This window comes from Paenibacillus sp. GCM10023250 (assembly GCF_042653205.1).
Lineage (GTDB): Bacteria > Bacillota > Bacilli > Paenibacillales > Paenibacillaceae > Paenibacillus_Z.
In genome coordinates, this window is sequence record NZ_JBHSHY010000001.1 from 402,949 (window position 1) to 518,291 (window position 115,343).

Annotated in this window: 105 protein-coding genes (2 of these 105 only partly in view); 15 read left to right on the forward strand and 90 right to left on the reverse strand. The window is 57.3% G+C overall.

The window, feature by feature from the left end:
• The 6 genes from melA to ACFPB1_RS01875 all read right to left on the reverse strand — a co-directional run.
• On the reverse strand, nt 1-458 hold the 5' portion of the coding sequence (melA, locus tag ACFPB1_RS01850) for an alpha-galactosidase (protein ID WP_379221257.1). The gene continues 862 nt to the left of window position 1, outside the view; the window shows 458 of its 1,320 coding nt (coding positions 1-458); its start codon is at nt 456-458; its stop codon lies beyond the left edge, outside the window.
• A 49-nt stretch (nt 459-507) separates the two neighbouring features.
• On the reverse strand, nt 508-1,377 hold the full coding sequence (locus tag ACFPB1_RS01855; protein ID WP_379221259.1) for a carbohydrate ABC transporter permease: 870 nt from the start codon (nt 1,375-1,377) through the stop codon (nt 508-510).
• Nucleotides 1,378-1,449: 72 nt separating this feature from the next.
• Entirely contained in the window at nt 1,450-2,826 is a 1,377-nt protein-coding gene (locus ACFPB1_RS01860; RefSeq protein ID WP_379221261.1) for an ABC transporter substrate-binding protein, read from the reverse strand.
• Between the two features lie 22 nt (nt 2,827-2,848).
• Nucleotides 2,849-3,724, reverse strand: coding sequence for a carbohydrate ABC transporter permease (locus ACFPB1_RS01865; protein ID WP_379221263.1), 876 nt, complete (start codon nt 3,722-3,724; stop codon nt 2,849-2,851).
• Between the two features lie 243 nt (nt 3,725-3,967).
• Complete coding sequence (locus ACFPB1_RS01870) at nt 3,968-4,762, reverse strand: helix-turn-helix domain-containing protein (RefSeq protein WP_379221265.1); 795 nt, start codon at nt 4,760-4,762, stop codon at nt 3,968-3,970.
• 293 nt (nt 4,763-5,055) lie between these two features.
• Entirely contained in the window at nt 5,056-5,640 is a 585-nt protein-coding gene (locus ACFPB1_RS01875; protein WP_379221267.1) for a hypothetical protein, read from the reverse strand.
• Nucleotides 5,641-6,125: 485 nt separating this feature from the next.
• Here ACFPB1_RS01875 and ACFPB1_RS01880 point away from each other — a divergent pair, with 485 nt between their 5' ends.
• Nucleotides 6,126-6,608 carry a helix-turn-helix domain-containing protein gene (locus ACFPB1_RS01880; protein ID WP_379221269.1) on the forward strand — a complete coding sequence of 161 codons (483 nt, stop codon included), beginning with the start codon at nt 6,126-6,128 and terminating at the stop codon, nt 6,606-6,608.
• Between the two features lie 238 nt (nt 6,609-6,846).
• Complete coding sequence (locus tag ACFPB1_RS01885; protein ID WP_379221681.1) at nt 6,847-7,746, forward strand: SDR family oxidoreductase; 900 nt, start codon at nt 6,847-6,849, stop codon at nt 7,744-7,746.
• Nucleotides 7,747-7,944: 198 nt separating this feature from the next.
• Here the strand turns inward: ACFPB1_RS01885 and ACFPB1_RS01890 are convergent, their stop codons facing one another.
• The 8 genes from ACFPB1_RS01890 to ACFPB1_RS01925 form a co-directional block, all read right to left on the reverse strand.
• Nucleotides 7,945-8,793: a MurR/RpiR family transcriptional regulator gene (locus ACFPB1_RS01890; RefSeq protein ID WP_379221271.1), complete on the reverse strand. Its 849-nt coding sequence runs from the start codon at nt 8,791-8,793 to the stop codon at nt 7,945-7,947.
• 79 nt (nt 8,794-8,872) lie between these two features.
• Nucleotides 8,873-9,997, reverse strand: coding sequence for a serine hydrolase domain-containing protein (locus ACFPB1_RS01895; protein ID WP_379221273.1), 1,125 nt, complete (start codon nt 9,995-9,997; stop codon nt 8,873-8,875).
• A 168-nt stretch (nt 9,998-10,165) separates the two neighbouring features.
• Entirely contained in the window at nt 10,166-10,876 is a 711-nt protein-coding gene (locus ACFPB1_RS01900; protein ID WP_379221275.1) for a PIG-L deacetylase family protein, read from the reverse strand.
• A gap of 46 nt (nt 10,877-10,922) precedes the next feature.
• A complete protein-coding gene (locus tag ACFPB1_RS01905) occupies nt 10,923-11,795 on the reverse strand; it encodes a carbohydrate ABC transporter permease (protein ID WP_379221277.1) in 873 nt (290 codons plus the stop codon).
• Nucleotides 11,795-12,691 (reverse strand): carbohydrate ABC transporter permease, encoded by an 897-nt coding sequence (locus ACFPB1_RS01910; RefSeq protein WP_379221279.1) that lies wholly within the window; start codon nt 12,689-12,691, stop codon nt 11,795-11,797. The genes ACFPB1_RS01905 and ACFPB1_RS01910 overlap by 1 nt, the downstream gene beginning before the upstream one ends.
• 78 nt (nt 12,692-12,769) lie before the next feature.
• Complete coding sequence (locus ACFPB1_RS01915) at nt 12,770-14,104, reverse strand: ABC transporter substrate-binding protein (protein WP_379221281.1); 1,335 nt, start codon at nt 14,102-14,104, stop codon at nt 12,770-12,772.
• 27 nt (nt 14,105-14,131) lie between these two features.
• Entirely contained in the window at nt 14,132-15,085 is a 954-nt protein-coding gene (locus ACFPB1_RS01920; protein ID WP_379221284.1) for a GNAT family N-acetyltransferase, read from the reverse strand.
• 26 nt (nt 15,086-15,111) lie between these two features.
• Nucleotides 15,112-16,200 (reverse strand): DUF1343 domain-containing protein, encoded by a 1,089-nt coding sequence (locus ACFPB1_RS01925; protein ID WP_379221286.1) that lies wholly within the window; start codon nt 16,198-16,200, stop codon nt 15,112-15,114.
• Between the two features lie 456 nt (nt 16,201-16,656).
• Here ACFPB1_RS01925 and murQ point away from each other — a divergent pair, with 456 nt between their 5' ends.
• A complete protein-coding gene (murQ, locus tag ACFPB1_RS01930) occupies nt 16,657-17,592 on the forward strand; it encodes an N-acetylmuramic acid 6-phosphate etherase (RefSeq protein ID WP_379221288.1) in 936 nt (311 codons plus the stop codon).
• A gap of 462 nt (nt 17,593-18,054) precedes the next feature.
• On the opposite strand, the gene ACFPB1_RS01935 is transcribed toward murQ, so the two are convergent.
• The 9 genes from ACFPB1_RS01935 to ACFPB1_RS01975 all read right to left on the reverse strand — a co-directional run bounded on the left by ACFPB1_RS01935 (nt 18,055) and on the right by ACFPB1_RS01975 (nt 26,651).
• On the reverse strand, nt 18,055-18,798 hold the full coding sequence (locus ACFPB1_RS01935; protein WP_379221290.1) for a sulfite exporter TauE/SafE family protein: 744 nt from the start codon (nt 18,796-18,798) through the stop codon (nt 18,055-18,057).
• A 5-nt stretch (nt 18,799-18,803) separates the two neighbouring features.
• Nucleotides 18,804-19,631 (reverse strand): phosphoenolpyruvate hydrolase family protein, encoded by an 828-nt coding sequence (locus ACFPB1_RS01940; protein ID WP_379221292.1) that lies wholly within the window; start codon nt 19,629-19,631, stop codon nt 18,804-18,806.
• A gap of 16 nt (nt 19,632-19,647) precedes the next feature.
• Nucleotides 19,648-20,010, reverse strand: a complete 363-nt coding sequence (locus tag ACFPB1_RS01945) for a cupin domain-containing protein (protein WP_379221294.1) — start codon at nt 20,008-20,010, stop codon at nt 19,648-19,650.
• A 50-nt stretch (nt 20,011-20,060) separates the two neighbouring features.
• Nucleotides 20,061-21,605: an extracellular solute-binding protein gene (locus ACFPB1_RS01950; RefSeq protein ID WP_379221296.1), complete on the reverse strand. Its 1,545-nt coding sequence runs from the start codon at nt 21,603-21,605 to the stop codon at nt 20,061-20,063.
• A gap of 70 nt (nt 21,606-21,675) precedes the next feature.
• Complete coding sequence (locus ACFPB1_RS01955) at nt 21,676-22,557, reverse strand: carbohydrate ABC transporter permease (protein WP_379221298.1); 882 nt, start codon at nt 22,555-22,557, stop codon at nt 21,676-21,678.
• A gap of 27 nt (nt 22,558-22,584) precedes the next feature.
• Nucleotides 22,585-23,547 (reverse strand): ABC transporter permease, encoded by a 963-nt coding sequence (locus ACFPB1_RS01960; protein ID WP_379221300.1) that lies wholly within the window; start codon nt 23,545-23,547, stop codon nt 22,585-22,587.
• A 5-nt stretch (nt 23,548-23,552) separates the two neighbouring features.
• Nucleotides 23,553-24,332 carry a sugar phosphate isomerase/epimerase family protein gene (locus ACFPB1_RS01965; RefSeq protein ID WP_379221302.1) on the reverse strand — a complete coding sequence of 260 codons (780 nt, stop codon included), beginning with the start codon at nt 24,330-24,332 and terminating at the stop codon, nt 23,553-23,555.
• On the reverse strand, nt 24,329-25,324 hold the full coding sequence (locus ACFPB1_RS01970) for a Gfo/Idh/MocA family protein (RefSeq protein WP_379221304.1): 996 nt from the start codon (nt 25,322-25,324) through the stop codon (nt 24,329-24,331). The genes ACFPB1_RS01965 and ACFPB1_RS01970 overlap by 4 nt, the downstream gene beginning before the upstream one ends.
• Nucleotides 25,325-25,433: 109 nt before the next feature.
• Nucleotides 25,434-26,651: a Tm-1-like ATP-binding domain-containing protein gene (locus ACFPB1_RS01975; protein ID WP_379221306.1), complete on the reverse strand. Its 1,218-nt coding sequence runs from the start codon at nt 26,649-26,651 to the stop codon at nt 25,434-25,436.
• A gap of 295 nt (nt 26,652-26,946) precedes the next feature.
• Here ACFPB1_RS01975 and ACFPB1_RS01980 point away from each other — a divergent pair, with 295 nt between their 5' ends.
• Nucleotides 26,947-27,522 carry a helix-turn-helix domain-containing protein gene (locus ACFPB1_RS01980; RefSeq protein ID WP_379221308.1) on the forward strand — a complete coding sequence of 192 codons (576 nt, stop codon included), beginning with the start codon at nt 26,947-26,949 and terminating at the stop codon, nt 27,520-27,522.
• 90 nt (nt 27,523-27,612) lie between these two features.
• On the opposite strand, the gene ACFPB1_RS01985 is transcribed toward ACFPB1_RS01980, so the two are convergent.
• From ACFPB1_RS01985 to ACFPB1_RS02010, 6 genes are all read right to left on the reverse strand, one after another.
• Nucleotides 27,613-27,906 carry a helix-turn-helix transcriptional regulator gene (locus tag ACFPB1_RS01985; RefSeq protein ID WP_379221310.1) on the reverse strand — a complete coding sequence of 98 codons (294 nt, stop codon included), beginning with the start codon at nt 27,904-27,906 and terminating at the stop codon, nt 27,613-27,615.
• Nucleotides 27,907-28,037: 131 nt separating this feature from the next.
• Nucleotides 28,038-28,598 carry a TetR/AcrR family transcriptional regulator gene (locus ACFPB1_RS01990; protein WP_379221313.1) on the reverse strand — a complete coding sequence of 187 codons (561 nt, stop codon included), beginning with the start codon at nt 28,596-28,598 and terminating at the stop codon, nt 28,038-28,040.
• 70 nt (nt 28,599-28,668) lie between these two features.
• Nucleotides 28,669-29,577: an SDR family NAD(P)-dependent oxidoreductase gene (locus ACFPB1_RS01995; RefSeq protein WP_379221315.1), complete on the reverse strand. Its 909-nt coding sequence runs from the start codon at nt 29,575-29,577 to the stop codon at nt 28,669-28,671.
• 194 nt (nt 29,578-29,771) lie between these two features.
• Entirely contained in the window at nt 29,772-30,239 is a 468-nt protein-coding gene (locus ACFPB1_RS02000; protein WP_379221317.1) for a phage tail protein, read from the reverse strand.
• A 25-nt stretch (nt 30,240-30,264) separates the two neighbouring features.
• Entirely contained in the window at nt 30,265-30,744 is a 480-nt protein-coding gene (locus ACFPB1_RS02005; protein WP_379221685.1) for a GyrI-like domain-containing protein, read from the reverse strand.
• Between the two features lie 196 nt (nt 30,745-30,940).
• Nucleotides 30,941-31,336 carry a DoxX family protein gene (locus ACFPB1_RS02010; RefSeq protein ID WP_379221687.1) on the reverse strand — a complete coding sequence of 132 codons (396 nt, stop codon included), beginning with the start codon at nt 31,334-31,336 and terminating at the stop codon, nt 30,941-30,943.
• Between the two features lie 113 nt (nt 31,337-31,449).
• On the opposite strand from ACFPB1_RS02010, the gene ACFPB1_RS02015 reads away from it, so the two are divergent.
• Nucleotides 31,450-32,415, forward strand: coding sequence for a helix-turn-helix transcriptional regulator (locus tag ACFPB1_RS02015; protein ID WP_379221319.1), 966 nt, complete (start codon nt 31,450-31,452; stop codon nt 32,413-32,415).
• A 166-nt stretch (nt 32,416-32,581) separates the two neighbouring features.
• Here ACFPB1_RS02015 and ACFPB1_RS02020 read toward each other — a convergent pair whose 3' ends face one another.
• The 15 genes from ACFPB1_RS02020 to ACFPB1_RS02090 form a co-directional block, all read right to left on the reverse strand.
• A complete protein-coding gene (locus ACFPB1_RS02020) occupies nt 32,582-33,541 on the reverse strand; it encodes a hypothetical protein (protein ID WP_379221321.1) in 960 nt (319 codons plus the stop codon).
• Nucleotides 33,542-33,598: 57 nt separating this feature from the next.
• Nucleotides 33,599-34,579: an Ldh family oxidoreductase gene (locus ACFPB1_RS02025; RefSeq protein ID WP_379221323.1), complete on the reverse strand. Its 981-nt coding sequence runs from the start codon at nt 34,577-34,579 to the stop codon at nt 33,599-33,601.
• A 159-nt stretch (nt 34,580-34,738) separates the two neighbouring features.
• Nucleotides 34,739-35,605, reverse strand: a complete 867-nt coding sequence (locus ACFPB1_RS02030; protein ID WP_379221326.1) for an aldo/keto reductase — start codon at nt 35,603-35,605, stop codon at nt 34,739-34,741.
• Between the two features lie 198 nt (nt 35,606-35,803).
• Complete coding sequence (locus tag ACFPB1_RS02035) at nt 35,804-36,889, reverse strand: Gfo/Idh/MocA family protein (protein ID WP_379221328.1); 1,086 nt, start codon at nt 36,887-36,889, stop codon at nt 35,804-35,806.
• 44 nt (nt 36,890-36,933) lie between these two features.
• Entirely contained in the window at nt 36,934-38,400 is a 1,467-nt protein-coding gene (gene gucD, locus ACFPB1_RS02040; protein WP_379221331.1) for an alpha-ketoglutaric semialdehyde dehydrogenase GucD, read from the reverse strand.
• Between the two features lie 71 nt (nt 38,401-38,471).
• Nucleotides 38,472-39,347, reverse strand: coding sequence for a fumarylacetoacetate hydrolase family protein (locus tag ACFPB1_RS02045; RefSeq protein WP_379221333.1), 876 nt, complete (start codon nt 39,345-39,347; stop codon nt 38,472-38,474).
• Nucleotides 39,348-39,443: 96 nt separating this feature from the next.
• A complete protein-coding gene (locus tag ACFPB1_RS02050; protein ID WP_379221335.1) occupies nt 39,444-40,202 on the reverse strand; it encodes an IclR family transcriptional regulator in 759 nt (252 codons plus the stop codon).
• A gap of 229 nt (nt 40,203-40,431) precedes the next feature.
• Nucleotides 40,432-42,072 (reverse strand): extracellular solute-binding protein, encoded by a 1,641-nt coding sequence (locus ACFPB1_RS02055; protein ID WP_379221338.1) that lies wholly within the window; start codon nt 42,070-42,072, stop codon nt 40,432-40,434.
• A gap of 55 nt (nt 42,073-42,127) precedes the next feature.
• Nucleotides 42,128-42,988 carry a carbohydrate ABC transporter permease gene (locus ACFPB1_RS02060; RefSeq protein ID WP_379221340.1) on the reverse strand — a complete coding sequence of 287 codons (861 nt, stop codon included), beginning with the start codon at nt 42,986-42,988 and terminating at the stop codon, nt 42,128-42,130.
• 13 nt (nt 42,989-43,001) lie between these two features.
• Nucleotides 43,002-43,958, reverse strand: a complete 957-nt coding sequence (locus tag ACFPB1_RS02065) for an ABC transporter permease (RefSeq protein ID WP_379221342.1) — start codon at nt 43,956-43,958, stop codon at nt 43,002-43,004.
• Between the two features lie 100 nt (nt 43,959-44,058).
• A complete protein-coding gene (locus ACFPB1_RS02070; protein ID WP_379221344.1) occupies nt 44,059-44,907 on the reverse strand; it encodes an SDR family oxidoreductase in 849 nt (282 codons plus the stop codon).
• Nucleotides 44,883-45,983, reverse strand: a complete 1,101-nt coding sequence (gene uxuA, locus ACFPB1_RS02075) for a mannonate dehydratase (protein ID WP_379221346.1) — start codon at nt 45,981-45,983, stop codon at nt 44,883-44,885. The genes ACFPB1_RS02070 and uxuA overlap by 25 nt, the downstream gene beginning before the upstream one ends.
• A 70-nt stretch (nt 45,984-46,053) precedes the next feature.
• On the reverse strand, nt 46,054-47,145 hold the full coding sequence (locus ACFPB1_RS02080; protein WP_379221348.1) for a Gfo/Idh/MocA family protein: 1,092 nt from the start codon (nt 47,143-47,145) through the stop codon (nt 46,054-46,056).
• Between the two features lie 22 nt (nt 47,146-47,167).
• A complete protein-coding gene (locus ACFPB1_RS02085; RefSeq protein WP_379221350.1) occupies nt 47,168-48,328 on the reverse strand; it encodes a Gfo/Idh/MocA family protein in 1,161 nt (386 codons plus the stop codon).
• Nucleotides 48,329-48,347: 19 nt separating this feature from the next.
• A complete protein-coding gene (locus tag ACFPB1_RS02090; RefSeq protein WP_379221352.1) occupies nt 48,348-49,034 on the reverse strand; it encodes a GntR family transcriptional regulator in 687 nt (228 codons plus the stop codon).
• A gap of 368 nt (nt 49,035-49,402) precedes the next feature.
• On the opposite strand from ACFPB1_RS02090, the gene ACFPB1_RS02095 reads away from it, so the two are divergent.
• Nucleotides 49,403-50,323, forward strand: coding sequence for an AraC family transcriptional regulator (locus tag ACFPB1_RS02095; RefSeq protein WP_379221354.1), 921 nt, complete (start codon nt 49,403-49,405; stop codon nt 50,321-50,323).
• Here ACFPB1_RS02095 and ACFPB1_RS02100 read toward each other — a convergent pair.
• The 4 genes from ACFPB1_RS02100 to ACFPB1_RS02115 form a co-directional block, all read right to left on the reverse strand.
• Nucleotides 50,320-51,450: a GerAB/ArcD/ProY family transporter gene (locus ACFPB1_RS02100; protein WP_379221356.1), complete on the reverse strand. Its 1,131-nt coding sequence runs from the start codon at nt 51,448-51,450 to the stop codon at nt 50,320-50,322. The genes ACFPB1_RS02095 and ACFPB1_RS02100 overlap by 4 nt on opposite strands.
• 36 nt (nt 51,451-51,486) lie before the next feature.
• Nucleotides 51,487-52,656 carry a Ger(x)C family spore germination protein gene (locus ACFPB1_RS02105; RefSeq protein WP_379221358.1) on the reverse strand — a complete coding sequence of 390 codons (1,170 nt, stop codon included), beginning with the start codon at nt 52,654-52,656 and terminating at the stop codon, nt 51,487-51,489.
• Complete coding sequence (locus tag ACFPB1_RS02110) at nt 52,653-54,188, reverse strand: spore germination protein (RefSeq protein WP_379221360.1); 1,536 nt, start codon at nt 54,186-54,188, stop codon at nt 52,653-52,655. Before ACFPB1_RS02110 ends, ACFPB1_RS02105 begins: the two co-directional genes overlap by 4 nt.
• 275 nt (nt 54,189-54,463) lie before the next feature.
• Nucleotides 54,464-57,457, reverse strand: a complete 2,994-nt coding sequence (locus tag ACFPB1_RS02115) for a PxKF domain-containing protein (RefSeq protein WP_379221362.1) — start codon at nt 57,455-57,457, stop codon at nt 54,464-54,466.
• 740 nt (nt 57,458-58,197) lie between these two features.
• Here ACFPB1_RS02115 and ACFPB1_RS02120 point away from each other — a divergent pair.
• Complete coding sequence (locus ACFPB1_RS02120; protein WP_379221364.1) at nt 58,198-59,085, forward strand: mechanosensitive ion channel family protein; 888 nt, start codon at nt 58,198-58,200, stop codon at nt 59,083-59,085.
• A gap of 94 nt (nt 59,086-59,179) precedes the next feature.
• On the opposite strand, the gene ACFPB1_RS02125 is transcribed toward ACFPB1_RS02120, so the two are convergent.
• Genes ACFPB1_RS02125 through ACFPB1_RS02135 form a run of 3 tightly spaced genes read right to left on the reverse strand, consistent with a single transcriptional unit; the run spans nt 59,180 to nt 62,091 of the window.
• Nucleotides 59,180-60,049 carry a glycine betaine ABC transporter substrate-binding protein gene (locus ACFPB1_RS02125; RefSeq protein ID WP_379221366.1) on the reverse strand — a complete coding sequence of 290 codons (870 nt, stop codon included), beginning with the start codon at nt 60,047-60,049 and terminating at the stop codon, nt 59,180-59,182.
• A gap of 12 nt (nt 60,050-60,061) precedes the next feature.
• Nucleotides 60,062-60,895, reverse strand: coding sequence for an ABC transporter permease (locus ACFPB1_RS02130; protein WP_379221368.1), 834 nt, complete (start codon nt 60,893-60,895; stop codon nt 60,062-60,064).
• Nucleotides 60,892-62,091, reverse strand: a complete 1,200-nt coding sequence (locus ACFPB1_RS02135; protein ID WP_379221370.1) for a quaternary amine ABC transporter ATP-binding protein — start codon at nt 62,089-62,091, stop codon at nt 60,892-60,894. Before ACFPB1_RS02135 ends, ACFPB1_RS02130 begins: the two co-directional genes overlap by 4 nt.
• Before the next feature lie 236 nt (nt 62,092-62,327).
• On the opposite strand from ACFPB1_RS02135, the gene ACFPB1_RS02140 reads away from it, so the two are divergent.
• Complete coding sequence (locus ACFPB1_RS02140; protein ID WP_379221372.1) at nt 62,328-62,891, forward strand: GbsR/MarR family transcriptional regulator; 564 nt, start codon at nt 62,328-62,330, stop codon at nt 62,889-62,891.
• 92 nt (nt 62,892-62,983) lie between these two features.
• On the opposite strand, the gene ACFPB1_RS02145 is transcribed toward ACFPB1_RS02140, so the two are convergent.
• Genes ACFPB1_RS02145 through ehuB form a run of 9 tightly spaced genes read right to left on the reverse strand, consistent with a single transcriptional unit; the run spans nt 62,984 to nt 69,825 of the window.
• Nucleotides 62,984-63,502 (reverse strand): DUF2179 domain-containing protein, encoded by a 519-nt coding sequence (locus ACFPB1_RS02145; protein WP_379221374.1) that lies wholly within the window; start codon nt 63,500-63,502, stop codon nt 62,984-62,986.
• Entirely contained in the window at nt 63,499-64,401 is a 903-nt protein-coding gene (thpD, locus tag ACFPB1_RS02150; protein WP_379221376.1) for an ectoine hydroxylase, read from the reverse strand. The genes ACFPB1_RS02145 and thpD overlap by 4 nt, the downstream gene beginning before the upstream one ends.
• Nucleotides 64,398-64,805: an ectoine synthase gene (locus tag ACFPB1_RS02155; protein ID WP_379221378.1), complete on the reverse strand. Its 408-nt coding sequence runs from the start codon at nt 64,803-64,805 to the stop codon at nt 64,398-64,400. The genes thpD and ACFPB1_RS02155 overlap by 4 nt, the downstream gene beginning before the upstream one ends.
• Nucleotides 64,806-64,838: 33 nt before the next feature.
• On the reverse strand, nt 64,839-66,134 hold the full coding sequence (gene ectB, locus ACFPB1_RS02160; RefSeq protein ID WP_379221689.1) for a diaminobutyrate--2-oxoglutarate transaminase: 1,296 nt from the start codon (nt 66,132-66,134) through the stop codon (nt 64,839-64,841).
• Between the two features lie 22 nt (nt 66,135-66,156).
• Nucleotides 66,157-66,702, reverse strand: a complete 546-nt coding sequence (gene ectA, locus ACFPB1_RS02165; RefSeq protein WP_379221380.1) for a diaminobutyrate acetyltransferase — start codon at nt 66,700-66,702, stop codon at nt 66,157-66,159.
• On the reverse strand, nt 66,699-67,574 hold the full coding sequence (gene ehuA / locus ACFPB1_RS02170; RefSeq protein ID WP_379221382.1) for an ectoine/hydroxyectoine ABC transporter ATP-binding protein EhuA: 876 nt from the start codon (nt 67,572-67,574) through the stop codon (nt 66,699-66,701). The genes ectA and ehuA overlap by 4 nt, the downstream gene beginning before the upstream one ends.
• Nucleotides 67,575-67,601: 27 nt before the next feature.
• Nucleotides 67,602-68,264, reverse strand: coding sequence for an ectoine/hydroxyectoine ABC transporter permease subunit EhuD (ehuD, locus tag ACFPB1_RS02175; RefSeq protein ID WP_379221384.1), 663 nt, complete (start codon nt 68,262-68,264; stop codon nt 67,602-67,604).
• Nucleotides 68,265-68,270: 6 nt separating this feature from the next.
• On the reverse strand, nt 68,271-68,915 hold the full coding sequence (ehuC, locus tag ACFPB1_RS02180; RefSeq protein ID WP_379221386.1) for an ectoine/hydroxyectoine ABC transporter permease subunit EhuC: 645 nt from the start codon (nt 68,913-68,915) through the stop codon (nt 68,271-68,273).
• Between the two features lie 7 nt (nt 68,916-68,922).
• Nucleotides 68,923-69,825, reverse strand: a complete 903-nt coding sequence (gene ehuB / locus ACFPB1_RS02185; protein WP_379221388.1) for an ectoine/hydroxyectoine ABC transporter substrate-binding protein EhuB — start codon at nt 69,823-69,825, stop codon at nt 68,923-68,925.
• 491 nt (nt 69,826-70,316) lie between these two features.
• Between ehuB and ACFPB1_RS02190 the strand changes: the two genes are divergently transcribed.
• Entirely contained in the window at nt 70,317-71,387 is a 1,071-nt protein-coding gene (locus ACFPB1_RS02190) for a lactonase family protein (RefSeq protein WP_379221391.1), read from the forward strand.
• 159 nt (nt 71,388-71,546) lie between these two features.
• On the opposite strand, the gene ACFPB1_RS02195 is transcribed toward ACFPB1_RS02190, so the two are convergent.
• Nucleotides 71,547-72,602: an MFS transporter gene (locus ACFPB1_RS02195; protein ID WP_379221393.1), complete on the reverse strand. Its 1,056-nt coding sequence runs from the start codon at nt 72,600-72,602 to the stop codon at nt 71,547-71,549.
• Nucleotides 72,603-72,804: 202 nt separating this feature from the next.
• Here ACFPB1_RS02195 and ACFPB1_RS02200 point away from each other — a divergent pair, with 202 nt between their 5' ends.
• Entirely contained in the window at nt 72,805-73,092 is a 288-nt protein-coding gene (locus ACFPB1_RS02200) for an ArsR/SmtB family transcription factor (protein WP_379221395.1), read from the forward strand.
• Nucleotides 73,093-73,322: 230 nt separating this feature from the next.
• Nucleotides 73,323-73,922 carry a DUF4309 domain-containing protein gene (locus tag ACFPB1_RS02205; RefSeq protein ID WP_379221397.1) on the forward strand — a complete coding sequence of 200 codons (600 nt, stop codon included), beginning with the start codon at nt 73,323-73,325 and terminating at the stop codon, nt 73,920-73,922.
• A 401-nt stretch (nt 73,923-74,323) separates the two neighbouring features.
• Here the strand turns inward: ACFPB1_RS02205 and ACFPB1_RS02210 are convergent, their stop codons facing one another.
• The gene (locus tag ACFPB1_RS02210) at nt 74,324-75,409 is read right to left on the reverse strand and encodes a helix-turn-helix transcriptional regulator (RefSeq protein WP_379221399.1); all 1,086 of its coding nucleotides are present in this window, start codon (nt 75,407-75,409) and stop codon (nt 74,324-74,326) included.
• A 370-nt stretch (nt 75,410-75,779) separates the two neighbouring features.
• Here ACFPB1_RS02210 and ACFPB1_RS02215 point away from each other — a divergent pair, with 370 nt between their 5' ends.
• Entirely contained in the window at nt 75,780-76,430 is a 651-nt protein-coding gene (locus ACFPB1_RS02215) for an FMN-dependent NADH-azoreductase (RefSeq protein WP_379221401.1), read from the forward strand.
• A 100-nt stretch (nt 76,431-76,530) separates the two neighbouring features.
• On the opposite strand, the gene ACFPB1_RS02220 is transcribed toward ACFPB1_RS02215, so the two are convergent.
• The 4 genes from ACFPB1_RS02220 to ACFPB1_RS02235 form a co-directional block, all read right to left on the reverse strand.
• Nucleotides 76,531-77,094: an NAD(P)H-dependent oxidoreductase gene (locus tag ACFPB1_RS02220; RefSeq protein WP_379221403.1), complete on the reverse strand. Its 564-nt coding sequence runs from the start codon at nt 77,092-77,094 to the stop codon at nt 76,531-76,533.
• A complete protein-coding gene (locus tag ACFPB1_RS02225; RefSeq protein ID WP_379221405.1) occupies nt 77,091-78,596 on the reverse strand; it encodes an ABC transporter permease in 1,506 nt (501 codons plus the stop codon). Before ACFPB1_RS02225 ends, ACFPB1_RS02220 begins: the two co-directional genes overlap by 4 nt.
• A gap of 62 nt (nt 78,597-78,658) precedes the next feature.
• Nucleotides 78,659-79,312, reverse strand: a complete 654-nt coding sequence (locus ACFPB1_RS02230; RefSeq protein ID WP_379221407.1) for a TetR/AcrR family transcriptional regulator — start codon at nt 79,310-79,312, stop codon at nt 78,659-78,661.
• Between the two features lie 642 nt (nt 79,313-79,954).
• Entirely contained in the window at nt 79,955-80,134 is a 180-nt protein-coding gene (locus ACFPB1_RS02235; protein WP_379221409.1) for a hypothetical protein, read from the reverse strand.
• 244 nt (nt 80,135-80,378) lie between these two features.
• Between ACFPB1_RS02235 and ACFPB1_RS02240 the strand changes: the two genes are divergently transcribed.
• Entirely contained in the window at nt 80,379-80,564 is a 186-nt protein-coding gene (locus ACFPB1_RS02240) for a hypothetical protein (RefSeq protein ID WP_379221411.1), read from the forward strand.
• 130 nt (nt 80,565-80,694) lie between these two features.
• On the opposite strand, the gene ACFPB1_RS02245 is transcribed toward ACFPB1_RS02240, so the two are convergent.
• The 6 genes from ACFPB1_RS02245 to ACFPB1_RS02270 form a co-directional block, all read right to left on the reverse strand.
• Nucleotides 80,695-81,123: an organic hydroperoxide resistance protein gene (locus ACFPB1_RS02245; protein ID WP_379221413.1), complete on the reverse strand. Its 429-nt coding sequence runs from the start codon at nt 81,121-81,123 to the stop codon at nt 80,695-80,697.
• 415 nt (nt 81,124-81,538) lie between these two features.
• On the reverse strand, nt 81,539-81,682 hold the full coding sequence (locus ACFPB1_RS02250) for a hypothetical protein (protein ID WP_379221415.1): 144 nt from the start codon (nt 81,680-81,682) through the stop codon (nt 81,539-81,541).
• 32 nt (nt 81,683-81,714) lie between these two features.
• Entirely contained in the window at nt 81,715-82,710 is a 996-nt protein-coding gene (locus tag ACFPB1_RS02255) for a Gfo/Idh/MocA family protein (protein ID WP_379221417.1), read from the reverse strand.
• A gap of 47 nt (nt 82,711-82,757) precedes the next feature.
• A complete protein-coding gene (locus tag ACFPB1_RS02260; protein ID WP_379221419.1) occupies nt 82,758-83,918 on the reverse strand; it encodes an NAD(P)-binding domain-containing protein in 1,161 nt (386 codons plus the stop codon).
• Between the two features lie 186 nt (nt 83,919-84,104).
• Nucleotides 84,105-86,309 carry a malate synthase G gene (locus tag ACFPB1_RS02265; RefSeq protein WP_379221691.1) on the reverse strand — a complete coding sequence of 735 codons (2,205 nt, stop codon included), beginning with the start codon at nt 86,307-86,309 and terminating at the stop codon, nt 84,105-84,107.
• 174 nt (nt 86,310-86,483) lie between these two features.
• Nucleotides 86,484-87,320 (reverse strand): SDR family oxidoreductase, encoded by an 837-nt coding sequence (locus ACFPB1_RS02270; RefSeq protein WP_379221421.1) that lies wholly within the window; start codon nt 87,318-87,320, stop codon nt 86,484-86,486.
• A 96-nt stretch (nt 87,321-87,416) separates the two neighbouring features.
• Here ACFPB1_RS02270 and ACFPB1_RS02275 point away from each other — a divergent pair, with 96 nt between their 5' ends.
• Both ACFPB1_RS02275 and ACFPB1_RS02280 read left to right on the forward strand, forming a co-directional pair.
• Nucleotides 87,417-87,848, forward strand: coding sequence for a MerR family transcriptional regulator (locus ACFPB1_RS02275; protein ID WP_379221423.1), 432 nt, complete (start codon nt 87,417-87,419; stop codon nt 87,846-87,848).
• A gap of 57 nt (nt 87,849-87,905) precedes the next feature.
• Nucleotides 87,906-89,840, forward strand: coding sequence for a glycosyl hydrolase family 18 protein (locus ACFPB1_RS02280; RefSeq protein ID WP_379221425.1), 1,935 nt, complete (start codon nt 87,906-87,908; stop codon nt 89,838-89,840).
• A gap of 140 nt (nt 89,841-89,980) precedes the next feature.
• On the opposite strand, the gene ACFPB1_RS02285 is transcribed toward ACFPB1_RS02280, so the two are convergent.
• From ACFPB1_RS02285 to ACFPB1_RS02370, 18 genes are all read right to left on the reverse strand, one after another.
• Nucleotides 89,981-91,357 (reverse strand): LLM class flavin-dependent oxidoreductase, encoded by a 1,377-nt coding sequence (locus tag ACFPB1_RS02285; RefSeq protein ID WP_379221427.1) that lies wholly within the window; start codon nt 91,355-91,357, stop codon nt 89,981-89,983.
• 26 nt (nt 91,358-91,383) lie between these two features.
• Entirely contained in the window at nt 91,384-93,606 is a 2,223-nt protein-coding gene (locus tag ACFPB1_RS02290) for an SfnB family sulfur acquisition oxidoreductase (protein ID WP_379221429.1), read from the reverse strand.
• Between the two features lie 23 nt (nt 93,607-93,629).
• Nucleotides 93,630-95,009 (reverse strand): LLM class flavin-dependent oxidoreductase, encoded by a 1,380-nt coding sequence (locus ACFPB1_RS02295; protein ID WP_379221431.1) that lies wholly within the window; start codon nt 95,007-95,009, stop codon nt 93,630-93,632.
• A gap of 21 nt (nt 95,010-95,030) precedes the next feature.
• The gene (locus tag ACFPB1_RS02300; protein WP_379221433.1) at nt 95,031-95,696 is read right to left on the reverse strand and encodes a methionine ABC transporter permease; all 666 of its coding nucleotides are present in this window, start codon (nt 95,694-95,696) and stop codon (nt 95,031-95,033) included.
• Nucleotides 95,689-96,459 carry a methionine ABC transporter ATP-binding protein gene (locus ACFPB1_RS02305; RefSeq protein ID WP_379221435.1) on the reverse strand — a complete coding sequence of 257 codons (771 nt, stop codon included), beginning with the start codon at nt 96,457-96,459 and terminating at the stop codon, nt 95,689-95,691. Before ACFPB1_RS02305 ends, ACFPB1_RS02300 begins: the two co-directional genes overlap by 8 nt.
• Before the next feature lie 18 nt (nt 96,460-96,477).
• Nucleotides 96,478-97,368, reverse strand: a complete 891-nt coding sequence (locus ACFPB1_RS02310; protein ID WP_379221437.1) for a MetQ/NlpA family ABC transporter substrate-binding protein — start codon at nt 97,366-97,368, stop codon at nt 96,478-96,480.
• Nucleotides 97,369-97,413: 45 nt separating this feature from the next.
• Nucleotides 97,414-98,697 carry an acyl-CoA dehydrogenase family protein gene (locus ACFPB1_RS02315; RefSeq protein WP_379221439.1) on the reverse strand — a complete coding sequence of 428 codons (1,284 nt, stop codon included), beginning with the start codon at nt 98,695-98,697 and terminating at the stop codon, nt 97,414-97,416.
• A 148-nt stretch (nt 98,698-98,845) separates the two neighbouring features.
• Nucleotides 98,846-100,303, reverse strand: coding sequence for a 4-hydroxyphenylacetate 3-hydroxylase family protein (locus tag ACFPB1_RS02320; RefSeq protein ID WP_379221441.1), 1,458 nt, complete (start codon nt 100,301-100,303; stop codon nt 98,846-98,848).
• Between the two features lie 179 nt (nt 100,304-100,482).
• Nucleotides 100,483-101,094: a TetR/AcrR family transcriptional regulator gene (locus ACFPB1_RS02325; RefSeq protein WP_379221443.1), complete on the reverse strand. Its 612-nt coding sequence runs from the start codon at nt 101,092-101,094 to the stop codon at nt 100,483-100,485.
• 542 nt (nt 101,095-101,636) lie between these two features.
• Nucleotides 101,637-103,442 carry an eCIS core domain-containing protein gene (locus ACFPB1_RS02330; protein ID WP_379221445.1) on the reverse strand — a complete coding sequence of 602 codons (1,806 nt, stop codon included), beginning with the start codon at nt 103,440-103,442 and terminating at the stop codon, nt 101,637-101,639.
• Nucleotides 103,443-103,483: 41 nt separating this feature from the next.
• Entirely contained in the window at nt 103,484-105,286 is a 1,803-nt protein-coding gene (locus ACFPB1_RS02335) for a hypothetical protein (RefSeq protein ID WP_379221447.1), read from the reverse strand.
• Nucleotides 105,287-105,321: 35 nt separating this feature from the next.
• Nucleotides 105,322-106,893, reverse strand: coding sequence for a hypothetical protein (locus tag ACFPB1_RS02340; protein ID WP_379221449.1), 1,572 nt, complete (start codon nt 106,891-106,893; stop codon nt 105,322-105,324).
• A gap of 24 nt (nt 106,894-106,917) precedes the next feature.
• A complete protein-coding gene (locus tag ACFPB1_RS02345; RefSeq protein ID WP_379221451.1) occupies nt 106,918-108,915 on the reverse strand; it encodes a phage tail protein in 1,998 nt (665 codons plus the stop codon).
• Nucleotides 108,902-110,887 (reverse strand): putative baseplate assembly protein, encoded by a 1,986-nt coding sequence (locus tag ACFPB1_RS02350; protein WP_379221453.1) that lies wholly within the window; start codon nt 110,885-110,887, stop codon nt 108,902-108,904. The genes ACFPB1_RS02345 and ACFPB1_RS02350 overlap by 14 nt, the downstream gene beginning before the upstream one ends.
• Before the next feature lie 24 nt (nt 110,888-110,911).
• Nucleotides 110,912-113,842: a putative baseplate assembly protein gene (locus tag ACFPB1_RS02355; protein ID WP_379221455.1), complete on the reverse strand. Its 2,931-nt coding sequence runs from the start codon at nt 113,840-113,842 to the stop codon at nt 110,912-110,914.
• A gap of 314 nt (nt 113,843-114,156) precedes the next feature.
• The gene (locus ACFPB1_RS02360; protein ID WP_379221457.1) at nt 114,157-114,558 is read right to left on the reverse strand and encodes a GPW/gp25 family protein; all 402 of its coding nucleotides are present in this window, start codon (nt 114,556-114,558) and stop codon (nt 114,157-114,159) included.
• A 13-nt stretch (nt 114,559-114,571) separates the two neighbouring features.
• Complete coding sequence (locus ACFPB1_RS02365; protein ID WP_379221459.1) at nt 114,572-114,862, reverse strand: PAAR domain-containing protein; 291 nt, start codon at nt 114,860-114,862, stop codon at nt 114,572-114,574.
• 39 nt (nt 114,863-114,901) lie between these two features.
• Nucleotides 114,902-115,343, reverse strand: partial view of a phage baseplate assembly protein V gene (locus ACFPB1_RS02370; protein ID WP_379221461.1) — the 3' portion only. 209 nt of this gene lie beyond the right edge of the window; the window shows 442 of its 651 coding nt (coding positions 210-651); its start codon lies off the right edge, out of view; it ends in the stop codon at nt 114,902-114,904.

The following is a 115,343-nucleotide window of genomic DNA, read 5'->3' on the forward strand; positions in this document are numbered from 1 at the left end:
CACAACATTGCCATCGGATTCGTATAGTTCAGCACGATGGCTTGCGGGCAATACCGCTCGATATCGCGGCAGATGTCCAGCATGACCGGGATCGTCCGCAGCGCCCGGAAGATGCCCGACGGGCCCCGGGTATCGCCGACATTGATATCGACGCCGTATTTCTTGGGGATTTCGATATCTTTGCGCCATACGTCCAGTCCGCCGGCCAGAATCGTGCATACGACCCCGTCCGCTCCGGGCAGCGCTTCCTTTCTGTCCGTATGCGCTTCCACTTGCGCGCGATATTGACCGGCGGCGATTATCTTCTCCACCGTCTTCTTCGCGTAGCCGAGACGCTCTTCGTCAATATCGACCAGCGCGATCGTACACGCCTCGAACGCGGGAAACGTAAGCAGATCGCGAACGAGATTTTTGGTGAAGACGAGACTGCCCGCTCCGATAAAAACGATTTTTTTCATGATCGATCCTCCCTTGGGATAACGTAGCTAATGCCGGCAGGACGCCGGGTCATCCTTTGATGCCCGTCGTGGATATCCCTTGAATAAAGGTACGCTGGGCGAAGAAAAACAGAACGATGATCGGCAGCGTCGCGACGGTCGAAGCCGCCATCAGCATCCCCCACCGGGTGCCGTACTGACCGATGAATTGCTGCAGGCCAAGCGAAACCGTGAACTTCGTCTCATCGCTCAAATAAATCAACGGCCCCATAAAATCGTTCCAGTTGTTGATGAACGTGAATAACGCCACCGTCGCGAGCGCGGGCTTGGCCAGAGGAAGAATGATTTGCCAGAACGTCCGGAATTCCGAGCAGCCGTCAATCTTCGCCGCCTCGGATAATTCGTGCGGGATCGTCAGGAAGAATTGCCTCAGCAAGAAGATGAAGAACGCCCCGCCGAAAAAAGCCGGTATGATGAGCGGCTTGAAGGTACCCACCCACCCGATTTTCTTGAACAGCACGAAGATCGGAATCATCGTCACCTGGGAGGGCAGCATCATGGTGCTGAGCATGACGATGAACAGCGCATTGCGCCCCGGCCATTGGATTCTGGCGAATCCGTAAGCGACCAGCGCCGAGGACGCGCATGTGCCGGCCATGGCCCAGATACAAATCGTCAGCGTGTTGGTGACATACTTGCCGAACGGCACGAACGTCAGCGCTTCCGGGAAGTTGGACCATAAGTATCGATCCGGAATCCACTCCGGCGGCCAGACGAAGATCTGCGCTTCCGGTTTCAAGGCGGTAGACAGCATCCATACGAACGGAAATAGAAACGATAGGCCGAGCACGATCAAGCTGATATGGGTGATGAGATGCGCGATAGCTCCCCTGCTCCGCTTGCTGATACGATTCGACCCTTCCGCTCTGACCGCTAGCATGCGATCACTCCTTTCACGACATCCGCGAATCGGGCGGAAGGAAGCTGCTTCCTTCCGCCCGGCTTCGGAACGTTATTTTTCTTTGGCGATCTCGGCTTCGACTTCCTTCTGCAGGTTCTCCAGCGCTTCCCGCGGATCCTTGTTCGCGGTCATGACGGATTCCTCTGCTTTCGCCGCCCGGTCCCAATAATACTGCTGCACCGGAATGACGGGCGTAATCTGCGCATTGGGGCTTCCGAGCAGCTCGACGAACGTTTTCCTGGCCGGAATTTCATTGATGAAGTCCTGGTACGCCTGTTTCTCCGTAATGAGGGGCGAGGGCGGAATCCAGCCGCCTTTGGTCAGCATGCGGGCAGCCCAGTCTTCGTTATGGTAGCCGGTCAGCCACAGGATGAATTCCCACGCTTCCTTCGGATGTTTGGCCTTCTCGGGAATGATGTTGAAATTCCCGTTTACCCAGGTCGCATTTTCCTTGCCCGATCCTTCGGGGTAGGGGAGCGGCATAATGCCGTACTTCAGATCCGGCGCGTAGTTTTTCAAGTCTTCAAGCCGCCACATCCCGTCCATGGCGAAAACCTGCTTGCCGCTTAGGAACGGCCATGCCGAATTCACGTTGGACGACATGCTCTTGTTAAAGGCGGCGACTTTCTTCGGATCGAACTTCTTGGCATAGGATTGGAACCATTCCAGCGTCTTCAAGTTGTTCGGATCGGTTGCCGTCGGGTTGCCATCCGGATCCGCCCATTTCCCGCCGAACGACGGGGTCCACATCGTAAGACCGCTCGGCATGTAGCCGACGCGCTGTATGAATCCGCGGCTGTCCGTCTGCCACAATTTGTCCTGCATCGCGTCAAGCTCTTCGATCGTCTTCGGCGGCTTCTCCGGATCGAATCCTGCTTCCGTCAGAATCTCCTTGTTGTAGTACATGGCAAACGAATTCATGGAGAATGGAATCGCATACATATGTCCGTCGTATTTGCCGATGTCTCTTACGGTCGGATACATCCAAGCTTCCATATCCGGCGCGTCCGCTTGGATATAGGGGTCGAGCGAGGCAATAGCCCCCTTCTTCGCCCACGACGGAATGATCTGATTCCACTGCGTCATGACATCCGGCGGGTCGCCTCCGGCTTGCGCGGTGAGAAATTTGGCGTTGGCATCCCCGGTAATGGACAGCGCGTTCACATGGATGCCCGGATGCGACTTGTTAAATTCATCGACAAGACTATCGATCAGTTTCTTCCAATCGCTCGTCCACATATGCCAATATGTAACTTCAACGACCTTGCCGTCCCCTGTGCTCCCGGCATCGGCAGCTTGGTTGTCGGCGGCGCCGGTAGCGTTCGGTTCGCCCTCCGCGGCCGAGTTCGTGCCGGACGAAGAGCAGGCGGCTATACTGGCGGACAGGGCGGCAATAAGCGAAGCGGCGATCCATCTATTGCGTTTCATCGATCTACACCTCCGGTATCGTCTATCTTTCTCCTCCGTAGAACACCCAGCGGGCGGAACTTCTGAAGACGAGCAGCGTCACGGCCATGATGAGCAGGAATAAGATCCAGGCCATGGCCGAGGCAAGTCCCATGTGGAAGTAAGAGAAGGCGTTCTTGTAGAGATACAGCGAATAGAACAAGGTAGAGTCGTTTGGGCCACCGGATGTAATAATATACGCCTGCGTGAAATACTGAAACGATCCGATCAGACCCATGATCAGATTGAAGAAGATGACCGGGCTTATCATCGGCAGCGTGATATAGACGATCTTATGCCACCAGACGGCTCCGTCGATTTGCGCCGATTCGTACATCTCCTGCGGGATATCCTGCAGGCCGGCCAGATAGATGATCATCGAGCCGCCGACGCCCCAGAGCCCCATCACGATCAGGGCGGGCTTGGACCATGCCGGATCGACCAGCCATCCCGGGCCGGCAATGCCGACGGCGTTCAGCATGCTGTTGACCAGCCCGAACTGCGGATCGAACAGCCACAGCCATAAGATGGAGGACGCCACGACGGGAACGATGCTGGGCAAATAAAAGATCGTTCTGTAGACGGCCATGCCTTTGATCTTGATGTTCAGCAGCAGCGCCAAGGCGACACCGAACACGATGCCGAGCGGAACCGCGAATACGGTGTAGTAGATCGTGTTGCCGATCGATTTCCAAAACAGTACGTCTTTGACCAATTGCGTGAAATTGCTGGCGCCCACCCACACGGGCGAGCTTACCGCATCGTAATTCGTGAAGCTGTAATACAAGGACAGGACAAACGGAATCAAGGAGAACACGGCAAACCCGATCAACCACGGCGAAACGAAGAACAGGCCGTTCCTGAGATTTTTTTTCGCCATGCGGCTCATCTTGTCGGAGGTTGTACGAAGTTGCGCCTCGTCTCCAATCGCGGTCCTTGCGCTCGTCAAGCGATCACCTCCCGGAAGCTAGCATTAAAGCGGTTACATGACGGCATATGAGACATTCATAACCACATCGATCGGCCTCCTTCTTTCATGTATTTGGCTGACATGGCTATTTTACCCACATTGGGTTGACGGGTATTTATAAATAAACGGACACTCTTTGTAAAAAAGCACACTTTAATCCGGGTTACCGGCTTTATGGTCTCGCCGCCATAAGGACGGCGATGCGCCCGTCTCCTTCTGAAACCAGGCGGAGAAAGCGTGGATGCCGGGAAATCCGACCTGCTGGGCGATTTGCTGAATCGGTTTATCCGTCAATTGAAGCATGGTTTTGGCTTCCGACATGCGGTATTGCTGCAGATATTGCTTTGGCGACAAGCCATGGGCCTTTTTGAAAGCGGCGCGCAATCCGCTCTCGGACATATTCATCATCCGCGCCAGCTCGGATATCCGAATGTCCTTGTCGATGTTGGAGCGTATATACGCGGAGACGGTATCGAGCGTGACCCGGTTATCCTGGTGATCGATGCAGTCCAATAAAAATAACAAAAACAGCTGAACCCACGTTCGAACGAATTGGTTAAACAGCTTCGTCGCCCGCAAGGACGAGATATGGATCCATATGCTGAACAGTTTCTCGTACCGTTCCAGCGCATAGTACGCCAGGGGAACCATGCATAGTTGTTCTTCGTTGGTGATTTGATGAAAGAGCTGCCGAAGCTCCAAGGTCAACGGGTCCACTTGCAACACGGCGATGCGAATCGGGGTATTGGAGCTGAAATCATGCGGCACCTCGGGGTTAATCAGAATGGCGTCTCCCTGCCGAAAGGATAAATACCGGTCTTCCGTACACACCGTCCCGCAGCCCAGCATCACGACGGCGATTTCAAAATGAGGATGCTTATGCATCCCCATTTTCCATCCGGACGGGTAATTATCGATCGCGGTGTAAAGCGACGGCATCTCGTTCATCATTTTCCTCCTCTTTTGCATCATTTTGTCATCGATCTCGAGTCGATCGCATCCTCTCGCCAAATCAGTCCAGAAATGCCTGCACGCAACCTTATTCCTTTTCGCGCTTTTTTTGCCCGAACCCCCTTCGCGTGCACGCTCATTACCAGCGCGCATAGCAAAAAGTCGTGTTAGGCTCGCTCGCAACAAGCCTTACACGACGTTCGCTTGGGGTCACAATAAAAAAGAGGCTGCCGGTTGGCAGCCTCAATGCAGCGTATCCGTGCACGCTTCGCTATGCAGCGGAGCGCAGATTACATCGGTTGAATAGGATCGCCCTTCAAGATGTCTTCCACTTCTTGGTAGCCATCCGGGTAGGCAAAGTTATATCGTGCCGGAAGCGCAAATACGTATTTATCGTTGCGCGTGAGTTCGCTTGGACCCATAGGCGCCGCACCGATGAAGAACTTCTCCTGCTGGAGCGCGTTCCATTGCGCGATCGTAAAGACATAAATCGGGATGTCCTGTCTAGGCTTGTCAGCTGTCCATTCGGGATGGCGGATGCCGATCGACGCGCCGCTTTCGATAGCTTTGCCGTCTGCCGGATCTTGACCGGTCCATTTGCCCGTTACGATCGTGTACCCTTTCCAACTAGCTGGCAGCGTGAAACGGAAACCATATTCGCTATTCTCATAAACGGTTTGATTGGCTGGGTCCACTGGATTCGCTTGTTCAACGGCGGCTGGTGCCGCTTGCTTCGCTTGATTCGTTTGTGCCACGACCGGTGCGGTTGGTTTCGCATGATTCGCTTTGTTTGCGGATACCACGGCCGGTACGGATATGGCAACGGCAGCTACCAGCAGCAGCAGCGCGGCGGCTCCTTTGTTTTTCTTTTTCATATTTAGTTCCTCCTCAACGTGTTTCGCTATTATTTAAACGGATGATTGGCGGCAAATTGTTACGAGACGATCGACGATGGGTTCAACGCATAGATGTTCACCTCTTATTTGTATTGGAGACAAGCGGCGTCTGCTTGCAACCTCATCTTACCCAGAACCGACTCGCAAGGAATGTCAGAACCGTAACGAAACCGTTACAAACTGGTAACGATTAGAAGGAAGGATTCACTTGAAAATAAAAACTCCTGACTCTGCAGGCAGGGGATTCTAACGAAGCTCGAGATCATTTGACGTTGACATGCCGATCAGGCAGAATTATGGTTATCATCGCACGATGCCGCTTGAAATGGAGTTGCTTCCGAAACGAATGAAGAAGAAGACAGATGAAGATGCGCTTTTAGATGAATCGCTTGATGCAGAAACGACGCGCTTGGCCCGTCTGATCCACGAGGCGCCCAGCTTACGTCGTTCGCGCTGACCTGGCTATGACCAAAGCTATATCGAGACTCGTGGAGTGTCTCTCGAATCCCGTTGAAGCCAAATTGCTTGCTCCGCTTGCGGTGGATGAAATTTTGATACGAGTCCTGCTCAGCCCTGTTGGCATTCACGTCGCTGAGATGTGTTCTGCCGACTCAAGCATGCAGCGAATTGTGAAGTCGATAATGTGGCTTCACGACAACTTCTCTCACCCAGTGAAGATTCAGGACTTGGCCAAGCTGGTACATATGAGCGAATCCTCGTTTCACGAACATTTTAAGGCAGTCACTTCATTGAGCCCGCTGCACTACCAAAAAGCGCTGCGCCTCCATGAAGCGAGGCGTCTAATGGTATCCAGCTCTATGGCTGTCAATACGGCTTGTCAGTTGGTCGGGTATGTTAGCACTTCTCAGTTCAGCAGAGATTACAGCCGCTTTTTCGGCAGCCCGCCCAAGAGAGATGTCGCTAAATTACGTCAACAGAAGGTTTAAGAGCTCCAGTCTCCGTATCGGATGTTCCCGCATACCAGATTCATCTTTGACAGCCAGGGATCAGCGTTTATTCCGGAGGATTAGGCAATAAGCGGCGAGAAACTGGCATTAACCCGAGCGATACGCGAATTATAATGAGGTTGTCTTGAGGCGCCGGCGATGCCAATCTTTATCTTTTTCACGCGGTATCGGTTGCTTCAAGCCATTCACTTATCGGGTATTCAAGGAGGATTTCATGATGCGTATTTTTGTCACGGGAGCGACGGGCTTCGTTGGTACGGCCGTCGTCAGCGAACTCATCGAAGCCGGACACCAGGTAGTCGGCCTTGCTCGCTCAGACAAGGCTGCCGCGTCGTTGACGGCAGTCGGGGCTTCGGTGCATGACGGTTCCCTCGACGACCTCGACAGTCTGTATAAGGGCGCTGCCACGGCAGACGGCGTGATTCACGTAGGCTTCAAGACCGACTTCGCGGATTTCTCCGACGCCGTCGCAGCCGATCTGCGCGCCGTCAACACGTTTGGAGCAGCGCTTGAGTACTCCAATAAGCCATTTGTGTTCACCACTGGAACCTTAGTGGTCGCATGGTCGCACATGTCGGTGATTCTCGGAACGGAAGAGATCGAGGTCGACTCCAATGTACCGCGAGGCGCAGCGGAGAACGCAGCCATCGCACTAGCGGACCGGGGGATACGATCATCGGTCGTTCGTCTCGCGCCGACCGTGCACGGTCCCGGCGATCATGGCTTCATTACCATGTTGATCGACATTGCTCGTAAGAAAGGCTTCTCTGCCTACGTCGGTGACGGGACTAACCGCTGGCCGGCTGTCCATCGTCTCGATGCGGCGCGATTGTATCGGCTCGCAGCCGAATCAGGAACGGCTGGCTCAAGGCTGCACGCTGTCAGCGAAGAGGGGATTCCATTCCGTGACATCGCCAGCGCAATTGGCCGCAACCTAAACTTGCCCGTGGTTAGCATTTCCCCTGAAGAGGCGCAAGCCCATTTCGGATTTCTCGGCCCCTTTACGTTTACCGACAACCCTATGTCGAACACGCTGACCCGGAAACGCTTGGGATGGCAACCCGTGCAGCCTGCATTAATTCCGGACATCGAACAGGGGCATTATTTTACCAACTGAACCGCAAGCTAGATCTACTGCATAAGCGGTCGAGGAATCAACAGGGCCGATAATTTATCGATAATAATTCAAAACGGTTATTGCTACTTTAGCCGGAATCGCGCATCGACGGCAGCGCTCGCAGACGCAAAAAAACCATTCGTTCATCCGAATGGTTTTTACGTTTTCTATGGCTGAGCGCCCGTTGCCTACAGACGATCAGCTCTTCCCCTTCAAGATCTGAACAGCCTCCCGGCTCAGCTCCAGATACGACACGGACTGTTCGTAATCTCTGCTGGCCATGCCGAGATAGAGGATATCGATCACGTTCAGCTGCGTAATCCGGGAGGATGTCGCGCCGACGCGAATCTCGTTCTCCGTCGACGTCATGTAGAGCGGAATATCCGCTAGCGCGCTGACCGGCGTGCTGCCGTACTTGGTGATGCTGATCGTGGCGGCCCCTTTCTCCCGCGCGAGCTTCAGGCTGGAGATGACGTTCTGCGTCTCGCCCGAGTAGGAGATCCCCACCGCCGCGTCGCGCGAAGTCATCGTCGCCGCCGAGCTCAGCTGCAGATGCGTGTCGGTGAAGGCGAAGCTGGTCTTGTTGATCCGCATGAACTTGTGCTGCGCATCCTGCGCGACGAGATTGGACGCCCCTACTCCGTAGAAGAAGATCCGCTCCGCCCGGTAGAGCACGTCGATGGCTTTCGTGATCATCGCTACGTCTAGAATCTTGAGCGTATCCCGGATTGACTGAATGTTGTTGTTCGAGACGTGCTGGACGATCGAAGCGATCGAATCCTGCGGCTGAATCTCTTGATAGCCGGATCCTCCCCCTTCCTGCAGATCGCCCGCCACCTTCAGCATTAACTCCTGATAGCCTTTAAACCCCATCGACTTGCACAGGCGAATGACAGCCGCCTGACTGCCGCCGCTCTGATCGGCCAACTGGGCGACGGACATCCCGATCATCTGCCGGGGATTCTCCAGTATGAATTGGGCTACCTTCCGCTCGGAAGGCGTCAACTGGGCTAGCACTTCTCTAAGCCTGACAAGGCCACCGTTCATCGCTTCAAACCTCCGCGCTAATCCGAATCCGTACTCGTGTTCGCTTCCAGATTGGAATGAATATCAAGCCTATTATACGTTAAATTGTCAAATCTTCCAAACTAGCCGCGACGGCATTATGAAAGCAAGCACGCAACCGCGCGACGGACTTGTCCCGCCCGAGATGCACGCGGTTCGTCAGCAGCGCGACGGTTAATCCGGCTTCCGGATCGATGTACAGACTCGTGCCGGTGAACCCGGTATGCCCGTAGCTTCGCTCGGACAGCAAATCGCCGGACGCGTCCCACTTATCCCCCTTCAGCACCCAGCCGAGTCCGCGCGTCCCGCCGGCGGCGGATGCCGTCTGGTTCCGCGCGGCGAGCCGTACGGCGGAGCGGGACAGCAGCCGCTTCCCTTCCCATTCGCCTTCGTTCAGCCACATCGCAGCGTACCGGATTAGATCCCTTGCCGTAGCGAACAAACCCGCGTGTCCGCTGACCCCGCCCATCGCCCCGGCGTTCTCGTCGTGGACGATCCCCCATCGCGGCTCCGGCTCATACGCGTAATGCTCGGTAGGCGCGATCCGCGGACGATCCTCGGGCAGTGGCCGGTAACCGCTGTCGAGCATCCCGAGCGGTTCGAAGATGCGTTTGGCGGCCGCCTCTTCGAGCGGCATTCCCAGCAAGTCCGAGATCAATCGGCCGAGCAGGATGAAGCCCAAGTCGCTGTAGACGACCTGCGTTCCGGGTTCATATTCCAGGTCCAGCCCGGCAACGAAGCTCAGCATCTGCTCGCGCGTCCAGCCGTGGGTGTGCAGGTCGACGAAGGGCGCCAGCCCCGACGTATGGGTCAGCAGATGCCGGATGGTGACGGAGGACTTGGTGCCGCCTTCCCCGTCGAACGCAGGAATGAATCGTCCAACCGCATCATCCAGCCGTAGGCGGCCTTCGTCCAAGAGCTGGAGCACGAGCGGCAGCGTGACGACGATCTTCGTGAGCGAAGCGCAGTCGTACCGCGTATCCGTACGGACACGGAACTTCGCAGCCCCTGTCAGTCCGGCGTCTCCCGCGGCGTACTCGAGCAGCTGTCCCTTCCGGCCGATGGCTGCGACGCCGCCCGGAATCTCGCCGTCCGCGACCGCTTGATCCAGCTGTGCCATCGCGCAGCCGACGAGCCTCGTGTTAAGCCCCATCTGACGGGCTTGTTCGAACCATTCTTCGTTCATCGTCAAGTTCCCCCTCCCATTCGAATCGCCATGTAGTAGTATCCCCCCGATGAATAGCGATCGGCCGATCCCCTATCGGCAAGACCGGCAAACGCTCCCGTTAGAGCTGCCTGTCCGACTAGAGGGATCGGCCGTCGCGATCATGATGAACCCGAACCGATACTGCCTTTACATGAACATCTGCAGGCGTTGATGCACTCCGCCCGGAGCGACCGCATAAGCCTGCGCGCGCTTAAAGCCGTTGACCGCCCCCCGCACGACCGTCAGTGCTTTGTAATACTCGATGTACGGGAAGCCGTACGTCTCGCCCCGCGCGAATGCGTAACAGTTCAAGCCTCTGACCCATTTCTCGTAAGCTTCCTCCGGAATATCGATGAATACCTCCGGATTGTAGTCGTACATATCTTCCCAGTTCTCCGAGTAGTAGACGCGCTTGACGCCGTGATACGGCAATTCGCGCTCAAACCCCGGGATCGCCGCGTAGAATCGCGCATCCTTCGTAATGAAGTGCGTATTCTCGTGGTCCTTGTGCATGCTCTGCGACCAGTGGGTGATGAGGATATCGGGCTTCAGCTCGCGGATGACGTCGGCGACCTGGAACTTGACCTCTTCGTTCAGCGGAAGCTCGCCGTCCTTGTAGTCGAAGAAGCGGACGTCCGCGCCGATGATGTGCGCGAATTGATGCGCTTCCTCGATTTTCTGCTTGGCATACTCCGCCGGCGACAGGCGCGGATGGCCCTTCTCGCCCGGCGTCAAATGGAGCATCGTCACTTTGTGGCCTTCCATGACGTACTTCGCGAGCGTGGCGCCCGCCGTCAGGTCTTGATCTCCCGCATGCGCGCTGATGGCCAGAATATGCTGTTTTTGATTGTCGCTCATTGAATATCTCTCCCTTAGTAGATAGATTTAGATGGCGTAGCCGCCGTTACTTCAGACCAGTGTTCATCATTCCGCGGACATAGTACTTCTGCAGGAAGACGAAGAGCAGCAGAATCGGAATCGTCGCGATCACGAGTCCGGCCATGACCAGCGGCTGGGTCAGCGTCGGATCGATCGCGGACTTCAGCATCTGGATGCCGACGGGCAGCGTCGCCAGATCCGAGTTGACCGAGTTCATGAGCAGCGCCCAGATGAATTCGTTCCACGAGTTGATGAACTCGAAGATCGCGAGCGTGGCGAGCGCCGGCGCGGTCATCGGCAGCACGATCTGAACGAAGATGCGCAGCTCCTTGGCGCCGTCGATCCGGGCTGCTTCCAGATAGGCGTCTTCGATCGAGAGCATGAACTGGCGCATCAGGAAGATGCCGAAGCCGCTGACCGAGAAGGGTACGATAAGCCCAAGCATGCTGGCCGCGAGTCCGCCCACCCCGCCCTGGCCGAGGATGTCGTTGCCGCCGGCAAGCGGGAAGTGGACGGAGATAAAGTAGTTCGGAATGAAAAACAAAAACGCAGGGAACATCATGGTCGACAGGATGAAGCGGAAGACGAGCTGCTTGCCCGGGAAGCGGAGCTTCGCCAGCACATACCCGGCCATCGAGCTCGTGATCAGCACGATCAGCGTGATGGCGACCGAGCGGATCACGCTATTCTTGAACAGGAGCGCCAGCTGAAGCTCCTCGACCGCCATCCGGTAATTCGCGAAGATAAACTGTTTCGGCAGCAGCGTGTAATTCAAGAGCGCGTATTCGGATGCGCTCTTAAAGGAAGAGAAGATCATGTCCAAGAACGGAAAGACCATGATGACGCTGCCGGCGATAATGATGGCATAGAAGAACCAGGGAGCGCGATTGGATCTCATCAGTAGCTCTCCACCCCTCCCTTGCGAAAAATCAGAAGCTGCGCCATCGTAATGATAAAAATGACGAAGAACAATAGGATCGCCATGGCGCTCGCGACGCCCCAATTGCCGAAGCTGAACGCCTGATTGTACATCTCGAGCGCTCCGACGTTGGTGGAGTTGCCCGGTCCGCCGCTCTTGGCCATGACCATCGTCAAGGTGAACGACTGCAGGCCGCCGATGAAGGACGTGATGAGCACGAACAGGATCGTCGGCTTCAGCAGCGGGAACGTTATCTTCGTATACTGGCTGAAGTGTCCGGCCCCTTCGAGCGCCGCCGCTTCGTAGTAATCGTGCGGAATGCCCTTCAGCCCCGCGCTGAGGAGCAGCACCGCGCTGCCGATGCCCATCCAGCCGCCGACCGCGGTGATGGACAGGAGCGCATGATCCGGATCGTCCAGGAAGTTCACCGATCGGAAGCCAAGAGATGTTAAGATGCCGTTGATCAATCCGTTCGTCGGGTTGTACATGTAGTACCAGACGTTCCCGATGGCGACGACGGTCGTGACGGCCGGCATGAAGAACAGCGTCCTCCATAAGCCCTCAAACCGCATGCGCGAGATGAGGTACGAGATGATGAGCGCCGCGATGAAGGAGATCGCCACTCCGCCGAACGCGAACACGAACGTATTGGTCATAATCGGGTGCAGGAAGCTCGACTGCGGCGAGAAGATGGTACGGTAGTTCTTCAGACCGACCCACTTCATCGAGGCAAAGTCGAATCCGCCCCAGTCCGTAAAGCTGATCAATACGGAAAAGACGACCGGAATCATGAGGAAAATCATATAGAACAGCAGAACGGGCGACAGAAATGAATAAGCTAGCAGCGTCTCTCTTTTGAATATGAATCGTCTCATGGCCCACCTCCTTGCTGCTTCGAGTCAGAAGAGCTGCCGGGGCCGCCTCTATCGTCAGCCCCGCCGCTCCCGGAAACCTTAATTCCCGCCCAGCTTGGCGTTGATCTGGGCGTGCGCGCCGTTCAGCGCGTCGTCCATGGAGAGCTGATCGGTCCACATGCTCTCGATCTGCTTGTACAGGATGTCCTGCACTTCCGTGCCGGCCGAAGGACTCTGTTCATCCAGCGCGTTGTTCAGCGCGTCGGCGAAGAGCTTCGCGCTCGGATTCGACGTGAGCTTCTCCTGCACCTTGGCGGACGAGAGGTCCGTCTTACGGGACGGAATGACGTTGAATGCGTCGAGCAGGAACTGGCCTTCCGGCGTCATGCCGCTATCGTCGGCTTGGGCGTTCATCCACTGCAGGAACTTCCAGGCTTCTTCCTGATGCTTCGACTTGCTGTTGACGCCATAAGCCCACGTGTACGCCAGCGTGCCGCCCGGGTCGCCGTCCGGCGTCGGCATCGGTGCTTCGCCCACATCGGCGTAAGCATCCTTCATCAGCGTCCTCAGCGATCCATCCCACCAGCCGGCACCGATCGTCATGCCGACCTGGCCCGCGCCGAAGCCTTTGGTCGTGTTGAATGCGATGTCGGTGATGCCGTTCTTGCCGTATACCTTGCTGTAGAACTCCATCGTCTTGCGGCCCGCGTCGCTGTCCAGGTTGGACTTGGTCAAGTCCTCGCTCAGCAGTCCGCCGCCCGCGGAAGCCATCATCGCCATGAACGGCTGGTCGACCAGCCCCGCATACCCGCGTTGGAATCCGAAGCCTTGCACGAGCACCTTGCCGCTGGCGTCTTTCTTCTCGATCTTCTTGCTCATCTCGAGCAGCTCGTCCCATGTCTTAGGCGGCGCGTCGTAGCCGGCTTCCTTCAGCAGCTTCTTGTTGTAGAACAGGCCGTATGCCTGCACCTCGGTCGGATAGCCGAACACTTTGCCGTTCAGGGATGCGCCCTTGACCGCGGCTTCCGGGTAGTTCTGCGCGACGTCGTCCGCGACGGTCTGCGGCGCTTCGGCGAGCACGTTGTTCTTGGCCAGCTGGCCGCCCCAGAGCGTATAGACGTGCATGATGTCCGCAACCTGACCCGCCGACTGCTTGGTCATGATCGTCTTGAGCAGCTCGCCGAAGTCGACCGGGGTCATCTTGACTTGGATGTCGGGATTCTCGCTGTTCCATTTGTCGATATACGGCTTGAGCGCTTCTTCGTTGGCGCCGTTGTAGTGCGACAGGAGCGTCAGCGTCACCTTCTCGCCCGACCCGGACGATCCGGACGACCCGGAGCTTCCTCCTTCATCCTTGTTCCCGCCGCATGCGGCCGTGGTTCCGGCCAGCGCCACCATCAGCGATCCGCTCAGTACCCTTTTCCACATCTTCATCTTTCGCGCCTCCCCAAGACAATTGGTTTATATGGATTTGCACACGATATCGAAGCTTCGTGTGATCGTGAAGCCGGTCTTCAGATACAGCTGACCCGCCGGGCTCTGTTCCCCGGTCCATAGAAACCATGCGCCATGCATGCCTTGGGCGCGCATGAGCCGGAGGCATTCGTATAATAGAATCTTCCCGATCCCCTTGCCGCGCTGGCTGGGATCGACGCCGAACGGGCCGAACCGCTCCCGGACGCCCTCGTAACCGCCGTGCAGGCAGAAGCCGACGAGCGTCCCCTTATGCCTCGCGACCAAGATCTGAGACAGCTGGAGCCGTTGGGTCAAGCCTTCCCGGATGGCGCGGCCCCAATCGGGGTTGAACGCGTCCGTCGCGAATCGAATCACCTCGTACAGATCGCGGTCCGTCGCCTGCGAGAACGTATAGCCTTCGCCGATCCGCTGTTCGGTCAATTGACGAACGGCATCCGGGATCTCGAAGCCGACGAGCGAATAATCCATGGCGACGGACGTATACTGGCGTTCGAAGCCTTGTTTGTCCAGCCAGGCGGCGGCCTCCGGGTAAGCCTGCTTGTCCACGCCGGGCACGACATAGTTGGGTGCATACGCGGAGAAGAACATCTTGTCCCTGTTATTGGCGCGCAAAAAAGCGGTGGCGTCCTCCAGGAGACGCGTCGCGACGCCCTGTCTGCGGTAGGCCGGATCGACGAAGAAAAACGGTACCCAGCCCCGATCCCTCTCCAGCTCCGTGCCATGCATCGGCAGCAAGCGCCGGATGGCGTAGAAGCAGCCGATTAGCTCACCGTCCACGCTTGCGATGCGCATCCCTTGCGGATCGAAATTGGCGTCGAGCAGGACGAGATTGCGGAACCGAAGGTCGGTTATCGGATCCTTGGTCAAGCAGCGGTTCCACAGCTTCACGATCGCCGCTTCATCGCCAGGCATGTAGTGATGGTAGTGAACGGTTGTCATGGGATCACCTCTTGAATGGTTATTAGTTAGTCGTAGAGCAGGCTGGCTTGCCGAACGTTCTTCCAGTCGATGCTGTCTGCGCGCCAGTCGGCCAGGATCGCGTCCAGCTCGCCTTCTCGGTGAAGCGTCTTGCGGACCCGGTCGCTGCCGCTCAGGACGTCGATGAACCAGCCGGACTCCGCTTCCGCAGGCTTGACCCATGCGAATTCGTCCGGATGGCGGCGCATGATGCGTTCGATCAGACGGAGTCCGGTCGCCGCCGCTTCGTACGCGTCTGTGTCCGTCACGAACGTCATGACGCCGTTGCAGAGCTCGCCCCGATGCTTGGAGATGACCGGCGTGAACGTGACGGGGTGGAATACGACGCCGGGGAGGCCCATGGCGTTCATCTCGGCGCATAGCTCGCGGTGTCGCAGCCACGGCGCTCCGATCATCTCGAACGGCTTCGTCGTGCCGCGCCCTTCGGATAGATTCGTTCCTTCAAACAGACAGTTGCCCGTGTAGACGCGGACGGTATCCATCGTGGGCATGTTGGGAGAAGGAAGAATCCAGGGAAGGCCGGTGTCGGTGTAGGTCATGTTTCGCTTCCAGCCCTCGAGCCGGACGACCTGAAGCGCGCACGGCTTCTCCATCTGGCTGCGGACTAAGGTCGCGAATTCGCCGATCGTCAGCCCCGTGCTGAAGGGGATGCGCCACGCGCCTACCATCGAGTAGAAGCCCTCTTGCAGGTAGCCGCCTTCCGCTCCGAAGCCGCCCAGCGGATTCGGACGGTCGAGCACGATCACCTCGACGCCGTGCTCCGCGCAAGCCTGCATGACGTAGACCAGCGTGGAGAGGTAGGTGTAGAATCGGACGCCCAGGTCTTGGATGTCGAAGACGATCGCATCCAGCCCTTCGAGCATCTCGGCCGTAGGGGCGCGGTGCTTGCCGTACAGGCTGTGAACGGTGAGACCCGTCTCGAGGTCTACTTCTTCTTCGAACTTGACGCCGGCTTGCCGGTCGCCCCGAATCCCGTGCTCGCATCCGAACAGCGCCTTAAGCTCGGCCCCCGGCAGCGATGCGCATAGCTCGATCGTGGAGCGATAGTTCGAATCGATGCCGGTCGGGTTCGTCAATAGCCCGAACTTCTTGCCTTGTAGGAGCTGCCCCGACATCCTTGTCAGATTATCTGCCCCAGTATGCACAATAGTTGACATATACTTCACCTCACAAGCGGAATATCAAATCTTGTGTTATGTTTTCTCTTATGTTACGTCAGAAACTTAATTTCATCAACCTATTTTTTTGTGAAATTTTTTATCACGCTTCTACATTCAAAACGCCAAGATTCCCCTTGCGCGACCCCATAACCACCGATTTTCGACTCCCTCCAGCCCTCTTTCGCTATTTGAAAGCGCTGCCTTCATCCCCATTATAGAGTTTTGAAATAATATATCAATACTTTAAATTAAATATAATTTTTTATTTTACAAATTGGACTTTTCTGTATATACTTGGCTCTGAAAGTCACCATCAGCCTTTGGGAGCGTAAGGTCGACTGCGACGAATACACCGAGCAATGGAGGCTTCCTATGAACAAGCAAATGAGCACCCTCACGACAGAACAACAAAATGCCAGAACGCGGAATATCGACCACTATTCCATCGAGGAGCTGCTTCGGTTAATCAACGAAGAGGACCGCGGCGTCGCCGACATCGTCGGGGCCGCGATCCCCGCGATCTCCGCGGCCGTCGCTCTGATCGTCGAAGCGTTTCGCAAGCAGGGCCGCCTCTTCTACTTCGGAGCGGGAACGAGCGGCAGGCTGGGCATTCTGGACGCTTCCGAATGTCCGCCGACCTATGGGACGGATCCATCGATGGTGCAAGGCTTCATCGCAGGCGGCGATGCGGCCATCCGGGAAGCGGTAGAAGGCGCGGAAGACAGCTGCGAGCTGGGCGCACAGGATGTGACGGATAACCGCATCCAGCTGAACGATATCGTCGTAGGCATCGCGGCCAGCGGCAGAACACCATATGTGCTCGGCGCGATGGCGCGAGCACGGGAGATTGGCGCGAAGGTGATCGGAATCAGCAATAATGCGAGCAGTCCCATGCGCGACGTCGCGCACGTGATGATCGAGGCGGTAGTCGGCCCCGAGGTTATCCTGGGCTCCACGCGCATGAAGGCGGGTACGGCGCAGAAGCTGATTCTCAATATGCTGACGACCGCTTCCATGGTGAAGATCGGCAAGGTCTATGACAACCTGATGGTCGATCTGAAGCCATCGAACGTCAAGCTCGTTGATCGGGCGAAGCGGATCATACAGTTGGCTACGCAAGCCCCGGATGCGGAAGTGGAGGCCGCCTATGCTTCCGCGGGCGGGCATGTGAAGACCGCGATCGTCATGATTCAGGCGGGAGTGGGCAAGCATGAAGCCCGACGGCTGCTGGAACGGGCGGACGACTTCGTCGGCGGCGCGATCGACCTCGCAGAACGAGACGGAGGATCAGCCTGCATGTGCGAATAGACGGGAGCGTTCTTCTTGGCCGGCGAACATTTCGGTGATATGGGTGAAAGTGGAGTCACAATGACGAGGTGCGAGGCGGTTATTCGTTTGAAAGGTTGATCTTGCATATGGGATTGCTATATTTTCATACGTGCATAACAAGAGCGCCTCCTTGACGTGTCGACAAACCCATCGTCCAGAGGCGCTCTCTTCTTTACGGAGATGCCGGCGATTCGCCGGCCGGCTCTCCACCTATGATCTTTTCGTATTTCACGACGGCAATTGGCTATTTTATCCAGTGTTAGGATCTGTTCTTCTATTGGCTTAAAGCCATTCAAAGAACTTTGTACGGTCTGCACACAGTCAAACGCGCGAAGAGGCCGCGGGTTATCCCGCGGACTCTTCGTCTCCGTCAACTAGACTTGGTAGGCGATGGGTGCAATGATCGTCATCTTGAATGGCAACGTACAAGAGTGGAAGACGCTATAACACCAGCAGCAGCGCGCCGACCGCGCCGATCAGGAGAATGGCGTTCTGGAAGACGGCCTGGGGCAGGCGCGGGATGGCCCTCGCCCCGGCCAGCGTGCCGAGCGCGATCACCGGGACGGTCCATGCGTTGATCGCCAAGGAACGCGTCGTAATCATGCCGAGCTGGACGAAGAACGGCACCTTGATCAGATTGACCGCCAGGTAGAACCAGGCCCCCGTCCCGACGATGACCTCCTTCGGCAGCTTCTTGCCGAACAGATAGATCGACATGACGACGCCCGATACGTTGCCGACCATCGTCGCGAATCCGGCCAATACCCCCATCGAGGTGGTGAATCCCTTGTTCTGGGGGACGTACCGCTCGAACGCGGCACCCGCGCGGTCCTTGAGCAGCTGGAAGGCGATCAGGACGAGCAGCATGATGCCCAGAACCCGGCGGATCGCGGTATCGTTCGCGTAGAACAGCAGCGCGTAGCCGCAGCCGATGCCGAGCAGCGCCCATGGGATGAGCGCGATCAGATGCCTCCAGACGACATGGCGGCGGTAAAGCAGGACGGCTGCCACGTCGGCCGCGATCAGCATCGGCAGCAGCGTGCCCACGGCCTCCTTGGCGGGAAAAACCTGCGACATCAGCATCGCGTTGAAGATGCCCAGCGTGGCAATGCCGGTTTTGGCGAAGCCGCAGCACAGCGCGGCCGCGAGCACGATCAGTATCTGCAGTACGGTCAGCCCGGTCATCGTCCTTAAGAACCGATCCGCTTGAACTTGCGGACCTGCTCGGTGATCGCAATCTCCGTCGGAAGCCGCTCCACGCTTGAAGCGCCGAAGAAGCCCGCGACGTTCTTGGTACGGCTCAGCACGTAAGCCGCATCCTCCGGCTCGGAGATCGGGCCGCCGTGGCAGATGACGATGATGTCGGGATTGACGGCTTTGCCCGCATCGCAGATCCGCTGGACGACGTCCACGGATTCGTCAAGCGTGAGCGCCGTGGCAGCGCCAATGCTGCCCTTGGTCGTCAGCCCGACATGGGCGACCAGCACATCCGCGCCCGCGGCTGCCATCTTCCGCGCCTCCTCCTCGTTAAATACATACGGCGTCGTCAGCAGGTCCAGCTCGTGCGCCGTGCGGATCATCTCCACCTCGAGATCGTAGCCCATGCCCGTCTCCTCGAGATTTTGCCGGAACACCCCGTCACAGAGGCCGACGGTGGGGAAATTTTGCACGCCCGCGAAGCCCATTTCCTTGAGCTGCTTCAGATAGACGTCCATGACGCGGAACGGGTCCGTCCCGCATACGCCAGCGAGAACGGGCGTGTTCTTGACGATCGGCAGCACCTCCGCCGCCATCTCGACGACGATCTGGTTGGCGTCGCCGTACGGCATCAGACCGGCGAGCGAACCTCGGCCCGCCATCCGGTAACGGCCGGAATTATAAATAATGATCAGATCGACGCCGCCCGCTTCCGCGCACTTCGCGGAGAGGCCCGTGCCCGCGCCGGCTCCGACGAGCGTCGCGCCGTCCGCCAGCTGAGCCCTCAGCCGGCGGAGCGCTTCTGTTCTGGATATCGCCATGGTCTGCTCTCCTTTGTTATTCGCCGATCGTCTGCCGGTCCGGCGAGGAATACGCGATAATCATCCGGCAGGGCTCCCAGCTCGTCACTCTGGCATTGTGCGGTACGCCGCGGGGAATCCGCAGCATCATGCCGGGCTTCAGGCGGAACGACTCGTCTCCGAGCGTATGATCGCATTCGCCGGAGAGGACGAAGATGACTTCCTCGCAGTTCGGATGATAGTGCCGGGTGTTCTCTTTGCCCGCCTCGATGTACACCATGCCGAAGGTCATCTCCGCTTCGGGATCGATATCCTTGCCGCACAGCCACTGGATCTTGCCCCAGCCCATATCGAGCACCCTATGTGCCTCGTTCTCGTGAAGGTTCGTAATGGTCGCCATCTTGGTTCTCCTTTGCATGTTGGATTGTCTGTCCGAATTCGATTGGGCGCTTACTTGTTCTGCGCCAGTCTCGCCTGATACGCTTCGTTGATTTCTTTGGTGATCTGCACATAGGTCGGGTCCTTCTGAATCGCGCCAATCAAGTTGTCCCAGTCCTCAATCGTTGCCTTGCCCATGATGACCTGGGTCTTCATGTCGCTCATCTTCTTGGTGTAGTCCGCGCCCATCTTGATGTCCGTCTGCGAGACCAGGCCGATCGCCACATCCGGCTTCGCCACCTTGGCGCGCTCGTCGATGACCTGCTTGTTGCGCTCGAACACTTCTTTCGTCATGCCGGGTGCAAACGCATACATATACGGGTCGTAATGCATGAAGATTTTGCCGAATGCGCCTACGCCCACGCTGTCTTCCACCGATTTCTCCGTGGACACTTTGATTCCGTTCTCTTCATTGTAATGCACGCCCTTGATACCGTACAGCGCCAGCGTTCCGCCTTCCTCGGACGCGCCGTAATCGAGCAGGGAGAGAATCTTCTTGACCTTCTCCTCGGGAACCTTCTTCGGAATGGCCAGCACGCCGATATACCCCCGGTACTCCGGTACGTACGCGCCGTTCTTGCCCTCGAGGGACGAGAGCGGAAGCCAATCCACCTTCGAATCGCGCTTCCATTGATCGTACGTCCATCGCCACTGCGCCTCGATCGTCTCGGCCGTCGTTCCGGCGCTGCCGTTCGACGCGAGATCCCAGAACTGGCTGTCCTTCATGACCGAGTAATCCGGGGGCACGAGTCCTTCCTTGTACAGCTTCTGCTTGAACAGGATCGACTCTCGCATGCCCGGATCGAAGTTGACGTCGATCAGCTTGCCGCCGACATCCTTCCAGCGCCCGTTCGAATCGGTAAACACGCCGTCGAGGATGTCGCTTCCCCGCATCGTATACCCGTACGTCGGCGATTTGCCTTCCGGCATTTTCTCCTTGAACGCCTTCAGCACCTCGTACAGATCGTCCACCGTCTTCGGTACCTGCAGCCCGAGCTTGTCGAGCCAGTCCTTGCGCATGTTGAGGAAGACGAACCCGTTCAGCGGGCGGGCCACCGGAATGACATAGTTCTTCGCGTCAATCTTCGTGTTCTCCCACACCGACTTCGGATAGTCCATCAGGTTGGAGTAGCCGCTCAGGAACGGCGTGAGATCCCAGAACGCGCCTTGCTTGACCATCTGCTGGAACAGCGGATTGGTCACGTCGTCGAGCTTCAGCAGATCGGGCAGATCGCCCGAGCTCAGCACCACGTTCAGCCGGTCGACGTAATCCGAGGCATTCGCCGCCGATACCCAAGTAATAGCAAGCTTCGTATTCGTATTCTTCTCGAATTCCTTCAGAACCGGATTGTCCGCGGACGGAGGCTGCGCGATCGTGAAGTCCGACATGATCTTGATCGTCGTTGGTGCCTCCTGCTTGCCTCCGCCGTTATCGGCGCCTTTCCCCGCCGTATTTCCGCTATTCGATCCGCCGTTCGAGCATGCCGCGAGTATGGAGCCGAGCAGCAGGACCATCAGCAGCGCGACCGATACGCTTAACCGGGCATTCGTTGTCATGTTCGCCTAACCCCTCCCAGACTTTCGAATGGATGACGTCTCATCTCCTTCGTCTGACTGCACAGGATGATCAGCCCTTGACCGAGCCGAGCATGACTCCCTTCGTAAAATGCTTCTGCAGAAACGGATAGACGCACAGAATCGGCAAGGTCGAGATGACGACGGCCGCCATCTTGATCGTCTGCGTCGGGATCTGCTGATCCGCCACCATCTCGACCGCGGTCGCGCCGCCCGTCGAGGTCGAGGAATCGACCAGCATGTTGCGCAGCACGATCTGCAGCGGCACCTTGGCATAATCGTTGATGTAGAGCACGGCATTGAAGAACGTGTTCCAGTAGCCCACCGCGTAAAACAAGCCGAAGGCGGCGAGCGCCGGTGCCGACAGCGGCAGGACGATCCGGAAGAAAGTCCCGATATCGGTGCTGCCGTCGATCATCGCGGCCTCTTCCAGCTCGACCGGAATGTTGTCGAAGAAGCTCTTCATCAGAATGACGTACCAGCCGCTCGTCAGAACCGGGACGATAAGCGACCATACGCTGTTGATCAGGCCGAGCTCCCGTACGACGAGATAGGGAGGAATGAAGCCCGGATTGAACAGCAGCGTCAGGACGATCGCCACCAGGATGAACTGCCTGCCGCGCAGCCGCTTCCGCGACAGCCCGAAGGCGATCGCCGAGGTGACGATCAGGCTTAGCGCCGTACCGGCCGTCGCCAAAAAGGCACTGACGCCGGCGGCGTTCAGGAAGGCGGACGTGGAGAACAGGTACCTGTACGCCGCGAGCGACCACTCGGCCGGGAAGAGGATGAAGCCGTTCCGCTCCGAATATTCATGCGGGTCCGTGAACGATACGACGAATACGTAGTACAGCGGAAACAAGGTGATCAGTCCGATCACGCCAAGCACGAGATAGTTGCAAACCGTAAAGATGCGGGCTCCCGCGCTTTCTTTCATACAGCGCCTCCTTTCTTCGGCCGGCGGTCAATAGACCCCTTCCTCGCCGAACTTCTTGGCAATCTTATTCGCCAGAACCACCAGCGTAAGGCCGATCACGGACTTGAACAGCCCGACGGCGGTGCTGTAACTGAACTGGCCGTTCTGAATCCCGTTGCGGTAGACGTACGTCTCGAAGACGTCGGCCACGTCCGCGACCACGCCGTTCATCATCAGGAACACCTGCTCGAAGCCGACGTCCATGATGCTGCCCAGCCGTAAGATCAGCAGAACGATGATGACGTTGCGAATCGCCGGCAGCGTAATATGCCAGGTCTGCCGCATCCGGCCCGCTCCGTCAATCTTGGCCGCCTCGTATTGCTGCGGATCGACGGCGGATATGGCCGCGAGAATGATGATCGTGCCCCATCCGGTCTCTTTCCAGATGTTCTGCAGCGTGAGCAGCACCCAGAACAGGTTCTTGTTCGTGAGAAAATCGATCGGGCGGAATCCAGCCCATTGCAGCATCATGTTGACGATGCCGGACGACTGCGACAGCAGCAAGAACGTAATTCCCGCGATGATGACCCACGACAGGAAGTGAGGCATGTAGACGATCGACTGAATGGTCCGCTTGAAGGCCCGCTGCGTAACCTCATTCAGCAGCAGCGACAGCAGGATCGGCAGCGGGAAGAAGAAGACCAAATTCATCAGGCTGATCATCATCGTGTTGCGGAACAGCAGCGCGAAGTCCGGATTCGAGAAGAAGCGCGCGAAATGTTCGAAGCCGACCCACTCGCTCTGCATCATGCCCAGGTAAGGCGAGTAATCCTGGAACGCGATGAGGACGCCCCACATCGGGATGTACTTGAAGACAATGAAGAACAGGACGCCGGGTAATATGAGCAGATACAAATATTTGTCGCGCCGGATATCGAGCCACAGCCGCCTGCTTCTCGCCCGGCTGCCCGGAAGCGCGGTCCGCATCATCTTGGCGGTCTCAGCGTTCATGCCCACTACCTCCCGATCGCACGGTCATGACGCGCTTCCAAGCCATCTCTCATAAAGGCCAGACATGTCCGCATTCCTTCCAGGATGCCGCCTCCGCTCTCTTCGTCGGCGGACACCCATCCGCTGTAGCGAATGTCGCCGATCGCCTTGAAGATGGGCGCGAAATCGATGGCGCCCTGGCCAAGCACCCGCCACTCGCCGGCGTCGAAGTCCTTCAGGTGGAAGTTGTCGATGAACGGCGCGAACGATGTAATGACCTCGGCCGCATCCGTAATGCCCGACTTCACTAGATGGGCGGTATCGACCGTCAGGCCGACCTCGCGCTCCTTGATGCGCTCGTAGAATACGTCGAAGTCCTCGCGGTACATGACCGGCTGATCGTAATGATGATGCAGCGACAGGGCAATCCCCCGCTGTCTCGCCGCCTTGCCGAGCTCCGAGAGAATGTCCGCGTAGCGCCGGATATCAGCGGCCGTCACGCTATTGCGGGGGACGCCGTGGCAGTACACGATCGTACCGGCGCCGATCCGCTCGGCGAAAGCAATCAGCTTCTCGAGCTGGCCCCGGCCGTCCCCGCCCAGCGTCCCGCCGGTGATCAGCGCCGAGCCGGCGCCGGGCAGCGATCCCCACTTCTCTAAGAATCGCTCCGGCTCGGCCATGTAGGACGCGTACTGCCCGTGCTTCAGCTGCAAGCCGTCGTAGCCGACGGACCGGTAGCGGTTGAACAGCAGGTCGCGATCGTCATCGGTTGCGGTCGGACGGGAGAACGCGTACTTGATGCTCATACGAGCACACCGCGATCCAGCGTGATCGTCCGCCGCTGCTGAGCCGAACGGTAAGCGGCATCCAGAATCGCCACCGTCTTCAGATTGTCCCGCGCGCTGTTCGGCGCTTCGATCCCCGTCTCAAGCGAGGTCAGCAGATGATTCAAGCCTTCGTACGTCGCGGTTTCGCGGGAGACGTCGTTGCTCCATGCCGTCTCCGGCGCCTGCTGCCCCGTGCGATACAGCTCGACGGAACGGTGGCCGCAGGCCAGCGTACCGGTCTCGCCGATGACGATCATCTCCGTGCGGGGATACGGGGACGAGAAGCTCTGCACATAAGTGGCGAACGCGCCGTTCTCGAATGCGACCTGCACGGTGGCATCCGTCTCGCCTGCGCATTCGATGGCCGAGGACGAGCTCATCAGGCTGGTCACCGCTACCGCTTCCGAGCCGAGAATCTGGCGGAACCCGTCGAACCAGTGGATGCCCATGACCGATAGCGCATGCCGCTCGCACCGCAGCCGCCAGCCGGCGTCCTGACGGAAGAACAGATTGTTGAATAGGATCTGCGTCACCCCGCCGATCCGTCCTTCGGCGACGATGCCCTTCACGACGTCGAAGGTGAAATGCCGGCGGAAGTTCTGATTGACCGAGACTGGCACGTTCAAAGCAGCAGCCTTCTCGGTAATGTCGACCGCGTCCTGCAGCGTATCGGAGAACGGCTTCTCGACGAAGAGCGGCAGGCCGGCTTCCAGCAGCGGAAACACCACTTGGGTGCGGATGGACGTCGGCGTGGCCACGATGGCGGCATCGACGCCGCTTTCCCGGATGAAATCATTTAGATTGGAAAACCGCAGCGGAATGTTATACTGGTCCGCTTTGCGCGTCATCGCCTCCGCATTCGGATCGCAGATCGCCGCCACTTCGATTCGCTCGGGGTGCTCCTTATACCCTTCCAGATGAAGCTCGGTCACGCCGCCCGCGCCGATAAGACCTACTTTGTACTTCTTCATGATTCATACCGCCTCCTGAATAAATGATCATAAGTACATGCCGTCTGCTCGCTCTTGGGTGATGTCTACGGTGCATCCGATAAGTTCCCGCCTCGCCTTGCGTAAGTGTCTACCGCTGCTGCCCGGACATCATGTCTAGCAGCAGCTGCGCCACTCGGTCGGCAAATTCCGGGTCGTTAATGTTGCAGGCCATCTCGTGAACCGGTATACCGCTGCGGACATGCTGCCGGATGGCATCGAAGCAGGCGCGGTCGGCCTCCGGATCCCAGAACGGCCGGCCCGGACTATCGAGCTGCGATACCCCGCCGAGCGGAAGGACGAAGGCGACCGGTCCTGCGCTCGCATTCGCTTTCTCCGCCAATATGGCGCCGATCCGGGCGTTCTCCTCCGCGGTTGTCCGCATCAGCGTAATGTTCGGATTCCACTCGTACAGATTCCGTCCCGCATAGCGGCCAGGCACGGTGTCGCGGGCATGGAAGTTGACCATGTCGACGCAGCCCGGCACGATGACCTGGGGAATGCCCCTTCTGGCCGCGGCGTCCCCTCTGTCCGGTCCCGCCGCGAATACGCCGCCGGCGATCTCGTCGGCCCATTCGGTCGTCGTAATGTCGAGGACGGCGCCGATATAACCGCCGTCGATCAGACTTTCCATCGTCCGCCCGCCGACGCCGGTGCAGTGGAAGACGAGCACCTCGGTATCCTCCCGCTCCAGCCGCTCCCTCGCCCGTTCGACGCAGCTCGTCGTATTGCCGAACATGCTGGCCGCGATCAGCTTCCGGTCCTCCGCGGGCTCGATGTCCGCCGAGGCCATGCCGCAGATCGCCCCGGCTGCCCGGGTGAAGATCTGGCGGCTGATTCGGTTAATGCCCGCAACATCGACGACGGCCGGCATCATGACGATGTCCTTTATGCCGACGTAGCCGCGGGTATCGCCGGCGGCGACGGTCGAGACGATCAGCTTGGGGAAGCCGACAGGAAGCGCGCGCATCGCGCTGCTCGCCACGGCCGTCCCGGCTGTTCCTCCCATCCCGATCAGCCCATGGATGTCGCCCCGCAGCACCGACTCGCGCACGAGCTTGGCTGCTCCCTCCGCCATCGCCGCCATCGCTTTGCCCCTGTCGGCCTGGGCGACGAGCTCGGCCAGAGCGGCGCCGCCCGCCTCCGCGATCGCCTCGCGGCTCACGTCGGGCCGAAGCATCGGCTCGCCCATCACGCCGGTGTCATAGACCCGGACGCCCAACCCATTGCGCTCGATCTCCCGCTTCAGAAAAGCAAACTCCGTCCCCTTCGTATCCATGGCGCCGATCATTCCGATTGTCCGCTGCAAAAGAACCCTCCTTCCGATTGGGACTGCCAGATGAAGTGTTATCAACCAAGTATAAATTAAGTTGATTGCTATAAATTTAATTCAACTTAGTTGAATTAAGATTATCTTACAATATCCATTTCGTTCCTGCAACCGCTTTCTAATCTTATTAAAAATCCTTCTGGTTCGATTTCGTCCGGCTAACCGCTTGATTTGTTCGCTTTACAGATGAATCCGTCCTATTTCTTGCGAATTCAACTTAGTTGATTTATATTATACTTATTAACTTTTCCCGGTTAATAGAAAGAGGGGAATTATGGATCTGGACCTTGGCAAACGAATTCGGCTAATACGCAAAGAGCAGAAGCGAACCCAGGAAGAGATTGCGAAGATATGCGGATTCACCAAGAGCATGCTCTCCAAAATCGAGAGCGGCGGGGCGATGCCGGCAGTCTCGACGTTGATGAAAATCGCGGGCGCCCTCGGCGTCAAAGTATCGGATCTGCTTGAGGAGCAGTCCAGCAACGACACCGTCATGGTCTCGGCGGGTCAGTACGAGGATATATCCAAGTGGATCAAGACGAATAAAGGCTATTCATTCTTCGCTTTCGCGTCCACGCGGCACAGCAAGATCATGCAGCCGTATATTTTCGTCGCGCGCCGCGGCGAGATTAATGAGCATACCTTCTCCCACAGCGGCGAGGAATTTATTTACGTCATCTCCGGGAAGATGCGCTACAAGGTCGGAAACACGGACTACGAGATGAGCGCGGGCGACAGCCTCTACTTCAATTCCCTGCAGGAGCATACCGTCGTCCCGCTCTCGGACGAGGTCAAATATTTGGCGGTATTTACCGAGCATCAATCCAAGCCGGGCGACGATCCGTCCTGATCGTCCGCTCGCCGCGCCGCCCGGCAGTTAAGCCGGCATACAAAAAGGAGCGAAAATTCGCTCCTTCTGTTCCGTATGCCCTTCTCGCTTCTAATCCCTCACGCGCTCGATTCGTCTTAATTCCTCTGTGTCCCGGGCCGGCGATAACCCGAAAAATCGGGAGTACTCCCGATTAAACTGGGAGGGACTTTGATAGCCGACCTCATAGGCGGCGCCGGCAACGGAATAGCCTTCGAACGCAATGAGATTTCTCGCCTCCAGCAGCCTTAACTGCTTCTGAGATTGAATTGGACTTAAACCGGTTGCCCGTTTAAATTGATGGTGGAAGGTATTGATCGCCATGCCGGCTCTGGACGCCATCTCGCCAATGTCGATCGGCCTCATGAAATTTTCGCGAAACCACTTTACGATCTGGGATATCTTGCCCAGCTGGCTCTCCCTTAGCCCGAACTGCCTCAAATACCAGCCTTGCGGTTTTCGCAATTACAGTCATAACCGGCCCGTTGTATGCTCTATTATTTGGTCAGGATGTTCAACACAAGGTCAACATCCTGCGCCCAATTCATACCCATCGCCTTCGCATCTTGGAGCATGAGTCCGTTCAGTACCGATAGAAACACTATCAGGCGCTTGGCAGCGTTTCCTTCAGCGAATAGTCCTTCTTGCTGTCCGCGGACGAAGATCGGCATGATCTGCTCGATGGTATCCTGGGGGGAATACCGCTCAATTGCTTCCAGCGCCTTGCTAGGAACGACTTCCGACGTTTGCGCCTGTTGAACGAGGAGGAAATATTGCTTGTGGTTCTCATCCAACAGCCGAAGCGTAAACGCCTTTAGCTGTTCAAGAGGCGACCCGGGTAACGTTCCGATATTCCGGATCGCATTGCGGGATTCTTCGATGGCTTCTTCCACGAGAATCCCGAATATCTCGTCCTTGGATTCGAAATACCGGTAGGTTAAGCCTTGACTAATGCCGGCCTCCTCCGCGATCATGCTCATCTTCGTGCCAGCGAGCCCTTTCTCCGCAAATAATTTAAGAGCGGCCTTTTTGATCTGATCTTTGCGTTCGTCGAACATTTGCTCGCTCTTCGTTCTTGCTATTCTTGGCATCGATTAACCTTCTTCCTTGTCTCGCGTTGCCCGCGGATTAAGCCTGCGATGCGCAAATCTGCACCTCGCTCACTTCCCACAGCTTCTTCGCCGCTTCCATATTGCTCGCTTGCGCCGACAACGTCCCTGCTTGTTTATCAGCATAATAACCCCCGCTCTCCAGGTGCGCACGATCGGCACCCGCCAGCCATACGAGCGTCTCCGCGCCCTTCTCGGGCGTTCGGGCGAATCTCATCATGACGGCTGTCGTCATCCGGGCCATCCACCCGTTATCCCGATTGAAATTTGTAGCCACCAGCCCGGGATCAAAGCAATACGCGGCGATATTCGTATTTTGCAGTCGATTTGCCAACTCGGCCGTAAATAAAATGTTCGCCAGCTTCGTCTCACCGTATCGAAAGTTAGGTCCGCCCTTCATTTTGCCCCAAAATCCAAACCATCGCTTCCCGCTCAAATCGTCGAATCCGATGCCCTTCCTCGCCATCTTATGGCCATGGGACGACGTGGTAATGATGCGGGCATCATCGCTCAAAGTCAGTTTATCAAGGAGCAGGGTCGTTAACAAGAACGGTGCGATATGATTAACCGCCCAGGTCATCTCTAATCCGTCCTCCGTCAGCTTATGGTCAACGAACATCGCGCCGGCATTGTTGATTAGAATATCGATCTTCGGGCATTGGGCGTACATCTCTTGTGCCGCGCGGCGGATAGATCGCTGGGAGGACATGTCTGCGATGAAGACATCCACCGTTATCCGATAGCCGTAGGACGCACGCAGTTTTGCCGCAACCTCGTTGGCTTTGGCCGCATTGCGCGCAACGAGGCCCAGGTTCGCTCCTCTCGCGGCTAACGCACGCGCGGCCGCCAATCCGATCCCGCTCGTAGCCCCCGTAATCACCGCATATTTCCCGTTTACGTTGTGGCCATTGGTTTGATTTCCGGTCATTTGAACTCCTCCTTTGAATTGAATGAATTGTTCATTTACCAATATTGTATGAACCGTTCATTCATTTGTCAACAAGGGCCGGTAAAATAATCAGCTCTTCAGTGATGAAAAAGAAACCCGTTCCCTCGTCACGAGAGAACGGGCATGTTCCGCCGTATGATCGGCGATGCGCATATGGGGCGGTTATTTGGCTTTCAATATTCGCCTTTGATGATAAAGAACGAACCGCGAATCGTCCCGGCCAGCTTGGACTTCTGTCTTGCGAATTTGAACTTCTTCGCCTCCAGCTCCTTCGGGACGTCCATCCCCTCGGACAGCTTGAATCCGACGGCTCGCTTCTTCGGATCGTCCACCGTATACATGACGTTGACCGCGAGACCATCCTCATAGAAGACGAAGGCCCACCTGATGTTGTCGACTTGGAATCGCGATGTTTCCAGCGGCCGGGCCGCAAACTCGATTCCGCGTTCTTCTTTCAATATCCGGTTCACGTAATCAAGCGTCTCCCGGCTTTCGCCGGCCGGCACGACTGTGAAGTCGTGCTTGTATTTATTCATGAAGTACCGGGCTTCATTCGCGCGCAATCCGGCTAACGCCGCTGCAACCGGTGACTCTTCCAGCCCAATCGTCGACACTTCTTTATAATCGACACGAACGGACATGCTCATTCCTCCTCCCCATTTTCGCTTACTTCTCCACGACCGGAACCCACATCTCCCCGTAGACCAGGCCGTCCCGCCGCCCCATTTCGACCGTTGTGTTGGGCCCGCCCACATAGGCGTACCGGTCGGCTGCCGGCAGCACTTGACCAAAGGTAACGCCCGTCAGCATGCTGTTTAATTCATCGGCCGACTTTCCCTCGCCTTTCACGACGAGGTAGGTTCCCTTCGGGAATTGGATTACCCGGTGTTCGTCCGGCAACGACGAGTCCGTCATGACGCCGGCATAATACATCATCATGCGATTTACCGCTTCGCTGACGGCAAACAGATAGTCGTTCGCGGCGATGGCCTTCAACGAGTCAAGCCTTCCATCCTGCCCCACCGCCCGCCAGAAGGTTTCCTTCTCCTTGTTGATGCCGGCATAGTCCGTGTAATCGCTCTTCAGCTCCGTTCCGATTCCTAGCACGATAAAGCTGTCCTTTTCCTCAAACGCATGCGTTGCCATCATCTCATCCGCTCCTCTAATGGATTTGTTTGCTGCCTGATACAATCATCATAATCGTCAATCATGTCAAAACATGAACCTGTTTCAAAGCCGGCCGAAGATGCTTGACCGCGCCGCTCGTTCCTTCTTAAATAGTAGTTGTTCCAGCAGGAGAAGTCCATCGAAAACCTGTTACGTCCGGCACATTCGCGCTTCATCAGAGCCTGCGGTTATGTGGACGAAGCGCCCACGAGGCGAGGCAAAGCGCGGCATAGAAGAGCGGAAGCAGCATATGAAATCCGCCGTCGCCATAATCATTCGCGAACGCATGGGATAAGGCCGCGCCCGTCATCAGAAAAAAGATACCGCTATACGCCCACTCCTTCAGCCGGGGGAAACCCGGCATGACGATTGCAAGGACGCCAAGCAATTTCCAGGTTCCGAGAATGTTCGTGACGTATAAGGGGAAACCGATCGCGGTCACGAGCTCGACATTGCCGCCCAATCGCATCAATTGCCCGATACCGCTTAACGTAATCGAGACTGCGAGCATGAGGGTGACGATCCAATAAGCGGCTGCCCTGACAGTGGTGCGGGATGCAGCCTTCGCCATGTTTTCTTGGCCGGTAATCGTACGCATGCTTATTCCTCCTTTGATTTCGTATCCTTGATGGGTTTATAATAACGTGGAATCATGTCAAAAAATGAACCTGTTTAGAGGTGCCCATGAAAAAAGTAGAACGGATAAACATCCTCATGCGGTACATCAACAACCGCGCCCATTTTACCATTTCGGAAATCATGCATGAGTTTGACATCTCCCGTTCGACGGCGATTCGGGATATCCGGGAAATCGAAGCGATGGGCATGCCTCTGGTCGCCGAAGTCGGGAGGGACGGCGGTTATTTTGTGATGAACAACTCCGTGCTGCCCACCGTCCGCTTTACCGATAACGAGATCAAAGCGCTCTTCATCGCCTTCATGGCCACCCGAAATCTGCAGCTCCCTTATCTCAAGAGCCGCCATTCCTTAACGGAAAAATTGCTCGGCCTCATCTCTCAGAACCAGCAGGACGATCTTGTCCTGTTAAATCAACTCTTGCTCTTCGAAGGCACCAATCCCCACAATCCCGATCTGCTTGATCTGTCCGATCTGCCCCACCCGATGTTGGAACAACTCATCCAGCTCCTTCTTCGTGACGTCTCCTTAACGATTTCCGTCAAAGAAGGACGCGATATCAAGTCGTATCCCATCTATCTCCTGCACCTCTATCGCGAGAAGAGCTCTTGGCAAATCGAAGGCTTCGACCTCGAGGAAGAGAAGCGGCGGATCATTCCTGTCGACAGCCTCACCGATGTCCAGCCATATCCCGGGAAGAAACGATTCAGCAAGAAGAAGGTCGCGGAACGGCTTCGCCAGCAGGAAGAAGCGTTCAACCTGGTCCTCGAACTCGGCCCCCTGGCGATCGGGCAGTACAAGAAGTACCATCCGTTCAAAATGACCCTCTCCTACACGAATCCTTATCAAACCACGGCCATGCTAAAAACGTTCGTCCACGTCCATCAACCGGATGAACTAGCCGATATCACGAGCTGGCTGCTCTTCTTAGGGGAAGATATCAAGGTCCGGGAAATCCCGGGCGAAGTTCTGGCAGGATTGCAGGGGAGAATGGAGATCTTCGGGATGAACTAGCGGAGCGGGAAACCGCAGCCATGCCGCCGCCGGATAATGATTCGAAGGGAACCTGCCGTCGATGCGCGCCGGCCGATCTCCGCGGAGAGCACGGTAATCTCCAGCGTGAGGACGGGCAATAAAAAAACAGCCGCAATACTCGCGGCCGTAATGGAATAGAAGAGCTTCAAACGCTTCGGTCGACAGGGAGACGGTTCCGAATTGCCTCAACCGAACGCTGGAATGCGATCGCTTTGTCCTTGTCGTGAAACAGCGGAGCGCCGGCAAACAGCTGAATCCCCAAGGACGGAATCTCTGAGCGCCCGGTGTCCTCCAGGCTCGCCGGGAAATCCTTTGCATCCAATATCAATTGAACCTGGCGGCCTTCGGGGACGAATCCTGCCGATTGGGCGAGCCATTCCCTTCCCCAGCCGGGGCCTCGCCCGCTCTTCGAACAATAGATCAGCGGCGTATACACGTCGATCGCTTCCGCCAAGTCGCGATAGTCCTGGGCGAAGATCCGGGTCAGCGCGCCGTCGAATTCATCGGGCGTCCATGGGCACATGTACGCCCCGACGATGCAATCCGGCAGATGCGCTTTGATCAGCCTTGAATAACGGAGCGCGAAATCGGCAATTTTGCGGCATTTGTAATGCTTCCATTCTTCCGCATAGTTTGCCAGGATTTCTGCCGGATTCGCGGCGTCGATCGCGCACGACTCGCAGAAATCCGCGATGCAGTCCGGGCAAAAGCAGCTTTCCTGCAGATCCGGCTCAGGCGTCTCGAACCAGCCGGCGTAGGTCAAATAATCCAGCCATATACCTCTCGGTTTAAATTGCTTCAAGCCGGCTAGCAGTTCCTCTTCGATTTTGGACAAATATTCCTTCTGCGACAAACAGATGCCCTGCACCAAGCGGCCGTAACGAATCGGTTGTCCGTCTACGCCGATCGGAACGAGCTCGGGATGCGACTGGTAATCGGCGCGGAATGTTTTGAATTCCACGCAGGGCTCCAATTGCTGCGCCATGCACGCTTCGAATGCGGCCTCGTTAAACATATGAAACCATCTGGCGTTGACGCCATAGTCTTTCGCGTTAGCGGGCAGCTCCCCGCTCCCGTACGGACCGAATAATAAGGGGATTGCCATCTGCATGTACTCCTCTCGTTATTCTCCATTCCCGGAGGCTGTAGATGGAAGGCGGCTCTAGAAGGGCAGCTCGACGCCGAATTCGGCCGCAGCCTCGGAGAGGACGGCCTTATGATGCTCGTCGACCGGAATGCCCGTGATGCCGAAATCCGCCTCGCGCTCGGACTCCAGTACGCCGGGTAACGTCGCCCGTTCGTACCCGGGCATCGGACGCATCGCGCTGGTTAGCTTCATATACGTATCCATTTCCTGCTTCAAGGCCCCGGTATCGATGAATCGCCCCGGATCCAGCGCAATAATCAAGGAACCCTGATTCGCGCCTTGGTACCTGCGCTCGGCCCGCTCTTCTTCTACCGGAACGCCAGCCAGAAACCCTCCCAGGGCTTGGCACATAAACCCGAGTCCCATGCTGCGGAATACGAGACCCGGCGCTAATTCGAACAGCTTCGAGACATGGGGAGAGTCTTCATACAAGTCATGCATAGCGCCAAAATCAAGCACCATCGGAGGCTTCTCCCCGCCGGGCACAGCAAATGACATCGGGGAACCTCCCGCTGCCCGCATGATGGAATCCTCGGGCCGCAGCGTGAGCTGATGTCCGGATGTGACATAACCGATGAGGTCGTGCTCGGCCAATAAACGGGCGTAAATTCCCGCAGCGCCGATATGTCCATGATTGCGCGTAACCGCGGCCGCGATTCCGGTCTTCCAGCAGCGGTCAATCAGCTCCTCCGCTCCCTTGTAAGCAGCGAAATAGCCAAGACCTCCGTCTCCGTCGATCATGATCGTCGCCGGGGATTCCGTTGCGATACGGCACTGCGGATCCGGATTAATCAATCCGTCGCGCATTATCCGGGCATATGTGGCGATCTGTACGGTGCCGTGGCTAAAGGTGCCTCTAAGGTCGTTTTTGACTAGCTGCTCGGCGAGAAAAGCCGCTTTTTCTTCAGGCATGCCGGCTTTTTGCGCAAGCGTGCGAACAAAACGTTCCAGCTTGTCCTTGTCGACTTTCGTCGCTTCTGTGCGATCCGTATTCATGTTGTCCATTCCTCCAAGGGGTTGTATTGTAATCATCGGCGGTATCTTCCCTGAACCGTATCGTCGATAACGGCTGAAGAACGGCGTTCAAGGCGCAAAAACCATCACCGGCTTGGCGATGGTTTTGACAGGAGCGGTTATGTGCCTGCCGACCGGCGATTAGGCCGTGATTTGCGCAGCGATGCCGGTCAACTCGGCTGCGTCTTCGGCGGACAGCTTCACGCTGGATGCGCCGGCGCAGTTCACGATGTTCGCCGCTTTGCTGGCGCCGGGAATCGGCAGCATCACGGGCGACAGCTGAAGCAGCCAGGCAATTGCGATCTGCTGCGGCGACGCATTGTATTTCGCAGCGATCCGCGATAACGTCTCGTTGCTGCCGATGCCGCCCGCGTTGCCCATGCCGTTCAGCGGGCTGTAGGGCAGGAAGGCAATACCGAGCTCTTCGCAGCGCTTCAGCACGTCCATGGACGAATGGTCGAACAAGTTCATGCGGTTTTGAACGGACGCGACCGTTACGATGTCGCGGGCTTGTTCCAACTGCGCGACGGAAACGTTCGACAGGCCGACGTGAACGATCTTCCCTTCCCGCTGCAATTCCGCGACTGTTCCCACGGATTCCGCGAACGGCACCTTCGGATCCGGACGGTGGAATTGATAGAGCGTGATCGCTTCCACGCCGAGCGCGCGCAGGCTGTCCTCGCACGCTTGGCGCAAGTGTTCGGGACGGCCGTCGGTTTCCCAGCGTCCTTCCGGACGAATGTGTCCGCCCTTGGTCGCGATGACCGCTTCGGGGCGGTTATATAAAGCTTTGGCGAACAGACGTTCGTTATGGCCGTTTTCGGTCGAATTCAAGCAGTACGAATCGGCTGTATCGAACAGCGTGATGCCTTGCTCCAAGGCGGCATGCACCGTTCGGATACCGTCTTCCTCGGAAGGGCGTCCGTTAACGGACAACGGCATGCCGCCCATACCGATCTCCCCCACGATAATTCCCGTCGAACCCAGCTTGCGTTGTGGCATTGTCATCGTACAACCTCCTAAGAAGATAGTGAATGAAGCTTCCATAAGCAGAGATGAAATCTGCCGTTAACAAGTATACCAGTTCGGATATTGCGCCAGTAGTACTGAAATAAAGTTCATCTAGTTACTTTGATGTAAGGAAAGCTGAGGTCTCGCAGCAAGATTACCGGTGTGAGCGTTCACGGCGCAGCCGACGCATGCGACTTAATTCGATGCCCACGGCTGGCGGACGGACCGCACGGTCTCGCCGGTTTGAATGGCCTGCTCGATCAGATAACCGAGGTAGCAGTCCTGCGACGCTTCCGGCAGCCCGTAAAAATCCGGCCCGCCGGCGGCGTAATCGGCCATCTTCCGCAAGCAGGTCGCAATGGCGATCTCATCGTCGTACAGCCTGCCCGGCGCGAACGGATTCTCGTACACCCAGCGGTCGCCCGCCATGATCCCCTGCAGAAAATAACCTTCGGGGTTTTCCCATTCGCCCTTGTTGATCCGCTGCAATTCGAGCGGACATGCCGTTTTGTAATCGTGCAGCAGGTTTAGACGGCGGTCGAAGATTTCGCCGCGCACGCCGCGAACGGATACGTGATTGGAGCGAATCCAGGACCGGTGCTGGTCGGCGGTAAAATCGTAGATGCCGAGCTTATTCCCGAAATCGAGCCAAGCCAGATCCCGCCGCGAGGTTACGATCTTCTCCTCCGCCGGCGGACCGCTACGGTTCGGACCGGCCAGCCAGTCGGATTCGAACCGCATGCCGCGAATCGCGGCGTCCTCGAATCCGATGCCGAGCAGTTGGCGCAGCAGACCGACTCCATGATACATATGGGAGAACGATACGGTCGCTTGCGTAATGTCCCCGAGCCTACCGTCCCGGATGACGGCCATTCTGGCCTCGTTCAGCGGGTGATACGGGTACTGCTCGGCAACCTGGACGCGGGCGCCGCGAAGCGTCAGCTGCTCGTGCAGCTCGATCAGCCCTTCGAGGTTCGGCGCGGGCGGCGTTTCCGCGAGCACCGGAATGCCGCGCTCGGCGAGCTGCAGCAGATAGCCCGGCTGCGCCGATGCGCTGACGGACACCACGACGAAGTCCGGCCGGTCATGCTCCAGCATCCGCTCGACCGTCCGATACGTCGGCACCTGCCACTGCTTCTCCATCTCCAGTCCTTTCGCCTCGTCCCGAACCGTCATCGCGCTCACCCGAAACCGGTCGGGAAGCGCCTTCGCAATGCGGAGAAAATATTGCGCCCGGAATCCGGATCCTCCGATGATGCTGAATACGACTGGCTTGTTCAATGTGCATTCCACCTCTGGAATCTGAGTATGGTCGCGGGATGCGGTTACGGTTTAATAAACACCGTCTTGACGGAAGTATAGAACTCGATTGCCGCCTGTCCCTGCTCTCTCGAATGCGAGCTCGACTGCTTCATGCCGCCGAACGGAGCCTGCAGTTCCACCCCGGCGGTCTCGGCATTGATCCGGACAAGACCGGCATCCACCTCATGCACGAAGGACAGCACGTTGCCGATGTCCCGCGTATAGATCGAAGCGCTCAGCCCGAACTCCGTATCGTTCGCCAACCCGATCGCCGATTCGAAATCGTCGGCCTCGATCAGCGTCAGTACCGGTCCGAATATTTCCTCCTGCGCGATCGCCATTCCGCTCGTCACCCGGTCGAATACGGCCGGCGTTACGTAGAACCCGTCCGCCAGCTCCGCTCCATCGGGCCGCTCGCCGCCGCACAGCAGTTCCGCGCCTTCCTCTTTGCCCCGGTTGATGTAGGACATGACGGTTTCCAGCTGCTTCTCGTTGGCGCAAGGACCGAGCCATGTCGAGGCTTCCAAGCCGTCGCCGACCTTCAGCGCCTTGACCTGGCTGACCAGCTTCTCCTTGAACGCCTCGTACACGTCGCGAACGACGATCACGCGGCTCGTAGCCGTACATTTCTGGCCGGTGGAGCGCAGCCCGCCACTGATCGTCGCTTCGACGGCCAGGTCGAGATCGGCGTCCGCGGCGATGACGATCGGATTCTTCCCGCCCATCTCCAGCTGATATTTCGCCCCGCGGCTCAATGCCGTCTGGCCGATCTGCTTGCCGACCTCGTTAGAGCCGGTGAACGTCACGCCGTGTATGCCGGGATGCGCGGCGATCCCCTGCCCGATGACGCGGCCGCCGCCGATGACCATGTTCACGACCCCAGCCGGCAGCCCCGCTTCATGGAAGCATTCCGCGATTGCCGCGGCGGTGACCGCCGTCTCCGTCGCCGGCTTCCACACGACCGCGTTGCCGTAGATCAGCGCCGGAGCCATCTTCCAGACCGGAATCGCCACCGGGAAATTCCACGGCGATATCACGCCCACGACACCAAGCGGCGAACGGGTCGTAAACATAAACGCATCGGCGTCGGTCGACGGAATGACATCGCCGATCTTCCTCATGCCTTCCCCCGCATAATAGCGCAAGATCGCCACGCCGCGCGCCGTCTCGCCTTTCGCCTCGGCGAACGTCTTGCCCATCTCGCGCGACATCGTCCGCCCGATCTCGTCGAGCCTGCGCTCCATCGCGTCCGCCGCCTTGAACAGCAGCGCGCCCCGCTGCGCGCCGGACAGCTTGCGCCATGACCGTCTGGCTGCTTCCGCCGCCTCGACGGCCTCATTCAAATCGCCGATCTGCGAGTCGGGCACGTAGCCGACGATTTCGCTCTTCCGGGCGGGATTGATGCTCGGCGTACTCCCGCCGCCTGCAGGCGCCTTCCACTGGCCGCCGATATAATTGCGGATGACTTGAGGCTCTTGAACAGCATGCATCGAATATCCATCCTCTCGCATCAATAATAGTTAGCCGTGAACTCGTGAACGTATGCGCTTAGCGCTTAGCGCTAAGCGGAGACAGCCGTATTCGTCAACGTGCCGATCCCGGTAATATCGATTTCGATCCGGTCGCCGGGCGCCAGCGTAAATTGATTCGGCGGCACGATGCAAGTGCCCGTCAGCAGCACGGTGCCGTCGAACAGGACATTGTCCTTGGCCAAGTAGGCGACCAGCTCATCCAGCTTCCGCTTCAATTGGCCCGTGCTCGCCGATTCCTCGACGACCTTCTCTCCGTCCCGGAATATTCGGCACGTGATCGTCAGGTTGTACGGGTCGGACAGCGTGTCGGCCAGCCTGATCGCCGGGCCGATGGAGCAGGATTGGCGCCATACTTTCGCCTGCGGCAGGTAGAGCGGATTCTCGCCCTCGATATCGCGGCAGCTCATGTCGTTGCCGATGGTGTAGCCGATAATGCCGCCGCCGCTGTCGAGCACGAGCGCAAGCTCGGGCTCCGGCACCTGCCAAGACGAGTCGCTGCGCAGACACAGCTCCCCGCCCGGGCCTACCGTGCGGGCAGCCGTCGATTTCATGAACAGCTCCGGCCGCTCCGCGTCATACACCTTGTCGTAGAACGTCGACGCATCGAGCCGGCCGCCCGTCGCTTCGTAATTGCGCGCTTCCTTGCTCCGCAGATAGGTAACGCCCGCCGCCCACACTTCGGGAGCGTCGATCGGCGCCGCGAGAGCGAGCGACCCGAAGTCCTTCTCCGCAGGAGCCGCTCCGGCAATATGGCGGGTAACCGCTTCCAATACCGAGCATCCTTCGCGGTCCGCTCTCCGGACCAGCGTCATAAAATCGGAGTCCGGCAGCGGGTACACCTGGTTCTCTTCCGTCAATGCGGCCAGCACTTGGGCATCGCCTTCCATGATTCGAATGATTCGCATCCAATCGCCCTCTCATTGATTAGTGTGAAACGAAGTTCCAACAACAAATGAAGAAGCGTTCTCATCAAGCCTGTACGGCTTTCCTATGGTCAAGCGCTAAGCGCGATAACCCAATTGCAGCGAGATCAATCTCGTTTGCTCCAGCAGCAGCGCGACGAACCGCTCCAGCATCGCGTCATCGACATGGGAAATGAGCGTGGAAATGCTGATCGCGGCGGCGGCATGGCCGCTATGGTCGAGCACCGGCGCGGCGGCGCAGCGCACGCCCGCTTCATTCTCTTCGCGGTCGTAGGCGATCCCGCTCTCGCGCACCCGTTCGAGCTCCGCGAGAAACGCTTGTTCGCTGCCGATGGTATGCGGCGTGTGCCGGCTATAGCCATACCCGCTTAACATCCGCGCGAGCGCGTCCGGCGGCTGGAACGCCGCGAGCACTTTGCCAACCGCGCTGCTGTGCAGCGGCACGCGCCGTCCGATCCGGGAGTAGCGAATGACCGCTTTGGCCCCTTCCACCTTGTCGATGTACACGCCTTCCGCCCTGTCGGGCACGACCAGATGAGCGGTTTGCCCCGTCTGCCCGGACAGCTTGACCAGATACGGCCTTGCCGCTTGGCGGATGTCCAACCCTTGCAGCAGCAGCTGCCCCTTCTCCACGAGCCGCATCCCCAGCCGGTACTTGCCCGTTTCTTCGTTCTGGTCGATGTAGCCGTGCAGCTGCAGCGTCTTGAGCAGCGAATGAACGGTGCTTTTGTGCAAATTCATCAGCCGGCTGATGTCGGTGATCTTCAGTTCCCGGTTCTGCTCGTCGAACAGGTCGATTATTTTTAAGGAGCGGTCCAGCGACTGGATGATTGGCATGCGTATCAGCCTTTTCTATGTGTTCTATAATATAGAACAGCATCCTATATTATAATCTCATCTTAGCAGAGGACCGGCAGCACGTCCAGCAATTACCAGGGTATCCAGCCGCGTTCGGGCGCGAACAGACCCGATACGCGAAAAAAATAGCCGCTCAAGGCGGCTATAAGAATTCGCGCATATAGAATCCGTCTAAGCCTCCGTCAGGTCCGTCCTGCAATCGCCTTGGTTATTGGCTGTTCTGAGCTTTGTAATTCTTGATATACTCGTCCTCGACCGCCTTGCCGCCCTGATCCATGTACTGCTGGACCAATGTTTTATACAGGCTGTCTACTTCCTCTGGTTTCGCGACGATCAGTTTGGCGAGCATTTGCGCCGAGAGATTCTTAAGCGCCGCGTTGTTCTTCGCATCGGCCGCATTCGGTATGGAATAGAAGTAGGTCGTATAATAGTCGACCAGGCCTACCTTCAACGCATTCTCGACATCCTTCTCATAGCCGGGATAGCCTGCGGAGATTGCGGCTTCATTCTTTTTCGGATCCCCAAGCTCGATCCCGTTCGACAGGATATCATAGTCGAGGTTGTTGGCCACCGTCATCATCTTATCGCCGGAGCTCGTCGTTCCGGTCTGCTTGGGAACACCGTCCACCATATTGTAGTCGACGCCTTCCTCGCCGTTCTGGAGGAAAAGGGTTACCTTCGGGTCAGCCATCCAGTTCAGATACTGTATGGCCAGGTCAACGTTCTTGCTGGATTTCGGAATAATGACGTACATGCCATTCGGGCTGTACCCGTTCTTGGGATGCTTGCCCGCATCGTTCTGCCAAGGATCGATCGGGATAAGCTCCGCTCCGGGGACGTTCTTGGCGAGGTTGGCGTAGGTACCGGGAGCGGTTCTGTACGGACCGTCCCAGTTCGTTTGGAACGCTCCGACTTTGCCGTTGGAGATATCCGCGTCCAGCAGCTTCCCGTCCTTGTCCGTCGCGAAGTTCGGGCTGATCAAGCCTGCATGATACATCTTGTTCATGTATTGAATAGCTTTATCGAACCCTGGCATACTCCAGTTCGCATCCCAGATCGCTTTCGGCTGAAGCGTGGCAAACTGTTCCTCGGTAAGGTTAGATGGCTTGAAGGCTTCCGGCATATAGCTCAGACCGGGGTTTGCCGGCTGCAGGGAATAGCCGTATGGAATGACGCCGGTCACGTTGCCGGGGTTCTTCTCCTTGAAGGCAACCATGGTGTCGTAGAATTGTTCCGCCGTCGTAGGAACGGGAAGGCCCAATTTATCGAGCCAGTCTTTGCGGATAAACGTATTCGAACCCGCGAGCACCGTCCGCTTGCCCGGCACGGCATACTGCTTGCCGTTGAATTGGCCGTACTTTAAGACCTCTTCGCCCAGATATGATGTAAGCGTGGATCCATGCTCCTGGAGGACGGAATCCAGCTCGGCCAAGCCGCCCTGCTGCACATAATTATAAACAACGCCCTGGTTGTAGGTGTAGGAGATGTCAGGCGCCTGGCCTGCCGCCATCAAGACGTTCAATTTGTCTACTTCCTGCGCCCGGGGAACCGAGACGAACTTGACCGTGGCATTGAACTGCTTGCCGAAATTATCGTTGATGTACTTTGTCCAGAAGTTGTTGTTTAAGTCCGGCTGTCCGGGCTTGCCTCTGTCGAATACTTCGACCGTTAACGTTCGATGTTCTTTTGTTGCCTCTGCCGGGCCGTTTTCGGTGGCGCTTGACGGCGTATTGCTCTGGCAGGCGGTCAGCGCCGACGCAATTGTTAGCGCTACCAAAGAAACGCAGATCGATCGTTGTGCCTTTACCTTCAAAGAAATCGCTCCCTTTTTATAATGGATAATGGGCAACTGACTGTATATAAATTCGCGAAATCGATGGGATCATCCATTTCGCGCGTCTATATCAACCTTTTACGGCACCGATCATGATCCCGGATACGAAGTATTTCTGGAGCCACGGATACACGAGCAGGATCGGAATCGTACCGAACATAATACTTGCTGCTTTCAACGCCTCCGAAGGCAGATTGACGTTGACGTTCTCGCCGGACATCTGCTGCGAAATGTTGATGACGTTATACAGCTTAAGCTGGATCGTATAGAGCTGCTGGTCCGTGATGTAGAATAGCGCATCCTGAAAATAATTCCACCGGAATACGGCATATAGCAAACTGACGGTGGCAAGCGCCGGCTTGGATAACGGCAGCACGATCTTGAGCAGGATCTGCAGCTCGCTGCATCCGTCCAAGTGCGCGGCTTCCTCCAGGCTGTCCGGTAAGCTCTGGAAGAACGATTTCAAGATGATCATATAATAGACGCTCATCATTCCCGGAAGAATCAGCGCCATTGGCGTGTCCAGCAGGTTCAGGCTCTTGATGTTCAGATAATCCGGAATCAACCCGCCGCTGAAATACATGGTAAACAGCATCAATAACAGTAAAGCACTTCTGCCTTTGAGCCTTTTTTTCGTCAGCGGGTACGCGGCCAGAATCGTCACGGTCAATGCGAGGAGCACGAACACGACCGTCAGGACCACCGTGTAGAACAAGGAGTACAGCATCCCGTGATCCCCGAATACGACTTTATAGGCTTCGATATTGAAGTCGATCGGATAGATGGTAACGGCCTGGGAGATAATCGCCCTATTGGAGCTAAGCGATTGCGATAGGATATAGAGAAAAGGAACCAGGCATACAATGACCGTCAATAAAATGACGAATGCGGCCGTATAATCCACGATTCGATTTTTCGAAAGATGCGACATCGTCAGTACCCCCTCACCATATGCCGTTTTCGCCTAATTTGCGGGTAAGAAAATTCGAGGTGACCAGGAAGATTAAGCAGATCACCGACTGGAACAGACCGACGACCGCACCGACCGAGAAGTTCGCGGATTGAATGCCGACACGATAAACATAGGTGCTGATGACGTCGCCGAAATCCATGACCAGGTTGTTTTGAATGTTGAACGGCCGGTCGAAGTTCACCGCCATAATATTGCCGAGCTGAAGGATCAGCAGGATCACGATGGTCGGACGGATCCCCGGCAGCGTGATATGCCAGATCCGCCTCAATCTGCCCGCGCCATCCGCGTCGGCAGCCTCGTACAACTGCTTGTCGATTCCCGTCATGGCGGCAAGATATAGGATCGTCCCCCAGCCCGCGTTCTGCCAGACGCCGACCAGTGCATACGTGGCGACCCATGCGTATTTGTTCGTAAGGAACGGGAGCGGCTCCCCGCCCATATGATTGATTAAGGAGTTGATCATCCCCGTGGGAGACAGCAGCTGCGCTACGATACCGCCGATAATAACCCAGGATAGGAAATGCGGCAGATATAGGATGGTCTGGCTTACCTTCTTGAACCTCTTCCACACCAGTTCATTCAATAAAATAGCCAATAAAATCGGTGCCGGAAATCCCAAAATCAAATCCAGGAAGTTCAGCATCAGCGTATTTCGAACCACCTGATAGAATTGCGGCGACGAGAAGATTTGCCGGAAGGTTTCGAAATTATTCCACGGGCTCTTGCTGACGCCCTGAAAAATGTTGTAATCCTTAAACGCAATCTGTATGCCGTACATAGGTGCATATTTGAACGTCACGATGTAGGCCACGGGGATAAGCAGCATCAGGTAAAGGATGATATCTTTTCTAATATAGTGAAACAAGCCTTTTTTTCGTTTCGGCGGCTCTCCCACGCTTAGAGCAACATGTCGATTCATTGCTGGCATTCACTACAACCTCCATTTTACTGGTTTCGCAACCTGCTCTGCGCATAAGCATGGAAGAAGGATCCCCGCCACTCCCCCGATCGGGGAGACCGCGTCCCCGCTATACGCCCGAGTAAGCCATGAACCCGCCGTCTACCGGCACCGTGATACCGGTTACAAAACCGGACATGTTCTCGTCCGCGAGCCATAATAACGCGCCCAGGAGGTCTTCGGGCTTACCGAATCTTCTCATGGGAGTATGGGTGATAATCTTATGCGACCGGTCGGTTAACGATCCGTCTTCGTTCAACAGAAGTCTTCGATTTTGCTCCGTCAAGAAGAAGCCCGGGGCGATCGCGTTGACCCGGATGCCCGCATCCGCCATATGAACGGCCAACCACTGCGTGAAATTCTCAATTGCCGCCTTCGCCGCGCTGTACGCCGGCACCTTCGTCATCGGGCTTGGCGCGCTCATCGAAGAGATATTGATGATGGCCGCACCTTGGCGGTTGATCATCTTTTTGGCGAACACCTGCGCTGGGATGAGCGTTCCGAGGAAATTCAAATTGAGCACGTGGCTGAAGCCCTCCTGGGTCAGATCGAAAAATGTCGTGATGTCTTTGTTTCCCAGATCCTCGGGCTTCAACGTTTCGTTCGTCGTGCTGCCCATGGGGTGGTTGCCTCCCGCCCCGTTGACGAGGATGTCGCACACGCCCAGCTGGCGCGTCACCGCGTCTTCCGCCGCCCTTACGCTATCCGCGTCCAGCACGTTGCAGGCGACGGCGATCGCTTCCCCGCCGGCTTCCCTGATGGCTGCCGCAACCCGCTCTCCCTTCTCCGCCGTGCGGTTCAATACGGCCACCTTCACGCCATGCCGGCCGAGCTCCCGCGCCATCGCGGAGCATAGAACGCCGCTTCCTCCCGTAATAACCGCGACTTTCCCTCTTAAATTGTCGTTGATTGCAAGCATGCCGATGCCCTCCGTTTTGTTCTTTCGAGCGAGTCCCATATGCCCCACAGATACATAATGCCGAGTGCCCGGTCATACAGCCCGTATCCGGGACGGCACTGCTCATCCCAGATCTGTCTTCCGTGGTCCGGCCGGGCATAGCCCGTAAAGCCCTTCTCATGATACGCCGCGACGATATCGCACATATCGAGCGTGCCGTCCTGGGCACGGTGAGAGGTTTCAATGAAATTGCCGTTGTCGTACAGCCTCACGTTGCGGATATGGGCGAACGGAATGCGGTCTGCGAATTCCCTCACCATGTCCGCGACATCGTTGTTCGGGTTGACGCCGAGCGACCCGCTGCACAACGTGACGCCGTTATAAGGGCTATCCACCAATGTCAGCAGCCTCCGGATATTGTCCCGGTTCGTCATGATTCGCGGCAGCCCGAACAGCGGCCACGGCGGGTCGTCCGGATGAATCGCCATTTTGATGTCGTTGGCCTCGCATACCGGAATGATCTGTTCCAAGAAGTACTGGAGGTTGTTCCACAAGTCCTCTTCCGTCACGTTCGCGTACGCCTCGAACAGCGCGGGCAGACGCTGCATGCGCTCCGGCTCCCAGCCCGGCATCGTGAAGTCCGGATTCTCGTTGATGACGCGGACCAGCTCCGCAGGGTTATTCATGCTGTCGATCTTAACCTTCTCATAAAAGAGCGCCGTCGAGTTGTCCGCCATCGGTTCATTTAGATTCGTGCGGATCCAGTCGAATACCGGCATGAAGTTATAGCAAATCACCTTCACGCCGACCTGGGCCAGCCGCTCGATCGTGATTTTATAGTTATCGATATAGCCGTCCCTGGCCGGCAGGCCCAGCTTGATATCCTCATGGATGTTAACGCTCTCCACAACCTCGATATGAAAGCCGTATTCGTCGGCCTGCTTCTGGATCTCGAGCATTCGTTCGAGCGGCCACGCTTCCCCCGCAGGGAGGTCGTGAAGCGCCCAGACAATGCCTTCCACGCCGGGAATTTGCCTGATTTGGCTCAGCGTTACCGTATCATTGCCTTCGCCAAACCATCTGAATACCATTCTCATCGCCGATTCCTCCAAAAAACGCCGCTGTCCACGAGTGTGTACCGAGGCACCCCAGCGTACGAATCGATTCTTATCTCCCGCTGCTCGCGCGCTCAACCCATACGGCATCTCGCTGCGCCGTTAGGCACAGCTCAGCCGCTTTGAACGCATGCTCCTGCGTCATCGCGATCTCCGTGCGGTTCAGGCAATCCAGGATCAATTCCCCGAAATACGGATAACCGATCTTCCCTTTGACGTCGAAATAATGCTCGCCCTCATGATTCACGAGGTACACGTGCCCGCCGCTCTGCGATCTGGCAATATCCACGTACTTGCGCAATTCGATATATCCGTCGGTACCCAGAATAATCGTACGTCCGTCTCCCCAGGTGCTGAGGCCGTTCGGCGTAAACCAATCGACGCGGAAATAGCCTGTCGAACCGTTGTCGCCGACCAAGTTGCAATCGCCGAAATCCTCGAACGTCGGAAATTGCTTGTGGTTGTAATTCGCCACCTGGCTGTTTGACACCCTAGCGTCCTTCGAGCCGGTGTAATACAAAAATTGCTCGCATTGATGGCTGCCGATATCGCATAAAATACCGCCGAATTGCTCGCGGTCAAAAAACCAATCCGGTCTGGACGGCACGTTGATCCGGTGCGGACCGTATCCGCTCACCTGCAGCACGCGCCCGATCGCGCCCTGCTCGATTAATTGTCCGGCGTAGACCGCGCTTTCCACATGCACGCGCTCGCTGTAATAGACCGCATATTTCAAGCCGGTCTCCGCGGCTTTTTGCCGGGCTTGCTCCAGCTGCGCGAGTGTCGTAAACGGCGCTTTATCCGTGAAGTAATCCTTGCCGTGCGACATGACGCGCATGCCCAGGGCGCAGCGTTCCGACGTGATGGCCGCGCCGGCCACCAATTTCACGTTCGGATCCTGCAGCACCTCCTGTTCGGATCTTGCCGCCTTGACGCCGGGATAGGCTTGCACGAATTTGTCCACCTTGGCCGGATCCGGGTCGTATACCCATGTCAGTTGTCCGCCGGCATCGATCAGCCCGTTGCACATGCCGAAGATATGCCCGTGATCGAGCCCGATCGCCGCAAACGGAAACGCGTCTTTCTCGCATACCGGGGCCGGCTTTCCTTTCGGGGCGTAATTCATGCCGTCTTGCGTTTGCATCGCCTTCATCTCCCGCTTCGTGTTATTTCTTGTACTCGCTGCCCAGCGTAATGTCGTTCTTCGCGAAGGATACGACCGACGAGGTCTTCTCGTAAAAATGCGGCGCGTTCGCGAGCAGGCTGTCTCTCGAATAGAACAGGCTGTCCTTCGTTAAAGGCAGGCTCACGCTCTTGCCCGTAGCCGCCGCTTCGTAGATGGCCGTGATCAGCTCCAGCGTTTTGCGTCCTTCGCTGCCATCGATGAGCACCTTCGGCGACCCGCTCTCGATCGCCTTCATCACATCGTCGATCTGTCCGGCGTGCCCGGTATACGGGAGGCTCTCCATGCTGTCGTACGCGTGCTCAAGCTCCTCCTCGAGCGCGGCGTTCCGAATCGGAAATCCGTTTTCCTTGGAGGTGGACGCATACACCTTCCATGGTGCGGATATGCGGGCCTTCTCTCCTTGGAAGATCAGCTGCTGCTCCTCTCCGTGATGCACGACGGAGCTTGTAATCTGCGCCAGGCTGCCGTTGCCGTATGAAAGAATGGCGATCGAGATGTCCTCGACTTCCGCGTTATCGTGCGACGTATTGCTCATCACCGCATGGACTTTGTCCGGCATCCCCATCATCCACTGCAGCATGTCGATATGATGAACGGCGTGATTCAGCGTACAGCCGCCGCCTTCCTTCTCCCACGTGCCTCTCCACCACAGATCGTAATAGCTGTGCCCTCGCCACCAATGGGAATCCACCTGCGCATGCACGACCTTGCCGATCTTGCCGGTGTCGAGCGTGCGCTTCAGCTTCATGATCGGATCCCTGAACCGGTTCTGCCCGATGACGGACAAGATGCGGTTCGACTCCGCAGCCGCTTCCAGCATGCGGTCGCATTCTTCCAAAGAAGACGCCATCGGCTTCTCGACCAATACATGCTTGCCGGCACGCAAGAAATCGATGGCGATTTGCGCATGCGTATACGGCGGGGTGCAGACCGACACGAGATCGATCTCGCAGTCCAGCAGGTTGCGGTAGTCTTGTTCGACCTTGCAGTCGAGCTGGAATTTCTCTTTGCTCTCGACGGCTTTATCTTCATAGATATCGCTTAACGCAACGACTTGGCATCTCCCCTGAAACGCGGACACATACGCCTCCAAATGCGAATTGGCGATGCCGCCCGTACCGATCACAGCGACTTTAATCATCGTCTTTCACTCCTTCGGCCTATTTAAAATATTTGGCGTGCTTTTGTTTCAAATTTTCCTTCTCCGTCACGACCAGCTCCAAATGATCCCTCAGCATCAGCTCGGCTTGGTCGGGATCCTTGTCCTTGATCGCGCGGACAATGCCCTGATGCTGGGCCAGGATGACCTTCCAGTCGGAATCGGAAGCGAGCCGCAATAACCGGATCCGGTTGTCATGCGTGGCCATTTGCTGAATGAGTCCCCACGTGCGGGCTCGGCCGCAGCCGATCATGATCGATTGGTGAAACTCTTCGTCGAGCTCGAACAGACGCCCGTAATTCCGTTCGGATTGACACAGTTCCTGCAGCGAGACGAGATTTTGCAGATGCAGCACCTGTTCCTTGCCAAGCCGCTCGCAGGCTTCCCGAACAACGGCGGATTCCAAGGTTTTCCTGACAAACCGGGATTCTTCCGCGTGCTGCAGATCAATCAGCGAAATGACGGAGCCCTTCTGAGGCGTGGTCTCGATTAATTCCTCCTGCGTGAGCTTCACTAAGGCCTCACGAATCGGCGTCCTGCTCACTTGGAGCATTTCGACCAGTTCTTTTTCCGAGATAAACTGCCCCGGCTCGAGTCGCAGCTCCATGATGTTCTTCTTCAAGGTCGCGTAAACGAAATCCCGGATGAGTCCTCTCTTGTCTCTCGGAACGTCAATCTGAATGCGCATGAGATTCCTCCAGCCCGGCGAGACGCCATCCATCATTCAAGCGCTTACATAAAGCGCTTACAGAAATTGTTGGGATGACTAGTTGCCCTAGTATACCAGCTTGAGCGGAATGAGCCGGATCGCTTCATGAAGCTTAATCGGCCGCCCTCCTTGCATGGCTTCGTTCTCCGGCCGCCCGATAGGGCTGATGCCTTACGAATAGATGCCTTGCTTACATTGGCCGGTGATAATACTAACATACCACCACTTCGACGGAGTTGACGATGCGCTAATCGCGAAACAAATTTACCCATTTCATGCATTCCCTGCAATTGAAAGCGCTGTATAATAGAAATGGAATGATTCGGAGAACAAGGAGGACGACTACGATGTCTGCAAGGATCGCCGAACTTGAAATCGGACGGCTGCCCGACGTTCGAATGTCGCTTCATCTGATGGGGCTTCATCTTCGCAAAGTGGGTTCCGGTTGGACCTATCCCTCTCATGAACATCCGATGTACGAGCTTCATTGGATGATCGAAGGGGACATGACGATGATCGTCGAAGGCCGGACTTACGCGCAAAAGAAAGGAGATCTGCTGATCATCCGTCCGGGCGTCATCCATTCGTGCAAGTCGGCCGGCGCTCAGGGCTTCACTTATTTTTGCGTGCATTTCAGCGTATCCGATCCCGCTTTCTCCAAGGAGCTGGAGCGCCATCCTACCGCTTGCTACGAAGTCTCCTCTCCCCTTGTCAACGAACTGGCGCCCTTGCTGACGGACTTATGCAGCCTGGCGACCGAGAATAGGAAGCGATCGCTGTCCCCCGCCAAAAACATGAAGGCGTACGCAGCCGTGCTCGAGCTATTGGGCACGCTAGCGGAACAGCTGTCCCACTCCGATAACGTCGTGCTGACGAAGAAGGAATTATTGGCGGGCCGCATCGCCGAACAGATCGAGGCTTCGATCCGCAGCAGCCTGCTTCACGGCCAAATGGAAGACAGCGGAAGGAAGTACGTCCAAGATATCGCCGACACCTTGAAAATGAGTCCTTCCCAGGTGAATCGGATCTTTCAACAGGTATACGGGAAGGCTCCCCGCCAATATATGTCGGAGATATTGTTAAGCGAGGCCCAACGCCTGCTGCTTCAGACGGATCTGTCTATCGATCATATCGCCATGATACTCGGGTATAAAACAAGCGCGCACTTCAGCCGCCAATTCAAGCGCTGGACCGCCATGACCCCAAGCGAATGCAGAAGCGGCGCGAACGCAAGCGCTCCATCGAATCCGGCGGGAGGCGGCGATTAACCCCCGTCTCCGGGCTGCCGGGCGGCGGTTGGCCGCATGCGCCCGCGGCGCGCGAGCGTGGCGATCCACAGAATGAGCGGTATGCCAATCCCGCATACCGGGAAGGCGTAATACGACCACCATCTGAAGAAAGGCCCGAACATGGCGGCTCCCGGGCTTACCAACGCCGTCAAGAATATCGCGGGGCCGATGATCCAGATCAACGCGTACCAATTCTTCAGCTTGAGCCACAGCGACAATTCATAGCTGACGACGAACAGATGCACGGATAGAATCGTCGTGATGCCGAAGATCCACAGGGAAAACATGAAAATATCGATCTGTTGAATAAACTCCATGATATCGACGGTCCGCATGTACGAGAAGAACGGATCCTGCAGCCTGACCGCGAGCGCGGGACCGAACACCGCTAAAGAGAGCACGGTGATGACGACAAAGGTAAGGCTCGTCCCCGCGATCGCGATCGACGCTAGCAGCGGCGCTTTGCGGGGATGCGCCATGAAGGCGACGAGCACGAGCAGCAGCAGCGACTCGCCCCCGAGCAGCGTCGTCAATGGAACCGCCCCCTTCGCGATCTGCAGCCATCCGTTATCGTAGTACACGGGCAGAATGCGTTCCCACTTCAAATTGCGGCCGTTCAACGAGAAGCTCACGAAGGTCGTGACGAAAAACACCGGGCCTACGACTTCGTTATAACGTCCGATCCCGCCGATCCCGCCATGCGCGGAATACGCCATCAGCATCGAGAGAATCAGCATGACCACCCATACGGGCGCTTTGTCGAGCAGCACGCTCTGGATGAAATCCCCGCTGTAGCGCAGAATTATCACGGATATCGAGATCCACGCGGTCAAATACGGCAGGACGACGATACGGCCCAGCCAAGGCCCCAAGACGGTCCGGCTAAAGCCGAACAGGGTTTGCCCCGGATGCATCATGCTCAATCGCACGAGCAGCAGCGTGAGGACGATCACGGACGCGCCGGCGATGATGATCGACATCCATGCATCCTGCTTCGCCTCGACGATCGCGGTCTTAATGAACGGCACGAAATTGCAGCCGTCCATGACCAGCAGCATCCAGATGAGCTGCGATCCCGAGAGCGTCGTGAGTCCTTTTACCCGCATATTCCGATCCCTCCTCTGTCGCGCCGACTGCCCAGATCAATCCTCGTGGATCGGAGTCGTCACGAGTCCTGAATTACGGACGCAGCTCAGGTCCACCTGCACCGCGACCTGCAGCTTCGCGAAGCGGTCGTTCCAGCTCCCGCTCAAGGCCTTCCACCGCACGGGATGTTGGCGGTGAACGGCTTCGCCGAAGCCGAATATATCGGCGCGATACGCACGCTGAACCTTGGCGATCAGCGCTTCGATCTCCCGCTTCGTTTTGTCATTAATGGCTTGTTCGATCGCGCGCCGATCCGCGGCCACGGTCGGGTTCAGGTCCGAATTGTTCTCCACGATCGCGCCGTTCCCGGACAGCCGGAGGCCGATCGTGATTCGATCCCGCGCGATCCGCGTTCGGATGCTGCTGCTAAGCGACTCGAACGACACGCTGACATTCTCGTCCGCGCCTCCCCCGATCGGCAGCGAGCACTCGTAACCGTTTTGTTTGCCGGTGATCCAATTGGCGTAGACGGTTTCGCTGTCGTTCAGGAAGCCCACCATTTTCAGGCCCATCGCTTTATTGAACACGGCCGAGCCGTAATAATACGGTTTGGACTGCGCCGTCAGGCCGATCGCCGGCACGAATGGATCCAAGCCTTCGGTCAGCGTATCCGACAGGAAATCATGAAAGTAGACGTACCGCAGCCGGAATATATCTTCCTGCCGTTTGATCGCCATGGACGTGAACGGCTCGAATGTCGCCTTTTGCCGCAGCACATCCTTGGCCCTGGCATCCTTCACGACGAAGAGCTTCGAACGCAGCTCCGACCGCGGGTTCCGTACGAATTGATCGAGGAGATGGGAGATGCCTCGTTCCGCCAGCTGCTGGCCGATCAGGATGACCTCGCGATGACCGGGAAACAACTCGCGGGACAGCTCCTTCTGCGCATTTCGCATCGCGTCGTAGATATTGATGCCGGCGGCGCTTGTCAGATCGAAGGTTTCATGCAGGCTTCCCCCGCCTTCCCAGGCCCCTTCTCCTCCTCCGCCGATACCGGAGGGGATGGCGATTTGGAAGCTGACCTCGAGCTTCCCGTCCTTCGTCAAATCCAGCCCGTCGCCCATGTCGAAGGCCAAATGGTCGGGCTCTCTGCGGTTGCCGCAGCCGGCAAGGAGCGATACGCACAGGAACGCGAGCAGCAGCAAGACCGGCCACCGCGCGTTCATGCTTCCCCGCCTCGTTTCTTCGGAACCGCTCCTTGGCGTTTCGTCAGGCGCTGCGGCCAGCGAATCCACCAATCCTTCAGCCAGCGGCAGGCCGCCGGCGCCAGGGGAGACAGGTAGGGCATGCCAAACGGACGCAGCTGTACGAGATGGATTAGGATGGCCACGACTCCTGCCGTCAGTCCGAACAAGCCGAACATGCCGGAAAGCACGAGCAGCGGGAAACGAAGCATACGCAGCGGGATGCCAAACCGGTAGCGCGGGATGATGAACGAAGCGATGCCGGCCGCGGATACGACAATCACGATCGGCGAAGAGACGATGCCGGCGTTGACGGCCGCCTCGCCGATGACCAGCGCACCGACGACGCTCACGAGCGGCCCGATCGTCTTGGGCAGGCGGAGCCCGGCCTCCCTCAACCCTTCGAACATGATCTCCATCAGGAGCACTTCGATCACGGTCGGGAACGGCGCCCTCTCCCGAAGCGCCGCGATGGTGATCATCAGTTTGCCGGGAATCAGCTCCTGATGGAAGTTGGTCAGCGCGATATAGAAGGACGGCAGCAGCACCGAGAACGCCGCGAAGAAATAACGGATGGTCCGGTTCAAAATCACGTAGAGAAACCGCTCGTAATAGTCGTCGGGCGCCTGCAGCCCGCTCCAGAACGTCATCGGCGCGATTAGGGCAAACGGCGTGCCGTCGGCGATGACGACGACCTTCCCCTCCATCAATCCGGCTGCGATGACGTCGGGACGCTCGCTCGTCATGATCTGCGGAAACGGGGAATAATGCGTATCCTCGATCGCTTCCTCGATATGCCCGGAATCCAGGATGCCGTCGATCTGAATGCGCGCTACGCGCGTGCGGACTTCGTCCAGAAGGTCGGGGTCCGCGATCCCGTCCAGATAAGCGAGCACGACGTCGGTTTTCGTGAGATTGCCTACCGACAGGGCTTCCGTCTTCAGGTTGGGCGACGCGATTTTCATCCGCAGCAGCACGGTGTTCTGGCGGAGATTTTCGGTGAAGCTTTCCTTGGGTCCGCGAAGCGAGGGCTCGGAGGTGGATTCTTCGATGCCGCGGCCGGCAACCTGCTTGACCCCGGCGAGGCAAGCGGCTGCTTCCCCGTCCACGAGAACGGCAAGGTCTCCTTTCAGGATGCGGGTGACGATATCGCCGAACGCCGACGACTTGCTGATCTGCAGGACGGCGAGCAGCTGCCGCTCGCACATCTCGGCGATACTGTCGATGGCCCCCAATCCCCGAGGCAGTCCCTCGTACAGCAAGGGCTGCAGTACGTTGGCGGTGATCAGCTCCTCGTCGATCATCCCGTCGACATAGATGAGCAGGACGGATCTCCCATCCTGCATGGGAATGTCGCGATACTCGATGTCCGAACAGTTTCGGAACGCTTGTTCGAAGGCGAGCCGGTTGGCGGACAGGTCTTCCACGAGATTCGTGAAGGAAGCATCGGACTCCGCGTCTTGCGGGCTAGACGGCTTATGCAGTTTTTGGTTTACGCGTTTCGTCCAGTCCATATGCGGGCCACCTTGGGATGAGAAATTAATGGTAAACAAGCCAATGAATAGGCGTAATGTTCCCTTTTGGCCTTCCTCCTATGCATATTACCGTGGGTGACCAGCTGCCGCCCGCTCAAGTGAACGCAGCAAATAACCCGCAGCTCCTCAAACGAGGTTCTGCGGGCGAGATGAGACCGTATGAGCTAGGTGATGGAATCGGTGATGAAATCAGCGATACCTTGACGACACGCGCGAAACCAGCCGTTAGCTGTCCGGCACGAGCCCCTGAGGGCTTATCGAAGGCGCACGATCACGGATTCCTTGCGCACGGCCTTCGAGTTCGGATCGGTCACATATTGGATGGTGAGCCGATAGGTTCCCTCATGCAAGGGCTTGGTGGACAGGTTAAAGATATAGAGGCCTTCATGCCCGTCGTACCGGAATGCGTTGCCGGAGACGGCGCCGCTGGTGGACACGGCTGCCTGCTCTTCGCCTGCCTTGCCGTTCTTGATCTCGGCAATCGTCAGTACCGCCTTGACACCGGCGATCGCGGCTCCCGTCCGATCTGTCAGCCGGAACTTGACCGGTACGGTGCTGCCTTGCTTGAATACGCCGCTCCCGTCGCTGCGGACCGGCGGCAGGATGTCGAAGACAGGGTTGCCCGGGAACTCGTAGTAATACCAGCCGTCGGTGCCGCTAATGCCGTCCTGGCCGCCGGTAATCGTGTTGTACCCGCCCCAATAATAATCGTACGGACTTTGTGTCTGCCCGTTGGAGACGCGGAGCGCGTAAGGGTCCGTGTTCAACCGGTCGGCTTCGTCTTCGGTCAAGGTCCGGGTGCCATAGAACCAATCATGCAAATACTTGCCTTCGACGACGGGACTGGCAGCGCCGTGGGGATCTCCGCTGGCGACGTAGTTGCCCGTGTTGAATTTGACGTAATCGTCGCCGCTCACGCCGAGCGCGTTCCAGACGCTCTTCGCGACGCTGAGGCTCATGTTGTCGGTCGCCGCCCCGTCATTATAGTCGTTGAGGTTGGTGTCGATGATGATCGCGCGGTCTGGCGCCAGGGTCGCGACCAGCGAGGTTTGGTCGAAGGGCAAGCGGCCGAAGCTGCCGTACCCGTAAGAACCGTCCTCGTGCTTATACATGTGGCCGTACGGCAGGAAGTGACGGAACAGCTCGGTCTCGCGGGTGCGGTTGTGGCGGTAGCTGTTGCCCGGCCCTTCGGTCCCGTGGGCGACGATCTGCTCGGCGCCTGGATTGCCGCCGCTGAACGGCGTGTCTTTGAAATTGTAGGCTTGGCCTTGGGCATTGTAGCGCCAATTGGCCGGCCCCGTCGCGCCTGCCCCGCCGGCGACGACCGCTTTGACCCGCTCGTCGAAGACGCCGGCCAGGAAGGCAAGCTTGCCGTTGATGGAGAAGCCCTTCGTGACGGCGCGGGACGGATCGATCTTGGCTGCGAGCGCGGGATTTGCGGCGGCCGCATGCTCCAGGATATCTAAATAAATGGATACGGACGCGGCGTTGGCCATCTCCATGCTCACGTCGACGGTGCTGTTGCGCGAGTAAGGGAACAGCGCGTAGAAGGTACCCGCGCGGTTGGGCGTGCCCCACGCCGCGGCATCGGTGCGCATGCCGTCCCTCGCCCAATTGGCGACGGGAAAGGCAATATTGGCGATGCCGTTGCCGGTCCAGCTGCCGCCGAAGGAGATCGGCGCGGCTTGGCCGGACGGGACGCCGGCGGCAGGCATCGTGATGGAGATGGGCACGGTTTGCTCGACGCCGCCGGCAAAGTTGACGTTGGTAGGCGTCACTTTCGCCGTGACGGTCGCGTTGCCGGTTCCGCCGTAATCGTTGGCCACGACGGAGACCGTGTAATCCACGCCCAATTGCGGCTTGTAGCCGTACTCATAGAATTGAGCCAGGTCCAGAATCTCCTGCTTCCGCTCGGCCCATTCCGCTTCGCTCGTGACCATCCCGTTCGTGCCCTTGGACTTGTCGAAGAATTCCCAGACGCTAGGCAGGGTGTTCACCACGGGCAGGTCGTGGGGATCCGGGTACTTCGTGTCGGCCCACCTCAACCCCGCGAACGCCTGGCACACCGCCAAGACGGCGGCTTCCTTCTCCACGCGCGTCGCGTCGGGATTGTCCTTGACCGCGAGGTAAGCGGCCTTCGCGCTCACCATGCGGTCCTTGGAGGCGGCCGTCCATACGAGGCTGCCGTCGCCGTCGCCAGTTCCGGCCGTACCGTTGCCCGAGCCGCCGGGATTGCTCTTGGAATTCCAGAAGCGGATGTCCTCGTCGGCACGCCAGCCGCTGTAGGCGAACGGGGTCAGCCCGTCCCAGCCGGCCAACGTGACTTCGCCCCAATCCCGGTTCCGGACGCGTTCGGAATTCGGCAGATTGGAGTTGCCTTCGCGCCCCGCGTTGTAGTCGGTTTTGCTCCAATACGTAAAGGAATGGTTCTGGTCGTAAATCGCGACCTCCAGGCCGACCTGCGTGCCGTTGACCAGCGGGCGGTCCCAATCGTCGCCCCATCCTTCCATCTGCAGCGCGAACTCATAGGTGTAGTTGACGCCCGGGCTGTTGGTCGCGGCATCGTAGCCCGACGCCTTGAACGCAGCCAGCCGCGGCGAGTAATCCTGGTTGTTCGGATTGAAGAATGACCCGAGCGAGGGAATGCCGGCATTGTTGAACGAAGCGGCCGAGGCCGCGTTCGGGTTCGCCCCCAGGAAGAACACGCCTTGGGTGTCCGTCTCGAGGCCCCATTTGTCATTGAAGACGTCCATATTGACGAACAAGCCGTCCATATTAGGGGCATAGCTGGCCGTGTTCCAATTCGGCGTGCCGGCGTCGGATGCGGAGGTGTCGCCGGTGACTTCCACCAATCCATAGAGCATCGGACCGTCCCACAAGAGCCGCAGCGTCCCCTCGGCGGTTGCGCCGGGGGCGGCTGCCGTCATGGCCGGGTTAAACTTGTTGCCGATCGGGTAGGCGTCGGCTTCGTCCCACGCCGCTTCCTTGACAGCATCCACGGCGATCGGGCCGGCGGTAAACCGTGCGCTGGCCTGCGCTCTAGGCGTGTTCACTTTGTAGCTCCTATTATCGCCGCCGTCTGGCGAGAACCGTTCCAGCACGCTCGTATTGCTCACGAAGTTCTTGTCGTCCCGCTGATCATACGGGTACCGGTCGCCCGGCGCGGCAGTTGCTGCCGGCGCGGCGATGCCGGGCAGCAACGCCAGACCCAGCATCGCCGTTAGCGCGCCGCGTAATCCCATTCGCATTCGCATTGTATATCCTCCCGCTGCAATGAAGTGTTTGCTCGCAACATTCCTGCATGATGGAGAACCTGTTGCCTGTGATTTCCCCCCGATGACTTGTCCTCCAACGTTATGCCGAACGTCAGTCTGCCTTGATGAGTCCGGCACCCTGTCATAATGCTCCTGGGGCTTGACACCTCCTTGGCCGAAGTCTGCAGCGATTCGGGCAGCCGGCCGCCGGACTTCGGAAAGTAGCTCTATCATACGCGGGAGGCGCGGCGGACTGAATTCAATTTCTTTGGAATCTCGCTATCACTTTTCTCGGATGCTGTTCGGGCAAGAAGCACATACGAGCGAGAGGCGAAGGTCTAACGGACATTGCCGAATGCAGCAAAAAAGAGCCTGCTTGCGGCAGACTCTTCCGGTATCATGCGCGGTTCGGCTCTTGGGAGATATAGCTAGATACATGGCATGATACCTGATACCACTGGTTTCATGCTCACCGATAATATGGTACAATGAACCTTTATTTTTTGCCGAAAGGAGTTGTACTTACCCTGGTTGATATCGACTGGTTATCCCGCCTTTTTGCCGGTGTCCGCTGGATTGACGTCACCGTCGCGATCGTCGTCGCGCTGCTATTTCTCGCTTGCCGCACATTTTTTGCTACATACGCCGTAGCTTTCTTCCGGCGCCGCTTATCACATTCGCAAGGATTTTCCGCCTGGGCAAAGGCGTTTGAGAAACCGCTGGGTTACGGCTTCGTGCTCTTCGGTCTGTATACGGCGCTTCGCATCGCGCTTCCGCTTCGGATCGAAGGGGCGATCGAACTGAATCTTCTCTTCCGCAGCGGTCTGATCGCGCTGCTCGGATTCGGCATTTATAACGTCTCCGCCACCTCGTCCATCCTGATCGAACAGCTTGGCAAACGCTTCGGGCTGGATCACGCCAGCATGCTCATCCCGTTTCTATCCAAGACGATTCGCTTTGTCATTATCCTGCTTGTCGTCACGATTATCGGCTCCGAATGGGGGTTCAGCATCAACGGCGTCGTGGCGGGGATGGGTCTCGGAAGCTTAGCCATCGCGCTCGCCGCGAAAGAAACGCTAAGTAACGTATTCGGCGGCATCGTCATCATCGCGGAAAGGCCGTTCGCCAAAGGCGATTGGATTCTAACGCCCAGCGCGGAAGGCGTCGTCGAGGATATTACGTTTCGAAGCACGCGCATTCGCACGTTCGCCGATTCCGTCGTAACGGTCCCGAATTCGACGTTGGCTAACCATCCCATTACGAACTGGAGCAAGATGGGCAAGCGCCGCGTGACGTTTACGCTTAAAGTGGCGTTGGAAACCGATCGGGAACGGCTCGCGGCGGCCATCGGACGCATGGAACGAATGCTCCGGGAACATGATCAAGTGGCGCCGGGAACGATCATGGTGCGATTTAACGAATTCCAGGAAGGCGGGCTGGGCATCTTCTTTTATTATTTCACCAAAACGACGGTGTGGTCGGAATATCTAACGATCCGTCAGGAACTCAACCTCGCGGTCATGGGCATTCTGGAAGAAGCGGGCATCCGGATGGCCTATCCCGCGCAGCGGATCTTCATGGAAGACGCGGCTGTCTCCTCTTATCCAGATCGCTCGAATTGATTCGCAGCAAAAAGAAGACGACAAGAATCGCGGTATTCCGCGATCCTTGTCGTCTCCCGTTGTAGCAGCCGTGTAGAGCTTAAGCGCGACAATCTTATGAAACGCCGTCCAGCCATGCCGATACTTCTTGCTCATGACTATCGACCCAAGCTTTCGCCGCGTCCTCCGGCGATTCCCCCTCTTGAATCGCGACCATCACCTCGGCCATATCATCCGGCGTCCAATGGAACTGATCCAGCAGCTTGTAGGCGTCCGGCATATCAGCATCCAGCCCTTCGCGGGCCATCGTATGGATCTCCTCGTCCCCGCCATATACGCCTTTCGGATCGGCCAAATATTTCAAGTCCATCTTCGCGAACATCCAGTGCGGCGTCCAACCGGTGACGATAATCGGCTTCTTCGCCTCGTACGCCTTTTGAAGCTCCTGCGCCATCGCCGCCGACGAGCTCTCGACAAGCTGCCAGTCGCCTTCAAGGCCATAATCCTTCAAGGCCTGCTCGGTGGAGGTCATAATGCCGGCGCCGGGCTCGATTCCGATGATCTTATGATCGACGGAAATTCCGGCCGCGTCCTGCTTCAAGTCTTCGATCGAATTTTCCTTCATATAAGATGGCACGACAAGCCCGGTCTTCGTACCTTCGAGATTGGAACCGAGATCTTTGAGATCTTTGCCATACTTCTCCAAGTACGAGGCATGCGTCGTCGGCAGCCATGCCGCCACCATCGCGTCCGCGCTGCCGTCCGCGATTCCGGCCCACATTGGACCTGCATCCACCTGCATCAGCTCAACCTTGTAATCCAGCTTTGATTCCAATACATATTTCACGACGTTCGTGCTTGCGATCTCGGAATCCCAAGCCACGTAAGCCAATTTAATCGATTTGCCGTCCCCGGATTTCGTGCATCCGGCAAGCGCGGCCGCCATGACAACGGCCGATAAGGCCAAACCCCATGTTTTCTTCATTGTCGTCACCTCTCACGTTTTTTGTTTTCTGATAATGCGCTGTGTCAAGCGGTCCAACAGGATCGCCATCACGACAATCGAGATCCCCGCTTCAAACCCGGTTCCGGTCTTCGTCTGCGTCACGGCGCGGTAGACGTCGGCGCCCAATCCCTGCGCCCCGATCATAGAGGAGATCACCACCATCGACAAAGACAGCATGATGGTCTGGTTGATTCCGGCCATCATCGTAGGAAGCGCCATCGGCAGTTGAAGCTTGAACAGCTTTTGGTTCGGCGTCGAACCGAACGCTTCCGCCGCTTCGACCAGCTCGTGCGGCACTTGGCGGATGCCCAGATTCGTCAGTCGGATCGTCGGCGGGACGGCGAAAATAATCGACGCGATGACCCCCGGGACGACGCCGAGCGAAAAGAACGAGACCGCCGGCAGCAGATACACGAAGGCCGGCATCGTCTGCATGAAATCAAGCACCGGCGTCACGATGCTCTGCGCGATGCGGCTTCTCGCGCACAGGATCCCGACGGGAACACCGATGACGATGGACAGCAGCGAAGCTGTCAGGACGATGGCCAGCGTGTCCATCGCATGTTCCCAGTAGCCTAAATTGTCGATGAGCAGCAAGCCGATCAAGGCGAAGACGGCGAACCTCCACTTCCCCGCAAGCCAGGCGAGCGCCGTCGCCAGCAGGATCACGACCAGCGGCGATCCCCAGACGAGCACGGTCTGCAGGGCGTCTACCATCGAACCGATGACGATTCGGATAAAGTCAAATAATGGCGAAAAGTGGCCTTCGAGCCAGGCTTCAACGGATTCGATCCAATCGCCGAGCGGCAATTTCGGCATGTTCATCGCACGCCACCTGCCTCCGGTACGGCGTTCCCTGCCAGCGCCGCGAAGACGGCTCCGCGAATCACGATGCCGAGCAGCCGATTCGCGCCATCCGTGACGGCGAGCGGCAGAGGCGTCGCGGCCATCGGTTCGAACAGTTCGTTTAACACCGTATCCGGCGCGACGACCCGCGTTTGGGGGATGAGAATATCGTCCAGCGCCAGTCCTTCCTTCAAGGCAGTCGAAGCGCCTTCGGCCGTAATGACGCCAAGCAGCCGTTTCGCTTTATCGGTCACGTACAAATTGGACACGCCCTGCTCGCGCATCAGCTGGAGCGCAACCCGAGGTCCCCGTTCCAGCATGATCGTCTCCGGACGCCGCATGACATGCGCTGCCGTCAGTACCTTGGACAGGTCGACATCCTCGATAAATTTCTCGACATACGAATCGGCAGGCTTCATCAGGATTTCTTCCGGCGTGCCGATTTGCACGATCGAACCGTCCTTCATGAGGGCGATCCGATCGCCAATGCGCAGCGCTTCGTCCAGATCGTGCGTGATGAACACGATCGTTTTCTGCATGCTTGATTGCAATTGAAGCAGCTCATCCTGCATATCCTTGCGGATCATCGGATCGAGCGCGCTGAACGCTTCGTCCATCAACAGAATATCCGGGTCGTTCGCAAGCCCCCTCGCCAATCCGACGCGCTGCTGCATGCCGCCGCTGAGCGCATCGGGATAGCTGTCCTCCCAGCCGCCGAGTCCCACGAGTTCGAGTGACTGTCGGGCCATTTGCTTGCGGACCGGTTTGGCGATCCCCTGAATCTCTAAGCCATATTCCACGTTTTGGAGCACGGTACGATGCGGAAACAAGGCGAATTTCTGAAAGACCATCCCCATGCGCTTGCGGCGGAACTCGCGCAGTTCGTTCGGATTCATGCGGACGATGTCTTTCCCCTGGAACAGGATTTGGCCGTCCGTCGGTTCGATCAGCCGGTTCAGCAGCCGAAGCAGCGTCGACTTTCCGCTTCCCGACAGCCCCATGATGACGAAGATTTGCCCGGCTTCAATCGAGAAGCTCGCCCGGTTTACGCCGACCGTCTGCTTCGATTCCTTTAGAATCCGTTCCTTCGTCCATCCTTGCTGGAGCAGCTGGAGCGCTTTGTCCGGGTCGCTGCCGAATACTTTCGTCAATGATCTGACATCAATGATGGACATGCATGTTCCCCTCCTGGCTTCTATAGCTGGCGACTGGTTCCAGTTTAGGGAGGATCGCTTGTTTAGTCAACAATAAAAACCGTTTATAATTTACGTACAGTATAAACTTTACGAATGGAATGCTCCCCTATCCGCCCATATGCTCAAAATTCCTCCCGTCAACGCACGCTTTACAATGTTTTCGCGGGTGATTACAATAACTATGACGTCGGACAAGGTGACCTAGGAGGCAAATCATGAATGAAGAAGCGAACGGTTTAACGCCTGAGCAAGAACGGTCGCTGGACGCATCCAGACAACGCGTAATCGATTCGATCGGCAAGAACATGGACTTATACGGAATTACGTTGTCCATCGGACATTTATATGGCTATATGTACTTTCAAACCAAACCCATCACCTTGGATCAAATGAGCGAAAAGATGGGCATGAGCAAGACGTCCATGAGCACAGGGATGCGAACCCTGATGGATCTGAAGATGATCGACAAAGTGTGGGGCAAAGGCTCCAGGAAGGACTTTTACGAGGTCGTACCGGACTGGCACAAGAACTTCGTGGATTTCTTCTCCATTAAGTGGCGCAAAGCCGTCGAAAGCAATATGGCCTCGCTCGAGAAGTCATTGCGGGAAATCCGGCAGCTTCGCCAATCCGACCCGACTAACGAGGCGTTGAATAACGTGACGTCGATCGACGAAGATAAAATCAATGCCGCGCTAAGCTATTATAAGTGGCTGCTTCGGCTGATCGATTCGTTCGAAACCGGGGACATCTTCTCGTTTATTCCGAAGGAAGACGAATAGCGCGGGATGTTCGGGCGGGTACGCAAAAAAGGGCGGGACATGCGTCCCCGCCCTTAATTTCTATATATGTTCCGGATCTGCCGAAGCTGCCGCTATTCCAGCATTTTCGCCCAGAAGCCTCCGCGAAAATACCTCGGCTCGTGCGAGATCACGAATGCCTTCGGCGCTTCCTCTTCGATCCGTTTCAAGAGCTTCTTCTCGTTGCTGCGCTTGACGAGCACCTGCATGACGAGCCGTTGGCCATGCCTTCCCTCCCCCGTCCATACGGTAACCCCATACCCATGCTGCCGCAGCTTGTCTGGAAGCGACGTATGGACGGTATCCGCGATGACCTGCACGACCGAATACCCCAGTGCCAGCCGCTCTTCGATGCGGCTGCCAAGATACACGCCGAGGCCGAAGCCGATGCAGTAGGCCGCCATATGGATCGGGCTCGATAAATTTTGGAGCACGAGCTGCAGGCCGGCGAGGTAGATGAACACTTCGATCATCGCGAACAAGGAGGCTGCGCCTCTCCTGCCCTTAATAACCAGGATGAGACGCATGGTGAAGATCGAGACGTACGCGATGTTGATGCCGAGGATCGACAGCGCGATCAGGACAAGCGTCATTCGCGATCGCGCGTAGCGATAAAGGGCGGTCTCGGCTTCTGCCCGGAAAAGGGCGTCACGAGCCGATTCTCGACGCTGTTGTAGACGATGAATACGTTGCTGCGCGGATAGGGCGAGATATTGCTGCTCGAACCGTGCATGAGGTTGCAGTCGAACACGAGCAGCGATCCCGCTTTGCCGACCGGCATGTCGATGCCGCCTTCCCGCGCGAGCCTGGTCAGGCTGTCCTTGTCCGGGACGCCGTACTCCTGCTTGCGAAGCGATTGCTTGAAATGATCCTCGGGCGTGCGGCCGACGCTGGCGACGAATGTCTTATGCGAGCCCGGCATCACCATGAGCGGTCCGTTGTAGGGATTGTTGTCCTCCAGCGCAATCGAGACGCTGAGCGCCCGCATGGCCGGCATCCCATCCTCCACATGCCACGTTTCGAAATCGGAGTGCCAGTAGAACTCCTTCCCCGAGAAGCCCGGCTTGAAATTGATGCGGGACTGATGGACGTACGTGTCCGATCCCAACAGGAACCGGGCAACGCTCGTCAGCCGCTTATGTTCGGCAAGCCCCTTGAAGACGGGATTGTTGTCGTGCACGGCGAAGACGGAGCGCACCTCGTCGCTGTCCGGCTCCCGGATGACATGCTCGGCTTCGCGCTCCCGGTAAAACCGTTGAAGCCTTCCCAGCTCCGCTTTCCAGGCGGCTACCTCATCGGGCGAGAAGAACGATTCGAAGAACAAATAGCCCTTTTGTTCGTATTCGTTAGCCCGTGCTTGAGTAATCGGACTATCCGGCGACCAAGCGCCGTACAGGACAGGGTCCGCCCGAACCAGCAGCTCCGGTTCGGACCGTACGCGGGACGGGTAGCGATCGGCCGCGATGCGGCGGCTTGCCTGCTCGGCCGTCATGGCAGCACGCTCCTCGGTTCAGTCTCCTCTACGAGCGGATATACGCCTTCGTCGTCATGGACTTCGGCGCCGGTAAGCGGCGGGTTGAACACGCACACCATCCGCAGCTGGCTGCGGGCGCGCAGCAGATGCTTCTCGTGGCCGTCCAGCGCGTACAGCGTCCCCGGCCGAATCGGATACGTGCTTCCCCCGATTACTTCGATTTCGCCTTCCCCTTCAATGCAGTAGACCGCTTCGACATGATGCCGGTACCAGATCAGGGTTTCCGTCCCGGCTTTGATCAGCGTGTCGTGCAGCGAGAACCCCATTCCGTCCTTCTTCAGCAGCAGACGCCGCGCGTTCCACGTTTTCGTGTCGACATCGTCTTTCGTTCGAATCACGTCATTTAAATGTTTTACGATCATCGTTTCGTCTCTCCTTTTGGTTAATGGCATGAATTACACGCCGGCTTGCGCCGTGCCGGCCAGCTTGACGGAGCCGAGCATCTCGTGCAGCGCCGCCTCGATACGGTCCAGTCCTTGCTTGAGGACATGCTCTTCGATGGTGAGGGGCGGCATTAACTTGGCGACTTCGTCCTTCGGTCCGGAGGTCTCGAGAATGACCCCGTGCTTAAAGGCGGTTTTGCTAAGCCGCGCGGCATGGGACGGCTCGCGAAAGACGAGTCCCTGAATCAGCCCCTTGCCCCGGACCTCGGCGATCGCCTTCGGATACTTCGCCGCCATGCGGTGCAGAAATTCGAGAATGATCCGTGAACTGGCCGCGACCGCGAGTTCCAGCTCCGGCGTCCGCCAATAGTCGAGCGCTTCGCTCGCCGCCACGAAACCCAGATTATTGCCGCGAAACGTTCCGTTGTGTTCGCCCGGACGCCAGACGTCGTACTCTGGCTTAATCAGCGTCAGTGCCATGGGCAAGCCGTATCCGCCGATCGACTTCGACAGGCAGACGATATCCGGCGATAGGCCGGCATCCTCGAAGCTGAAGAAGGTGCCGGTTCTCCCGCAGCCCATCTGCACGTCGTCGATGATGAACAGAATCCCGCGGTCGCGGCATATGCGCTCTACCCGGCGCAGCCAATCGGTCCTTGCTTCGTTCAGCCCCCCTTCGCCTTGAAGCGTCTCGAGCAGGACGGCCGCCGGCCGGTCGATGCCGCTGCCCGGATCGTCCAGCAGCTTCTCCAGCATCAGCGCCGTATCGATGCGCGTACCGAAATATTGATCGTACGGCATGAACGTCGTTCCTCCGAGCGTAACGCCGGCGCCTTTGCGCTTAAATGCATTGCCCGTCGCCGCGAGCGAGCCGAGCGACATGCCGTGAAAGGCGTTGGTGAAGCAGATCACGTTCGTTCGGCCCGTCGCTTTGCGCGCGATCTTCAAGGCGCTCTCCACCGAGTTGGTGCCGGTCGGCCCCGGGAACATGACCTTATAATCCAGCTTGCGGGGCTCGAGAATGAAGGCATGGAAGCGCGTGAGAAACGTCTCCTTCGCCTCTGTCGCCATGTCCAGGCTGTGGGTCACGCCGTCCGCGAGCAAATACTCGATCAGTTTGGCGCGGATACGCGGATTGTTGTGCCCGTAATTGAGCGCGCCGGCGCCCGCGAAGAAATCAATGTATTCCTTTCCGGCTTTGTCCCACACGCGCGCGTTGCTGGCTTTGGTGAATACGGTTTGGAAACTGCGGCAGTAGCTGCGCACCTCGGATTCGAGCCGGTCGAATACGTCCAAGGCGCCGGGCATGTTATCAATAGATTTCACGTCGTTACAACCTCCCTGTCGGTAGATTTGCGTTTACGGATCGGGCATCGTCCAGCGGTCCGATGCGATACAACAGCTCCGCATCATGGACCGTTTCGCTTGGAAATAACGTCTCCCGGTAGTGCTCGGCCGTGCGGCATCGGGTTCCGAAGTCTTCGGCTAGCCGAAGGAACAGCCGGCGCGAGGGCTGATTGCCAGGACCGACCGTCGCTTCGACGTACCGAATGCCGGACAATGCCTCTCGCTCCAACAGATGACGGAGCAGCCGCCTGCCGACGCCCGCGCCCTGGAAGTCCGGGTGCACGCCGATCTGCCAGACGAACAGCGTATCGGGCTCCGCCGGCTTGCGGAAGGCTGTCGCGAAGCCGGCCAGGCGATCAGCGAGGCTCGCGACCGCGCATGTATCCGCGAATATGTCGCACATCATCAAGTACGCATAGACGGAATTCGCGTCCAGCATCTTGGTCTCGGCCGCAAGCCGCCAGATCGCCGCGCCGTCCGTGACATGCGGCCTGCGGAAGGTCAGGTTCGATACGTTCGGAATCTTCAATAGCCGCCGTTCCCTTCGTGGAGCGATCGCAGATTCGCGCCGAAGCGCTTCAGAAACGCCCGCAGCCGTTCGCTCTGCGGATTCTCGAATATCGCCGAAGGCGGTCCCTCCTCGACGATGCGCCCGCCGTCGCCGAAGATGACGCGATCCGCCACGTCCCGCGCGAAATCCATCTCATGCGTAATCAGCATCATGGCCATGTCCCCTTCGGCCGCGATTTCCTTGATGACGCCGAGCACCTCCCCGACCAGCTCCGGATCGAGCGCCGAGGTCACTTCGTCGAATACCATAATCTTGGGCTGCATGACCAGCGCCCTGGCGATCGCGACGCGCTGTTTCTGCCCGCCCGACAGCCGCGACGGATAATCGTCCAGCTTGTCGGCCAGACCGACCTTGCGCAGCATCGCGATCGCGCGATCATGCGCTTCTTGCTTCGTTAGGCCCAGCACCGCGCGCGGGGCCAGCGTGACGTTATCGAGCACCTTCAGATGCGGGAATAAATTGAAGTGCTGAAAGACCATGCCGATGCTTCCGCGCATCCGGCGCAGATGCTTGGCGTCCGCCCGCACGATGCGGCCCGATTTGTCCGTCATGTCCCACAGCGATTCGCCGTCGATCCAGATCCGGCCGCTCGTCGGTTCCTCCAGCGTCATCAGCATGCGGCCGAGCGTTGTTTTGCCCGATCCGCTTGGCCCGATCAGCGCGAGCTTCTCCCCGGGCCGCATCGTCAAGTCGATGCCCTTGATGACTTCCAGTTCTCCGTAGCGTTTCGTGACGCGTTCGAAGCGTACGAGCGCCGAGGCCGGCTCCGCGGCCTTGACCGGTTGTTCGAGTTCGTCCTCCGCTGCCTCCGGAATGAATAGTCCGTTCATGCGTTACCTCCTAACCGGCTGCGCGCCCTAACCGGCTGCGCGCCGTTTTAGCCGCTTCTCGATTCTGGCGATGCCGTAGGCCAGCGCCAGGCTGAGCGCCAGGAACAAAATGCCCGCGATCGTGTACGGCTCGAAGACCCGGTACGTGACCGAGGCGGTATTCTTGGCGGTAAGCAGCACCTCCACGAGCGTAATCGCCGACAGCGTAGGCGTTTCCTTCAAGATCACGATCAAATAATTGCCCATGACCGGGATAATCGGCGGCACGGCCTGGGGCAGTACGACCGATACCCAGGTCCGGGTCCGCGAGAGGTTCAGCGCCTTCGCCGCTTCCCATTGTCCGCGGGGCACGGCATCGATGCCGGAACGGTAGACTTCGGATAAGTAGGCGCCATAGTGTAGTCCGAGGCCGATGACGCCCGTCGCGAACGCCGACAGCGACAGCGGGGTCAACATCGGCAAGCTGTAGTATAGAAAGAACAACTGCACGAGCAGCGGCGTACTTCGGATAAACTCGACGATTCCCCGAATTGCGAGACGCACCGGCGCGAAGCGGGTTCGGCCGAGAATCGCGAAGCCCATGCCGATACAGGCGGCCGCCGCGAATCCGGCCAGCGTCGCGGCGATCGTAACTAGGAAGGCGCGAAGCAGCTCGGGCAGCACGTCAAGCGCGTACGACCAGTCCCACAAGACCGTTCACCTCCATTCCGAAAACTTGCGTTCGAGGACCCGCACTGTGACGATCATGCATGCCGACAGCAGAAAATAAAGCAGCAGCAGCAAGCCGAAGATGGCCGGCGTCCACGAATAATAATTATTGCGCAGCACCATCGCCTGGTAGGTCAGGTCCGCCAGCGTGATGAAATAGATCAACGATGTCGACTTCAGCAGCTCGATCATCAGATTGCCCATCGGCGGCAGCATCCGCACGAATGCCTGGGGGAGTATGACCAGCCGCAGCCGCTGCAGCGGCGTCAAGTTCAAGGCGGTCGACGCTTCCAGTTGTCCTTTCGGAACGGCTTCGACCGCGCTTCTTACGATTTCGGCGCCATAGGCGCCGATATTCAGACCGATCGCAAGCACCGCCGACAGGAGCTTCGACAGACCGATTCCCGCGAAGGGAAGCGCGAAGTACAACCAAAACAACAAAATAAGCAAGGAAACGGCCCGAAATACTTGGATATACGTCCGGCATACGACCCGAACGGCCGTGATTCGCGACAGACTCCCGAGTCCGGCGAGGCCGGATAGCAGGAGCGCCAGCACGGCTGACAGCAGCGCAACCTTAATCGTAATGCCAATCCCGCTCGCCATTAACGGCAGCCAATTTACCCCGTGCATGGCCATGCTACCCGGCGCACAGCTCTGCTGCCTTGGCGTCTCCCGGCAGCTCCTGCTCCGTAAAGCCGAATTGCTTCAAGATCGTGAGCAGTTCCCCCGAGGATTTCATCTGCTCAAGCTCGGCATTGTAGGCGTCCCTGAAGGACGTATCCGCCGTGCGGAAAGCCGTTGCTCCGTAACCCCGAACGCTCTTGCCGTCCACGAGCGGCTGCTCGAAATCCATCACCCGCTCCAGCTTGGGGTCTCCCGCGGCATCCAGCCGGGATTGAAGCGCCGGGCCTGTCATCGTAATGGCGTCCGCTCTTCCGGATTGCAGCGCGCTGAGCGCCGCATCCTGATCCGGCACGATCACCATTTGCTTCTCGGCCACGCCGGAAGCTTTCAAATAGCCGATTTCGATGGCACCCGCCATCACGGCGACTTTGGCTTTCGCATTGTCCGCGACCGCTTGGTAGCTCGTCAGCTTCAGCGGATTGCCGGCTTGGACGGCCAAGCCTTCCCCGATGCTGTACTCGGGATTCGCGAATGCCACTGCCTGGCATCGCTCGGGATTGATGAACATGCCGGCCGTTATCAGATCGAACCGCTCCGCCTGCAGCCCGGCGATTAACGAGGAGAACTCCGTCAGCTCGCCGCGAATTTCGTTAATGCCGAGCCGCTTCAGGACGGCTCTGGCGATTTCGACCGCCTCTCCCGTAAGCTCGCCGTCGGCTGTCTTGTACGCGTACGGATTCTCGTTCGCGAAACCGACGGTCGCATAACCCTGCGCTTTCAGCTTCTCCAGGATGCTGTCGGACGCCTCCCCCCCGTTGCCCGATTCCGCGTTTCCCGCCGCGCCGGCAGCCGGCTCGTCGTCCGTCTTCGAACCGCACGCGCTAAGCAGCAGCAAGGGAAGAACCAGTAGAATCAACCACTTTCCTCTCACGCATTCTCACGACCTTTCCTAAAGTTTTTCGACACTTACAAGGCTACCACCATTTGGCACCTGGGGTCATTTCCAGAATTGTAAGATAATTCAGCTTATTCTAGGTTAACTTGATCTCAATGGCAGTCACCGGCCTCTATCGCCAAATCCCTCCCATTTCCTCCCGGATGATTGCGACGAGGGCGATTTACAGCACGGTTGTTTTATGTTAATAAGTTTTCCTTATAATAAAATGAGCGATTATATTAATATTCATTAGATAAATTTCACTTATAACACTGGTATTCCCCTCTTCGCCAAACCGCCGGTCCTTCTTCCATATCGCCGTAGGAATGCTCTCAGCATGGATAACGGCGCTTCCATTCTATAACGGCTGTAAGATAATACGAACTTCTTCTCATCTTCTTCAAGGCAGTCGAATACGATTAAACGATCATCCGGAACCCCATTGGAAGGAGAGATGTCCTATTCAGGGGATGTCATACATGATGACCAATATGACAGCAAGTAACCAAATCGTAGCATTTTATAGAGAAATGAATGGAACGTTGACGTATGTTGGCACATTCCCCACCTTCGGAACCGGCACGGGTACAAGGGAAGTCTCTGCTGCTACGGCAAACGACGGCATCGATCCCCTGGCTTCGCAAGACTCCCTCGCCTTATCCCCTGATGGGCGCTATCTCTTTGCGGTTAATGCGGGCAGCAACAGTATCAGCAGCTTCAAGATCGGCAATAATGGCGTACCGATTCTGGTCGATGTTCGGCCGTCCGGCGGTGTGCAGCCTAATAGCATGAGCGTGCTGGGCAACCTGCTTTATGTGTCCCATGTTGGAAATGCCGCTAACGACTTCGCATCCAATCTCACGGGATTTCTGATCAATAATAACGGACGACTGTATCCGATTCCCGGCGCGACCCACAGCCTCAGTACCGTCAATGCGCAGCCTTCGCAAGTGTTATTCAATCTTGACGGCAGTAAGCTCGTCGTGTCGGAACTATCTACGAATCATCTCAGCGTATTTCAAGTGAATCACGACGGTTCGCTCATGGGTCCGATAATCAACACAGCTAGCGGAACGCTCCCATTCGGTTCGCTGTTCCTATCATCCGGGGTCTTGCTGGTGACCGAAGCAGGCACCAGCGCGCTTTCCTCGTATGCATTGAGCCCCGATGGAAGCCTAAACGCGATCAGCGGATCCGTACCGAATGGCCAAATGACGTCATGTTGGGTCGCGGCCGCGCGGAACGAACAATTCGCTTATACCTCGAATACCTTAAGCGGAACCATTGCGATTTATCGTATCGCGTCTAATGGCGAAGTAAATTTCATTCGTAATGTCCCCAGCACGCCTGCGGGTACCCCGACAGGGCTTCCAATTGATATTCGAACAAGTAAGGACGGCCGATTTTGTTACGTACTTAACGGGAATCAAGGCACGATATCCGTTTTTCAGATCGAGGACGACGGCAGCCTCGGACATCTGCAAGTCGCCGCTTGGACGAAGCTTCCTTACTTCGGGTCGCAAGGGTTGGCCGTGCTTTGACTCCAGGCGTGATTTTGAAACGACCTGGTATTCACGCTCGCAATTGCAATCCGCGTACACGGTGAAAAAGGCCGCTTCCCTGGTGGAAAGCAGCCTTTTTCAATGTAGACAGCGATATCGGTGATACTCTACTTACCAATCCATGCAATGCGGAAATGATTAATGCACGCCGCCCGATGCGCTGATGCGTTCGCCCGTCAACCACGATGCTTCATCCGAGGCCAGGAAGACCACAGTCGGCGTAATATCTTCCGGACGCCCGAAACGACCGCCCAGCGGCGTAGACGCGGCAAGCGCCTTGCCTGCATCGCTTGCGACGAATCCGGCGTTGCCCTCCGTATCGCTATTGCCAAAAACGAATACAAGCAGATAAATCAGAACCGCGAACAAAGGGTATACTATAGCTGCTTGTTGAGGTTTGTGGCTAAGCCATTTACCGGCAAGAATATTGCCTATAATTCCGGTTAAACCAAATAAAATCAACATCAAACTAATTTGATTGGACGACATGCGGGTAACGGTGCTCAAGTATTCCGCGAAGTAGCTGTAGACCGCATACATGCCGGAAACAACAAAAATCACCGCGCCAAGACTGATCCAAATAATAGGCTTTCGCATGACCTTAATTTGTTCTCCATAGGATTGTCTGCCTGTTACGGGCATTGAAGGGATAAAGAATAACATCGTCAAGAACGTGATGGCATTGACGATGGCAAAGAAAGTCATGGCATACGCAAGCGATGAAATATCCGCAATAAACGAAGTTATCGGGATCCCGATGACCATTCCTGCCGTTAACCCCATAAATACTTTAGCAATTGCTTTAGGCGCCTGAGCTTGACTGACTGAAGCAGCTGCGGTTGTGAATGCGGCCGAAAAGTACACAGGGTGCAGGAACGCAGGCACAACCCGGAAAACCAATGCAACCGTGAAATTCGAAGCAAAAATGGATACGATGTTAGCCATAACGAAAACGGCAACTACAAACAACATTGCATGCTTCCGGTTTACCCCGGAAAACAATAACGGAAGAAATAATCCCGAGATCGCCACAGCTAATGCAAAAAGGCTCACAAGCAAACCGGCTTGCGATGCGCTCACCTGAAAGTGCTCTGCGATTTGCGGCAAAATACCGATTACGCCCATTTCGGTATTGATGATGCCGAAGATCCCGAAAGCCAAGATAGAGATGATCAATGATGTCGATGTTTTCATTTGCTCCCCCTCCCGTTAGTTCGACACTTGTAAAAGTATCGTACTTAATAATGCAAGGTTAGGACCCGTTTGTCAATATGTTATTTAGATACTCATCCAACTATCTGTTGGAAAAGATGTCGACATCCTCCGCAATGAACGGATTGACCCCCATAGTTAGATGGATATATAATTTTATAAAGATAAACTTGGAGGTGAATGTATGACTGAAATATCCGATCAACAATTTGCAAGGATTTCTCGAGCGCTCGCTGAACCGAGACGTTATCAGATGCTGAAAGAGATCAGTTCCTGTACCGAACCGATGCCTTGCAGCGTGCTGCAAGAAAAACACAACGTCAGCCCCGCCACGGTGTCTCATCATCTTAAAGAACTCGAAATTGCGGGTCTCATTCATAATATCCGTGAAGGTAAATATATGAGTCTTGTTTTTCAACCGGATGTTCTGCGTGCCTATACGGATAAACTTTCGGAGATTTCAAATCGTTAATACTGGAAACAGTAAAAAGACGCCTGTGAAAGAGTTAACAGGCGTCTTTATTATTGCAGTTCGTTTCGAAACTTGCAGTCCCCCCGAATTCACTGTCCTCAAGCAATCAGCCGTGTAATCTCCTCGTCATCGGCCCTTAACTATATTGTAACTTTTGACCCACGCGAATGAATTAAGATCATATTCATAAGGAATCGCTACAATACTTGACGACGACGAGGTGTCTACTCATGAATCGCATATCAAACCGCAAAAAACTTCGCATATGGTCCGTTATCGGCCTCGCTGCTGCCATCATCACCCTCGGTGTGCTGGCTTCCGTTATTCCGGCGCATGCGGAGAACGAGGCAAAGCCCGTCGCGCAATCCGCTACAACGATAGATAACGGGCGAATCAAGGATATTCTGGTGCTGGCGAAGCAAGGCAAGGTGCAAGGCAGCGACTTCGTGTCCGGAAAAACGAACATCGACGAGGTTCACAACCTTTGGGGCGCTTCGGAAGATCTAGGCAATGGTTACGAGAGATATGATCTCAGCATGGGCAAGGGCGCGTACGATCTCGGGGTCAGCAGCAAATCCGGCATCGTTTACGATCTTCGTTATTATTTTCCGCCGACCGACCCGTCGAGAGGCCTCAGCCAATTCACGTTCAATGCCGTCATCGCCGCGCTCGGCATGCCGAAAGCCGTCACATTCAACGACAACGACCAGATCTACGTGTATGCGGCGGGCAATCGTCAAGTGAAGTTCGTCGGCTCGAAAACGGATCCAGCAGGAAAAGCGGCGACAATCCGCTACATCGACGTCTATTCGCCGAAAGCCGATGACTGAATGCGAAGCGTTGCGTTAATGCCCGGCAGAACTTGATGCTTGATGCTTCGTGTCTTCTCCCCTATGCGCATACCAACGAAGGCAGCTCAATTGAGCTGCCTTCGAGTTTTTCGTTGAACGGGCGTTTCCGTTGATCTACGCTTTTGCTCCTTCGAATGGTCTTCATCCAGCCATTCCAGCTCGTTAACAGTGGAGTCTAGCCTTTGCGGCGATTGAACTTCCTGCTTCACGCATTTCCTCGCCGGCGGCGTGCTCCGTTTGCGTTGTTTATTCACGCTTTTCCACTCGCCCTTCCGCGTTGTTACGCTATCCGAAATTAAAATATGCCAAGACGCGGGGACTGGACTGGGTTCTTTGAAACCGACGGTTTCATATGGTGTATACGGAGAACTTGGCTGGACCTAAGCTTGTTTCAGGTTGTCGATGAGCCGGATATATTGCAGATCCCCTAGTCCATAGTGCGGAAATAGATGAAACAAGCGCTGTAATAATTCTTCCCGCGGCTTGCCAACATGCTTCTTAATGAATGCGGTGATTTCGTTATCTTCCTTTACATATTCCAAAAATAAACGGATTCCCTGGTACATCACGGGCATTAACGGCGTTTCGGGGAAACGATGATGAAGCAGAACCTGTCGATAGATGTCGCTGTACCCCTCCAGCCGGATCTCCGTTTCTTCCACGTCGTAGGTCGATTCCTTCACCATATGGAAATACACTTTTCCGTCGTATCCCCTTTGCTCTAGATACGCCAGCACGGTCAACAAATTGATTTGGCAGAACATATCGTCCCCGAACCATAACACGATGCATTTGTAACGGTTCTCGAACAGAGGCTTAAGCGGCGCCACGGTAATCTTCCTATACTCCTCTAAAGGCACCTGATGTCCGGAAGCTCTGAGTCGTATAAATTCCTCGCTGAAAATCGGTGCGGTCGTCTCGTGCGAACACATCGCTTCATTAAAGGGGACGTAGTCGCTTTTTTCCATCAATTGATGCCGCTGAAATTGTTCATACATCATTTGCCCATTTAAGATATTCAGGATGACTTGATCGAACGCATCCTGAATTTGATGCTGCAGGGCTTCGATTTTCAATTTCCGCGAGATGTCCATCGAATAATCCCCCTCTCTACGATTCATATCGATCTTCACGTAGGTCTGCAGCGGCTGCGGATTTTTCCTAAAGGCATTCGGGCTTAGGCCGAATGTTTCTTTAAATGCTCTCGCAAAAGCCTCCTGAGATAAAAATCCATATTTAAACGCAAGATCGATCGTCTTTTGATTCGTTTCCCTCAGCTCCATCGAAGCCAAATACATCTTCCGAAGGGATCTATACCGTTTTATGGTGATCCCCGTCATTTGATGGAATTTGAACGAACAGTAATACGGGGAATACCCCATCTGCTGTCCCAAGCTCGCTAATGAAAAATCGTCAAGAAGATGATCTTCGATCCAGTCAATCATCTCCTGCATCGTGTGGTCCATAGGCGCCTCCTCCTCCATTGATTATAGAGGAAAATGACCGCTTCGATTTGATATAAGTTGTGCTGCGGCTTCAAAAATACGCATGATTTCGCGATTGTTGGAGAAGTTATTCGTGATGCAGGACTCCCTGACGAAAATGGCGCTGTCCTGGTATTGTCTGCTGGTCGCCGGACGCCATGGGCACGCAGCTAACCGAGTTGTTGACTAATCGTTCTTGAATCAAGTATGATACTGTCTGGACGAAACGCAGCGATAGTTAAGTGATGCGACGTAAATGTGACCTTTTTTTTGCCATATTTAAGAACAAATGTTCAAAAACTTTTCTTCGTTGTCTAGTCATTCGCCAAACCATATGAATGGAGTGTTAACGATGGCCACTGTACTTTATATCACCGCTCATCCGTTTCAAAGCGATACGTATAGTTTGTCGGTTGGAGCCCAGTTCATTCAGACATACCGGGAAGTCAATCCAAACGATGAAGTGATTCATCTCGATTTGTATCGGATGGACCTTCCCCAATTCGACGCAGACCTGTTACGCCGGCGGGGTCAACCGCTAAGCGGCCCTTCGTTCGATGAATTAAGCGACGAGACGAAGGCGAAAGCGATTCGGATGCGTGAAATTCTCGATCAATTCATGGCCGCGGACAAAATCGTCATCGCAAATCCGGTCTGGAACTATTTGTTTCCTCCGGTATTGATCACGTACCTGAATGCGGTCATCGTGCCGGGACAAACGTTCACCCGTGCCGATAACGGCCGGCGGGGACTGGGCGGCGTAATAGGGACGCAGCAAAGTAAAAAGGTGCTGCACATTCAGGCATCCGGCACCGTTCTCTCGCACGGCGAGTTCCAAGAGGTCGAATACAGCCACAGTTATCTCAAGGCTGCCTTGAAATTTATAGGCATCGAGGATATACAGGCCATCTATGTTGAAGGCACGAGCGAGATGCCGGATCAAGCCGAGCGTATCAAAGAAGACGCCATTCAACAAGCCATTGAAATGGCCAAGCAATTTTAACATTTCATTCTGGTTGACAATGGTTACCATCTGTTAAGTGTTGGAGCTTCTATACACAACATCAAAAAGCCGCAGCTTATGCGGCTTTTTGCGTTTACCGCTAAGACAATCCCTGTAATTCCCTGCCTGCCGCGACCGCGATTGCCGTATTGGCCACGCGCTTTCCAAGCACTTCCCCTAGCGCCAGCCCGTTCGTGAACAGCGATTGAATCAGCTCATCATTCGTATCTTCGACAGGCGACGTCACCCCGACTCCATAATACGTGCCATACAACGCATTTTCCGGAATATTAGCCGGCATGCCGACCACCATCATGCCTTGATGCAGCATCGGCGTAATCAGGTTCAGCAAGGTCGCTTCGATCCCGCCATGAATGGTGACCGTCGTACAAAATACCGCGCCGACTTTATCCACTAACGTCCCTTTCGCCCACAAATACCCGAGTTTATCGATCCATTCCTTTAGGCCCGAGCTAATCGTGCCGAAGTGTCCGGGACATCCCCAGATAATCGCATCCGCATCGGCCAGATCTCGCACGTTCGCCGTATTGACGTGATTGAGGAACACCTCCGTGCCCTCCACGCTTTGCGCCCCTTTGGCAATGGATCGGGCCAGCTGTTCCGTATGCCCCGCTTCGCTGTCATAGACAATATAGATTTTCATCGATTGAGCTCCTCTCTTGTTCGCAGACGCGCTTCCTTAGTGGCGGCATCTTTCAGCTGCAGCAGTACCTTCCGATACGCTTTATCGGTGAAAGCCCCCTCGTCGTGAGGCTGGGCAGGGGTTAAAAACGCTCGAATCGCTTTGCGATAATCGTGATCCTTGATCGCCAAGTCCGCGTGAGCCGCCGCTTCCGCGAGCGCCATTTGGACAGCCGGATCGCTCGCATCCGGCGCTGTGACAGCGTCCTGCCTGCGGCGTTCGGCCTTCCCATCAGCTTCCGCACGAGAAACGGCGCCTGGCGCGTCCGCGTCCGATCGCTTATTGTCCGTTTCGTTAACGGCCGTCCGGTGCCGCTTCAACACCGATAAAGGAATCAGAACAGCGGCAACGCCGCCAATCGCGGCCAGCGTCCACGTCGGATGGCCCAAATTCAAGCCTCTGAAATAAAACAAATCCCGCAGCCCTTCCGCCGCGAAACGCAGCGGCAGCCAGTCGTACACGAAGCGCCGGCTGAATGCCGGCAGCAGCTCCGGCGGCGAAGCCAGGAGAGGCGCTGCGAAGAAGAAGAGCAGCATGAAGAGCGGCACGCCCGCAAAGCCCAGCCAGCTCACGACCGTCGTCTGGACCAGGAAGAACACGAAGCAGACGAGGAATAAGTACCAGCCGATGCCGGCATAATCCGGAATGTGCAGGCCGAACCATTGCCCGGCGATCCAGAGGATGCTAAGCGCGGCGGCGCCCGACGCGGGAATGCCCATCAGCATTTGGGAGATGCGGATACCGAAGCGATGCAGGCGGAATCCATTGTCGATCGCGCGGTTCGCCGCCACGAACAGCATCATCGTCGCGACCATCGCGGCGAACCAGACGAGCTGCGTCAGCACGACCGGCGCGTTGCCGTTCGAGCTGTTCGGGCCGACGCCGTTGATACTGCGGTTCGTGACCAGGATCGGCTCGGCAAGCGCGTCCGTCTGCTCGGGAGTCAGCGTGCCGCCAGGCCCGGCTTTCGCTAGCAGCCGTTCACGAAGCTGCACGTTGGCGCCGCCGAGCATTTGGGTTACGATGCCGCTTGCCATCGACGCGCCATTATAATTCATCCCCTGGTTCACGTACAGGACGGCGGTGGCGGACTGCGGATCGGACGAGAGCAGACTTGACAGCTTCTTCGAGAAGTCCTGGGGAATGACCAGCGCGGCATAGGCCTCTTCACGGTTCATCGCCTGGACGGCCGCATCCTCGGAAGAAACGACGCGCCAGACGAGCACCGGTCCCTTCCCGCCAGGCGGCTCGTCATGCTGCAGGCGCTCCGCTAGATCGCGGCCGTAATTCGCATCGCCGGCAAGCGTCATTGTCCCGGCATCGCCTTGCACGAGCAGGACGGGCAAGTCGCGCGGCACCGGATTCACGCTGGAGCCGAGCTGCGCCAGGCCGAGGACGAGGACGACGAGAAATACAAGGAAGACTGTCAGATAAGGGTGCTTTTGTCGAAAGAAACGGATCATAAACAGTTCGAACCTCCAATTAGTTCATTCTACGTTCGGCTAATGAAATGCAAAAAAAGAAATCACTTTCGCCATTGGGCAACGGAGAAAGCGACCATGTTGCGAATATAACTCTCGATTTCGACGTCAATCACGTTAATGAAGGAAACCTCGCGGAGCGCGCAGACGACGCCGATCGACAGCATCTGATGCGCAGCCAAGGCGTAGTCCATCTCATGGATCTCGCCTGCCTCCGCCCGCTTCCTCAGTACATCGGTGAGCGACTGGTGACGCATCTTGATCATCTCGGACATGAAGTTGCGCTGCTCCGACTGAATCGACTCCGCGTCGCGGAACATCATCCGGATGAAAGCCCGGTCTTCCGTCATCGTGCTATACAACCCGATGAGAAACTGGGCGAGTGCGTCTTCCAGCGGCTGGTTTTGCGAGATCGATGCGAGCAGCTTATCCATGCTGGCCATCCGCGCTGCCTGCGACTCGGCGAAGACTGTTTCCAAGATCTCCTGTTTCCCGCCGGGAAAATAATGATACAGCAGCCCGTCGGTAATGCCGACGTGCTTATTGATCATCCGCATCGAAGTGCCGTGAAAGCCATGCTCCGCGAATAATTCCTTGGCCCCTCGAAGTATTTGACCTTTCCGCTCCGCCGCCTGCATGTCTCTGCTCGTCCTGGGTGTCCTACTCACTTCATTCGCCTCACTGTCCTTCAATTTCATTCAACAATCGTATAACGAAATAGTATGCGATATTCATCTGAAAGTCAATTTAGGGCGCCGAGAGGCATTCGGCGCTGATTCGGCAGTCGCCTCTGTGGATTTATCATGAATAACTTCCATGAGGCGTGGAATTCTACTCAAACTGGCCATACGGGAGGTGGTTGCATGACATGCGTTTAATGCCAAAACATCCAACAAATAAAAGGAAGGAAACATAGATGCTTCATTTTGCGCAATCATGAACGGTATTGCGGCTCGTCTATACTAATCATCGTTCCGGGCGGGAACGTGGCCGCGGCCATACGGCCAGCCGGCTCGGTTGGCTGTATGAGCCCTTCGACGCCGCCCGGTTGGATCAACTACGCGGGGAGGCGTGATCGCATGTTTTTTGGCAACTTTTCCGGCAGAGGCTGTTTATACAGTTTGCTGATTGCAATCGGAATCGGCTTGGTATCGTTATTGATCGGAAGAATGCTGGGTTTTTCCTTTTTTTTCTTTTTTCCATTTATTTTTTTGCCGTTTATGTTCAAACGCAAGTAACTCAACTGCGGTAGGGAACGATCGTGCGCATCCGCGTTCAGCGCAAAGAAGACCGAGCAGGCGCTCGGTCTTCTTTCGGCTTAATAAACGGTGCATGCTTCGCTATTCGCTCTGGCTGGGCTTCTTGCAGATGCTCGTGATCTCGAACGCTTCTTTCGGAATCCCGAGTTCGCCCGCTCTCTTCTTCTTCATGAGATAAGCCTGCTGCAGGCTGGTGGCTTTCACTTCCAGTTTGGTACCCGACGGATCCTCGAATACATAATAACACTTCTTATTGGACATAGCGGAATGTCTCCCTGTCTGCTTGAAGATTGGCTAAGCCTATTCTGTCCTTGCAACCTGTTTATATACCTGCACGAGCGCGGGCACGGCATTGGCGAAGCCCTCGCAATTCGCCTTCCGCGGCAATCGTGAGCTAATCGAATCACGGGCAAACCAACGGGACATACTCTTACAGGCAACCTGCGCAGGTACAGCCAATCGCACGCGTGAGCGTTCTTGAACAGCGTGTTGGAGGTGATGAACCATGACATCTAGCCGGAATCATCAAGGGGCGCACGGGATCGGCCAAACCGAAGCGCAATTGAATCGGCAGGCCGACGCGGCCGCAGCCATCCAAGGCGCGAACGAAACTGATCAATCGATTACGGAAGCCGCGGAGCGCGATGCGCATACTTCTCTCGACGAGATTATCGACGCGGAGCCTTCGTAAACAACCTCCCTTGCTGCCGAAAAATAAAATGAGCTGCAAGAACGTTGCTTTTCTCGCAGCTCATTTCCAATACATCATCGGCCGGGGGGTAAGCCGCATGGCCGATCGGTTTCTTGTCGCTCAATCAGCCTTACCCGACAACGTTCGAGATCACCTCGATATTGCCTCGCGTCGCTTTCGCGTACGGACACACGTGATGCGCTTCATCGACGATTTCTTGAGCGACGCTGCGCTCTACGCCTTTTATCGTAATATCGAACGTCACGGCTAGCGCGTAACCGTCGTTCGCATCCTTGCCGAGCGTTACGTTCGATTCGATCGAAACCCCTTCGGCTTTGATCTTTTTCATTCGCATAATCGTCCCCATGGCGCCTTCAAAACAAGCCGCGAAGCCCGCCGCGAACAGCTGCTCCGGGTTCGTCCCCTCGCCATTGCCGCCTAATTCCTTCGGATACCGTAAATCCACGTTCAACTTGTTATCGCTGGAGACTGCTTTGCCGTCTCTTCCGCCTTGAACGTTAACCGTGGCCGTGTACAGTTTCTTTTCGATTTTATCCATTTTACATGCACGCTCCTCTTCGTTTGTGCCAATCCGATGGCGGACACCACATTCAGGATTTCCTTCGCGTTCATTCATAATACTTGGAACGGGGATAAGGATTCGTGATGTGCGGTTTTACCAGCAGCCATCCAAGTAAGCTTCATTCTTCTCGACCCATTTTCCGTACGTCTGCACCAAATCTTTCAACCGGGCGTAAGCACCCGTTAATCCATTCATCCATAAACTGCGCAGCATATGCCTCCTATCCTTTCTGAACAAGATGTGATGTCGGGCAACATCCATGGACTGTAGCAATCCCGAGGCACCAGGCTCCGCGTTGTCGGCCCTACAGAAATGGCTTCGTGCCGGAGCCGGACGGTATCGCTCGTTCTTGCACCTTGATCTTACCAAGCCTGCCGGCGCGCGAAATCTGTTAAAGGTCATGACAATGCCAAGCAAAAAGCATCGCCGCAGGCCGCAGCGCATGACCATGATCACGCGCCATGCCAAAAGTCATGCTTCCGCTCTCAGATTCAAGGCGCAAAAAAAGAACGATGAGCGCCTCATCACCGCTCATCGTCCTTCTCGCTTACTATTCGGTTCGGCCGGTCACGCTTCGGTCGGATACGTAAGTCCCCACGGCTCCCGCACCCGGTCCAGCGTCTCCATGATGCGCACCGTCTCGTCGACGGTCAACACTTCGCTCTCCTTGCGGCCCGCGCGCAGGCACTCCATCGCCTCGATCGCCTGGTAGAAATGGCCGGACGGCTCGAGGTCGTGCTGGAAGACGACCGGCTCCTGCCCGTGCACATGCAGCGTCGCGGCCTTGGCGAACAGGAATGCCGGCACTTCGATCCGTCCCTTCGTGCCGTAGATGACGGCCTCGTTGGTCATGGACAGCCGGATCGCCCCGTGCAGGGAGGCGGTGCGGCCGCCTTCGTATTCGAACAGCAGCGAGAACTGCTCATCCACACCCGTCTCGCCGATCACGACGGAGCTCGCGATCTTGGAAGGCTGCTCCCCGCCGTACACCATCGACGCAAACGACACCGGATAGATGCCGGCGTCGAGCAGCGTGCCGCCGCCCTTGTCCTTGTTCAGCAGCCGGCCTTCGGGATTCCAGCCCGCATCGAAGCCGAATTCGGCTTTCACGAGACGCACGTCGCCGATCGCGCCGCTGTCCAGCCATTCCCGTACCTTGGCGATCGCGGGCAGGTACCGGGTCCACATCGCTTCCATGACGAACAGGCCCTTCTCGCGGGCCAAATCCGCGATCTCCTTCGCCTCGGCGGCGTTGATCGTGAACGGCTTCTCGCATAGCACGGACTTGCCGCCGCGCAGCAGCGTCAGCGCGTTCTCCTTGTGAGCCGGATGAATCGTGCCGATGTAGACGATCTCGACGTCCGGATCGGCCGCGAGCTCCTCGCAGCTGCCGTACGCGCGCGGGATGCCGAATTTCCCGGCGAACGCCTGCGCCTTGTCGAGCGAGCGACCCGCGACGGCGACGAGCTCCGCTCCAGGTGCGTGCGGCAGCTCCGAAGCAAAGTTGCTCGAGATGCCCCCCGGTCCCATAATGCCCCATTTTACAACTCGTTGTTCCGCCATGATCAAGTCTCCTTTATCGTGTAGTTAATTCTACTCTTAACGGGATATCAATTATCAGCCAGCACAATCTCCCATTCGTGAATCTCGTAGCCGCGCGCGCCGAGCTTGACGTAAGGATCCTGCTTGACCAGGCGCTCTACCTCTTCGAGGGAGGAGCCGCGGTAGATGACCAAGCCTCCGGCACCGTCGACGAAGCGGCCGTTGGTGTGAAGCCTGCCCGCCGCGCGGTTATCGGCCAGGAATTGCAAATGCTCCGCGCGGTATCGGGCGCTCTTCTCCGCATCGAGCATCGGCAGGAAGACGGCGAAGTGCTTGCGTTCGCCCGACTCCCGGCGCTTCCGGTCCTCCGTCTCCTGGTACTTGTACATGCCGGACATGTCCGCGTCGCCGTAACCTTCCTGCACCGCCTGATTGATCAGCGCTTGCGCCTTCTTGCCGGCGTTCAGGCGCACCTGGGCTTCGGCTCCCATATCCGCGGCCAGATTCATGTCCTTGGCAAGCAGCTTCAGGGCGAAGCCGGGCTCGAAGGCGTCTTTGGCAATAAATTGCGTATAATGGCGCTCCATGATTTTGCTTTGGGCAAAGCTATGGTTCAGGATGCCGAACAGCTGGTCGGCCTCCAGTCCCGCCTGCCGCGCCAGCGCGAACGCCTCGCCGACCGCGAGCGTATGGATGCCGACCATCAGCTGGTTGATCAGCTTGACCGCGGAGCCGCTGCCCGCATCGCCGACGAAGCTGATCGACTTGCCGAACGCCGCAAGCACGCTGCGCACGCGGTTAAACGCGTCCTCGCGGCCGCCGACCATGACGCTGAGCGTTCCGGCTTCCGCCCCGGTCGTTCCGCCGCTGACCGGCGCATCGAGGAAATCGGCGCCGGCCTCGCAGGCCTTCGCATAGAGCTTGCGGCTCAGCCCCGGCGATACGGTGCTGCAATCGATCAGCACGAGACCGCGGCGCGCGTTCGCGATCAGTCCCTCAGGGCCGGAATAGACGTCCTCGACGTCCGCCGGCAGCGGGAGACAGGTCACCACGACGTCCATCCGCGCGGCCAGCTCGGCTGGCGACAAGCCCGTACGTCCGCCCTCGGCGGCAAACGCTTGCTCTTTGCCTTGGCTGCGGTTCTTCCCGTACACTTCATAGCCCGCCTTCATTAAATTCAGCGCCATCGGAAAGCCCATGTTGCCCAAACCGATAAATCCGACTTTCATTCCTTATCCCTCCCGTTTAAAACTGCAAGCGCTCTCATATGCAATAGTCGAACGCAAGCTTCACGCCAGCGCCTCGCTTGCCCATTCGCCGAATGGCAAACGGCGATGCGCAAAATAAGGCTTGTCTCTCCACTACCATGACGTATAGGCAGCGCCGACGTCAAGAGGTCGGCCGAAATTAGCGGCTCATGAAGACTGCGCGTTGGATTCCGCGCGGCGCGCTTGCTTCGCCTTGAATTCCCGTCGCTTGCGGTGAAGAATCGGCTCCGTGTATCCGTTCGGCTGGCCAGCGCCTTCGAAGATGAGCTCGCACGCGGCCTGGAAGGCCATCGAAGCATCGAAATCCGCGGCCATCGGGCGATAGCCGGGATCGCCTGCGTTCTGCCCGTCCACGACGGCGGCCATTCGCTTCAGCGTGACCAGAACCTGCTCCCGCGTGCAGATCCCGTGACGAAGCCAGTTGGCGATATGCTGGCTGGAGATCCGCAGCGTGGCCCGGTCCTCCATCAGCCCGACGTTGTGGATGTCCGGCACTTTCGAGCATCCGATGCCCTGTTCGACCCAGCGGACGACGTAGCCGAGAATCCCCTGCGCGTTGTTGTCCAGTTCCTGCGCGATCTCGGCCTCGCTCAACTGTGCATTCCGTGCCAGCGGGATGCGCAGCATGTCTGCCCGCCGGTCGGCGAAGGCGGACTTCAAGCGGGTCTGAACCGCCGTCACGTCCACCTCGTGATAATGAAGCGCATGCAGCACGGCCGCGGCCGGGGACGGGACCCAGGCAGTGGTGGCGCCGGCCCGGGGATGGCCGATCTTCTGCTCGAGCATCGCCCGCATCCTATCCGGCATCGCCCACATCCCTTTGCCGATCTGGGCGCTTCCCTGGAGACCGCAGGCCAATCCCACGTCAACATTCGATTGTTCATAGCTCTGCAGCCATGCCGACGAGCGCATCTCATGCTTCCGGATCATGGCGCCGGCTTCCATCGACGTATGGATCTCGTCGCCGGTCCGGTCCAGAAAGCCGGTGTTGATGAAGACGACCCGTTCCTTCACGCGTCGGATGCAGTTTTTCAAATTCAGCGACGTTCGGCGCTCCTCATCCATGACTCCGATCTTGAGGGTATGCCGTTCCAGGCCGAGCAGGTCCTCCGCGCGGTCGAACAGCTCGCCGGCAAACGCGGCCTCTTCGGAGCCGTGCATCTTCGGCTTGACGATATAGACCGAGCCCTTGGCCGAATTCGCGAACTTGCCGTTTCCGAGCACGTCGTGCTTGGCGATCAGCGCCGTCATCACGGCGTCCATGAGGCCCTCGTACACTTCCCGGCCGTCCCGGTCCAGTATCGCGGGATTCGTCATCAAATGGCCTACGTTGCGGACGAACAGAAGCGACCTGCCGCGAACGCTGAACGCTTCGCCGGTGGCGGGAGAGATATAGTCCCGGTCCGGAGCGAGGGATCGTCTGACCTCTTGCCCGTCCTTAAGGAAGGCCGCGTGCAGGTCTCCCTTCATCAATCCCAGCCAATTGCGGTAAACAAGCACCTTGTCCTCCCCGTCGACGGCCGTCACGGAATCCTCCGCGTCCATGATCGTCGTCAACGCCGCTTCCATCAGAATATCTTTGATTCCGGCGGCATCGGTCCCGCCTATGGGATGATGGCGGTCGATTTGGATTTCGAAATGCAGGCCGTGATTGCGGAAGAGCAGCGCGGACGGGTTGTCCGGCGTCCCCCGATAGCCGATCAGCTTGCCGTTCTCCCGAAGCCCGGTCATGGCTCCACTCCGCAGCCGCACCGTCAATCGGCCGTCCGACACGGCATAGCTCGCCGCGTCTGCGTGCGATCCTGCCGCGAGCGGAATCGTACGGTCCAGGAACCCCCGCGCGAACGCGATGACCTTGCCGCCCCGCACGGCGTTGTAACCGGAGGCGCGCGCCGCGCCCTCTTCTTCGCCGATCGCATCCGTGCCGTACAGCGCGTCGTACAGGCTGCCCCAGCGCGCGTTGGCCGCGTTCAGCGCATACCGCGCGTTGTTGACGGGAACGACGAGCTGCGGTCCGGCCAGCCTCGCGACTTCGTCATCGACATTCGACGTGGAGATAAGAAAATCATCCGCCTCGGGCTCGAGATACCCGATATCATGCAGGAACGATTGGTACGCCGCGAAGTCGAAGCGGTCCCGGTGCGCCCGATGCCAGTCGTCCAGCAGCCGCTGCATCGCGTCCCGGCGTTCCAGCAATTCCGTGTTGCGAGGCGTCAAGTCATGAATCAGACGATCGAATCCGGACCAGAACGCATCGCGCTGAAGACCGGTTCCCGGAAGCGCTTCCGTTTCGACGAATTCGAATAAGCGCCGATCTACCCGCAGACGATGCACGTTGACATACAGAGCCATAGTCATCTTCCTTCCTCCTTTAAGCGATTCGCTTGTTCATGAATGGTGAACGATGTTTATTAGATAGTATCATCCGCCTGCCGACCGGTCAAAGCAAGAGCACGAAAGCCGTAACCCTAACAAATAACCATCGCCAACAGGCGATGGTTATTTGCCGTGCGCTTCAACGGCGAGTTAACGCGATAACGCGAAATAATGATCTTGCTCCAGATCCGCTAGAAGTCCGGGATGGACCGGCTTCCAGCCGAGCAGCTCCTTCGTCGCCTCGCCGGATCTGGCCAAGTCAAGCGACGCGACCATGCCTACGAAACCGATGACCGCTTGCGCTTCTTCAGGCGAGATGCCGACGACCGGCACATTCAAGCGGCGGCCGATCGCGCCGGCGATGTCGCGGAACGGAATGCCTTCGTCGCCCACGCCGTCGAGCCGCGACCCTGCGGGCGCGGATTCTACGGCGAGCCGGAATAACGCCGCCGCATCCAAGCGATGAATCGCCGGCCAGCGGTTCGAGCCGTCTCCGATGTAAGCCGAAGCGCCTCGTTCCCGGGCGGCCCGGATCAATTGCGGCACGAAGCCTTTATCCCCTTCGCCATGAACGGAAGGCGCAAGCGACACGATCGAGGCTCGCACGCCCTGTTCGACGAACGCCAGCGCCGCATCCTCCGATGCTTGGCCATTCGCATGAGCGGTAATGACGAGCGGTTTGCCGGAGCCCGCCAGCCCCTCTCCCATGGCTTGAACCGCGCGAAGATCCGCGGCCAGCGATGCGCCGAAATTCGCGAAATCGTGATTGAAGGCCAAATGAATGACGCCGTCCGAAGCGGCCGCGCAGCGGCGCAGGACGTCCGGCTCCTCTATTACGCCGCGAGCCGCTTCGGCTCCCAACGCCTCCAATACTTGAGCACCGTGCGCCGAACGGGTCAGTCCAACGACGCGGTGGCCCGCTCCGATGAGTTCGCGGACAACGGCCGTACCGATATAACCTGAAGCACCTGTAACGAAAATACGCATAATCTTTAACGCCTCCTTCAGCATTTGACGAAGCTACGCCTTCAGTCTAAACTATGAAGTGAACTCTAAGGCAAGCGGTTGGAGGCAGGTGATCGGATGAAAATTCAAGAGCTGGCAGACTTGATGGGTCTAACCCCCCACACCATTCGTTATTACGAGAAGGAAGGCTTGCTTGACGGCAGGCATATTCAGCGGGAGAAGAATAATTACCGCACTTACTCCGACGATGCCATCGAGCGGTTAAAGCTGATCAAGAAATTTCAAGGCATCGGCTGCTCGTTGGCGGAGCTGAAGACGATCTTGCGGGATCACGATACGAACGCGCGCACGAATCAAGAAGTCATCGAATGGATTCTTGAGAAGATCCAGGAGATCGAGCGCAAGAAGGACGAATACGATCATATGCTGGAGACGCTGAATTGGATGCTGACCTACAGAAGGCTGCTGATCGAAGATCCGCGGCAAGCCGAGGCGATGATGGCGGACTATCGACTAAGCATGAACAGCAATGGTCGAAATTTGTCGTAATAGCGCAACTCGAAGCCATTCTTCGCGTACAACCTTCCTAGCATTATGGGAAGAGGAGTGGTATTCATTCGCGCATTAACATGGACGGCGCTGACCGCCGTCTTGCTCGTCACGCAAACCGGATTGGGCGCCGCGGCGGCGAACGCCGAAAGCGCCGCCATCAAGAACGTAACGAAGTATCGCGTCTATCAAAACGACAAAGCGCTGCAAGAGTTTTCGTCCCCCGGAAGCGCAATCGCGTACGCGGGCTCGTTTTCGTCCAGCCATGTCGAAAAGGCCGCCGACCGTTCGTGGATCTGGGATAATCTCCCGCGCTACAAGGTGTATGTGAACGGGTTCTCTAAGGTCTCGTACGAGTTCAGAACGCTTGCGCAAGCCAAGACATTCGCGGACAAGCAGCCCTTCGCCCAAATCCGCGATCTGGAGAAGCCAGGCTGGATATCGGCCGTATATGCCAACTACAGGCTGTACCAGGGCGACCGGACGCTCCCGAACTGGAGCTTCGCCACGCATGCCGAAGCCAAGCACGCGGCGGCGGCGTACGGCAACGTACATATCATCGAGTTGTCGTCCAATCAATGGGTGTGGGACAATCTGTCGGACGCCGAGAAGCGGGAGCAGCGGGCGCGGCCGCCCGTCTATGACATCGTTTTGCCGGACGGCGGCCCGTCAGGTACTCCCAAGTACGCGTTCCTGCTGGATGCCATTCGGGCTTCCGCGAAGATGCCGGGCAGTAAGGTATTCAACACGGCCACGAATGCAGCGGTGTTCTCGAATGTCCCCGCCTTTGCCGTCAAGCAGAACGGCACGACGGTACAATCGTTTTACGGTCTTACCGGGGCGCTAGCGCTCGCTAAGCAGCTGCCCGGCGCCGCGATCGAAAGCGAGGGGCGCGAATGGTGGACGAACGTGCCGTATCTGACGGTCACGCAGAGCGGGAAGCCGCTCCGGTCCTTCCATACACGCAAAGCCGCAGTCGAATATGCCTTGAAGTTCAGCGATTCCGCCATCGTCGCGGCAGACGGCCGAAAGCTATGGAGCAATGAGAAGCGGCTCGTCTATCTGGGCTGGAACGGCTCGGCGAAGACGCAGACCGTGCTGGCGCAGATCAGACCCGCCCAAGGATTGGACGATGCCGCGCCCGATTGGTTCGAGCTGGGGGCGGCCGACGGAACGCTGGTCGACGATTCGGATCCCGGATTGGTCAAGGCCCTGCGAAGCTCCGGGACCAAGCTGACGCCGACCGTCCGCAATCAGAACGATCCGAAGCTGACCAGCGCGTTCCTCCGCAATCCGGATGGCCAAAGCCGGTTTGCCGCTTCGCTCGTGAAACGGATGTCCGCGCTTGGCGCAGCCGGCATCAATCTCGATTTCGAGATGGTCGCCGCAGGGGATCAGGCGCCGTACACGGCGTTCGTCCGGCAATTGACCGAAGCCGCGCACCGCAGCAAGCTGGCGGTCACCATCGATCTGCCCCGCGGGGATGTCAAGTGGGACCCCTATTCCGGTTACGACCGGCGCAAGCTCGGCGAAATCGCCGACCGGGTGGTCATTATGGCGTACGACCAGCATTGGCGCGGCAGCGAGGAAGCCGGATCGGTCTCCGAGCTGCCGTGGGCCGAGCAAGGCATTAAGAATTATTTGGCTTACGGCATTCCGGCAAGCAAGCTGATGCTCGGCATTCCCTTCTACGTCCGTGACTGGACGCTTGGCGCGGACGGCAAGCTGCTAAGCAGCAAGGCGATTACCATGGCGGCCATACCCGCGCTCATCAAGCATACGCAGGCTGCAGGCGTCTACGATCCGTTGTCCAAACAGATCAAGTACACCTACAAGCAAGACAGCTATACGCATGTTTTTTGGGCGGAAACGCCGGATACGGTACAAGCCCGCATCCGCCTCGTCAAGCAATACGGATTGGCCGGAATTGCAGCCTGGAGACTCGGTTACGAGAGCCCGGACATGTGGACGATGATGCTCCGGCAGAAATAGCTCCTATTCGCCGGCGATACGATAAAGGCAGTTTACCGGAATGGACGCCCTTAGGAGGCGCGCCGTTCAAGTAAACTGCCTTTTGAATTAACCGCGATGGTCAAGGCACGGCAGCTGGAATGAAGCCCGCCTCCGGCCGTTTACCCGTACGCTCTCCGGTACTGCGAGGCGGCATGATCCGCCGGCAGCAGCCGGTTCCCCGTCCCGAAGAGCTTCTCCCTGAGCGTCCCGGGCTCATATTCGGTCTGATAGACGCCGCGGCGCTGAAGCTCGGGAACGACTAGGTCGACGAACTCCCGCAGGCTCCCCGGCGTGATCAGATGGGCGAGGTTGAACCCGTCCAGCCCCGCCTCCTCCAGCTGCTCCTGCATGCCATCCGCAATATCCGCCGGCGTGCCCACCAGCAATCGCCCCTGCCGGCGGTCCAGCGTTCCGATCCGCTCCATGACTTCCTTCACCGTAAGCTGGTTCGGAGCGTGCTTCGTATATTGGGCGGCTCTGCTCTGCCCATGGTCGGTCGCCCGGTAAGCGAGCACCTCATCCGGCGCGTACGCCGACAAATCATAGCCGCTGGAGCCTCCGAATTGGGCCAGCGCCGCCTCCCCGCTCCATAGGGCCGCATACTCCTTCAGCTTGTATTCCGCTTCCGCTCTCGTATGGCCGACGATCACGTTCAGTCCCGTGAACATTTTGATGCGCTGCGGATCCCGGCCCAGTCGCTCCGCCTCGTTCCGGATCGCTTCAATATTCGACCGGAGCGAAGCCGCGGAGCTGCCTCCGACGAAGACGCATTCCGCATGCTTGGCGGCGAAGCCGCGGCCCCGATCCGAGCTCCCCGCTTGGTACAGGACCGGCGTGCGCTGCGGCGAAGGCTCGCTCAAATGCGGTCCGGGCACGTTGAAGAACCGGCCTTCGTGGTCGATGCGATGGACTTTCCCCGGTTCCGCGTACACGCCGCGCGCGGCGTCCCGCACCACCGCATCCGCTTCCCAGCTGCCTTCCCAGAGCTTATAGACCACCTCCAGGAACTCATCGGCGAGCTCGTACCGGTCGTCGTGCCGAATCATCTCGTTCAAGCCGTGATTCAAGGCGGCGTTCGGCAGGTAAGACGTCACGATATTCCACGCGATTCTGCCGTTCGTCAGGTGATCCAGCGTCGAGAAGCGCCTTGCGTGCGCGTAAGGATGCTCGTACGTCGTCGTGACGGTAACGGCAAACGACAAATGCTCCGTCACGGCGACCATCGCCGGCACGATCAGCGCCGGATCGTTCAGCGGCACCTGCACGGCATCGCGGATGGAGGGATCCCGGCTCTGCTTATAGACGTCGTAGATGCCGACCACGTCCGCCAGGAACAACGCGTCAAACCTTCCCCGTTCCAGCAGCCGGGCCATCTCGGCCCAATACGCCAGCTCGGTATAACGGTGCCGCTCGCTGTCCGGATGCTTCCATAACCCGTGCGAATTGTGCATCGCGCCGTTCATATCGAACGCATTCAGGATGATTCGTTTCCCCATCGCTCGTGCCGCCTTTCTCTTGCGTCCTAAATTTTGTACTCGTGGTAGACCCCGTTCAAGAACCATTTGCCGACATGGTGCAGCTTCAGCCGGGCCGGATCGTGAAGGGTATGGATGCGTACGTTGCGCCAATGGCGGTCCAAATTATATTTGCGGTCCATGGAGGACGTGCCCGCGACTTCGAAGAGCGCGTTCGCGATCTCGATCGCCGTCTCCGTCGCGAGCCACTTCGCCGAGTCGACGGTCAGCGCCGCATGTCCGGCCGTTTGCGCGTTCAATTCAGCTTTGGCAGCGTCGATGGCGTCCGCGGCGCGGTCCAGCAGCGCTTCGGCGGCCTGCAGCCGAATGCCGAGCTCCCCGAAGCGGCGGATGAGGTCGGGCTCCTCGGCTGCCGTCGCGACGCCGCTGCCGTATGCGGGGCGCGTATAGGTCCGCACGAAAGCCGCGGCATCCTCCAAAGCCGCGCGCGCAATGCCGATATCGATCGCCGCATGCATAATCTGACCGAACGCCGAGAAATATTGCGGGCCTTCGAAGATTCGCCAATGCGGCAGCACGTGCTCCTCCGGTACCTGCACGTCCCGGAGCACGACGCTGCCGCTCGCGGTCGTTCGCTGGCCGATGCCCGACCAATCGTCCAGCACGGTGACGCCGGGCGCGTGCCGCGGCACGAAGGCGGTCATCCGTTGTTCCGCTTCGTTCAGGGCGGTGACGGGAATCCAGTGCGCGTACAGCGCGCCCGTCGTATAATACTTGCTGCCGTTCAGCACATACGCGTCGCCTCCATCCGAGGCGCGAAGCGACGTCGCGATTTTTCTGGCGCCTCCGCCGCGGTTTCGTTCCGCGAGACCGTTGCCGAACTGGGCGCCCTGCATCACTTCTTCGAAAAAGAAGCGCTTCTGCTCCTCGCTGCCGATCAATTCGATCGTCTTGACGAAAAAATGATGGTTCTGCGGGATTTGGCCGATGGATCCGTCGGCATGGGAGATGTGCTTGAAAATGTCCACGAGCGTTCGCGTGCCGACCTCGGGCCCGCCGTAGGCTTTGGGCACGACCAGTCCGAGCAGGCCCAGCTCGGCCAGCCGCCGCATCTCGCGCAGCGGAAGCTGGCGTCCGCGGTCGCGGTCCGAAGCGCCGGGCCGGATCTCGTCCGCGAACGCGCGCGCCGCAGCCAGCGCCTCCTCGTCGCTTCGCAAGCGATGCGCCCGCGGACGCTCGCGGAAGAACGCAAGCGGCAAATCCCGCTCCGCATACCGGGTGAGCGGCTCCCGCTGAGGCCGCTCGATCTCTCCGCCGTCCGCGAGTTCGACCGCCCTCCGCTGAAGCGCCTGGCCCTCGGCGGCGTCGAGCGTTACCTCGCCCTGCAGCCACCCGCCGGTTTTCAGCTCTTGATGAAGGCGAACGAATCGATTCCATTTCGAATCGGTCACGGCAACGCCGAATTGGCGATGTAGCTGCTCCGAGAACAGCGAACCGATCGAAGACTCGGGAACGCCGAGCTGCGCGGCCGCCAGCCGGTTCGCTTCTTCCGGATGACGCATGGCCCATTCGGCGGCCAGATGGAGATGACCCAGCACGCGTTCGACCGTGTCCCGCTCCTCCCGCAGCCACCGAGCCGAGACGAGCAGCACGGTCAGCTCCGGGGTGACGGGGCGAAAATCTTCCAGCTCCCGGACCTCCAGCCAGCGCCGCGCTTCGATCGCGACTTGGCGTTCCACATACACGGCTTCCGCTTCGCCCTGCACTAGCGACCGCAGCGATCTTCGCCCTGCGCCCGCCTCACCCTCAACCTTCGCGCTTGCCAGCTCCATCAACGCCGGTCTGCCCGCGGATGGGCCCGCCTGTCCCAGCACTTCGCCGAGCTGCCGGGCGGCCTCCCGCTTGAGCAGGCCGAGCTTCGCCGGATCGTCCTCCGCGATCCCGATGACCGCCCCGTTCAGATCCGCCGCGGAACGCAGCGCGGAATCCGAACGCACGAGGATCGCATGCCGCCGCTCCGTCAACTGAAGGCCGATGACCGCGGCGTCTTCCCCCGCGGCGAGCCGCCGGAGCGCCCGGACGGGGTGTTCGAACGCGAGATAATCGTCATGCCCCGGTTGCCGGAGCAGCCGGTAAGACCCGGCATCCCGCGTCACCGGGATGCCGCTGCGGCGCAGATCCAAGGGCAGCTCCCCGAGGGAATACGCGAGCGCCAGCCCATGAGGCACGCTAGGCTCCGCGGCAGACAGCGCTTCTACATGTATCGACATCCTGATCCTCCTGTCCTGTCCTGTCAGGTCATGGTAGTTTGCTTGCGATAAGCCGCGCCGGGGTGGTCTTGAGGCAGCCGGCGGACTCCAGCGCCGAACAAGCGCTCCCGCAAGGTCTCCTCCTCGTATTCCTCCCGGAACAACCCCCTGCGCTGCAGCACGGGCACGACCAGCTCGATGAAATCCCGCAGCGTATCGGGCGAGAGAATCTGGATGACGTTGAAGCCGTCAACGCCGGCCTCTTCTACCCAATATTCGATGCGGTCGGCGACCTCCTCCGGCGTCCCGACGGCGAATAATCCCCGTCCGCCGAGCGTCCCCAGCGTCTCCTTGATTTCGCGAACCGTTTTGGGCCGCGGGCTGTCCTTCGTGAATTGGGCCGCAGCCGTCCGCCCGTGGTCCGTCTCCGCGTAGGTCAGCACCTCGTCCGGCGCATAAGCGGACAGATCGTACCCGCTTCCGCCGCCGTAATGCGCCAGCACGCCTTCCAGGCTGTACAGCGCTTGAAAGCTCTCGAGTTTACGCTGCGCTTCCTCGCGCGTCCTGCCCACGATCGCAAGCAAGCCCGTCATCAGCTTGATATGCGCGGGATTCCTACCAAGGGCGGCGGCTTGCTTGCGAATGTCGGCCGCGTTGCGCTTCAAGGCTTCCGTGCTTCCGCCCCCCAGGAAGACGGCCTCCGCGTGCTTCGCGGCGAACGCGCGCCCGCGCGAAGAGCTGCCGGCCTGATAGATGACCGGCGTCCGCTGCGCGGAAGGCTCGCTCAGATGCGGACCGGCCACCTGAAAGTAACGTCCCTCGTGGTTGATGAGATGGACCTTCCCGGGATCCGTGTAGATCCCCCGCCCGACGTCGCGAATGACCGCATCGTCCTCCCAGCTGCCCTCCCACAGCTTATACGAGACGTCCAGGAATTCATCCGCGATCTCATAGCGCTCGTCGTGGGCGATCATGCGATGCAGCCCGAAATTCCGGGCCGCGCTGGGCAAGTAGGACGTGACGACGTTCCACGCCACCCTCCCGTTGGTCAAATGATCAAGCGTCGACATCCGTCTCGCATGCGCGAAGGGCTTCTCGTACGTCGTGGAGAACGTGACGGCGAAGCCAAGGCGACTCGTCGCGAGCGCCATCGGAGGGACAACGAGCAGCGGGTCGTTGCAAGGAATTTGCACCGCCTCGCGAATGGCCGTCTCCGGTCCTTGCTTGTACACATCGTACACCCCGACGACGTCCGCCAAGAACAGTGCGTCGAACTTTCCGCGTTCGAGCAGCTCCGCCAGCTCCGTCCAATAGCGGATATCCGTGTAGCGGTGGCGGTTGTTCGCCGGATGACGCCACAGGCCGTGCACGATGTGGCCGACGCAGTTCATCTCGAACGCGTTGAGATGAATCTTTTTAGGCATGTTCCGTCCCCCTTTCTTTTCTTATAAGCGTTTATCTAACTTGCGCACGATGTAGTTGCCGGTGAACTGGAAGACTTGCACGAACAGCACCATGATGATGATCGTCACGAACATGACGTCGGTCTCATAGCGGTAGTATCCGTACCGGATGGCGAAATCGCCGATGCCTCCCCCGCCGACAAGCCCCGCGACCGTCGAGTAGGACAAGAAACTGACCGTGACGATCGTAATCGAATTGGCGATCCCGGAGCGGGCTTCCGTGTACAGCACCTTCCATACGATTTGAAATTTATTGGCGCCCATCGATTCGGCGGCTTCCACGACGCCGCGGTTGACGTCCAGGAGAATCTGCTCGATGAACCGGGCGAAGTACGGCACGGCGTTAATAATCATGGGTACGGTCGCGGCCGTCGTCCCGAGCGCCGTGCCTACGAGGAGGCGGGTGAACGGGATAATCGCGATCATCAGGATCAGAAACGGAAAGGACCGCATGATATTGACGAAACCGTTGAGAACGACGTAAAACTTCGGCCATTTCAAAAACGAATTCGGCCGGGTCAGGAATAAGATGGTGCCGAGCGGCGTCCCGATCGCAACCGCGATGGGGATCGTCAGAACCAGCATGTATAACGTCTCGAGCAGCGCCTGAATCAATTCAGGCCATGCCGTGCCGACATGGCTAAGCATAGCTCGCCTCCAATTCCCGCTCCAAGGCGATTTCGTTCTTGAACAAATATTGCGCGATCGGCGATTGCGGCACGATGTTCTTCTCGCGCAAGTCGAACTTCTCAACGATCTTGCCGTGCTCCATGACGGCGACCTTGTTGCATATCGCCTTCACCACGTTCATCTCGTGCGTCACGATGACGATGGTGATGCCCAAATTGCGGTTGATATCCTGAAGCGCGGCCAGGATGCTGCCCGTCGTTTGCGGGTCCACCGACGAGGTCGGCTCGTCGCACAGCAGAATCTTCGGGCTGCCGGCCAGCGCCCGGGCTATCGCGACCCGCTGCTTCTGCCCGCCGCTTAATTTGGCCGGATATGCCTTGGCCTTGTCGGACAAGCCGACCATCTCCAAGCAGCTCTCGATGCGCGGCCTGCGCTCGGCTCGGGGAACCTTGGCGATCTCGAGCGGGAAGCTGACGTTGTCGTAGACGTTGCGGTTATTGAGCAGGTTAAAATGCTGAAAAATCATGCCGATCTCCAGCCGTCTCTTCCGCAGCTCGCGCAGCGGCAGCGCGGTGAGCTCTTCGCCGTCGACGACCACGGTCCCCTCGTCCGGCCGTTCCAACAAATTGATCGTGCGCAGCAGCGTCGATTTGCCGGCGCCGCTGAAGCCGATCAGCCCGTAAATATCGCCCTGCTCCACGGTAAGGGAAGCGGAGGATACCGCATGCAGCGGTCCCCCGGCCGTCTCGAACGTCTTGCTGATGTTGTCCAGGGTGATCATGATAAGCCCCTCCCATCGTTACTTATTCAGATAATCCAGGCTCTCTATGGCATCGCCGTATTTTTCCTTGTAAAAGTCTTTAATCGCTTGGCTCTCGTACGCTTTTTGGAGCGCCTTGATCTTCGGCGTGCCGAGCAGCTTATTGTTCACGGCCACGATCCCTTTGTACGGCAAGTCTTTGCCGTCTTCCAGCGCCAATGCGTCCTGCTTGGGCTTATAGCCGATTTGAACGGCCGTGCCTGCAAACAGAAAGCCTACGTCGACGTCGTCCAGCGTCCGCTGCAGCATCAATTGATCGACTTCCTTGAATTTGTAGCGATGCGGGTTGTCGGTAATGTCTTTCAGCGTGGTATGGATGACGTCCACGCCGTCCTTCAGCTTCAGCAGCCCGAGATCGCGCAGCATGAACAAGGCGCGGCCGTTGTTCGCCGGATCGACGGGAATGCCGATCAGGGCGCCGTCGGGAACGTCTTTGAACGACTTATACTTTTTGGAATACAGCCCGGAGGGCGTGAACGTGGTATAGAAGGCTCTGGAGATGTTTTTCAGGCCCTGATCCTTGACGAACTGATCGAAATACGCCTCGTGCTGGAACGAGTTCGTATCCGCTTCGCCGTCGTTGACGATCTTGTTCGGCTGAATGATGTCATTCACGACGACATAATCCAACGTATAGCCGTCTTTGGCTAACTCGGTTTTTAAAATTTTCACGATCTCGCTGTTAAACCCCGCGTCGCTCATCACATGATGAATGATCTTATCCTCCGGGTTCTCGGCTGCGGACTTTCCGTTCCCCGTGCCTGCCGTTGTGCCCGCGGCCTGGTCCGAATTTCCCTTCCCGCATGCCGCGGCCAGGAAAGTCAGGGCGAGGACGAGCATAAGCGCGGTCAATCGAATGGGTTTCTTCATCCTTCTACGACTCCTTTTGAATGGATTTATAGGAAAGCCTCAAGACTAGGACGGCGGGCTGTGCCGGACGTCGCTGTCCCCAGTTGTCTGGTCGGTATGTAAGGGGGAGCCGATGCCCGTCTGCCAGGCGAAAGGCGGGCGCGTGCCGTTCACGGCATAATCGCCCACGATCCGTTCCTTGTAGATCAGCGGATTATGGGAGGCGATCGTCCGGGCATTGCGCCAGTACCGGTCCAGCGCCTTGGAGCGGATCGTCGCCGATGCGCCCAGCGCATCGAATAGCGCGGCCACGGCTTCAAGCACCAGCGCGGCCACGACCGTCTGCGCTTGCGCGACTTCGATCTCCGCCTCGACGCTCGTGCTGTCCGCGGATGCGTCATCCTCCCCGTCGTGCGCTTCGTCCGCGCGCCGCACGGCCTCGGCCGCCTTCTGCACGATGGCCCCCGCCGCGTAGGCCTGGCTATGCACGCGTCCCGCGACCTGCAGCACTTGCGGATCCTCGCTCGATCGGCCGGCGGCCGCGTGCGAATACGTGCGCCGCCGTTCGGCGATCGCCGCCGCGACGTCGCCTGCCGCCGCGCGGGCGATTCCGGCCAGCGTCGCCAGATGAACCATTTGGGCGAACGCCGCCGCGTACTTCGGATAGGTATCCCGCGCGAACACGTCGTCCGGTTCGACCGGCGTCTCCCGGAACACGGTCGTGCCGCTTCCCGTAAGCGTCTGCCCGAAGCCCTCCCAATCATCCGCGATCTCCACGCCGCCGGCCGTCGACGGGACCAGCGCAGTAACGATGTCGCCTTGATCGTCCGTGGCGCCGACGACGATCCAATCGGCGTACAGGGTTCCCGTGGAATAGAACTTCGTGCCGCTTACCCGCAGGCGGCCCTCCTGCGCGGTCAATGTCGTCGCGTAACGCCCGACCGGCGCGCTGCCGGTCTCCGTTAACGCGTTCCCGACGATCGCGCCATCCGCGATGCGCCGCAGCCACCTTCGCCGGCGTTCGCCATCCGGCAAGTGGAGAATCCGTTCGACGAATCCGAAGTGTATGCGGAGCGCCTGCGTCACGTTGGAATCGGCTTCCGACAACTCGATCAGCAGCTGGAACAGCTCGGGAATCGAGGCGCCATAGCCCCCCTCCTCCACGGGAACGCGCAGGGCGCCGAATCGCTTCGCCTTCAGCCCATGAATCTCTTCGTGCAGCAGCTTCCGGTTCAGCTCGCGTTCGACCGCGCCGGCGCGAATGCGCCGAAATTCGGGTCTGAACCGTTCGGCCAGCTGCTCGTACGCGGCCGACGGACCGCGTCCCCACACCGCGTTACGCTGTCCCATGCCGCGCCTCCTCGCTGCCTGCTCCATACGCTGCCATGAATCCGAACACTTCTGCTTCCATCGTCCACACTGCCTTTCCTCATAAATAAAAGAGACCTGCTGCCCTTATGGGGCTGAAGGTCTCCGGTGGTCCGGTCGAACGGTTATGCTATATAGGGGCGGCAGCGCCGCGCTTGGCGGAGTCTTGGATCAGCTTCCAGATCGGGGCCGTCAGACTCTCCTTGTCGGACGACAAGTACTGGTTCGCGTAGCCCCGCACCGGATCCCCGGCGTAAAAGCGTTCGTACAGCTCATGCCTGGCGCCCAAGGGACTTCCGATCAAGTCCCAGGCGAGCTTGAACAGCCGGACCTTCTTCTCCGCGCTGACCGTCGCACCCTCGAAATATTGACTCATCAGGTCCGATATCGTGCCGTAGAAGTCCTCGATGCTGGAAGGGACTTGCACGAATCCGCCGCCGCCGACCTGCTGTAGGATATCGACCGCGCGCGGATAAAACTTCGTCCCGATGTTTCGGGCCGTATGGATGTAGGACAGCTCCGGGACGAGCACGCCGTTCCCGTCGAATGCAGCTTGCGTCTCGGAAGCGATGACGAGGGCTTTCATGCAATCGATTTGCGTCAGCAGCTCGCCGAGTTTCTCTTGGATATGCAGATAACCGGCAACCCCGATCGCCTCCGCAATCGCAAACGTCACCCCGGCAATAAATTCGAGCTTGGCGACATAGCGGACGATATTTTGGTGAAACGCAAGAGCATTCGCGGTCGTGTTCGCCCTCAGCGCCATCACCTTCGCGGGGTCGCCGTACAGCAGGACGCGTTCCCAAGGGATCAGGACGTCATCGAAGAAGAGAACCGCGTCCATCTCGTCGTACCTCGCGCTAATCGGCGAATCGTGCTCGTTGTCGCTGGCGAACGACTGCCGGCACACAATATGCAGGCCCGGCGAATTCGCGGGAACGATCAGGACATGGGCATGCTCCCGGTGCGCCTGTTCCAGCTTGAGAAACGAGAAGATCACGAAATCATGCGTGTACGGCGCGCCGGTGGCGATCATTTTCGCACCCCGGACCACGATACCTTCGCTCGTTTCCTTGACGACGTGCAGGAATCGCGATGCAATGCGGTCATCGTCCAGGCCGCTGGAGCGGTCGATCTGAGGATCGATAATGGCGGTCGTCAAGAACAGATCGTTGTCCCGGGCCGTTTCGTAATACGCCGCGATTTTGCCGGCAAAGCCGGGCTCCAAGCGCTCCACCTCATGGCGCGCCGCGTACCAGCCGGTAACGAACGAACGCGCGTAGTCCGAAAGCCGGCTCATCATCCCGTTGCACTGTTTGGACCAGAAGGCAAAGGATTGACTTCGCTGGGCGAGCTGCCCCGGGGTATGGGGAACCAAGAACGAGCTGTGCGCGTAGGCTTCCCGGCCCTCGACCCGGTATCCGGCCTGATCGCGAAGCAGCGGATCGTCCAGCGTATTGAAGAGATAGCGGATCGTGCCCAGCGTCCCGCGAAAGGCGGGATGCGTCTCGAGCCCGGTCACCTTGCTTCCGTTTAGCCACACCGTCCGCCCGTCGTTCAGGCTTTTCAAAAAGGCATCGCCTCTCACTTGTTCACCTCCTTTATCAATACTTATAATTCCGATTTGTTAACTCAGGTATTGGGATTGGGTATATCTTACTGCCTGCGCCTTTCAAGGGTCAACAAACAGTATTCGGGGAGATGACGCTTATCGGTCAATCATCCAGATCATGTACGCTGCGCGATCGTGAATCCGACAGGAGGGCTTCATTTGTTCGCCTCAAAGTTCATCGCGCGGTAGAATCCCATCGCCGCAAGCCTGCTCAGCTGGATCGCCATATAGTTCGGCGAGTAGATCATCCCCTGCTTCAACCAGGAGACCGCGGTTCCCGTAATCCAGAGCGTCATGCTCTCCAGCAAGATATCCAGCGGAATCGGCTGCTTTTGATCCATGCGGTTGCTATCGATACGCATGGCCACAGTGTTCAGTACGGTTTTACTCAACTTTGCTTCGAACCCGGACTCTGGCAAACGCAGCAACAGCACGCGGTACGCAGCGGCATGTTCGGTCAAATGTTCAAAAAGGAGCGTGAAATACGGATCGGGCGCTTCCTGATGCGGTACATAACGGAGCACCGCGTTTTTGTTGGTTTCATACCGGTTTAGTAGCTCGGTCAGTTTTAGGTTGACGATCTGGTCCAATAAATCATATTTGTCCTTAAAATGAGCATAAAACGTGGAGCGACTGACATCGGCCGCTTCCGTGATATCCTTGACCACAATGGTATCGAACTGCTTCTTCTCGCATAAAGACAAAAAAGCAGTACTGATATGCTGTCTCGTCTTATGAATTCGACGATCCGTTCGAACCACGCTCATGTTGACCACACCTCCCTTATCTCGCGGAAAACACAATCATCACATTTGTTCGAAAACGAACAAATTTATTAATAATGTCCGTCTTACAGCTTTTGTTAACTGCTATCATACCGGACAATTCAGGGTAAATCAATTGGAATTATTGCATCTAGAAAGGCCATCGCTCCCATGGGACGGCGCGAGCAATAAAAAAGAGAGAGCCCCAATAGGCTCTCGCTATGTTGGATGCACGTTTGTGATGTTCAATAGTTTCTGGAGATCTTTTATCGGGGCATCGACGTATTTCTCGCTCGCTTTGCCGAAGTATTGTGGGTATCAGATACGCTGGCCCCAGAGCTTCTATTTGCTTTCGAGTGAAGGGAAAAATTTCAGTCGCGGCTGCCTCACCGCCTTGCTTTGCGCGTGACCTGCGATGATGCTGCGGCTATGGCGATTGTCTCCCGGTTGGTAGCCGAGGCTGTATTTGATCGTTTCGATGATCATTATGCGGCGAGTTTTGCTTGCCTACTTACTACCTGTAGTTGTCTTGCCTAAAAGACGATTTATTGCGTGTTGGTTACACTATCTCGCACGATCTCTTTTTGCGTACACTCGTCGTATGCATGAAGTTCGATTTTATACGGTACAAGATTCCTTCCCGCCCAAAGCGGGGTCGACTCAATGATCACGCAACTGTCACGATGTTTGATTTCGTTTAAATAATTCCGGACTTTACTTTCCATTTTTGTGAACATTTCTTGGTTGATTTCATGCCTGAACGTAACCAGGTTTTTATATTCGCCTTCACCACCAAGCGTATCTGCAATCAGATGGGCTCGCGAGAACAAATATCTGTTATTCTCCTTGGGATTCTTCTTCGGCCAGCCTACGGGATCGCATTTTGGAGCAGAACCTGGATCGGGTCTTCGTTTGATCCGGGCTGTCACCCCCGTCGGGCGGCCTAGATCGTCCAAATATCCATAATTATTCAAAATCGTCGTACCGATCCTACTGATCCGACAAGATTCGCACTCTGAATCTTCCGATTCACTGGGATTCGGTAATCCTCCTCCGTCCGGCAGCGTGCCTCCATATTCGCCAAGAGTGTCATGGACCCATTGAGCATGTGCGATAGCAAACGGTGATAGAGCAATCCCCGCTCCGATGGCCACCCCGATCAGAAACACGCTGCCAGAGGCTGCAAGTGGTAGTGCAACATCAACTGCCACGGCTTGACCGGAGACGCTGACGATGCTGACCTCGGTAATGGCAGCCGATTCGGTCACGGCGGTTCCGCCAACATTTACGATCGTTGTCTCTTCGGCTACCTCTATGGCTGCTTCTTCAGATATTTCTTCTGCCACCTCTTGGACAAGTTTAATCGTTTTATAGATGTCGTAACCTTCTCTTGCGAGCTTCAGCGTGATTGACCACTCATCGTTTTCATCAGATGAATCTCCACGATACAAATGGAGCGCTATCGTTTTAATATAAGAAACCCCATTGACGATAACGGCAAGGGAAATATTGCGGGAGGGAGCGACTATAGCGCGATTTGCGGTCAGACTCGCTATGATGTACGACTCTCTTGGCCATCCCGACAAGTACAACTCAACGGCCTCTTGGGTGTTTGCGGCTTCGCGATCAGTTAGTCCGCCAGCTAACCGTTTGATATCGTCATCATTGAAACCGTTAAGTCGTGTGGCGACTTCTTGCCATTTTTCATTTCGAATTGCTTCTCTTAAGGCTGCTAGAAGTTCATCTCGTGACGTGTTTAGATCGGATTCAGAGCGTTGAATCTGTTGCGTGGAGCCTCTCGATTGTTGAACAACATGCGTCAACTCATGCGCAAGCAATCGGTTACCTGCCATCGTTGCGGGTTGATATTCCCCTTGAGCGAAGGCGATGTCGTTCCCGACGGTGAAGGCTCTCGCTCTGAGCGAACGCGCTGTAGCATTTGCTCGGGCATCCGTATGAACGCGAACATCCGCGAAATTTCTGCCCATTCTATTCTCGAAAAAAATACGCGAGCTATTTTCTAGCGGGACTCCCGCTCCTTGAAGAGAAATAACGTCTCTTTCTTCTGATGGAGATAGCATCGTTGCTGGAGCGAGCGTGCCTGCCAGCGGTTGCGTTTCAGCCCGCATGATCTGCATATCGCTGACCTTATTGGGCGCTGAATCGAATGGAACCGTCGACGGCATTCGCATCACTTGCTCCGCCACGCGATTCGCTTCAAGTTCATATGGGTCCCCCGGCTGATTCACGGTCAACTTAGCTTGTATCCAAGGAGAAGGCTTCGATGTCCGCGCCTCATCTCGATACGTCGTGGAGCGCGTTTTCTTCTCTGTTTCCATTGCAGCTCTCATGGGAATCACCCCGCTCGAAATCATTTTGCGTCAACATGCAGTTAGACGACAATGTACCTATCGCCATCATCATGTTTCACGACGCCATCGTTGCTCAGTTTTTCTAATAGCGTCTTCAGATCCTCCGGTTTGACTTTACTTTTCAAAAGAGGATCGATGCTCAGTTCATCGATCGTCCGGCCGCCAAACAAAATCAACCGGCTGAGCACGTAGTCTTGATACCAAATATCGCCTTCTTTATCCGCTTCTTGTTTCACTTCGGTTGGCGGAATGATCCAATACCGTACACGATAAGAGCGCTTGATATCTTGTTCTTTGGGATGAGGATCCTGAAGAAGAATTTGGAAGCTGAATCGGTTCATATCGTAAATGGCTGTCAATTGCGCGTCGAGCTCGGCCAGATGTCCAATGACGCCGATAAGCGTCTGAGAGGTTGGCGACGCATATTCAATGGCCAATTGGATGGCGCAGGGTTCCTTGATCGGGAATGCGATTTCGGTCGAGGTCCGAATCTCCCCGGGCATCAACGCTTTAAAATTGACAAAGCCCGTCACGATCGGAGGCCTCGGGTCCGGAACCGGACCCACGCCCGCTCCGGCAACGGTCACTACGGCTGCCTGACCATTATTCGCAACCGTCACGCCGTCGCCGACGAACTGAATCAAAGTCGCTTCGATCGCAGCGCCGCCGCCATCGAGGACGTTTACTTTTTGCGGTTTCGCCAGCACGCCCGGAAGGTCGGACACGTCAAGCTGATCCGAACCGCCTGCCATATGGCTTAGGCGATGACGGAGCAGTTTGCCGCTTGCCTCGTCGCCGCCTCCGATAAGCTCAGCCAACAACGGATTGCTATATACATATTCGCGCACATCAGGAGAAATTTCGGTTATCGACCGATTGTCCCCGAGCCTCAGCTCTGCGAGATATACCGTCGAACGGTCGGGTGCGAGCCAGCCACCTTCCGCTTGATCCGCGAAGTGCTGCAGGGTGATCTGCTCGTAGACGGTCTCTTCTGCGATCACCGTGACATCGCTTGCGGGAGACACGAAATCCAGGTTCCCAGCGCCTGATTGAACGGCCGTCTGCCCTTCGATCTTCACAACTCCCAGTCCCTTGCCTGCTCTAACGACATACGATCGTTCAAACACGGTACCAGCCGGAACGTCAGTCAACGTGAAGACGAGATCGTCTTTGAACAACCAGGCGAGAGCATCCGGAAGCTTCTCCGTCACGTCCACTGTGATGACATCCGCTGCCGTGATCATTTGGCTCACGGTCAGCCGCAGCACGACTTCGAAAACGTCTTCCGCTTTCACCCATTTCGGTACGATGCGCACCACATCGAACTGATCCGTATGAAGCAAGGCCGTCGACTCGTGCCGATTCCCATGTCCGATCCCGACAGGTGCCTTAGGAGCGATGTTCGTGAGGGCGAGCCTATACCCTTCCCGAATCCGGTTCGGCTCGCAATCTTCTTTGCAGGAAGGGGCATTCACGAGGACCGGCATCGGTTCCCTCGGGCATTCTTCATAGTGGACAACCAAGTACAGGATCGTCGAATCCTTCGCCTCCGGAGGAAACACGTTCAACTGACGAAGATCGACCCTTTCGGATTGGTCCACGACGATTTCGCGGCCGATCTCGTCCAGCGCGACACCGGATCCGACCTCGAGCATATGGTCGTCGAAGTCCTGAACCTTCAGCCCCCATACGATGCCATGGCCATGGATCAGGCGGTTCAGCAAATAACGCTTTTGGTTGAAATACGTTTGCTCCTCTTTGAAATCGCGACTCGTCAGCAGCTTGCCGTAAAAATAATGGTTACGCTCGAACACCAGAGACATCGTTGGACCTCCTCGTTATCCAGCACGCTTATCGCTTATTGCCTCCTACTGCCTACCTCTTGCATATCGCTAGTCTTGGGAATCGCCCACCAACGAAGCGTGTTGATTTCGGTTCTCATATCGCGTTTGTCGGTGATGCGGAATCGCAGTATCTTTTCCTCTCGAAAGTATGTCGCCATAATCTCGACGTCGTAGTGACTATTAAAAGTTAGCTCGCTTTTCGTCTCCATTCCGTAATAGACGAGAGGATCGTCTAGATCCAATTTAATGGGATCCGACACGAATACCGCCCCGAAAGAACTGTTCTTGAACACGACGGTTCCCGAGTACACCTGCATCGCAATCGAAGCGCTGATCCGCGCCGAATCTCCGCCTAGCTTCTCGACGGTTAGACCGTCTCCGATCCAGATATTTGAAGCGATGATGTTGTCTTTCCCGCCGTTATAGTAAACGGCGACTTTCTGCGCATCGGCGAGCGTGCCGTGAAGTCCGGTTACCTCGATCGAATCGCTTCCTCCCGCTTGATGCGTCAACGCATGCAAGGGGAGCTTGCCGAACCGTTCCTCGTCGCAGCCCAACCGCTTGTTAAGATAGGCATTGCCGTACACGTACATCCGATCGGAGTTGTCAATCTTCGTGATGACGTCCTGCGCGTTCACCGACAGCGTTGCGATTAAGACAGCGGGTGGAATGGAATCTGCATCATGCTGCGTCAAATAGCGCTCCATCAGCTGTTGCTGATACAGATGCGGCGGCAAGATGTCCACGTGGCTTGAATCAAGTTCCGAAGCAATCTGGTTGCCAACGTTCACTGTGCCCGTAATCGTATATTTTCCGTTTGTCTCGAATGTCTCTACCCTTATCGTATAGCGCTTCTCGATTCGGCTCCCTTTGACCATTCCATAATCGAGCGTAAACGTCACATCGTCGGCATGCCGGATCGTAAGCGGGAAGTTCACCTGTTCGGCGATCAAGAATTGGAGACTGCTGTCAATCATTCGCTGCGTCGTCAACGTTAACGCAACCTCGAATACTTCACCGGGCCGAACCGCCAGCGGCGCGGATCTTTCGATCGTCACGTTCGGATCTTGGTAGATGACCCGCGCAGCTTGCATCAGCGAGCATAAGCCCTCGCTGCTATCCGGAGCCGTAGCGGATACGGACAGCGAGAAGCCTTCCAATATTTTGTTTGCTTCGCAAGACTCGCAGCAGCAGGATGCCACATGTGCTTTCGCATGCATTCGTTCGCGAGAGCATTCCTCATAATTCAGCAGCAAATAAAGCGTTTTGCCCCCGTCCGTCTCGGCGGGGTAGCCGTCGAGTGTCCCGATGTCCGTCAATTGATCGTAGTCGCGGCTGACGACGATTTCGCGGCCGCAGCCGTCGATTGCGACGCCCGCTCGAATGAGAAGGCCTCGGTTGTCCGCGCTTGCACTCAAAGCTTCCACTTGTAGGCCGTACACGATGCCGCATCCGTGGACGAGCCGGTTGAGCAGGTGTCTTTTCTCGTTCAGATAGCTTTGTTCTGTCTGAAAATCGCGAACCGTCATCAGCTTGCCGCTATAATAACGATTCCGCTCGAAAGCGTGCAGATGAACTGGGGCCATACGTCCGATCCCTCCTTTGTTCTGCTAGGCGAGCGCTGAATAATTGGCTTTTAGCGTAGAGCTTCCGACTTGACCGAACGGCGTCGGATTGCGAAGCACGGCATCGCGCGGAATCACGCCCGTCTCGAGTCTTGGTTCCGGCTCGGTTAATTCGCTGTTGATCCCGACGTACGTGTGCATATCGAGGTACATGTAAGGCTGCAGATGAAGGACGCCGCCGTTCGTATGCGCTGGTTTCTCGGTGTCCACGATACGCTTGACGGTTGCGTATTCGCCTTCGGTTCGAATCTGATCGGGCTTCAAGAGCACGCAGAAACTATAAGGATCGGTCCCAAATAAGCGTTCGAGCAAAGCGACGATCTCCGGATCTTCGGCGCATCGGATCCGATATTGTTCGACGATAATCGGCCGTATGCCCGTAAATAGCCGGATCAGTTCCTCCATGCCATCCCGGGTGCCGCGCTTGCCATACAACCCCGGAATGGCGTGAATCAGTTGCCGCAGCTTATCATCCGGCCAATGCTCGTCATAAGCGATCGCCAGCCACGAGGCCAGCCATCGCAGGGAATCTCCGCCGACGACGTCGGCGTCGAACCAGCGGGCGATCCCATCGATCTGCCGTTCGGAGCTCGCCATCATCGCTTCGAACATGGACAAATACCGTTCCAGAAAATCTCGGCTGTTCTCCTCTTCCTGGTACACCGCGGGCAAGTAGCGCAAATAGGAAGTTCGCGGAAAGACGGCTTGAACGCTTCGTATGCGAGGGGATTCATTTTCGCTTCCGACTAACGCGAGCTTGATCCAGAGGAATCGTTTCTTGCTTCGCAGGATCAGCATCTGCGTCGGGTTGATTTGCGGCTCGGACCAATCCGTCCTCGCCTCGACGTTGCCGATTTCTTCGTCATCCGTTACGTACGACACTTCGATCTGCGTATTGGGCGGAAGGTCCGCATCCAAAACCAGCTTATGCCAGTGCGTTCTCGATTCGGTCTTGTCAAACGCCTTCGAATAATAAGTACCGATCGCCAGCGGGTTGCCCGGGGCTCTATACAGCACTTCGGTCAGCGACAACACGGTGATCTTGCCGGCTTCCCGATCCAGGATGTATAGCCTCTTCTCGCCGTCTGCCCTTATGCGATCCGCGTTTCCGCGATACGCTGCCAGTACTTCCGCCTGTTCGCCGTTCAGCGAGAGCTTGAAGATCGATCGATCATCGTCCTCCCCGAGCAGCTTTCGGCTTTCGCCCAAGTAGAGGAAACCTTGAGCGTCGACGTCCATGGCAGTCGGGGCTTGCACCGGCGGGAGATCAAAGGAAGACGCGAATTCACCCTGCGCGAATGCCAGCACCCTCCGAGCTTGCAGCTCTAACGCGTACAGCGTACCGTTCGCGGATACGGATATGGCAATAGGCTGTTTGCCTCCGAGTTCCGAGACCCCGATCTCGGTGCGGAACTTCCCGTGCCCATCGAAGTGGACGACGCGGCAACGCTGAGCGTCCAGCGCGTAAATCAATCCGCCGGCATTCGCTTCGATCTGATCCGGTTGGAAGCTTTGCCCTGCGGCAACGCCTAACGGCTTCCCATCGGAATCTTCCCGATCACCGACGCGCCAAGTGAGCTGCCCGTTCAGCTCGGAAAAATGAAGCAGCCGATGGGAACCGGCGCGATCCGCCACGATAATGCCGCCGCACGCGTACGCAATGGAGGTTGGAGCCGCGCAGTAACTCCTCAAACAGACGAATTCCTCATAACGGGAGTCGATCGAATCATAGCGATAGATCACGCCCGCGGCCGCATCCAACAGGTAGAGCGTCCCGCACGGACCGATCGCAAAATCGGCAATCGCGGTGCCATGCGGCAGTGCCTTGGCTTCTATGATGGCGTCCTGCAAATTTTGATGCATCGTTCGCAGCGTCAATCGGTCTTGACCGCGGGTTTCGACGTTGATTCGCAGCCCTTCCTCCCAGGCTGCGCGATGATTGATCGTAAGCGAGGTGAACTCGTTTTGTTCATTCGTGGCCATGGCAACCTCCCCGCGGTTCGCAATCCGCATCCGCGGTTATCGTGTCGATGCGATGGACTTCGGAATAGACAAGACTGTGCGGCGGAATGAAGATGCTGCCTTCCGCATCTTGCCGGATCCCTTTCCCGGAAGCGGCTATGCGGACTCGATGCACGCAATCGACGCCCGGAACACGCTTGATGACATCGTAAATTTCGGACACGTAAATCGGCCGGCCAAAGGGCCAGCCTGTTCCGTCGCTGCCGCCCATCAAAGGATGCAAATAATGGAGAAGCGCATCGATCGCTTTTTGTTTCGTTGCCGCGGCATCGTAACCGGATTGCACCTCGATGTCCGCTTCAACGGATGCTTTGACGTAATCCGGAGCCACGACCCGCAGCTTTGTCGTGAGCAGACGATGCGGATGAAGATGATTGCAAACCGTGCTTAGAAATCCTCCGCTTGGAACCGGATTCGCGTACTCCCCGTAAGGCACGACGACGACCATGACGACGCCGGGGGCGGGTTGGCCGTTCCGATCTTGAAGCGGCATCGCTTTCGCGCGGGCCACCCTTAAGCCTGGCGTAGACAACGCCAACGTTTCATAATCTTCGGATGTGGCAGCGCTGTGCAGGCTCTGCAGCTGTTTTCGCGTTCGAACCTGTACTTGCTCAAGCGTTTCTTGCGATGCGCCGCCCGCGGCCGGAAGCCAATTCGTCAGCTCAAGCGAATCAAGCGCAGCAGTCGGATCGACCCATCGCGTAATGGCTTCGGCGCCTACATTCCCTTTGACGCCTGTCGTGGTTCGATAGCATGAAGCCCGGATATTGATGGCGTTCTTCGAGTGCGCCGGCTGAGGAATGGCGCCGTTCACTCCGTCTCCGAACAGGATTCGCCCGGAATCCGGCAAGAGGAGAAAATGTTTATCCGTCGGCTTCGAGGCATCCAACGTATCGACGCGCTTCCATTCGATCCATTCGGAGCTCGTATTCGAATTCTCTTCTACGAGCAGATGCAAGGATTCAGGCAGGACGGGACACTGCGTCAAATCAAAATACTGCGCCGGTAGTCCGTTCGAGCTGCCGACGGGCTCATCCTTCACCGTTACGCGCTGGACGACAGGCACCGAATTGAGCAAAATGCGCTCGAGCTTGGGCGGGAGTTCATAGCCCGCCTTCTTCACCGTCGCGCGAATCCAATAGAGCTGATCGTCGATCGTGCCGACCTTGCGATCAAGTGCGTCAGCCGGTGCCGTGAAAATCATTCTGCCGCTTAACGTCAGCCTCAACGTCTCATCCGCATCAATGGCAAGCGGCAACCAGGATCCGCCGGCAGCCGCCGAATAATATTCCCATTCGATCTCTGCGGACGGGCGAATCCACAGACACCTATCGTCCGTCGCGAACGGGTTTCTGGCTACGGGGTAGCGGTCGTATAGTTCGAATGCGATCGGAATTCGCTCGCCGGCAGGGAACGGTCGATCGAAGCCGAGATACAGCCTGCTGCCCGCTTCCGCCTGCTGCCCGAACGCAGCGAAATGCATGCCGGCGCGGACATTCGCCTCGGAATAATCGGCGACGCCCGTCGGCAGCATGCCGATGATTTTGCGAAGCTTTACAGCGGTTGCCAGCAACGGTTCTTCCGTCTCGAACGCCGCGTCCCCTTCGCGAGTCGTGACAGAGGTATGGGCCGGAACGAGCACGGGAGCATCGTGGCCGGGCCGGTGCGAGACCGTGATTTGCGCCGAAGCGGCTTTCGTGGGCGACGGTTGCTGACCGAGGAGCATAAGAAACTTCCGTTCGTTGTCGCTGCGGATCTGGTCCAAGTAATAATGCTGCTGCTCCGTCAGCCAAGCAAACAGCTCGATCAACGTGATGCCGGGGTCATGGGCGTTATGATCCGTCCAGACGGGCGCTCGACGCGGTATCCATTTTTTCGCGTCATCTACGAGCTGCGCGTACGTTCGATCATCCAACTTCGGCAAAGGCAACATGTTCTTGCCCCCTTCCTATCTATCCTAAGCACGTATAGCCAAACCAGAGACGACCAGCTTATGATCCCCGCTATAGATCAGCATGTAAGGCACGGAACGAATGTCTGCGGAGGCGTTCGGCGTCACGCGAAGCGTCGTTCCGCTCGCGGGATCGCGAATCGTCATCGTTAATCCTTCGACGTGGTCGACGTTCCGATCCGCTTCCAACAGGGCATACAACCCGCTCAGACAGGGCAGTTCGCCAAAATCCCACCCGCGTCCGGCCTCCCCGCCTGTGAGCGGATGCAAATAAGCGGCTAGCTTCCGGTACGCTTCAGTTTCTACCGCCGGCATCGCGTCGAACGAGCTTGCGATGAGCTTAGCGTCTACGGATACCTCGGCGTACACGGGTCCGAATACTTTGATATGCCTCGGATAGGCGGCAACATTCGCGGCGCGGCTTCTCAAGTACGCTTCGACCTGCTGTCTTAACGGAGGGGCGGGTACGGGCTTGGCATCGCTGCTTTGCGGAACGATAAGGACGGTTACCCACCCGGTCTCCCGTTCGCCCTTGTCGTTGAAGTTCGGCAAGCACTTCGCCCTGGCGATGCCCCGGGATGCTTGCAGCGCCAGCTGCTCGTAATCGGTGGCGGTAACCGCGCGATTGCGGGTTCTAATCAGGAGCGGTCCGCGTTCGAGCGCATGGCTGAGCGGCTCCGTGTCATAACCGCAATCATACGCATAAGGATTGTTCGAGCCGTCGACGTAAGCGATCGAGGTTCTCATGACTTTGAGCTCGCCCGCGCCGATATTCCCGGCGCTGCCGCCGCCCGCTTGATAGTCGGCTGCGATGTTGTCCGAGCCGATCGGCGGTACTTTGCCATGGTTGCCGTCGCCGAACTGCACCGTTCCGAACGTTCGGTCGATCTCGTAATGGCGGCCGCCGCCGTTCGAATCCAGCAAGTTGTCAATCGCCGTCCAACGTACCCAGAACGCCGACGTCACGCCGGCATCGTCTTTCTCCTCGCGCACGACGATGTTGCGATCTTCTCGAAGCGCGGCTTGTTCCTCCTCCGATAAAACGCCGTGTTCGTTCACGAAGATTTGCTCGGCCAGCACCGGTAATTTGGTCAGCGCGTATTTAGACGAGGCCAAGCCGAGGCTGGAACCGAGCGTTTCATTCGCGATACTCTCCGAATGGGAGGCCATCGTCGTATTGAGGAAGATCCCGTTTAAGAGCGGTGACGGGATCAGCCTGCCGCTGGCTGCAGCGGAGAAACGCGGGTCGAACAGTACGAAGCCTTTACACGGCTCGGGTCCGCAACCGCATCCGCATTCGCAAGCATCGTCATTTTTCGCGTTCGCGGAACGACTTCGGCCGATTGAGTGGCCGGGCATGCCGTTCAACGGTGCGGTCGGCTGGAATCGGTCTTCGACGTCGACTGCGCGTATCCAATAGAACGAAGTCCCGAATAACGAATCGGGAATCGCGAAGTCCGGTGCACCGACGAATTCCACGCAACCGCTCTGCGTCAGATGGCGCGTGCCGTCCTGCACGTCCATTCTCGTCCAACCGCTCATTCCCCCGCTTGTTCGGTAATACTCCCACTCGAGCCGCGGGAAGTCGGATTCGCCGTATTCCTGATCCTGTACGCGAAAATAGATGCTGATCGGCCCCTTGAGCGGAGGTTGATCGAATCCGAGATACAGCGCGGGATGCACGTCGGCGAGCCGGTAAAAGGGCTGCATCGGCCGACCGCCAGATCCGATCTCCGATGTGCGGTCGCGGTACTGCAAATTGTTGCAGGTGACGATCCGTTCGGCGGGCTTGCTTCGAATCTCGTATTCGATTTTCACATCGCTGATTTTGGGGACGTAGAATTGGGGTTGAAGCCCGTATCTAGTAATCACTTCCTTGCCGTAATTGCCGCTGACAATTCTGAACCGGATCCAATACCCCGATTGCCCTTGCACGACGGTCTCGGACATGGAGCTTGGAATCGTAAAGTGAAGCTTCACGGTTCTGCCGGACGGCCCCGTCTCTTCGGCCGTGATCCAGAAATGTTCATCGAGATTCCCTAAACTCATCCATCCTTGCCCGTTCCAATACTCCCAGGAGAGCTGCGCGGTTATGGTTATGATTGATGTTGCCGCTACTTCCGTTGTTGCTGCGGCTGCCGCAATTGTTGTTGCCGTAACGACTACGGGCGGGTTTGCGCGCGACCAGTCTTCATGCTTCAACGTGAAGCTGAGCGTAATCGCGGCTCCTTTTTTGGAGAAAGCTTCCTCGCTGGACAAGTAAAACGTATCGTACAGACGGGGCGTAAGTCCGAACGGATGATAGTCGTTTTTATCGACATCCTGCGGAACGTTGTTCGCGAACGCCATATCGGGTTTCAGAAACTCATTGGACATCGTGATCGCAAGCGTATCGAACTGAACGAGCTCGGCTTCCTTGATTCGATTCGGTTGTACAAGCGCGCGAATCCAACGGTTTTGAAGTCCATTTACCGCCGTCTCGGCAATACCGGTCACCGTTGTCGTATCGATCTCGATACCATCGTTTATGAATTGCACGTTCATTGTGCTCCAACTGTCATCCGTATCCGTACTGTATTCCCATTGCACGGTTTGAGATTGCGCCAGGAGCGCAAGCTGCCGCGCAGCGTCGGGATTCGTTCCGATTAATGCCAGTTTGATTTTGGCTTGCGAAGCGATATTGAATAACTCGGCATGACCGATATACAACGCATGCGTCTGCAGGTTCGACGCTGAGAATAACTCGAACGGTTTCCCGGAATGCGCCCCAAGTACCGCCGATTCGGCTTGGGTGAGTCTGTCTTGCTTGGGAAAATAGGTCATGGCGTTCATCAGCTTGGCAGGCGTCGCCACGATCGTTCGTTCCGTCTCGAACACGATCGGCTTCCCTCCGCCGGGCGGTAGCGCGGCGACTTGAGTGCGTGAAGGAACCGTCACGGGATCAAGGGCTCCCGAACTTAACGCAAACGTTACTGGTCCTCTCGCCTGACTGGCCGGCAGCAGCTTGATTCCGAGCCGATTTAGGAACGCGATGAAGTTTTTGTCCGGCACCCGATTGAGACGCCCCAGGATTCCTCCATACATTCGGGCGAATATTTCCATCACCGCAGTACCGGTATCTCGATCCGAATCGGGTGTCCATTCGGGCGTGAAGAAAGAGGCCAGTTCCCGCATTTCCTTGAAGATCGCGTCCACGTCTCTTGCATCGATTAACGGAGCTTTCATTGTTTCACCACCGGAACGGGAGTCATTCAATCCTCACTTAAATAGAACGGAAACACGAGGTTGCCAGGCTGATTCGTAGCGCGCACGACATATTGGAGATCGATCAGGAGTTTCCCGAGCGAGATCTCGGCCGGATCCCGCGACACGGTCACATTCGTTACCGAGATTCGGGGCTCCCAGCGCGCAAGCGCATCGCGGACACTGGATTCCATCAAGCCGATCGTCGCCGTATTCAGCGAAGCAAACACGTAATCGTGAATGCCGCAGCCAAAATCCGGACGCATGACGCGTTCGCCTTTGACCGTAAACAAGATGATGCAGATCGCCTGTTCGATGTCCTGCTCATGGGATGACATGGCGATGGCGCCCGAAGAACCGTTCACGATAACAGGGAAGCGCCAACCGACACCCAGAAAATCGTTTGCCATTATCGAACTCCCCCTATCCAATCATCACGTTCGGCGCTCCGCACACGATCGAATTCGGAGGGCCTCCTTCCACGATCATGTCTCCAAGCCGGGCAGCCGGCATCGCGTTGATGAATACCGTAGCGCTGCCCATCACGACGACGCCGCCGCCATGAGGAGTAGGAGTAGCAAGCGGACAAACATGCGAGTCCGACGCCGCGCGCCATGCGGGCATTCCTCCGATGAACACATTCGCGCTCCCCGGTCCCGGACCGAGCGGCGATCCGTGACTCGTCATGTCTCCGACTCTCGCGGCAGGCGGCATGTTCTTCCCTCCTAAGATTGCTTAGTTAACGTCATTCATTTAATTAATATTGACCATGGCGCCTTGAATCGTAACCGTCGCTCCTGCCTTGATCGACAGCATAGAATCCGCTTCGATCTCGATCGTCTTCGACTTCAAAACCAGCTTCAAACCGCTTTCCATCCGGATCTCGTTCATAACGGAATCGATCACGATTTTGTTGGAGCCCGTATGATCGACAATCTCGATGTTTTCGGATCCGGACGTATCGTCCATGACGATCCGATGCCCCGCTTTCGTCTGCAGCGTCACTTTCTCATGGCCGCGCTTGTCGTCGAACTCGAGCTCGTGACCGCTGCGGGATTTGATTTTGCGTATATTGTTCTTTCCGTCGTCATTCGTAGCCGGCGGCCGGTCTTGCCCGTTCCAGAAGGCGCCGATCACGTAAGGATGATCGATATTGCCCATCTCGAACGCCACGAGCACCTCGTCCCCGACTTCC

Excerpts from the sequence above, each read along its gene's own strand:
- ACFPB1_RS01855 (WP_379221259.1), bottom strand. The coding sequence starts at position 1,377 with ATGCTAGCGGTCAGAGCGGAAGGGTCGAATCGTATCAGCAAGCGGAGC.
- ACFPB1_RS01860 (WP_379221261.1), bottom strand. The coding sequence starts at position 2,826 with ATGAAACGCAATAGATGGATCGCCGCTTCGCTTATTGCCGCCCTGTCC.
- ACFPB1_RS01865 (WP_379221263.1), bottom strand. The coding sequence starts at position 3,724 with ATGGCGAAAAAAAATCTCAGGAACGGCCTGTTCTTCGTTTCGCCGTGG.
- ACFPB1_RS01870 (WP_379221265.1), bottom strand. The coding sequence starts at position 4,762 with ATGAACGAGATGCCGTCGCTTTACACCGCGATCGATAATTACCCGTCC.
- ACFPB1_RS01875 (WP_379221267.1), bottom strand. The coding sequence starts at position 5,640 with ATGAAAAAGAAAAACAAAGGAGCCGCCGCGCTGCTGCTGCTGGTAGCT.
- ACFPB1_RS01880 (WP_379221269.1), top strand. The coding sequence starts at position 6,126 with ATGACCAAAGCTATATCGAGACTCGTGGAGTGTCTCTCGAATCCCGTT.
- ACFPB1_RS01885 (WP_379221681.1), top strand. The coding sequence starts at position 6,847 with ATGCGTATTTTTGTCACGGGAGCGACGGGCTTCGTTGGTACGGCCGTC.
- ACFPB1_RS01890 (WP_379221271.1), bottom strand. The coding sequence starts at position 8,793 with ATGAACGGTGGCCTTGTCAGGCTTAGAGAAGTGCTAGCCCAGTTGACG.
- ACFPB1_RS01895 (WP_379221273.1), bottom strand. The coding sequence starts at position 9,997 with ATGAACGAAGAATGGTTCGAACAAGCCCGTCAGATGGGGCTTAACACG.
- ACFPB1_RS01900 (WP_379221275.1), bottom strand. The coding sequence starts at position 10,876 with ATGAGCGACAATCAAAAACAGCATATTCTGGCCATCAGCGCGCATGCG.
- ACFPB1_RS01905 (WP_379221277.1), bottom strand. The coding sequence starts at position 11,795 with ATGAGATCCAATCGCGCTCCCTGGTTCTTCTATGCCATCATTATCGCC.
- ACFPB1_RS01910 (WP_379221279.1), bottom strand. The coding sequence starts at position 12,691 with ATGAGACGATTCATATTCAAAAGAGAGACGCTGCTAGCTTATTCATTT.
- ACFPB1_RS01915 (WP_379221281.1), bottom strand. The coding sequence starts at position 14,104 with ATGAAGATGTGGAAAAGGGTACTGAGCGGATCGCTGATGGTGGCGCTG.
- ACFPB1_RS01920 (WP_379221284.1), bottom strand. The coding sequence starts at position 15,085 with ATGACAACCGTTCACTACCATCACTACATGCCTGGCGATGAAGCGGCG.
- murQ (WP_379221288.1), top strand. The coding sequence starts at position 16,657 with ATGAACAAGCAAATGAGCACCCTCACGACAGAACAACAAAATGCCAGA.
- ACFPB1_RS01935 (WP_379221290.1), bottom strand. The coding sequence starts at position 18,798 with ATGACCGGGCTGACCGTACTGCAGATACTGATCGTGCTCGCGGCCGCG.
- ACFPB1_RS01940 (WP_379221292.1), bottom strand. The coding sequence starts at position 19,631 with ATGGCGATATCCAGAACAGAAGCGCTCCGCCGGCTGAGGGCTCAGCTG.
- ACFPB1_RS01945 (WP_379221294.1), bottom strand. The coding sequence starts at position 20,010 with ATGGCGACCATTACGAACCTTCACGAGAACGAGGCACATAGGGTGCTC.
- ACFPB1_RS01950 (WP_379221296.1), bottom strand. The coding sequence starts at position 21,605 with ATGACAACGAATGCCCGGTTAAGCGTATCGGTCGCGCTGCTGATGGTC.
- ACFPB1_RS01955 (WP_379221298.1), bottom strand. The coding sequence starts at position 22,557 with ATGAAAGAAAGCGCGGGAGCCCGCATCTTTACGGTTTGCAACTATCTC.
- ACFPB1_RS01960 (WP_379221300.1), bottom strand. The coding sequence starts at position 23,547 with ATGAACGCTGAGACCGCCAAGATGATGCGGACCGCGCTTCCGGGCAGC.
- ACFPB1_RS01965 (WP_379221302.1), bottom strand. The coding sequence starts at position 24,332 with ATGAGCATCAAGTACGCGTTCTCCCGTCCGACCGCAACCGATGACGAT.
- ACFPB1_RS01970 (WP_379221304.1), bottom strand. The coding sequence starts at position 25,324 with ATGAAGAAGTACAAAGTAGGTCTTATCGGCGCGGGCGGCGTGACCGAG.
- ACFPB1_RS01980 (WP_379221308.1), top strand. The coding sequence starts at position 26,947 with ATGGATCTGGACCTTGGCAAACGAATTCGGCTAATACGCAAAGAGCAG.
- ACFPB1_RS01985 (WP_379221310.1), bottom strand. The coding sequence starts at position 27,906 with ATGAGGCCGATCGACATTGGCGAGATGGCGTCCAGAGCCGGCATGGCG.
- ACFPB1_RS01990 (WP_379221313.1), bottom strand. The coding sequence starts at position 28,598 with ATGTTCGACGAACGCAAAGATCAGATCAAAAAGGCCGCTCTTAAATTA.
- ACFPB1_RS01995 (WP_379221315.1), bottom strand. The coding sequence starts at position 29,577 with ATGACCGGAAATCAAACCAATGGCCACAACGTAAACGGGAAATATGCG.
- ACFPB1_RS02000 (WP_379221317.1), bottom strand. The coding sequence starts at position 30,239 with ATGTCCGTTCGTGTCGATTATAAAGAAGTGTCGACGATTGGGCTGGAA.
- ACFPB1_RS02005 (WP_379221685.1), bottom strand. The coding sequence starts at position 30,744 with ATGGCAACGCATGCGTTTGAGGAAAAGGACAGCTTTATCGTGCTAGGA.
- ACFPB1_RS02010 (WP_379221687.1), bottom strand. The coding sequence starts at position 31,336 with ATGGCGAAGGCTGCATCCCGCACCACTGTCAGGGCAGCCGCTTATTGG.
- ACFPB1_RS02015 (WP_379221319.1), top strand. The coding sequence starts at position 31,450 with ATGAAAAAAGTAGAACGGATAAACATCCTCATGCGGTACATCAACAAC.
- ACFPB1_RS02020 (WP_379221321.1), bottom strand. The coding sequence starts at position 33,541 with ATGGCAATCCCCTTATTATTCGGTCCGTACGGGAGCGGGGAGCTGCCC.
- ACFPB1_RS02025 (WP_379221323.1), bottom strand. The coding sequence starts at position 34,579 with ATGAATACGGATCGCACAGAAGCGACGAAAGTCGACAAGGACAAGCTG.
- ACFPB1_RS02030 (WP_379221326.1), bottom strand. The coding sequence starts at position 35,605 with ATGACAATGCCACAACGCAAGCTGGGTTCGACGGGAATTATCGTGGGG.
- gucD (WP_379221331.1), bottom strand. The coding sequence starts at position 38,400 with ATGCATGCTGTTCAAGAGCCTCAAGTCATCCGCAATTATATCGGCGGC.
- ACFPB1_RS02045 (WP_379221333.1), bottom strand. The coding sequence starts at position 39,347 with ATGCGAATCATTCGAATCATGGAAGGCGATGCCCAAGTGCTGGCCGCA.
- ACFPB1_RS02050 (WP_379221335.1), bottom strand. The coding sequence starts at position 40,202 with ATGCCAATCATCCAGTCGCTGGACCGCTCCTTAAAAATAATCGACCTG.
- ACFPB1_RS02060 (WP_379221340.1), bottom strand. The coding sequence starts at position 42,988 with ATGTCGCATCTTTCGAAAAATCGAATCGTGGATTATACGGCCGCATTC.
- ACFPB1_RS02065 (WP_379221342.1), bottom strand. The coding sequence starts at position 43,958 with ATGCCAGCAATGAATCGACATGTTGCTCTAAGCGTGGGAGAGCCGCCG.
- ACFPB1_RS02070 (WP_379221344.1), bottom strand. The coding sequence starts at position 44,907 with ATGCTTGCAATCAACGACAATTTAAGAGGGAAAGTCGCGGTTATTACG.
- uxuA (WP_379221346.1), bottom strand. The coding sequence starts at position 45,983 with ATGAGAATGGTATTCAGATGGTTTGGCGAAGGCAATGATACGGTAACG.
- ACFPB1_RS02080 (WP_379221348.1), bottom strand. The coding sequence starts at position 47,145 with ATGCAAACGCAAGACGGCATGAATTACGCCCCGAAAGGAAAGCCGGCC.
- ACFPB1_RS02085 (WP_379221350.1), bottom strand. The coding sequence starts at position 48,328 with ATGATTAAAGTCGCTGTGATCGGTACGGGCGGCATCGCCAATTCGCAT.
- ACFPB1_RS02090 (WP_379221352.1), bottom strand. The coding sequence starts at position 49,034 with ATGCGCATTCAGATTGACGTTCCGAGAGACAAGAGAGGACTCATCCGG.
- ACFPB1_RS02095 (WP_379221354.1), top strand. The coding sequence starts at position 49,403 with ATGTCTGCAAGGATCGCCGAACTTGAAATCGGACGGCTGCCCGACGTT.
- ACFPB1_RS02100 (WP_379221356.1), bottom strand. The coding sequence starts at position 51,450 with ATGCGGGTAAAAGGACTCACGACGCTCTCGGGATCGCAGCTCATCTGG.
- ACFPB1_RS02105 (WP_379221358.1), bottom strand. The coding sequence starts at position 52,656 with ATGAACGCGCGGTGGCCGGTCTTGCTGCTGCTCGCGTTCCTGTGCGTA.
- ACFPB1_RS02110 (WP_379221360.1), bottom strand. The coding sequence starts at position 54,188 with ATGGACTGGACGAAACGCGTAAACCAAAAACTGCATAAGCCGTCTAGC.
- ACFPB1_RS02115 (WP_379221362.1), bottom strand. The coding sequence starts at position 57,457 with ATGCGAATGGGATTACGCGGCGCGCTAACGGCGATGCTGGGTCTGGCG.
- ACFPB1_RS02125 (WP_379221366.1), bottom strand. The coding sequence starts at position 60,049 with ATGAAGAAAACATGGGGTTTGGCCTTATCGGCCGTTGTCATGGCGGCC.
- ACFPB1_RS02130 (WP_379221368.1), bottom strand. The coding sequence starts at position 60,895 with ATGAACATGCCGAAATTGCCGCTCGGCGATTGGATCGAATCCGTTGAA.
- ACFPB1_RS02135 (WP_379221370.1), bottom strand. The coding sequence starts at position 62,091 with ATGTCCATCATTGATGTCAGATCATTGACGAAAGTATTCGGCAGCGAC.
- ACFPB1_RS02140 (WP_379221372.1), top strand. The coding sequence starts at position 62,328 with ATGAATGAAGAAGCGAACGGTTTAACGCCTGAGCAAGAACGGTCGCTG.
- ACFPB1_RS02145 (WP_379221374.1), bottom strand. The coding sequence starts at position 63,502 with ATGACGCTTGTCCTGATCGCGCTGTCGATCCTCGGCATCAACATCGCG.
- thpD (WP_379221376.1), bottom strand. The coding sequence starts at position 64,401 with ATGACGGCCGAGCAGGCAAGCCGCCGCATCGCGGCCGATCGCTACCCG.
- ACFPB1_RS02155 (WP_379221378.1), bottom strand. The coding sequence starts at position 64,805 with ATGATCGTAAAACATTTAAATGACGTGATTCGAACGAAAGACGATGTC.
- ectB (WP_379221689.1), bottom strand. The coding sequence starts at position 66,134 with ATGCCCGGCGCCTTGGACGTATTCGACCGGCTCGAATCCGAGGTGCGC.
- ehuA (WP_379221382.1), bottom strand. The coding sequence starts at position 67,574 with ATGAACGGACTATTCATTCCGGAGGCAGCGGAGGACGAACTCGAACAA.
- ehuC (WP_379221386.1), bottom strand. The coding sequence starts at position 68,915 with ATGCACGGGGTAAATTGGCTGCCGTTAATGGCGAGCGGGATTGGCATT.
- ACFPB1_RS02190 (WP_379221391.1), top strand. The coding sequence starts at position 70,317 with ATGTCATACATGATGACCAATATGACAGCAAGTAACCAAATCGTAGCA.
- ACFPB1_RS02195 (WP_379221393.1), bottom strand. The coding sequence starts at position 72,602 with ATGAAAACATCGACATCATTGATCATCTCTATCTTGGCTTTCGGGATC.
- ACFPB1_RS02200 (WP_379221395.1), top strand. The coding sequence starts at position 72,805 with ATGACTGAAATATCCGATCAACAATTTGCAAGGATTTCTCGAGCGCTC.
- ACFPB1_RS02205 (WP_379221397.1), top strand. The coding sequence starts at position 73,323 with ATGAATCGCATATCAAACCGCAAAAAACTTCGCATATGGTCCGTTATC.
- ACFPB1_RS02210 (WP_379221399.1), bottom strand. The coding sequence starts at position 75,409 with ATGGACCACACGATGCAGGAGATGATTGACTGGATCGAAGATCATCTT.
- ACFPB1_RS02215 (WP_379221401.1), top strand. The coding sequence starts at position 75,780 with ATGGCCACTGTACTTTATATCACCGCTCATCCGTTTCAAAGCGATACG.
- ACFPB1_RS02220 (WP_379221403.1), bottom strand. The coding sequence starts at position 77,094 with ATGAAAATCTATATTGTCTATGACAGCGAAGCGGGGCATACGGAACAG.
- ACFPB1_RS02225 (WP_379221405.1), bottom strand. The coding sequence starts at position 78,596 with ATGATCCGTTTCTTTCGACAAAAGCACCCTTATCTGACAGTCTTCCTT.
- ACFPB1_RS02230 (WP_379221407.1), bottom strand. The coding sequence starts at position 79,312 with ATGAAATTGAAGGACAGTGAGGCGAATGAAGTGAGTAGGACACCCAGG.
- ACFPB1_RS02235 (WP_379221409.1), bottom strand. The coding sequence starts at position 80,134 with ATGTCCAATAAGAAGTGTTATTATGTATTCGAGGATCCGTCGGGTACC.
- ACFPB1_RS02240 (WP_379221411.1), top strand. The coding sequence starts at position 80,379 with ATGACATCTAGCCGGAATCATCAAGGGGCGCACGGGATCGGCCAAACC.
- ACFPB1_RS02245 (WP_379221413.1), bottom strand. The coding sequence starts at position 81,123 with ATGGATAAAATCGAAAAGAAACTGTACACGGCCACGGTTAACGTTCAA.
- ACFPB1_RS02250 (WP_379221415.1), bottom strand. The coding sequence starts at position 81,682 with ATGAGCGGTGATGAGGCGCTCATCGTTCTTTTTTTGCGCCTTGAATCT.
- ACFPB1_RS02255 (WP_379221417.1), bottom strand. The coding sequence starts at position 82,710 with ATGGCGGAACAACGAGTTGTAAAATGGGGCATTATGGGACCGGGGGGC.
- ACFPB1_RS02260 (WP_379221419.1), bottom strand. The coding sequence starts at position 83,918 with ATGAAAGTCGGATTTATCGGTTTGGGCAACATGGGCTTTCCGATGGCG.
- ACFPB1_RS02265 (WP_379221691.1), bottom strand. The coding sequence starts at position 86,309 with ATGGCTCTGTATGTCAACGTGCATCGTCTGCGGGTAGATCGGCGCTTA.
- ACFPB1_RS02270 (WP_379221421.1), bottom strand. The coding sequence starts at position 87,320 with ATGCGTATTTTCGTTACAGGTGCTTCAGGTTATATCGGTACGGCCGTT.
- ACFPB1_RS02275 (WP_379221423.1), top strand. The coding sequence starts at position 87,417 with ATGAAAATTCAAGAGCTGGCAGACTTGATGGGTCTAACCCCCCACACC.
- ACFPB1_RS02285 (WP_379221427.1), bottom strand. The coding sequence starts at position 91,357 with ATGGGGAAACGAATCATCCTGAATGCGTTCGATATGAACGGCGCGATG.
- ACFPB1_RS02290 (WP_379221429.1), bottom strand. The coding sequence starts at position 93,606 with ATGTCGATACATGTAGAAGCGCTGTCTGCCGCGGAGCCTAGCGTGCCT.
- ACFPB1_RS02295 (WP_379221431.1), bottom strand. The coding sequence starts at position 95,009 with ATGCCTAAAAAGATTCATCTCAACGCGTTCGAGATGAACTGCGTCGGC.
- ACFPB1_RS02300 (WP_379221433.1), bottom strand. The coding sequence starts at position 95,696 with ATGCTTAGCCATGTCGGCACGGCATGGCCTGAATTGATTCAGGCGCTG.
- ACFPB1_RS02305 (WP_379221435.1), bottom strand. The coding sequence starts at position 96,459 with ATGATCACCCTGGACAACATCAGCAAGACGTTCGAGACGGCCGGGGGA.
- ACFPB1_RS02310 (WP_379221437.1), bottom strand. The coding sequence starts at position 97,368 with ATGAAGAAACCCATTCGATTGACCGCGCTTATGCTCGTCCTCGCCCTG.
- ACFPB1_RS02315 (WP_379221439.1), bottom strand. The coding sequence starts at position 98,697 with ATGGGACAGCGTAACGCGGTGTGGGGACGCGGTCCGTCGGCCGCGTAC.
- ACFPB1_RS02325 (WP_379221443.1), bottom strand. The coding sequence starts at position 101,094 with ATGAGCGTGGTTCGAACGGATCGTCGAATTCATAAGACGAGACAGCAT.
- ACFPB1_RS02330 (WP_379221445.1), bottom strand. The coding sequence starts at position 103,442 with ATGAGAGCTGCAATGGAAACAGAGAAGAAAACGCGCTCCACGACGTAT.
- ACFPB1_RS02335 (WP_379221447.1), bottom strand. The coding sequence starts at position 105,286 with ATGTCTCTGGTGTTCGAGCGTAACCATTATTTTTACGGCAAGCTGCTG.
- ACFPB1_RS02340 (WP_379221449.1), bottom strand. The coding sequence starts at position 106,893 with ATGGCCCCAGTTCATCTGCACGCTTTCGAGCGGAATCGTTATTATAGC.
- ACFPB1_RS02345 (WP_379221451.1), bottom strand. The coding sequence starts at position 108,915 with ATGGCCACGAATGAACAAAACGAGTTCACCTCGCTTACGATCAATCAT.
- ACFPB1_RS02350 (WP_379221453.1), bottom strand. The coding sequence starts at position 110,887 with ATGTTGCCTTTGCCGAAGTTGGATGATCGAACGTACGCGCAGCTCGTA.
- ACFPB1_RS02360 (WP_379221457.1), bottom strand. The coding sequence starts at position 114,558 with ATGGCAAACGATTTTCTGGGTGTCGGTTGGCGCTTCCCTGTTATCGTG.
- ACFPB1_RS02365 (WP_379221459.1), bottom strand. The coding sequence starts at position 114,862 with ATGCCGCCTGCCGCGAGAGTCGGAGACATGACGAGTCACGGATCGCCG.